This window comes from Streptomyces sp. NPDC051555 (genome assembly GCF_044454405.1).
Lineage (GTDB): Bacteria > Actinomycetota > Actinomycetes > Streptomycetales > Streptomycetaceae > Streptomyces.
This window is the reverse complement of sequence record NZ_JBITDP010000001.1, coordinates 491,423-605,149: the sequence shown is the minus strand read 5'-3', so window position 1 is coordinate 605,149 and position 113,727 is coordinate 491,423. Positions and strand designations below refer to the sequence as shown.

Below are 113,727 nucleotides of genomic sequence, written 5' to 3'. Positions count from 1 at the left end.
ACTGCCTGACCGGACACGGCCTGGAGGAGATCGCGACCTTCGTCGAGTCCTTCCGCCGGGTGCCCGCGTGAGCGTCGTGGCCGACCCACCGACCGTCGTGCCGGGGCCGACCCCGGATGCGGGGCCGACCCCGGGTGCGGGGACCGGCCCCGCGCCCGAGGTCCGCCGCGCGGCGCCCGCCCGGTCCCCCGGGCGGCTGGAGCCCGCACACTACGAGCCGCCGCGCGTCCCGCCCGAAGTGCGCCGCCACGCGGCCGTCCCCGACACCCTCGGTGTCGGCCGCCCCGGCAAGGTGGGCCTGTTGGAGCTGGGTTTCGAGCGGCGCGGCGCTCGCACCGAGCTGGTGCGGCACTACCAGAAATCCCCGCTCCAGATCATGCGCCCGCTGTACTTCGACCCGCACCGCCCGGACCTGCCGGTGACCTTCCTGCTGTCCACGGGCGGCGGCGTCGTCCAGGCGGACCGGCTGCGCCAGGACCTCTCCTTCGGCCCCGGTACGGCGGCGCACGTCACCACCCAGGCCGCGACGAAGGTCTACCGGATGGAGTACGACTACGCCGTCGCGCAGACCTTCCTGAGCGTCGGGGCCGACGCGTACGTCGAGTACCTGCCCGATCCGGTGATCCCGTACGTCGACTCCCGCTTCTACCAGCGCACCGTGATCACCGCCGACCCCTCGGCCACCGTGCTGGTCTCCGAGAGCGTGCTGGCGGGGCGGCTCGCGCGCGGGGAGCGGCACGCGTACGCCGTCTTCGCCTCCGACCTGGAGGTGCGGCGGCCCGAAGGGGACCTGGTCGCGCTGGACACCGTACGGCTGGAGCCGGGCGGCGGCGGGATGGCCGGCTGCGGAGTGAGCGGACCGGCCGTCCTGGGCGGGTACGCGGTGATGGCCGGCTTCTTCGTCCTGACCCCGCTGGCTCCCGCCCGCGAGGTGGCCGACCTCTTGCACGCGGCGCTGGCGGACAGCGGCCTGGCGCACGGTGTCAGCGTGCTGCCGCAGGAGAGCGGTGCCTGGGTGCGGGTGCTGGGCGACCGGAGCCAGGAGGTCTCGCGGGCCCTGGCCCGCGCCTGGAACGCCGTACGCCTGCGGCTCATCGGCGTGCCGGCGCCCGCCCTGCGCAAGACCTGACCGGCCGCGCGCTCCCGTCCCCCACGGCACGGGAGCCGCAGCAGCCGCCCACGCCGCCGACCCGAAGGATCCGCACCCCCATGCCCACTGGCTACGACACGGGTAACACCGCCTGGATGATGGCGAGCACCGCGATGGTGCTGCTGATGACCCCCGGCCTCGCCTTCTTCTACGGGGGGATGGTGAAGACCAAACACGTGCTGGTGATGCTGAAGATGAGCTTCGCCTGCCTGTCGTTGGTCACCGTCCTCTGGCTCGCGATCGGCTACTCGCTCGCCTTCGGCAAGGACGCCGGAGGCGGCCTGATCGGCGGTCTCGACCACGCCTTCTTCCGCGGCGTCGGGATGACCACCCTGCACGGCTCGATCCCGACCGTGATCTTCGCCTGCTTCCAGATGTCGTTCGCGATCATCACGGTGGCACTGATCAGCGGTTCGATCGCGGGCCGGGCCACCATGAAGGGCTGGCTCGTCTTCGTCACCGCCTGGACCCTGATCGTGTACGTGCCCACCGCGCACTGGGTCTTCGCTCCCGACGGGTGGATCGTCACGTCCCTGGGCGCCCTCGACTACGCGGGCGGCCTGCCGGTGGAGCTCAGTTCGGGCGCGTCCGGGCTGGCGGTGGCCATCGTGCTGCGCAAGCGCCGGGACTTCGAGCGCGACCCGATCCGGCCGCACAACCTGCCGCTCGTGGTGATCGGACTGGCGCTCCTGTGGTTCGGCTGGTTCGGCTTCAACGCCGGATCGGCGCTCCAGGTCGAGGGCAGTGCTCCGACCACCTTCTTCAACACGCAGCTCGCGGCCGCCGGCGCGATGATCGGCTGGCCGATCATCGAGAAGTGGCGGCTCGGGCACGTGGAGATGCTGGGCGTGGCCTCGGCGGCCGTCGCGGGCATGGTCGCGATCACCCCGGCCTGCGGTGAGGTCTCCCCGGTCGGCGCCCTGGTCATCGGCTTCGTCGCGGGCGTGGTCTGCTGCTTCGCCATCAACATGAAGTACAAGATCGGCGTGGACGACACCCTCGACGTGGTGGGAGTGCACGGCTGGGGCGGCATCGTGGGGGTGCTGTCCGTCGGCTTCTTCGCGACGGCCGCGATGAGCGGCAAGAAGGGCCTCCTCTACGGGGGCGGGCTCGACCAGCTGTGGCGCCAGGCCGTCGCCATCCTCGCCGTCGGCAGCTTCGCCTTCGCGATGACCTGGCTCATCGCCCAGGCCATCGACAGGGCCGTCGGCTTCCGCACCTCCGAGGAGTACGAGAACGTGCCCGGGCGCGAGGAGGAGGTCGCCTACGACTCCGAGACGCTGGAGCAGATCCGCGACCGGATGGGCGAGCAGGCCGAGGAGCCAGGCCGCACCCCCGCCCGCGCGGGGACCGGGGTCGGCGGGGCCGCCTCGGCCGCCTCCGCCGCCGGGACCGACCCGGCCGCGCAGGACGCCGCACTGCTGGCCGAGGTCCTCTCGGTCCTGGAACGACGGGAGCGGGACAAGTGACGACGATCGGGGACTCGGGCAACGCGTCGTGGCTGATGATGGCCACGGCCCTGGTACTGCTGATGGCGCCCGGACTGGCCTTCTTCTACGGCGGGATGGTCCGCACCGGCCAGATCATCGCCATGCTCAAGATGTGCTTCTTCTGCGTGGTGATCGTCACGGTGCTCTGGTTCGCCGTCGGCTACTCGCTGGCCTTCGGACCGGACGCGGGCGGCCTCGGGGTGATCGGCACCCTCGACCACGCCTTCCTGCGCGGCATCGGCACCGCCTCGCTCACCGGTGACGTGCCGACCGTGACCTTCGCGGTCTTCCACATGTCCTTCGCCATCGTCACGGTGGCCCTGATCAGCGGTTCCATCGCGGGTCGGGCCACGATGAACGGCTGGATCGCCTTCGTCTGCGCCTGGACGCTGCTGGTCTACGTCCCGATGGCCCACTGGGTGTTCGACCCGCAGGGCTGGGTCGCCGAGCAGCTGGGAGCCGTCGACTTCGCCGGCGGCACGGTCGTCGAGATCGGCTCCGGCGCCGCGGGCCTCGCGCTCGCGATCGTCGCCGGCAAGCGCGCCGACTTCGACCGCCAGGGCATCCGCCCGCACAACCTGCCGCTCGTCGTCATCGGCCTGTCGCTGATGTGGTTCGGCTGGTTCGGCTTCAACACCGGTTCCTCGCTGGGCACTCCGGGGGGCGCCGCGATGGCGTTCTTGAACAGCCAGCTCGCGGCAGGGGCCGCGATGGCCGGGTGGGCCGTCACCAGCTGGTGGCGGACCCGGCAGGTGGGCCTGCTGGACATGTGCATGGGCGCGGTGACCGGCCTGGTCGCCACGACCCCGCTGGCCGGCGGGATCAGCCCGGTGTGGGCCACCGTCACCGGCTTCGTCGCGGGGCTGACCTGTGCGCTGGCGATCAGCTGGAAGTACCGGCTGGGGGTGGACGACACCCTCGATGTGGTCGGCATCCACGGCTGGGGCGGAATCGTCGGCATGGTCATGGCCGGGCTGACCGCGACCGGTGCGCTCACCGGCAAGAAGGGCCTGTTCTACGGCGGTTCGTGGGACCTGCTCGGCAAGCAGCTCACGGCCGTGGTCGTCCTCGGCCTGTACGCCTTCGTCATGACCGCGCTCATCGGCAAGGCGATCGGGGCCACCATCGGCCTGCGCCAACCCGGCGGAATGATCGAGCACGAGCAGGCGTACGCGGAGGTGCTCTCCGACCACCTCAAGCAGCTGTCCGCGGACGACACCGCGCCGCCGCTGCGGGAGGAGCCGGAGAGCGCCTCCGCACTGGTCGCCCGGCTGCGGGAGGTCCTGATGACGGGCCGACAGGACAACTGACCGGCCCCCCAGGGCCGTTCCCCGCTCGACGCCCCCCTTCCGGGGCCGGTGGGGAACGGCCCTTCCTGTGGTAGCTTGCTTTGCATGGTACCTGGCAATGCAAGCCAACCCGGAGCCGACGGCCACGTGGCCAGTCAGCTGCGCAAGGGCGTACTGGAGTACTGCGTCCTGGCGCTGCTGCGCGACGGACCGCGCTACGGGGTGGAGCTGTTGGAGGAGCTGGCCCGGGTCGAGGTGATGACGACCAGCCAGGGAACGATGTACCCCCTGCTGTCCCGCCTGCGCCGGACCGGACTCGCCGACACCCACCTGCGCGATTCCGACAGCGGACCGCCGCGCAGGTACTACACGCTGACCGACGCGGGCCGCAGCGCGCTGGAGGAGTTCGCCGCCCACTGGCCCTCCTTCCGCACCGCCGTGGACCACTTCCTCACTCCTGGAGAGCCGACGTGAACGACACCCTGCCCCACCCCCTGGTCCGCGCCTTCCTCTCCGCGGTCGACGAGCGGACCCGCACCCTGCCCGACGAGCGGCGCCGGGAACTGCTCGCGGACCTCGGCGAGCACATCGAGGTGACCCTCGCCGGCTCGCACCCCGCGGACGAGACGACTGTGCGCGGAGTGCTCGACCGGCTCGGGTCACCCCGGACCATCGCGGACGCCGCGCTGGCGGAGGAGGGCGCCGGACCCCTGCGCCCCGAGGCGGAGGGCACGGCGCGCACGGCCGTCACCCTGACCCTCCTCGCCCTGTTCTTCCCCCTCGCCTTCGTGCCGCTGGCCGGCCTGGTGCTGACCCCGGTCTTCCTGGTCGTCGGGCTGGTCAGGCTGTGGATGTCGACCCAGTGGGCGCGGCGCGAGCAGTGGCTGGCGACCGTGCTGCTGCTCTCCCCGGTGCTCACGGTGACCGTGTTCGCGGGTGTGCTCATGGTGGCGACCAGCGGACTGGGCCCGACCGCCCTGATGGCTGCGCTCGCGCTGTCCTGGATCCTGCCCCTCGTCGCCGTCGTGCGACTGGCCCGGTCGGCCGCCCGGCTCCGATCGGCACTCTGAGCCCGTCCTGCGGATCATGCCCGGCCAAGCCTTCGGCAGGTCAGCGGCCTTCACGTACAGTGCGGAAGCGGGGGAACCTCCTCATGTCGGTGGGCGGGTATCGGGGTGGATCGATGATGCGAACGGCGCGGTCGTGGGTCGAGGGATGGGCCGTCGCCCGGCGGATGCCGGAGCCGGTGGACGTGCCGTGGGGACTGCGGATCGACCTCGGACGGCCGGACCAGGTGGTCCGGCACGTCCTGCTCGATGCCGACCCCGACGTCGCCCGCGAGCTGGTCGGCACGATCACCGAACCCACCACCTGCGTCAAGGCGTTCCTGCCGGCGGCCGAGATGCGGCCCTGGTTCCCGGCCGGGTGGGAGCCCGTCGAGTCCTGCTTCCTGATGGCCGTCGACCTGCGTCCGGAGCCCGTCCGGGCACCCGACGGGTACACCGTCACCGTCGAGAGCTCCGACGGCGTCACCTCCGTGCGCGTCCTGGGCTCCGACGGGGAACCGGCCGCGTCCGGGCTGACCGGACGGACCGGCTCCGCCTGCGTCTTCGACCAGATCGTCACCGAACCGGCCCACCGGCGCCGCGGCCTCGGGACGGTGGTGATGGGCGCGCTCACCACCACGGCCGTCGACGGCGGCGTGTCCACCGGCATCCTGGGCGCGACCGTCCAGGGCCGGGCGCTCTACGAAGCGCTCGACTGGAAGGTCCTCGCGCCGCTGAACGGCTTCGTCCGCGCACCCGACGCCCCGTGACCGCGCTCGTGACCACGACCGGCGGTGGCGGTCAGCCCGCCGGGACGGTGTCCTCGAAGGACGTGCCCGCCGCGCGGTAGGCGTTCACCTTGGCCGTGACCTGGGCCGGGGTGAGCACCTGGTCCTTGACGTGCAGGACGTAGTCGACCTGCTGGTCGTAGGCGCGGGCAGTGGTGCCGCTCTGGCCGTTCAGGTCGATCAGCCACTGGTTGAAGTTGATCGACATGGGCCGTTCGGGCAGGTAGCGGGCGTCGTGCGTGCCGAAGACCTGCCCGTCGATGAAGTAGGTGATGGCGTGGTCGTCGATGGTCACGACGAAGTCGTGCCAGCCCGCGTAGCCGGTACGGGCCTCGGTGTGCTGGTTGACCGCCTCCCACGGGTCGGGGCGGTAGGTCTCCCACGACGTCGTGTAGAGGATGTTCCCGGGCTCGCCCCAGCCCCCGTTGGGCAGGTACTCGAAGTCGTACTCGGCGTAGTCGTCGGCCATCGGGGCCTTGAGGTCGTTGATGGTGAAGAAGGTCTGGACGAGGTGGTCGCCGTCCGGGCCGTACTTCGGGGCGTCGGAGAGTTTGACCCGGGCCGCGTACGTGCCGTTCTTGAACTTGGTCGCCTTCGTGAGCACTTCGGTCTGCTGGGTGTTCTGCGCCGAACCCGCGGTGGAGGTCTCCAGGTTCATGACGGTGTTGCCGCCGCCCGCCGCGGCGAAGGTGACGTTCTCCGGGGACCAGGCGGCGCCGGGGACGCCCGGCCCGCCGGAGTCGGAGCGCACGTTCCAGCCGTGGGCGGCGATGGCCGGGTCGCCGTACGAGGTGTAGGAGAAGTCGTCGAAGAGGGTCGCCCCGGTGGGCGGCGGGTCGGTCGGCGTGGGGGTGGGCGTGGGGTCCGTCGGCGTGGGGGTCGGGTCGGCGCCGTTCCCGGCGGGGGCGGTTCCCCAGACGGCGGCGCCGCCGAGCCGCGCCGTGACCTTGTCCCAGTCGGCGTAGGTGCCCTGCCCCGCGCCGAAGGAGTAGTCGTCGGCCTGGTTCAGGGTCTGCCAGTCGACCCGGTGGAAGCGCAGCTGCATGTCCCCGGTGTCTGCGCCGGGGGCGAGGGATCCGGCGCCCGCGGTGAAGCCGATCTCCAGGTAGCGGTCGGCGGTGGCGGTGGGGTGCTCCAGGAGGCCGAAGGAGGCGGTGACGTCGGCGCAGCCGGTGACCGCCCAGGAGCAGGCGAAGCGGTACTGGAGCCCGGGGCCGTCCGCCTTGAAGTAGTAGCGGAAGGTCACCCGGCTCAGCGCGACGGTCGTCGAACCGTTGTTGACCACCTTGAACCAGGGCTCCGCCTGATCGGCGGTGGCTCCGTTCGCGCTGGTGCGGTACTGGACCTTGACGGAGTCGGCCGCGGCGTTCGCGGTCTGGGCGGCGAGGGAGACGGTGCCGAGCCCGGCGGTGACGGCCAGGGCGAGGGCGATCGCGGCGCGGGTACGCGTGGTGCGGCGCATCGGGGTTCCTCTCGGGTGGGGGAGAGCGGGGGACGGCGGTGCGGCGGTGCGGGCGAAGGGCGCGCGGGGTCAGGCGCCGTCGTGGTCGCGGTGCGGGGGCCGGGCGCGCACGCCGAGGGCGGCGAGCCGGTCGTGGTGGTGGTCCAGTCGGCGCCGGAAGTCGGGCCAGTCGCGGTGGGTGGACCAGGCGGTGTCGGCCAGGGCGCAGAGCCGGGGGAAGGCCAGGTATTCCAGTTGTGCGGGGGTGCTCGCGTACTCGGTCCACAACTGTGCCTGGGTGCCGAGGATCCGGCGGGTGGCTTCCGGTTCCCAGTGGGGCGGGGCGGGTTCGTTGTCGTAGACCCCGCGCAGGTCGACCACGCCGCCGTCCTGTCCGCGCGGTTCGGCGGGGTCGGCGGACTGCGGGTAGTCCAGGTAGGTGGAGCGGTGGGGCGTCATGATCACGTCGTGGCCGCGCAGGGCCGCGGTCCGCCCGTGGTCCGGGTCGAGCCAGGCGGCGACCGTGAAGGCGCCGGGGAGTTCGGCGCCGTTCCCGGTCCAGCCCAGGGGGTGGCGGCCGCGCGCGACGACGTGGTCGGCGACGGTCCGCATGAACCATCCGTGGAGCGCTTCCGGGCCGCTCAGTCCCTCGCGGGCGGCGCGTTCCCGGGCCGCCGTCGAGGCGTGCCATTCGGTGGCGGGGCACTCGTCGCCCCCGATGTGCACATAGGGCCCGGGGAAGACGTCCATGACCTCGTCGAGGACGGCGCGGCAGAAGTCGAGGACCTCGTCGTGGACGCCGAGGATGTTCTCGCAGACCCCCCAGCGGGTCCACGGCTCCAGGGTGACGTCGGGGCGGTTGCCCAGGTGGGGGTAGGCGGCGAGGGCGGCGCGGGTGTGGCCGGGCATCTCTATCTCGGGGACGATCGTCACCCCGCGGCGGGCCGCGTAGTCGACGAGCCCGGTGAGCTCGGCCCGGGTGTACGCGCCCCCGTGCGGGGTGCCGTCGCCCTCGCTCTCGCGGCGGCGGGCCCCGGTCCCGGTGAGCCGCGGGTAGCCGGGTACGGGGATCCGCCAGCCCTGGTCGTCGGTGAGGTGCAGGTGCAGGACGTTGAGCTTGTGCAGGGCGAGCAGGTCCACGAACCGGCGTACGTACGAGGCTGGTTGGAAGTGGCGGGCCACGTCCAGCATGGCCCCGCGCCACGCGAACCGCGGGCCGTCGGTGATCCTCAGGCAGGGCAGGGACAGCCCGGGCAACGGCCCCGCCCCCGCGCCGAGGGCCGCGGGCGGGAGCAGTTGGCGCAGGGTCTGGACCCCGTGCAGCAGCCCCTCGTGCCGGGCGGCGCGCAGCAGGACGGAGTCCGGCCCGATGGTCAGGGCGTAACCCTCGGCCCCGAGCTCGGCGGGGTCGCCGTCCGAGCTCAGCACGATCCGCCCGCCCGGAGCGCCGGGGTCCAGGGGGCCGCCGGTGACCGGGGCGAACAGTTCGCGCAGCAGGGCGACGGCGGCCCCGGCGCCGGGGCCGGCGCGCAGGGCGGTGTCGGGGCCGAGCGGGAAGCGGCCCGGGTGGGGGGTGAGGGTGTGGGGGCGGGGGACGAGCTGCGGGAGGGCGGCGCGGCGGGCGGACATGGCGCGGTGGTTCCTCCATTGCCTTACCAATTGGTCAACTGGATAGCTGCGTGGCACGAAGGTGGCATGAGCGGGTAACGACGTCAACCCTGCGCGGCAGTAAGGGATTTGCTGACTATCCGGTGCCGAAGTGGTTAGATGTGCCTGACCAGTTGGACAACACGGGCACGCGTGGACGACCGGGAACGACCGGGAACGACCGGGGAGGAGCGGAGCGTGACGGCGAGCGGCGCGGGACCGGTGCTGAAGCGGGAGCGGGTCCGCGAGTACCTGCTCGGTCTGATCGACACCCGACGACCGGGTGACGCCATCCCCTCCGAGCGCACCCTGTGCGCCGCGCTGGAGGTGTCGCGGCCCACCCTGCGCGCGGCCGTCGACGAGCTGGTGGCCACGGGCGCGCTGGTCCGCGAACACGGCCGCGGCATGTTCGTCGCACCCGCCAAGATCACCCAGGAACTGGCCCCCGACGCGGCCTCCTTCGCGGTGCGGCGGGCGGCGGGCCACTGGTCGAGCCGGGTGCTGGAGCACGCGGTGATCCCGGCGGACGCCCGGATCGGGCGCCGGCTGCGCATCTCCCCCGGCGCGGGGCTGCTCTACGTGGCACGGCTGCGCCTGGTGGACGGTGCCCCGATGGCGATCGAGCACCTGCACATCCCGGCGGACCTGGTGCCCGCGCTGACCCCGGCCGAGCTGGAGGCCGGTGACCTGTACGAGCACCTGCGCGAGCGGCACGGGCTGTTCGTGCACGAGGCCCGGCAGTCGATCGAGCCCACCGTGGTCAACGAGGCCGAGGCCGCGCTGCTGGACGTGCCCCTGCACTCCCCCGCCCTGCTGATCGAGCGGCTCACCACGGACTCCACCGACCGCCCGGTCGAGTACGTGCACTCCGTCTACCGCGGCGACCGCTACCGCATCGTCTCCCGCCTCGCGCTCGGCGCTGCCGCCGCCGCCCGGAGCACGGGCCACCATCCGGGCATCCCGCCGGGCGACCTGGGCCGGCGCGAGATCATCACCTCGACCACCACCGGGGACGTCCACACCGTGAACTGAGCACCCGGTGGCCCCGGTTCAGGAGCCGTCCGGTCCGCGCAGCGGATTCGGCAGCGGCAGGTAGCGGGCGGCGGCGCCGTCGGCGCGGGTCCAGCGCAACAGCAGGTTGGTCTTGCCGGGGAGCGTCGGGGCACTCAGCAGCTCCCGGACCTCGGGCAGCCCGTGCTCCGCGTCGTACCGGCGGAACTCCTCCCGCGCGGCCGGCCACAGTCCCGCGGCCACGCCCGGGTGGTGGTCGGCGAGCGCGCCGGCGATCTCGGTCAGGTGGTTGACCACCAGGCAGTAGACGAGCCGCTGCCAGCCCTCCGCGCGGTCGGTCTCCGGGAGCAGTTTGACGCCCTCCGCGTCCCGGAAGAGCGCCTGTACGGGGGTCCCGGATCCGTCGACCGCGATCAGGGTGTTCTGGAGGTGGGCCTCCAACACGACTCCGTGGCGCGCGAAGAGTTCCAGCGCCGGGGGCACCACCTGGCGCAGGTACGCGCGCCACCAGGCGGCCGGATCGGCGGTCCGCTCCAGCGGCCCGGGCTCGGAGCCCTCGGCGAGCGCGGCGGCCAACAGCGGGGTGGCGCCCGGCACGAGGTGCGCGCGCAGCCCCTCGCGGACCATTACGGCCAGCTCCTCGAAGGCGAAGGTCGCGGTGCGGTAGCCCAGGTCGGCCGTCCAGGCCGCCGTGGTCCCCGTGCGGGCGCGGACCGCAGCGAAGGCGGCGCCGACGGCCGCGTCGGTGCGGCGCAGCTTCAGCAGGTCGTGCCGCCACAGCCGGCGCACGTCGTTGGTGATCCGGACGTCCAGGCTGAACTTCGCGAAGAGGTCGCTCCGCGGACCCGGCAGGTACACGGTCCGCACGGAGGCCGTGGGCCAGCCGGGCCGGGTGCCGCCGGCCAGCCGCAGCAGCCGCCCGTCGGCGAGGGCCGCGCGTGGCCCGGGGCTCGCGCACGTCAGTTCCAGCTGCCAGGGGTGGGCGGGCAGCAGGACGTGGCCGGGCGGCACCGGCGGCGCGCCGGCGGCATCGGCGAGCTCCTCGAACAGCTGCGCGGCGGCCGCGCCGCCCTCCTCGTGCACCTGATCGGCGCGCAGTGCGAGGAAGGCCAGCGGGAAGCGCCCGTGCGCCTCGGGGGCGTAGGGCAGCCAGGACCGGGCCGGCGCGCCGCCGCGGGCCTTGGGCGCGGGGTGGTAGGGGTGGCCCATCAGCAGCGCCTGTTCGGAGCGGACGTAGGGGTCGTCGGGCGCCGTGGCCGAGGCGCGGGCCGCCAGGATCGCGCCGATCGCGGCGCGGCTGTCGGCGATCTCGGCGGGCAGCTCGTCGTTGGCCACGCCGGTGTAGCGGCGCAGCTCGTCGGAGGTGAGCTTGATGAGGTCGGTGTGGCTCAACGGGTACCAGCCGTCGGCGCCCCGCAGCTCGGGGCGGCCGGGGCGGCGCCCGGCCCGGACCCGCAGGAGCCGCCCGCTGCCGAGCAGTCGGTGGACGCCCTCGGCGGCGTCCCCCTCGGGTTCGGCCGCCTCCCGCAGGAGGCAGTTCAGGAGCGGCGCCGCGGCGTACTCGTCGGCGGCGGCGGTGACGGCGGACGTCACGGCGGCGTTGGGTTCCAAGGGTCCACGGACTTCCCTCTAGGGCCGGCAGTGATCTTCAGTATCGACGATCCGGGCCGTCGCCGTGGCGTTCGGGCGATGATGACCGGACGAGAATACGAACGGGAACCCGACGCGGCGCCCGCGCGACGAGCCGCTCGCCCGAAGCCGTGCCCGACCGAAAGGACTCCGCCCTGTACCGCAGTGGTCATGCCCCCGGATCCGCCGCCGAGGACGCCGTCGCCGCCCGGCTGGGCGACGTACGACCGGCCCTCGGCCCGGCCTACGCGGCGGCGCTGCCCGGCGCGCGGGCGGCCGTCCTGACCCGGCTCTGGCGGGCGCTGGCCCACGAACCGCTGCCGTGGGTGGTGCGCCGTTCGGTGTCCGGCGACGCGATGACCGTGCTGCTCGCGGACGGCGCCCGGCTGCACGGACCGCTCCCCGACCCGTACGCGCACGACGCCCGCGTCCAGGAGCTGCGCCTCGACGGTACGGCGCACGCGCGGGCCGCGGACCTGATGGCGGCGCTGCGGGTACCGCACGGCGCCGGCTTCGCGGCCGAGCTGGACGCCGGCACGGCCTCCCTCGCGCTCTCCCGGGCCGGGCAGTCGGCGCACGGGGGGCCGCAGCGGCCCGTCGAGGTCTGGGAGTGGGAGCAGCGGGTGGTCGACGGGCATCCCTACCACCCCAACTGCCGCTACCGCCCCGGCTTCTCGGTGTCCGAGGAGCTGGCGTACGCGCCGGAGCACCGGCCGGTCGTCACCCTCGGCCTGCGCGCCGTACGGGCGGACGTGAGCCTGGTGACGGGCACCTGGCCCGCGGCGCTGCGGGACGGGGCGCGGATCCTGATCCCGGTGCACCCCTGGCAGGCCGCGCACGTGCCGGGCCTGCCCGGGGCGGCCGTGGCGGGCGGGGCCGGCCCGGCGGGCCTGGCGGCGCATCCGCTGATGGCGCTGCGTTCGCTGACCCCGATCGCGGGCGGCCCGCTGGACGGCTGCGCTCCCGGGGGCGCGGCCCCGCAGGTCAAGACGGCGCTGAGCACGCGGCTGACGTCCTCCGTGCGGGACGTCTCGGAGTACTCGATCGAGACCGCCCAGGCGGTGTCGGCCTTCGCCGCGTCGCTGGCAGCCCGACTCGACGGGCGGCTGCACGTCACCCGGACCCTGGGCGCCGCCACCGCGCACAGCCCGGACCTGGCGGCCGTGCTGCGCGAGCCGCCGGAGCGGTACGCCGACGCCGGCGCGGGCGAACGGGTCGTGCCGGTCGGGGCGCTCGGGGGCACCGAGTGGGCCCGCTCGCCCGCCTGGCGGGCCGACTTCGCCCGGCTCGCCCTCTCGGTGTGCCTGCGCGTGCTCGACCTCGGCGTGGCCCTGGAGGCGCACGGCCAGAACCTGCTCGTCGTCCTCTCCCCGGCCGGGGAACCGCTGCGGCTGGTCTACCGGGACCTCGCCGACATCCGGATCAGCCCGGCCCGGCTCGCCGCGCACGGGATCCCGGCGCCGCCGCTGGCGGGGCGGCTGGTCACGGACGACGAGGTGCTGCTGCGCCGCAAGCTGTTCGGCTCGCTGGTGACCGGGGCGCTGGGGGCGCTGGCGGGCTCGGCCGGGGCGCTGGCCGAGGACCTGGCCGCCGCCGCGCCCGCGCTGGAGCGCACCCCGGACGCGGTGGCCCTGTTGACCGGACCGCTGCCCGCCAAGGCGCTCACCCTGATGCGGCTCAGCCCGGGGACCCCGGGCGACCTGTGGACGACCCTGGGCCGACCGTCGGGGCTCGCGCTGCGGTGACCGCGCGCGCTCGGCGCCCCGGCCCGAGGGGCGCCGGGGGTGGGCCGTTCGGGGGGAGCCGGGCCCGTGCGCGGCCCTGTCCCCCGGGCGATCGGGGGCCGCGATGGCACTAGTGGGACATGACCCTCGATCGCCGTCACCTCCTCGCCGGTGCCGCCGCAGCCGTTCTCGCCTCCGTCGGGGCGGGGCGGCCACCGGGAATCCGGGACCGGCGGCGCGCCGCCGATTTCGGGGCGCTCGCCCGGGACCTCGACGGACAGCTGGTCCTCCCCGGGCAACGGGACTACGCCGAGGCCCGCCGGCTCTTCCAGCCGCGCTACGACACGATCGCACCCGGCGCCGTCGCCTACCCCGCGCACGCCGGTGACGTCGCGACCTGCGTGGCCTTCGCCCGCCGCGCGGCGGTGGCCATCGTGCCCCGCGGCGGCGGGCACAGCTACGCCGGCTACTCGACCGGAGCCGGACTGGTCGTCGACGTCGGCGCCATGGCGGCCGTCGAGACCGGGACCGGGGAGGTCCGGATCGGCGCCGGGGCGCGGCTCGGCGACGTGAACGCGCGGCTGGCGGAGCGGGGCGTGGCCGTGCCCACCGGGCTGTGCCCCTCCGTCGGGATCGCGGGGCTCGCGCTCGGCGGCGGCCTCGGCGTCTCCAGCCGGGCCTTCGGGACGACCAGCGACCAGCTCACCGGGGTCCGGATCGTCACCCCCGACGCGGTCGTGCGCGAGGTGGACGCGCGGAGCGACCCGGACCTCTTCTGGGCGCTGCGCGGGGGTGGCGGCGGGAACTTCGGGGTGGTCACCGAATTCCGGCTGCGCACCCGCCCGGTCGGGGACTGCGCCTTCGCGGAACTGCACTGGTCGTGGCCGGACTCCGGCGCGCTGCTGCGTGGTTGGCAGCAGTGGCTCGGTTCGTTGGCGGATCCCTTCTGGAGCCAGGTCGAATGCGTGGTCGAGCCCGGTGCGGCGCCGGGGCCGGTGGTAGTGCGGGTGCTCTGCCTCGACGGCCGTCGCACGCTGGAGGAGCAGCTCACGCGGCTGGCGGACGCGGTCGGGATCCGGCCCCGCGACAGTCACGTGGAGGTGCGGACCTACGGCGACACCATGCGGACGCTGTCCGGCTGCCGGGAGGAGTCGGCGGCCCGGTGTCACCTGCCCGGGCGGCTGCCGGGGCACGATCCGCAGGGGCGCCTCGGCCGGGACGACTACGCGGCCCGCTCGGACTTCTGGCCCGCGGCGGGCCTGCCCGAGGACGCCGTCGCGGCCGTGCTGGACGGCGTACGGCGCTACGCCTCGGCGGTGCCCCCGGGCGGGCTCGGCGTGGTGCAGTTCGACGGGGTGTGCGGGGGCGCGGTGGGCCGGGTGGACCCGGCGGCGACCGCTTTCGTCCACCGGGGCGCCGGCTTCCTCGCCCAGTACCTCGCGTACTGGCCCTCGGGGTCCTCCCCCACCGACATCGGGCGCCACCAGGCCTGGTTGGACGGGTTCTGGCAGCGGCTGCGGCCGTGGGCGAGCGGGCGCGCGTACCAGAACTACACGGATCCGAAGCTGAACAACTGGGGCGAGGCGTACTACGGCGGCAATCTCGCTCGTTTGAAGGAGGTCAAGCATGCCTACGACCCCAGCCGTCTCTTCGACTTCCCCCAGGGGGTCTAGTGCCTGAGCCGTCCGGTCAACAGCGGGAAGAGGAGTTCAGCATGCGGTGTGGTGCGATGCTGCGTCGGACGCTCGTCGTGGTGGCCGCGGCCTCCGTGGTGGTGGGCATCGGACAGGTGCCCGCCGGGGCCGGCTCCGCCGGGACCCGGGCGCCGGGCGGCGGCCACTGGACCGCCCGGGACGCGCAGGCCTTCTGGACCACGGACCGGATGGCCTCCGCCGCGGTGATGGGCGGCGACCCGGGCGTCCCGGTGGCGGCCGGGCCCGGTGACGGGCAGGACTTCGACGGGGTGCCGGTGGTCGGCCGGCTGTTCGTGATGAAGGACGGCGGGGCGTACTTCTGCACCGCCAGCGTGGTCGCCTCCCCGCACAAGGACCTGGTGCTCGGGGCGGCGCACTGCCTGCTGGGCGCCGACACGCGGCAGGTCGCGTTCGTACCGCACTACACGGCCAGGACCCCCCGCCCGTACGGGATGTTCCCCGTGCTGAAGGTGTGGGTCGACCCGCGCTACCAGCAGCAGGGGCCCGACCTCGCGGCCACGCTCGACGTGGCCTTCGCCCGGGTCGGACCGAACAGCCAGGGCACGGAGGTCGAGGACGCGGTCGGCGGGAACCGGCTGGTCACGGGCGACGGGTACGAGCACGACGAGGTGCGGCTGATCGGCTATCCGGCCTCGGCGGCCCGGCCCCGGCTGTGCGTCAACCGGACGACCCGGTTCACCAGTACCGATCCGGCCAGCCCCGGTTCGTTCCTGCGGATCGACTGCACCGGCTACCCCGGCGGGACCAGCGGCGGCCCGTTCCTGAAGAACTTCGACCGGTTCACCAACACCGGTGACGTCATCGGGGTCATCGGGGGCTGGAAGACGGGCGGTCCCGGCCCGGACACCTCGTACAGCTCCTACTTCGGTACGGACGTCAGGAGCCTGTACCAGACGGCGGTCGACGCGGCGCGATGAGCCCGTGGGGGCGCCGGGTGCGCCGCGGGTTCCCCACGGACCGCGGGGTCTGCGGCGCGCCCGGCGCGATCACGGTGTCCGCCGGGGGCAGTTCGAGCCGCCGACGCAGGTCGGCGAGGGCCGCGTGCACGGGCGCGAGGATGACCTCGGCCCGCGGGTGGACGTTCGCCAACGCGTGCGCGGTGGTCTCGATGGTCTCGGCGGCGTCCTCGGCCGCGGTCCGGCTCCAGCCGCCGAGGAAGGCCGCGTCGTACAGGTGACAGGCCGCGTCGGCGGCCGCGTCGGCCCGCTCGCCGACCCCGGGCGCCGCGACGGACGGCAGTTCCACGCCAGTTTCCATACCGGTCTCAACGAGGCTCCCCCGCGCGGGGGAACGCGCGGGGAGCCGCGCGGCGCACGCGGAAATCCGTTGGCCCGGGCGCACGGAGGTGTGGTGGTGTGGGGCCGTTCTGTGGGGTGACGGAGGCGGAAGGGCCGGGATGACGGAGCGGTTGCCGTTCGGGGACGGACTGCGGGACCGGTTGGGGCCACCGGGACGGGTGGAACGACTGGAGAGCAGCCCGCGTTCGCGGGTGTGGCGGGTCGAACTGGCCGGTGGACCGGCCGTCCTCAAGCAGCTCGTCTCCGGGCCCGGCGCCCAGGACCGGTACGCGCGGGAGGTCACCGCCCTGCGGCTGGCCGGCCGGCGGCCCGCCGGGCCCGTGGCGCCCGCGCTGCTCGCCGCCGATCCGGCCGAGCGGGTCCTCGTACTGGAACACCTGGAGCACCGGCGGCCCGGGCCCGAGTGGATCGTGGAGTACGCGGTGGCGCTGGGCCGGCTGCACGCCTGCGGGGCCGCGCTGTCCGCGGCGGAGGCGGCGGGCCTGCCGCGGTGGCGGGGGCCGGGCGAGGAGGACGCCCTGGCGTTCCTCGGCCTGGCCGGGGAACTGGGGGCCGAGGTGCCGGCCGGGGCGCGGGCGCAGGTGGCGGCCCTGGTGGAGCGGCTCGGGGCGGCCCGGGTGGACTCGCTGCTGCACGGCGATCCGTGTCCCGGCAACGACCTGCACACCCCGGCGGGGATCCGGTTCGTCGACTTCGAACAGGCCGCCGTGGGCAGCGGTCTGGCCGAACTGGCCTACCTGCGGATCGGGTTCCCCTCCTGCTGGTGCGTGACGGCCGCGGCCCCGCCGCTGCTGGCCCGCGCCGAGGCCGCCTACCGTGCGGTGTGGCGGGAGGAGCGGGGCGAGGACCTCCCCGACGGCCTCGCCGACGCCTGCGCGGGCTGGTTGCTGCGCGGGGACGCGCTGGTGCCGCGGGAGCGGCGGGAGGCCGGGGACCACCTGGCCCGGGCGGCGCGCGAGGACTGGACCTGGGGCACGGCCACGGCCCGCCAGCGGCTGGCCCACCGCCTCGATGTGGTCACCGCCCTGGGCGCGGACCACCCGGACCTGTCGCACCTGTCCCGCCTGGCGGCCCGGATGCGGGACGGCATCCGCACCCACTGGCCGGCCCTGCCCCCCGTCCCGTCGACCCGCCCGGAACCGGAGCGGTCCGCCCCGGCCCCCTGACGGACGGAGGCCGCCCGGACCTCGCGGGCCGACCCCGCCTTCCGACGCCGTGGAACGGCGCACACCGGCTGCACCGCGTGTTGGTCGCCCCGGCGCGGATCCTCTACAGTCACCTTCGTCTTCTACACGCGTGTAGACGGCCAGGGGTCACCCGCGCGAACCAACCTCAGGGACGGGGCAATTGAGCACCATCGGCATAGGCCAGGCAGTCGTTCTCGGCATCGTCGAAGGAGTCACCGAATTCCTGCCGGTCTCCTCCACCGGCCATCTGAAGATCACCGAGGGTCTGATGGGGATTCCGGTGGACGACAAGGCCGTCGTCGCCTTCACCGCCGTGATCCAGGTGGGGGCCATCGCGGCGGTCCTCGTGTACTTCTTCAAGGACATCGTGCGGATCGTCTCGGCGTGGGGCCGCGGACTGGCCGACCGCGAGGAGCGCCACCACCACGACTACAAGTTCGCCTGGTGGGTCATCTACGCCACGATCCCCATCGTCGTCGTCGGGCTGGCCGCCAAGCCGCTGATCGAGGGGCCGCTCGCCTCGCTGTGGGTGGTGGCCGGCTCCCTGATCGTCGGCAGCGGCCTGATGTGGGCCGCCGACCAGATGGGCCGACACCGGCGCGGCGAACAGGACACGCGCCTCAAGGACGCGATGCTCGTGGGCTCCTCGCAGATCCTCGCCCTGCTCTTCCCCGGCTTCTCCCGCTCCGGCGCCACCATGTCCACCGGCCTGATCCTCGACCTCGAACGCGTCGCCGCCACCCGCCTGTCCTTCTTCCTCGGCATCCCCGCCCTCACCGGCGCCGGCCTGTACGAGCTCAAGGACGCGGTCGGCGCCGGGGTGGACCTCGCGCCCCTGGCGGTCGGCACCCTGGTGTCCTTCGTCGTCGCCTACGCCTCGATCGCCTGGCTGCTGAAGTTCGTCGCGAAGCACTCCTTCAACGCCTTCGTCCTCTACCGGATCGCCATCGGCGTCCTGCTCTTCGGGCTGCTCGGCACCGGTGTGCTGAGCGCCTGACGGCCGTCCGTCGGGTCAGGCCGCCGCCCACTGGATCCAGAGCGGGAGCAGCAGCAGCGCCGCGACCGAACTCTTGATCACCAGGGCGGCGGAGAGGTCCACGCCGACGTCGTAGCGCTGGGCGAAGATGAAGAGGTTCTGCGGGGTGGGCATCGCGGCGATCAGCACCAGGTAGTTCAGCCAGTCCCCCGTGACGCCGAACAGGCCGCCGCAGACGCCCCAGGCGAGCAGCGGGAAGGCCAGGCACTTGAAGGCGATCAGCGCGATCTCCTCGCGGGTCGTGCCCCGGACGTCGAGGCCGAGACCGCCGAGGTGGAGGCCGAGGGCGAAGAGCGCGACCGGCGAGGCGCTGTCGCCGACGAAGGCGAAGCCGTCGAGGACCACCTTCGGGACGGGCAGCGCGAGCAGGTTGAGGAGGATGCCCGCGTTGCAGGCGAGCACGAGCGGCGTGGTCAGCGAGGCGACGACGGCCCGGGCGAGCCGGACGGGCCGCGAGGCCCCGCCGGCGGCGGCCGCTCCGTCGCCGGGCGCGCCGCCCTCGGCCGCGTCGTCGGCGCGGCCGAGCTCCATGACGGAGATGACGACGAGGGACAGCACGCAGACCTGGAACAGCAGCACCGGGAAGATCGGCGCCGCGTCGCCGAACACGGTGATGAAGACGGGCACCGCGAAGTAGGCGGTGTTGACCTGGACGCCCGCCATGATCCGCAGGGCCACTCCGCGCGGCTCCCGCACCCCCCGGGCCCGGGCGGCGAGCCCGACCATGAGGACGGCGAGCGCGGCGGTGGCCGCGTAGCCCGACAGTGCGCGCCAGTTGAACAGGGCGCCGAGGTCGCTCGCGTAGATGTTGCCGAAGAGGTAACAGGGGACGGCGAAGAGGAAGGCGTAGTCCGCGAAGGCCTTGGACGCCTCGGCGGGTACGACCTTGCGCCTGGCGAGCACCGCACCGCAGCCGAAGGCCAGCAGGACCGGCAGCAGTTTCTCCAACGTGGCCACCGAACCCATGCCCCGACCCCTGACGCTCGCGCTGTCCCTGGTGACGTCGTCCCCCGGCGCCACCGAGACCCTATCCCCAGGCAAGATCCACCCGGCACGGCCGGGCCACGGCACCGGACGCCGGGCACCGGGCACCCCCTAGGCTGGACGGATCATGCGAAGCGAAGAGATGTCCGGTCCCCCGCCCGGGCTGACCGCGGTGCTGCGGACCCCGGCCAGAGCCGCGGAGCCGTTGTTCGCGCAGGCCCCGAAGCGGTGGCAGCGCCGGCTGCCCTACGCGGTCGTCGCGGTCGCCGTGCTCACCCTGCTGCCCGTGACGATCACGGTCCTCACCAACGACTACAAGGCGGGGGGCGGCTGGGCGGGCGCGCTGGGCGTGGCGCAGACCGTGCCGCTGCTGCTCGCGGTGACCCGGCCGCTGGCCGCGTGGGCGCTGGTGCTCGCGGCCGACACCGTGGGCGCCCTCGTACTGGTCCACGCCGACCGGATCGCCGGGCAGACCTGGCCGTGGACGCCCATGGTCATCGTCGGGTACCTGCTCCTGATGGCCTGCCTGGGGCTGCGCGAGTCGATCCGGACCCTGATCGGGGTGTGGCTGGCGACCGGGGCGGTCGGGGTGCTGCTCGGTTTCCTCCCACCGGACGGGGTGACGAACACGAACGCGCTCCTGTTCGTGCTGGCCGGCGTCATGCTGGTGGTGACCGGGGCGCTGCGCGGGGTGGGCGACGCCCAGCGGCGGGTCGCCGAGCAGGAGAGCATCAGCGAGGCCGAGCGCGCCGGGCGCACCCTGTTGGAGGAGCGGGCCAGGATCGCCCGGGAGTTGCACGACGTGGTGGCCCATCACATGTCGGTGATCACCGTGCAGGCGGACTCCGCGCCGTACCGGCTGCCGGACATGCCCGAGGAGGTGCGCCAGGAGTTCACCGCGATCGCGGCGAGCGCCCGGGAGTCGCTGGGCGAGATGCGGCGGCTGCTGCTGGTGCTCCGGGGCGACGGGGTGGACGGCGAGCGGGCTCCGCAGCCGGGGCTGGCGCGGGTGCAACAGCTGGTGGAGGCGACCGTACGGGCGGGTCTGCCGGTGGAGCTGTCGATGACGGCGCAGGCGGCGCTGGCGGCCGAGGCCGTGCCCGCGGTGGACCTGTCGGCGTACCGGATCGTGCAGGAGGCACTGGCCAATGTGGTGCGGCACGCGCCGGGGGCGACGACCCGGGTCTCGGTGCGCCACGACGCGGGCGCCGCGGACGAGGTGTTGGTACTCGTGGTCAACGGGCGGGCCCGCAGCGCGCCGGTGCGGTTGGAGGGGCCGGGCACCGGTCACGGTCTGATCGGCATGCGCGAGCGCGTACGGTTGACGGGCGGGACGCTGGACACCGGTCCGCTTCCCGACGGCGGCTTCCGGGTCGCCGCCCGCCTGCCGTTGCACCCCGCTGCCGAGGACGCCAGTTGACCATCCGCGTGATCATCGTCGACGACCAGGCCATGGTGCGGGCGGGGTTCGCCGCACTGCTGTCGGCGCAGGCCGACATCGACGTCGTGGGCGAGGCTCCCGACGGCCGGCGCGGCATCGAGGTGGCGCGGGCCGCGCACCCCGACGTGGTGCTGATGGACGTACGGATGCCGGAGATGGACGGGTTGACGGCGGCGCGCGCCCTGCTCGGACCGGCGCCCGGTGTGGTGCACAGGCCGAAGGTGCTGATGCTGACCACCTTCGACATCGACGACTACGTGTACGAGGCGCTGCGCGCGGGCGCCTCCGGCTTCCTGCTCAAGGACGCGCCCCCGGCCGACCTGATCGCGGCGGTCCGGGTGGTCGCCTCGGGCGAGGCCCTGCTGGCGCCGTCGGTGACCCGGCGGCTGATCGCGGACTTCGTGCAGCGGCGGCCCGCGCCCCGCAAGGATCCGGCGCTCCGGTTGAACGGGCTGACCCCGCGGGAGACCGAGGTGCTGGAGCTGATCGCGCGCGGGCTGTCGAACCAGGAGATCGCCGGGCACCTGGTGCTGGCCGAGCAGACGGTCAAGACGCACATCGGGCGGGTCCTGGGCAAGTTGGACCTGCGGGACCGGGCGCAGGCCGTCATCTTCGCCTACGAGGCGGGGCTGGTCCGGCCGGGCGACGGCGCCTGAGGCCCCGTCCCGTCGCGCGCGGGGTCATGGGTGCGGGACGGCGTCCTCAGGGAGGCCGGCGAGGACGATCGCGACGGCCCCCGCCGCATCCTCCGCGTCCTGGAGCCGACCGTCGGCGAAACGGATCCGGTAGCCGCCGCCCTTGACCGGCATGGTCCGCGGCAGGTCGCGGCAGATCGGTGGGGCGGCCCCGCGGCTGAAGGTGAGCCATTGCATGCTCTGCCCCGGCGACAGGACCCGCAGCCTCGGCTCCGCGAAGGCGGCCCGCAGGAGTTCCCCCATCGCGGTGTCGCCCCTCTGCTCGGCGGAGCCGCGCAGGGAGCGCCAGCGCGCCGGCACCGCGTCGCCCCGCTCGTAGGCCTCGGCCAGCTCCCAGGTCCGCAGGAACGGCCACTGCGCGACGAGCTCCCGCAGGCGGTGCCCGCGCATCCAGGAGTGCAGCGCCCCGACGACCTCGGACAGTTCCTCGGTGCGGCCGGTGGCCATGCTGACATCGGCGGCCCAGCACGTGACGGAGAAGGAGCGGTCGCCGATGCTCATGAGGACCTGCGCCGCGCGGCCGTCGGCCGTCACCTGTGCGGCCACCACGCGCCAGCCCGGTGCGGACGTCAGCTCGACCGCGAGCGGCAGGCCCGCCCGATCGGCCGCTTCCTGGAGGGCGCCCCGCAGCGAACCGGACGCGAGGACCTCGGGATAGTACGACAGGTACGCGGGCACCGGATCTCGCGGCGGCGGGTCTGCGGGCGGTGTGTCGGACATGCCGTCAAGTCTGCCAGGGGCGCGGTCGGTGCCCACCGGCGCCGTTGCGCAGGGGCCGCCCGGCCGTCAGACGCTGAAGCGTTCGACGAGCATCTTCATGGTGTCGAAGGCCGGCTTGGGAGAGTAGTCGTCGGCGGTGAGTCCGAACTGATGGAACAGCCCCGTTCGGGCGCTGTCGGCGTCGCGCAGCGCGAAATGCGTGTAACCGCTCAGGTGGAGTTGGCTCGATCGGGCGGCGATCACACTCACCACGGTCTCGACGACGTCGGCCTGCCGCTGCGGGTGGCGTTCAGGTCCGGTGGGCCACCCGTGCTCGGTGATGTGCAGCGGTAGATGCTCCAGGCCGGCCGGCGCCATCACCGAGTCGCGGTGATGACGCAACAGCCCCTCGACGGCGTGCGCGAGGGCGGGTGCGGCGACGGGTCGGAAGACGTCGGGAAAGAAGTCCAGGCCCACGTAGTCCAGATCGGCTATGAAGTCTCCTCCCCCGAAGTCGGTCAGATCGGTGAGGAAGGAGGTTGCCGGCCCGAAGAGGGGAGTGGTGTTGAATCCGACCCGTAGGCCTGTGTACCCGAGTTCACGTGCTCGCGCTTTGACGACGGAGACCCCGCGGACGATCGCCTCGTGCACCGCCGGGTAGTAGCCGTCCAGTATCGGGTTCGACGTGACGTTGGGCTCTTCCGTCACTTGCAACGTGCTCGTGACCGCGCCGTACTGCTCGACCAGCTCGCGCAGGAAATCGCAGTAGCCGTCGACGTCTCCGGCCGCGGACCGGTACTGCGCCACCAGGTCCAGACGGCGCCCCCGGACGGCGTATCGGGCCGCGGCGGCCGGCGCCGCGGTCGCGTGCGGCTCGCCGAGGCGGGTGGCATCGTCGAAGCTCAGGTAGGCGCGTACCAGGAACGGGCGGCCCGGTCGGCCCTGGAGGCGGTCGAGTGCGCTCGACACGAGGGCCGGGTCATCGGGCGGGCCGCCGGCCAGGCCCCCGGTGTCGTCACCGGCGACTCCGCCCGGGTAGATCCCGAAGAGCAAGCCGTCTTGCGCTAAAGATGTCACGCGTTCGATCCCTTTCGGTTCGGCGTTTCAGAGGGTGCGGAGGGTGTCGCCGCACCGGTCGGCCACGTCAGCGAGCCGGTGCGGAGGTCATCGATGACCGAGGCGATCCATGTCGTCTCGGCGCGAGCGAGGCACAGCGCGTATTCGGCTTCGATGACGTACAGGCGGGGCGCGCCCGCCGCCAAGGCCTCCGCGAGGCGTTCTTCATCGGCGGCCGTGCGCTGCTGGAGGCGTCGGGCACGCTCGGCCAGGGCCTCCACCGCGCCGCTCATCCCGAGGGCGCCGAGATAGCTGACCGCGCCCAGGAACTGCGAGAACTCGCGCTGTGGGTTGCGGATCTGGGAGTCCAGCCGTCGTACGAGTTCGTCGTGCCCCTCCTCCGTGAGGGCGTAGACGGTCCTCTCCGGACGGTTTCCCGCGCGCTGCTGGCCTTGCGAGGCGAGCCAGCCCGCTTCGGCCAGGGCGGCAACGGTGTTGTAGAGCGTGCCCCGCGTGATCGCGGCGGCGTGGCTTTCGCTGCGTCTTCGCAGTTCGGCAAGCATCTGGTGCGGGTGCGAGGGCTGTTCGAGCAGGAGGCCCAGCACGGCCAGAACGATCGGGTTGTCGAGGGCGCGACGCGGCATAGTCGAACTCTATCAGTCCAAATAAACTATTAGGTGGTCTCCTCCACCCCCTACCCAGGTATGACAGCGCACTTGGCTCCCTGGTGCGATGTCCGGTTCGGCACCTTCTTCCTACCTTCCTCCTCGACACGAGGAGAGGAGAAGGGGCATGCGCCGCTTCGGGAGGACGCTGGTCACCGCCGTACTGACGGCGGCCGTCATCACGGGGACCGCCGGCTGGGCGTCCGCCGACGCGCAGGCGGCGGTCACCGGCCCGCTCCCCGGGACCACGGCCTGGCTGGCGGTGCGGGGGCTGCCCGATCCGACCACCGCCGCACCGGGCGCGGTGGCCCGCTTCTTCGCCGCGCTGCCCCCGGAGGAGGCGCACGCCCTGGTACGCCGGCACCCGCTGGTCGTCGGCAATCTGGACGGCGTGCCCGTGGCCCTGCGGTACCGGGCGAACCGGATCTCGATCCTGGCCTCCGGTGACGGCCGGTACCTCTCGCTCGCCGGGTCCGAGCGTCGGATCCTCGCCTTCGACCCGCGCGGGCGCGGGCAGGTCGTCGAGGTCTTCGGGGACCTGGCGCACGCGGAGCACGTGGCCGTGGTCGTGCCGGGTTCCGACAACGACGCGCGGACGCACGACCGTGCGCGCCAGGCGTACAGCGGCCCCGCCGGGATGGCCCGCGCCCTGCGCGCCGCCAGCGGCGACACCACCGCCGTGGTGGCCTGGACGGGCTACACCACCCCCGTCGGGGTGGGGCTCGACGCCGCCCGCGTCCGGCTCGCGGAGGCCGGCGCGACCCGCTTGACCCGTTTCCTCGCGGGCCTCGACGCCGTCGGCGCCCCGCGGCCGGCGCTGTTCTGCCACAGCTACGGCTCGGTGGTCTGCGGGCTGGCCGCCCGCCACGCGGACGCGCGGGACATCGTGGTGCTCGGCTCCCCCGGCATGCACGCGGAGCGCGCGGCCGCGCTGGGGACCCGGGCCCGCGTGTGGGCCGCGAAGGGCCCCTCCGACTGGATCGACGACGTGCCGAACGTCGAGTTCGCCGGGCTCGGGCACGGCGCCGACCCGACGTCGGCCGCGTTCGGCGCCCGGCGGGTCCCCGCCGCCGACGCCGAGGGCCACACCGGCTACTTCGTCCCCGGGACACAGTCCCTGGCGGCCTTCGTCGCGATCACGACGGGAGCGGCCCGATGAGCGGCGCGACCCGCACCGGCCCCTCCGTCGGGGGGCTGCGCCGCCTCGCCCGGCGCATCGACCGGGACACCCCGGCCCACCGTGACCGCGCGATCGACGCGCTGCGCGCGATCGCGCTGCTGGCCGTCCCCACCGGGCACTGGATGCTGGGCGGTTTCACCCTGGACGGCGCGGGCGCGCTGCACAACGCGAGCCCGCTCTCCTCCTTCGCCGCGCTCGCGCCCGCCAGTTGGGTGCTCCAGATGCTCGGCATCTTCTTCCTGGTCGGCGGGTACGCCTCGGTGCTGTCCTACCACCGCCGCACGGGCTCGACGGGGGCTTGGCTGCGGGGCCGGATCGCCCGGCTGGGCCGCCCGGTGCTCGGCGTCACCGCCGTGTGGGCCGTGCTCGCGCCGCTGCTGTACGCGGCGGGGGTGCCGGTGACGACCCTGCGGACCGGGGCGACGCTGGTGGTCCAACCCCTGTGGTTCGTGGGGGTGTACGCGGTGGTGACCGCCCTGACCCCGTACTGCGTGCGCGCGGCGCGGCGGCTCGGCGGCTGGGCGGCGGCGCCGCTGCTCGCTTCGGTCGCCGTGGTGGACTTCCTGCGCTACGGGCCGTACGCGGACGCCGTGCCGAACTGGGTGGCCCTGGTGAACATCCTGCCGGGCTGGCTGTTCGCCTATCAGCTCGGCGTCTCCTGGGGCGAGGGCCGGATCGGGCGGCGCGGCGCCGCACTGCTGTGCGCGGGCGGCACGGCGCTCTTCGCGGTCCTGCTGCTGCTCTTCCACTACCCGGCGTCCATGGTCGGCGTACCGGGCGCGGCCCGTACCAACTCGCACCCGCCGTCGCTGCTGGTCCTGGCGCTGGCCGCGGCCCAGTCCGGGGCGGCGATCCTGGTCCGCGACCGGCTCGCGCGGTGGCTGGCGCGGCCGGCCCTGTGGGCTCCGGTGGTCGTCGTCAACCTGTCCGCGATGACCGTCCTGTGCTGGCACCAGAGCGCGATGCTGGCCGCGGCCGTGCCCGCCGCCGCCCTGGGCGGGCTCCCCGGGCTGACGACGGCCCCGGACACGGCGCTGTGGATCGTGCAGCGGCTGGCCTGGCTGCCGGTGTTCGCGACGCTGCTCGTGCTCATCGCCCGGTACGCCCGGCGCTTCGAGGCCCCGTGGGCCCGGTCGACGGCTGCGCGGCGCACCGCGGCGGGCCTGCTGTCGGCGGGATTCGCCGTCTTCGCCCTGGGCCTGGCCTAGGGCCTGGCCTCAGGGCTGCGCGGAGGTGGGGTCAGGAGATCGAGGCCGCCACGATGGCCGCGACCGCGAGGTTGCAGGAGGCGGTGACCCAGACGGCCGGGTGCGGCTGCGGGTCGACCACGATCGCACCGAGCTTGCCGGGGGTGAAGAGGTCCAGGACCAGGAAGGCCAGCCCCATCAGGACCAGGCCGAGCACGCCGAAGGCGGCGGTGCTCAGCAGCCCCTTGCCGAAGTCGTCGTAGGTGGTCCAGATCGAGGTGAACACGATCCCGCCGACGCCGAGCAGTGCCGAGCTGAGCTGCAGGGCCGCGTTGCGGTTGCGCTCCTCCCAGATCTGCTTGCGGAGCGCACCGGGGGTCAGCACGTCCACCAGGACGATGCCGAGGATCAGCAGCACCAGGCCGAGGGCGCCGAAGGCGCTGGTGCGGCCGAGTCCGTTGATGATGTCGCTCATTGAGGGGCCTGTCTCCGCGTGGGTGGAAAGGGGATGCGAGGAGCCGCGTGGGGAAGGGAAAACCTATCGCACGGCCGTCCCGGCCGGGGATGGGGAGGCACGGATGGTTCGGGAAGCGGTGCGGGTGCGGGTACGGGCCGCCCGGCCGGACGAGGCGGCGGCGCTCGGCGCGCTCGCGCTGCGGTCGAAGGCGCACTGGGGGTACGACGAGGAGTTCCTGGCCGCCTGCGCCCCGGAGTTGGCGATCCGGGCCGAGGAGGTCGGGGCGCGCCGGGTCGTGGTCGCCGAGGCGTCGGGGTCCCGCCCGGAGCTGCTCGGCGTCGCCACGCTCGACGGGCGCCCGCCCGTGGCCGAACTGGGGCTGCTCTTCGTGGAACCGTCGGCCATCGGCCGCGGGGTGGGCCGGCGGCTGTACCGGGACGCGGTGCGCCGGGCCCGCGAACTGGGCTGCCGGACGCTGGTGATCGACGCCGACCCGCACGCCGCTGGGTTCTACCGGGCGATGGGGGCCCGTACGCCGGCCGGTGGCGCACCGGTGGCGGAGCTGGTGCGCTTCGAGGTGCGGCTCGGCGGGGCGGCGCCGTGGGTGGCGGCCTGGACCGGGGACCGGCCCACCGTGCACCTCGGAAACGTGGCCGAGTACAACGCGCAGTTCGGTGACGTCTCCCTGGACCGCGAGCAGCTCGCCGCGCACCACTACGCCGCTCTCGCCGCCTTCTACGGTCCCCGCCCCGCCGCGCTGGTCCTGCCCCGGCCGGTGCCCGCCTGGTGGGTGGAGCAGGTCGCGCGGCAACTGGACTGGCCGCGGGTGGAGGTCCACGACGCGCTGGCGCCCGACCGCCGCTCGCTGTCGGCCGCCGTGGGGGCGCGGCCCGCGCTCGCCGCCCGGCTGACCGGATCGGGGGCGGTGCTGGTGCCGTGGGGGCAGAGCCCGGACTTCGCCCGGCTGGCCGGGGGCGGGCCGTGGCGCCCCGAGGTGCTGCGGTACGAATCGAAGGCGGCCTCGCACGCGTTGTTCACCGAGATCGTGCGGGCGGGCGGTCACCCGGACGTGCTGGTCCCCCGGCAGTGGCGGCCGCGGGGCCGGTGGGCCGCGGCCCGCCTGGTGGCGGCGCGGACCCGGGCGGGCCTCGCCACCGTGCTCAAGTCGGAGCACGGGGTGGGTGGTTCGGGCACGCGGGTGCTCACGCCGGAGCGCGTGCGCGCGGCGGGCGGGGCCCTGGCGGCGCTGCGCGGGCTGCCGCGCGGACCGCTGCTCGCCGAGGAGTACGCGCACGACCCGGACACGGCGGTGCGCGACCTGACGTACGACGCCTTCGTGGACGCCGCGGGCCGCGTCCATCCGGTGGGCGCGGCGGTGATGGACGTGGTGGGCACCGGCTACCGCGGGGCCACGGTCGGGCCCGGAGTGGTCCCCGAGGTGGCGCGGGAGGCGCTGTCGGCCTTCGGCGGAGCGGTGGGCCGCGAGCTGGCCGCAGCGGGGTACCGGGGCTGGTTCGACGTGGACTTCGTGGGCGCCGGGCAGGGACGCCTCGCGCCGACCGAGACGAACCTGCGGCTGACGGGACCCTCCGCGGCCTTCGTCGTCAAGGCCCGGCTCGACGAACTGCGCGGCGGGGACCACCTGGTACGGATCATGGACCGGGTCGAGCTGGGGGCCCGGCTGCCCGAGGCCATGGCCGGGGAGCTGTGTGCCGCGCTGGCCCGCGGCTGCGCGGACCTCGGCGCCGTCTTCGTCCCGGCCATCCCCACCGCGGCCTTCGACCCGGCACCCTGGCTGGGGGTGCTGGTGGCCGCGCACACCCGGGAGGCGGTGGACGCGGCCGAGGAGATGGTGCGCGCCCGGGCGGCGGCCGTGGGAGCGCTGTTCGGGGAAGCCGCTCAGGACCCGGCGGAGGCTTCCGTGCGGGGGCCGCGGACGGCGTAGAGGGCGACGATCCCGGCGGCGATCATCAGCGGGACGTTGAAGGCGTAGACGAGGGCGGCCTGGCGGGGCCAGTCCTGCTTGGCGGCGAGCCGGTACAGGTTGTCCTGGGGCCACCAGGACACCAGCAGGTAGGTGATCGCCAGGTGCGCGGCCGTCCCGAGGACGCGGCCCCGCCCCTGGCCGAGCGTGCGGCGGCGGCCTGCGAGCAGGAACACCACGCCGAAGCCGAAGGCCAGCCATTCGAAGACGTACAGGACGAAGAACAGGTTCGCGTAGCCGCTGGGGACGGCGCCGAGGTCGGTCGAGCCGGGCCAGAGGATCCCGGTCAGGGACGCGGCGATCAGGGCGAGGGGCAGGGCCGCGCAGCCGACCGCGCACGAGGGGGACACGTCGCCGCCGGCAGCGGTGTACTTGCCCGAGCCGCGGGCGGCCCGCGCGGCGCCCGGTGCCACCGGCAGCGGGAGGGCCCCGCGGTCCTCGCGGCCCGAGCGGTCCCGGGGCAGGGCGCGCAGCCGGACCACCGTGCGGGGTATCTCCTCCGCGGGCAGCGCGTCGGCGAGGTGGCGGCCCACGGCCCCGGCGTCCGGCAGCTCCGCGTCGGCGGACGCTTCGGTGGAGGCGCCGCTGGAGGCGTCGGCGAAGGCGTGGGCCGGCGGGGCGACGTACGCGACGAGGCGGCCCCGCGCGGAGCCGTGGCGCTTCTCGCCGGGCTTCCCGCCGGATGCCGCGTCGAGCGCCGCGTCGGGCACCTCCCGCACCAGCGCCCCGCCGATCCGTGGATGGCCGCGCAGGAGGGACTCGATCCGGTAGGTGTCCAGGGTCCGGCGGCCGATCACCACCCGGTCCCGCTGTCGGCCGGCGAATTCCAGCAGCCCGTCCTCGCGCACACGGGCGAGGTCCCCGGTGGCGACGGCCCCGCCACCGTCCGGCGGAGTGAGCCGGACCTCGCCGCCCACCAGCTCCACCCGGCAGCCGGGAAAGGGGACGCCGAGCAGGCTGAGGCCCTCGGGCCCGGCCACCGGGTGCGCCAGCATGGGGAGCTCGAACCACGTGCCGACCCCCGCGGTCTCGGCCGGGCCGTACACGTTGAGCAGCCGGGCGCCCGGGCGCAACAGGGCGTGCAGGGAGGTCTGTTCATCGAGGTAGAGCCGGTCTCCGGTGACCGTGACCAGACGGACCGACCACGTGTCGGGGTCGGGCGTGCGGCCCGGGTCGCGCGCGCCGTCCCCGGCGGTGAACAGCCGGTGCGCCGACCCGGGGTCGGTGTGGACGACGGAGACCCGCTCGTCGCGGATCAGCCGGCGCAGCTCCTCCCGGCTCGCGGACGGGCGGTCCGGCAGCACCAGGGCTCCGCCGGAACACAGCGCCCGGGTCCAACCGGTGGCGAATCCACCGAGGTCGGGGCGGGCGGTGATCAGGTGCCGGTCCTCGGGGGTGAACCCGGCGACCTCGGCCCAGCCGTCGTGGGCGGCGAGCAGCCGGGCGTGGTCGATCCGCACCGCGCGCGCCCGCGCACCCCCGGTCAGGACGAACGCGGCCGGGTCGCCGCCGGCGGGGGCACCCACCCCGGCCGTCTCCACCGGCCGAGCGGCGATCTGCGGGGCCTCGGTGTCGAGACAGATGACGCGCCGGTCGCTCCCCTCGTCGAGGAAGGCCAGCAGCGCGCGGCGCGTGAGCAGGAGGAAGGGCGGGGCCTGCGCCAGCTGGCGCCGCGCCGCGGCGGGCTCGTCCGGATCGAGGAGGACGTAGGCGCCGCCCGCCTTGAGCACGGCGAGCAGCGCGGTCACGGCCTCCGGCCGGTCCGCGGTCGCGATGGCCACGGCGCCCCCGGGCTCCAGGCCGGCGGCGCGCAGGTGGCCCGCCAGGCGGCTGGATCCGCGGTCCAGTTCCCCGTAGTCGAGGACGGCCGCGCCACTGACGACGGCGGGCGCCCCGGGGTCCTCCCCCGCCCATCGGCGGAAGTGGTGGAGCACGCTGTCGGCGGGATCCGGATTCATGTGCCGATGATGCCACCGGGCACCGACGGCCCACGGGGGTACGGAACAATGGCTCTCCACCGGTCATTGACCTCAAGTTTGGTTGAGGTCCTAGAGTTCCTCGCATGTCTATGGAAATGACCGCCTGGTCCTCGCTGCACAACGCTCTCAACGCCCAGCAGGAGCGCCGGGTACCCACCCGCGAGAGCCTGCGGCGGGTCGTCGCCTTCGCCCGGCCGCACCGCCCTGGCCTGCTGCTCTTCCTGGTGCTGAGCATCGTCACGGCACTGCTGGCGGTGGCCACCCCGGTGCTCGCCAGCCGGGTCGTCGAGGCCATCGTCGGCGGCCGGGAGAGCGGTACGGTCACCCGGCTCGCCCTGCTCATCGCCGCCATCGCGGTGGTGGAGGCGGCCCTCGGCCTGTTCACCCGCAAGCTGTCGGCCACCCTCGGTGAGGGACTGATCCTCGACCTGCGCACGGCCGTCTTCGACCACGTGCAACGGATGCCGGTCGCCTTCTTCACCCGGACGAGGACCGGGGCCCTGGTCAGCCGCCTCAACAACGACGTCATCGGCGCGCAGCGGGCGTTCAGCAACACCCTCTCCGGGGTGGTCGGCAACACCGTGACCCTGCTGCTGACCCTGGCCGTCATGCTCAGCATCTCCTGGCAGATCACCCTGCTGGCGCTGGTGTTGCTGCCGCTCTTCGTGATCCCGGCGCGGCGTACGGGCGCCCGCATGGCGCGGATGCAGCGCGAGGCCGCCGCCCTGAACGCCTCGATGGGCACCCAGATGACGGAGCGGTTCTCCGCACCCGGGGCGACCTTGGTCAAGCTCTTCGGGCGGCCCGCCGACGAGTCGGCCGAGTTCGCGGCCCGGGCGGCGCGGGTGCGCGACATCGGGATCCGTACCGCGGTCGCCCAGTCCGCCTTCATCACCGCCCTCACCCTGGTCTCGGCGCTCGCGCTGGCCCTGGTCTACGGGCTCGGTGGGTACTACGCGCTGCGCGGCACCCTGAACGCCGGTTCCGTGGTGGCGCTGGCCCTGCTGCTGACCCGGCTGTACGCACCGCTGACCGCGCTCGCCGGGGCGCGGGTCGAGGTGATGAGCGCACTGGTCAGCTTCGAACGGGTCTTCGAGGTCCTCGACCTCGAACCGCTGATCGCCGAGAAGCCGGACGCCCGGGAGGTGCCGCAGGGCCCGGTGACGGTGGAGTTCGACGGGGTCTCCTTCGGCTACCCGTCCGCCGACAAGGTCTCGCTCGCCTCGCTGGAGGAGGTGGCGACCCTGGACACCCGCGGCGGCACCCAGGTGCTGCACGAGGTCTCGTTCCGCGCCGAGGCGGGCCGCATGATCGCCCTGGTGGGCTCGTCCGGCGCCGGGAAGTCCACCATCGCGCAGCTGCTGCCGCGACTGTACGACGCCGACGCGGGCGCGGTCCGACTGAACGGGGTCGACGTCCGCGACCTGAGCGCCGACTCGATCCGCGACACCCTCGGCATGGTCACCCAGGACGGGCACCTCTTCCACGAGTCGGTGCGGGCGAACCTGCTGCTGGCCCGGCCTCAGGCCACCGAGGAGGAGATCTGGGAGGCGCTGCGCCGCTCCCGGCTGGACGGGCTGGTCGCCTCGCTGCCGGACGGGCTGGACACCGTGGTCGGTGAGCGCGGCTACCGGCTCTCCGGCGGCGAGCGCCAACGGCTCACCATCGCCCGGCTGTTGCTGGCCCGCCAACGAGTGGTGATCCTCGACGAGGCCACGGCGCACCTGGACTCGACCTCCGAGGCGGCCGTGCAGGAGGCCCTGGGCGAGGCGCTCGCGGGGCGGACGGCCGTGGTGATCGCGCACCGGTTGTCGACCGTCCAGGCGGCGGACCAGATCCTGGTCGTCGAGGAGGGCCGGATCGTGGAACGCGGCACCCATGCGGAGCTGTTGGCCGTGGGCGGGCGGTACGAGGAGCTGTACCGGACCCAGTTCGCCGTGGCGGCCAGCGACGCGGGCGAGCCGGCCAAGGGGTCCTGACACCGCGGGCCGCCGCCGGGAAACCGGCCCGCGCCCCGGGCCGGACACCTGGGCCGCCCGGGCCGGGTCTCGGCGTCACCCCTCGGTCGGCAACCCCGCCGCCACGAGCAGCTGCTCTTCCGCGGGGCCGCCGATCAGACCTACGGGGGGTTCGTCCAGCCAGGCGTTCGGCGAGAGCCACCACGTCGCGGCGCCCCAGGGGTCGTGGTCCGCGTCCAGCCGTCGGTTCACCTCGCGGACCACGGCGACGGGCTGCCCGTCGGCGGCGAACTGGAAGACCGGCAGGCGGACCGAGCCGCCCGCCGCGCGCAGCCGGATGAGGCCCGGCGCGTAGGGGTCGCAGCCGCCCTCCAGCGCCTCCGCGTCGCCGATGGCCGGCTCGGCGAGCAGCCGGTCGCGCAGTTCGCCCAGTACCGGACCGACCATGCGGTGCCCGTCGAGGACGAGGACGGCCAGGTCGTCCGCGATGAAGCCGCGGTGTCCGGCGCTCGAAGCGGAGGCGGCCGGGGCCAGCCGGCTCTCGCCGGGGAAGCGGTCCGGCAGCTGCTCACCCAGCAGCCGGGCGGCCAGCAGGGCCGCGCGTTCGGCCACTTCGCCACTGGCCAGGCGCAACGAGGCCAGGAGCAGCGCGAGTTGGCGTAACGCCACGGGTGCCAGGCGGGGATGGAGGTCGTCCCACTCGGCAGCGGCGACGGCCAGCCGCGTATAGGGGTTCGTCACGTGGGCATCCGTTCACTGATCGTTGGTCGCGGACCGGAACGGGGGGAGTCACCGGCTCGCGCGGTCGGACGGTCCGGGCGGTCCGCCGCGCTTCCTTCACGGGCCGGGCCCCACGATCGGGCGGCACGGCGAGCGCCTTGGCGGAAGGATCGCACCGCACGCGCACCCGGACAAGGCGCACGCGCGCGGGGTCCGGCCCGGTGGCCGGGAACGATTGTTCGGCCGGGAAGAGCCGGGGCCCGGGCCCGCGGACCGGCCCCGCGGACCGAGCCCGGTCGACGGGACCGGGCCCGTCGGATCCCCCGCGGCGCCGGCTCAGGTCTCGCGCGGGTGCGGTCGGGCCCGCAGGGACTGGCCGTGCCGGACGCCTTCCAGGAAGGCGGCCTCGTAGGCCCGGTCGCCCAGGGCGCCGCGCGCGGTGCGCTCGTACTCCTCGCGCACGGCCTTGAGCTCGGGCGTGCCGCGCTGCGGGTGGCCGACCGCCTGCCAGTAGGCGTGGCCGGTGCCGTAGGCCCGGGCGGCGCCGAGGCCGTCGCCCTGGGCCGCGCGGGCGGCGGCGAGCAGGTCCAGGCCGAGCGCGGTGCCGAAACTGTCGCCCAGTTCGCGCTTGCTCTCCAGCATCGCGCGGGCGTGCGCGGCCGATGCGTCCGGACGGCTCTCCAGCAGGCAGATCAGGGAGAGTTGGTAGTCGGCGTAGGCCCGGGTCCAGTACTCCTCCCGCGCGACGCAACCGGAGCGCAGCACTTCCGCCTCGGCGCGGGCATCGGTGAACAGGCCCATGCCGGTGAGGGCGAAGACGCGTACGAGGTGGCAGCGCAGGCGGGCCGGGGAGTCGAAGGGCGTGCCGGGGGCCGCGCCGAGGGCGTTCTCGGCGACGATGCGCGCCGCGAGCGGCCGACCGTCCAGGAGGTGGCTCAGACCCAGCAGGTACGCGGCGTCCAGGGCGAGGCGCGGATCGCCGTCCGGCTCCCCCTCCGGGGCTCCGTGGAGTTCACCCGGCGTCATGGCCAGGGCCTCGCAGCCGACGGCGAGTTGGTGTGCGGCCTCCTTCTCCCCCTGGAGCAGCAGGGTGACCCCGAGGGCCCACAGGGCGCGCACCCGCACCGCACGGCTGACCGCTTCGGGGCGCGCGGCGGCCAGGGCGCGCTCCAGATAGGCGCGGGCGGCGTGCAGGTACCCGCAGCAGGCCCAGAAGAAGCCGACCCGACCCGCCAGGTCGAGGGCCCGGGCCGGCTCGGCGACCAGGGAGTAGTCCAGGGCCGCGCAGACGTCCCCGTGCGCCGCGCCGACCCGCCGGTAGCCGGCGCGCTGGCCGGGTCCGAGCCAGTCCCGCTCGGCCCGGCGCACCAGGGCGAGGAAGTGGACGGCGTGCCGGGTGCGCAGCACGTCCTGTTCGCCGACCTCCTCCAGCCACATCGCGCCGTACTCGCGGATCGTGTCGAGCATCCGGTACGAGCCGTCGCCGCCGCGCCGTACGACGGACTTGGCGACCAGTGCGGCCAGCAGCGGTGGTACGTCCGCCTCGGTGAGCGGTGCGGCGGAGCAGACGGCGCGGGCCGCCGACTCGTCGAAGGGCCCGCCGAAGACGGACAGCCGCAGCCAGAGCAGGCGTTCGCGCGGCTCGCACCACTCGTGGCTCCAGCCGATGGCCGTGCGCAGCGCGCGGTGGCGCGGCGGCTGGACGGGGCGGCCGGTGGCCAGGGCGCCGATCCGACGGGCCAGCCGATCGGCGAGTTCCTCGACGGTGTGGTCGGTCAGCTGGGCCGCGGCGAGTTCCAGCGCGAGGGGGACGCCCTGGAGGCGTACGCAGATGGACCGGGCGGCGGCGAGCCGCTCCTCGGACCAAGGAGTGGCGGCGGTGCGGGGCGCGGCCTCGGCGGCCCGGGCGAGGAAGAGGGCGAGCGCGTCCTCGGCCCCCGCGGCGTAGGGGAGCGGGCCGATCTCCATGACGTGTTCCGCGGGCAGCCCGAGTGGCTGGCGGCTGGTGAGCAGCAGCACGAAGTGCGGTGCGGCGGCGAGGAATTCGCGGGCGAGGGTGCGTACGGCGGGCACCAGGTGTTCGCAGCAGTCGAGCACGAGCAGCAGGCGGCGCTCGCCGATCCATTCGCCGACGGCGTCGACGAGGGAGCGGGAGGTGTGGTCGGCGAGGCCGAGCGCGTCGGCGACGGCGTCGGCGAGCAACAACGCGTCGGCGACGGGGGACAGGTCGGCCCAGTGGACCCCGTCGGGGAAGTCCCTCGCCCCGCCGCCGCTCCCCGCCCCGCCGCCGTCCACCGCGGCGGTGGGTGACGGGCCGGGTGGGGCGGCGGGACGGACGGAACGCCGACGTCCGCGCCGGGCGCCGGCGGGCGCGTCCGCGGCCCCGCCGGCGGCCTGCCCGGTACGGCGCGTCAGGACCTGCCGGGCCAGGCGGCTCTTGCCGACGCCACCCGGTCCGGTCAGGGTGACCAGCCGGTGGACGCCCAAAGAGCTTTCGAGCGCGGCCAGTTCACTGTGTCGTCCGACGAAGGAAGCGGGTCCGCCCTCGGACCCATCGGCTTGTGCCAGCACGGGGAACAGTGTGGCCCACCGCGGGACCCGGCGGGACCGCGAACGACCGGGCGGCCGTGCGGTCCCCCGGGCCCGGCGCCGTCGCCGGGCCCGGGGCGGACCGGGGGCGGACCGTCAGGCGGCCCGGCCCGGCGAGGGCTGCGGGTGGACCGCGGCCCAGGCGGCCCGGCAGTTGACGGTTCGTCCGTTGGTCTCGCAGTGCGTGTGGTAAAGCGTGCCGTCCTCCGTCAGCGCCTTGATCTTCAGGTCGTTGCCGTTGATGGCCAGGGACACCGCACACACGTTCGCCGGGTAACCGGTGACCGGCGCCACCGTCAGGTCCGTCCACGCGAAGGTGCCCCAGGCACCCGTCTCGTCCCGACCGCGCCGACCGAGGTAGGTCTTGGCGTCCTTGAGCACGAGGGCGAACTCCTCGGAGTTGTTGGGCATCTGGGAGTCCACCGCGCGGCACGGCCCCATGGGCCCTGTGATCCCCTGCGGACCCACCGGACCCAGCGGACCCACCGGCCCGCGGAGCCCGGGCGGCCCCTGGAGGCCGGGCGGACCGGCCAGGCCCTGCGGCCCGCCGGCGCCGGGAAAGCCCGGCAGCCCCTGGCGACCCGGGGGTCCCGCGGGACCGGCCGGGCCCTGCTGACCCTGCGGCCCGGCCGGGCCGCCGTCGCCGGGGCGCCCGGGATCGCCCTTCGGCCCTTGGTCGCCCTTGCGGCCGAGCGCGCCCGCGGCGCCCGCGAGACCGGCCGCGCCGGCGGCTCCGCCGGCGCCCTTGGGGCCCGGGAGACCCGGGGCCCCCTTGTCCCCCCGATCGCCCTTGGGGCCCTTGGCGCCTTGCGGACCCTGAGGGCCCTGGGGACCCATCGGGCCCGGGCAGTGCCGGTCGGTGCCGGGCGCGGCCGCGGCGCTACGGGGGTGCTTGGCGCACGTGGCCGCCGCGGCCGGGTCGGCGGCCGTGGCCACCGCCGGGGCGATGCCGGCGGCGGACGCCCGCACCGGCTCCGGGGCCACCTCCGCGGCGAGTGCGGGCGCCGTGAACCCCCCGAGCGCGACGGTCACCGGCAGCACGAGGCCACCGGCCAGGCGGGCCCTTCGTCCGGTTCTCGCTGTGGACTTCATGTGCGTACCCCTTCGCCGAGCGAAACGATCATGTGCTTCGACTGAAGCCCGGGGAGCATCTCCCGGGCGAGGGGGCAATCAAGATCAAAAACGGGAATGTCGCCGCCGGATCAGCGAGTTGGGCCAACGACACGCGGTGCCGGTACGCCGATCAGCCGCGCGGACGGGCCGGAGCGGGGATGTCTCCTCCCCCTGGGCCTCAGGGGGCGAGCACGTCCAGTTCCTCCAGCGCCCCGACGGCGATCTCCCGGGTCAGCGCCTCGGCGCGGGCCGCGTCCCGCTCCCGTACCGCCTCGGCCACCCGTACGTGCAGGGTGACGGCGGCCGGGTCGGGGTCGGGGAACATCACCGCGTGCTGGGTGCGCCCGGTCAGCACCTCGGCGACGACATCGCCCAGCCGCGCGAACATCTCGTTCCCGGAGGCGTTCAGCACGATCCGGTGGAACGCGACGTCGTGGTGCAGGTAGCCGTCCAACTGGTGTCCGCGCGAGGTGCGGACCATGCCGAGGGCCGCTTCGGTGAGCGCCGCGCACTGCTCGGGCGTGGCCCGCACGGCGGCGAGGCCCGCGGCCACGGGCTCGACCGCCGAGCGCAGCACGGTCAGCGACCGCAGCTGGCGGGGCCGGTCGGCGCCCGCGAGGCGCCAGCGGATCACCCGCGGGTCGTAGACGTTCCATTCCTCGGTCGGGCGGACGGTGACGCCGACGCGGCGGCGGGACTCGACCAGGGCCATCGACTCCAGCACCCGGACCGCCTCGCGGACGACGGTGCGCGACGCGCCGAACTCCCGGGCCACCTCCTCGGTGCGCAGGACGCTGCCCGGGGGGTGCTCACCCGCGGTGATGGCGAGGCCGAGGGCGTCGAGCACGTGTGCGTGGAGCCCCTGCGCGGGGCCGCCCTCGGTTGTCATGGCGCAAGCGTACGGGGTACCCCGGGCCGTCCCGCGCCGCGACCAGGGGTTTCAAAAGATGTGATGTTTTACCGATGAACCCTTGAATAAGTACTACTTAATAGGCTTCAGTGGTGCCAGATGTCGATGAGGACATCGCGGAGAACAGCGAGGTACCCCCATGGGCTACGGAGTGAGCACCGCGCGCGTCATCGTGGTGATGGGCGTGGCCGGGACGGGCAAGACGACCGTGGGGCAGCTGCTCGCCACCGCGCTCGCCCTGCCCTACGCGGAGGGCGATGCCTTCCACCCGGCGGCCAACGTCGCGAAGATGGCGTCCGGCGTCCCCCTGGACGACGCCGACCGGTGGCCGTGGCTCGACGCCATCGGCGAATGGGCCCGCTGCCGCGGCGACCGGGGCGGGGTGGTCTCCGCCTCCTCGCTCAAACGCGCCTACCGCGACCGGCTGCGCGCCGCCGCGCCCGGCGCCGTCTTCGTCCACCTCACCGGTGAACGACCCCTGATCGAAAGCAGGATGGCCGCGCGTACCGGGCACTTCATGCCGACCACCCTGCTGGATTCGCAGTTCGCCACCCTCGAACCGCTCCAGGAGGACGAAGCGGGCGTCGCCGTCGACGTCTGCGGCTCCCCCGAGGAGATCACCGCGCGGGCGCTGGCCGCTCTGCGGTCGGTCCGTCCCGGCTCCCCCGCCCCCACCCGCCTCGAACACTAAGGAACCGTCACCGTGACCAGTCTCAGCGTCGAGACTCTGGCAGCGGCCGCCGCCCCGATCACCTCGGCGGGCAACGCACAGCTGGGCATCGCCGTCCTCGCGGGCATCGCCCTGATCGTCCTGCTCATCACCCGCCTCAAGATGCACGCCTTCCTGGCGCTGACCATCGGGTCGCTGGCCCTCGGGGTCCTCGCGGGCGCCCCCCTCGACAAGACCATCACCAGCTTCACCGCGGGGCTCGGCTCCACCGTGGCGGGGGTCGGCGTACTGATCGCGCTCGGCGCGATCCTCGGCAAGCTGCTCGCCGACTCCGGGGGCGCGGACGAGATCGTCGACACCATCCTCGCCCGGGCCAAGGGCCGGGCGATGCCCTGGGCCATGGTGCTGATCGCGTCCGTGATCGGGCTTCCGCTCTTCTTCGAGGTCGGCATCGTGCTGCTGATCCCGGTGGTGCTGCTGGTGGCCAGGCGGGGCAACTACTCCCTGATGCGGATCGGCATCCCGGCGCTGGCCGGCCTCTCCGTGATGCACGGCCTGATCCCGCCGCACCCCGGCCCGCTGGTCGCGATCGACGCGCTGCACGCCAACCTCGGCGTCACGCTCGCACTCGGGGTGGTCGTCGCGATCCCGACCGTGATCATCGCCGGCCCGCTGTTCTCCCGGTACGCCGCCCGGTGGGTGGACATCCAGGCCCCCGAGCAGCCGGCGACCGGGCCCTCCGGCGCACCCGTGGACCGGGAGCACCGTCCGCGGTTCGGTGCGACGGTGGCCACCGTGCTGCTGCCCGTGGCCCTGATGCTGGTGAAGGCGCTCGTCGACATCGTGGTCGACGACAAGGCCGACGCCGTGCAGAAGGTCACCGACGTCATCGGCTCGCCGCTGATCGCCCTGCTCGCGGCCGTCATCGTGGGCATGTTCACCCTGGGCCGGGCGGCGGGCTTCACCAGGGCCCGACTGTCGGTGACCGTGGAGAAGTCGCTGGCCCCGATCGCGGGCATCCTGCTCATCGTCGGCGCCGGCGGTGGCTTCAAGCAGACGCTCATCGACGCCGGCGTCGGTCAGATGATCCTGGACCTGTCGAAGAGCTGGTCGATCCCGACCCTGCTGCTGGCCTGGCTGATCGCCGTGGCCATCCGGTTGGCGACCGGCTCCGCGACGGTCGCGACGATCTCGGCGGCCGGACTGGTCGCCCCCCTCGCCGCGGGGATGCCCACCACCCAGACCGCGCTGCTGGTCCTGGCGATCGGCGCGGGCTCGCTCTTCTTCAGCCACGTCAACGACGCCGGGTTCTGGCTGGTGAAGGAGTATTTCGGGATGAGCGTCGGCCAGACCGTCAAGACCTGGTCGGTGATGGAGACCATCATCTCCGTGGTCGGCCTGGGCTTCGTCCTGCTGCTGTCGTTGGTGCTCTGACCCGACCACCCGGACGACCCGCCCCAGCGCTCCCCTCCCCCCGCACTCTCCCCGATGCACTGCCGCGGCCGCCGCGGCAGGGCATCATGCCTCCAAGGACGCGGGCGGCGGGGGCGGGGGCCGATGGACGAGCGGGCGGTAAGCAGGCAGGAGCTCATCCGGCAGCGCCGGCGGGGCGGATTCGTCGGAAGACGCCGGGAACTGGCGGTGTTCGAGGAGAACTTCGCCCGCCGCACGGACGACGCGTCCTACCAGTTCCTCTTCCACGTCCACGGTACGGCCGGTGTCGGCAAGACCTCGCTGCTGCGCCAGTGGGAGGCCACCGCCCGGCGCCACGGGGCGGTCACCGCCCTCCTCGGGGACGAGGTGCACGGCGTACTGGAGGCCATGGAGGCCGTCAGCGCCCAGCTGCTGCGCCAGGGGTTCCCCCTGAAGGGCTTCGACAAGCTGCTCGCCACCTACCACCTGCGCCGCCACGAAGCGGAGACGGCCGTGCCGGAGCAGGGGCGCGAGCCCGGCCCCGGCGGGGCGGCCGGCCCCTCGATCGCCGGGGAACTGGTCGCCCGGGCCGGGATGGCGGGACTCGGCCTGGTGCCCGGACTCGGACCGATCGCCGGGGCCGTCGACCCGCGCCAGGTGGCGGAGGGCGCCGACCGGCTGCGCCTGGCCCTCGGCGCACGGCTGCGCAGCCGCGAGGACGTCCAACTGGTGCTCTCGCCCTTGCAGGTGCTCACCCCGGTTTTCCTCGCGGACCTCGCGGCGGTGGCCGGCCGGGCGCCGTGGGTGGTGCTCTTCTTCGACACCTACGAGCGCACCGCGCCGGTGCTGGACGAGTGGCTGCGGGACGTGCTGATCTCCGAGCGGTACGGGCCGGTGCCGGTCAGCGTCCAGGTGGTGCTCTGCGGCCAGGGGCGGCTCGCCCCCCGCTGGTGGGCCGACTCGCTGGAACTGATCGCGCCCGTGGGCCTCGACCTGTTCAGCCAGGAGGAGGCGCGGGCCCTGCTCGCGGCCCGCGGGGTGACCCGCGAGCCGGTGGTCGACCTGGTGCTGCGGCTGTCCGGGCGGCTCCCGGTCCTGGTCGACCTCCTGGCCCAGGCCCGGCCCGCGCACCCGGACGCGGTCGAGGACCCGTCAGACACCGCGGTGGAACGCTTCCTCAAGTGGGAGCCGGATCCGCGGCGTCGGGCCACGGCCCTGGACTGCGCGCTGCCCCTGTACCTCGACGAGGACGTGTTCGCGGTGGCCGTGGGCGACCGCGCCGTGCCGCCGGAGCGCACGGCCGAGGAGTACGGCTGGCTGCGCGGTCTGTCCTTCGTCACCGACCGGGCCGGCCGCTGCCGCTACCACGACGTGGTGCGCGCGGCGATGCTGCGGGTCCGGCGGGCCCAGTCCCCCGCCCGCTGGCGGACGGACCAACTGCGGCTGGCCGGTGCGCTGCGCCAGTGGCGCGAGGTCCGGGAGGGCGGGCGGCCCGGGGCGAGGGAGCTGTGGAAGGACCCGGTGTGGCGCGAACACCGGCTCGGCGAGATGTACCACCTGCTGTGCGCCGATCCCGTCGCGGCGCTCGCGGGGGCGCTGGACACGCTGGTTCACGCCTGCGACCCGGGCGGCACCGCGGCCCACCGCGCCGCCCTCACCGCGGAGCGCGCCGGGCAGGACGCCGGTGATCCCGCGCTGGCCGCGCTCGGCCGGACCCTGCGCGAGGCGGCCGACGGCGAGGACGGGGGCCGGGTCCGGATGCTGACCCTGCTGCTGGCCGCCCGCGAACTGGCCGGACCCTCGCGCGTACTGGCGCACGTCCTGCGGGGCCGGGAGCACCGCAACTCCGGGCAGGACGCGCGGGCGCTGGCCGACTACGACCGGGCCCTCGACCTCGACCCGGGCGCGCTGCGCGCGTACTACGGCCGGGGCACCACCCACCTGATGGCGGGCCGCTACGAGCGGGCGCTGGTCGACCTGACCCACTTCGTGGAGCGGGAGCCCGCGGCCGCCCACGGCTGGGTGGAGCGCGGCAGGTGCCTCCACCACCTGGGCCGGGACGAGGAGGCGGTCGCCGACCTCGACCGGGCGCTGCTCGCCACCCCGGAGGATCCGTGGGCGCTGTGCTTCCGCGGCCAGGCGCACCTCTCCCTCGGCCGGACCGGGCCGGCCATGGCGGACTTCGACGCGGCGGTCGCGCGGAGCCCGGACGACGGATCGATCCGCGCCTGGCGGGGGGCCGCGCTGCACGCCCTGGGGCGCTACGAGGAGGCGTTGGCCCACCTCGACCGCTGGCTGGAGGGGCGGCCCCGCTCCGTGTGGGGGCTGGCCCAGCGGGCGGGCACCCTGGCGTCCCTGGGCCGTTTCGAGGACGCGCTGGCCGATCTGGGCGCGGCCCTGGAGCTGCGCCCGGACGCGCCGTGGCTGCTGGTCCGCCGCGGGCACCTGCTCCGCCGCACCCGGCGCCACCCCGAGGCACTGGCCGACTTCGACGCGGCCCTGGCCCTGGAACCCGCGAACGCCTGGGCCCGGGCGGGGCGCGGGGAGACCCTCCGGTGCCTGGGGCGTACGGACCGGGCACTGGCGGAACTCGACCGGGCGCACGCGCTGGACCCGGCGGACCCCTGGGTCCTCGCCTGGCGCGGGCGGCTGCACCGGCGCACCGGGGACCTCGCCCGGGCACTGGCCGACCTCGACGGGGCGCTCGCCCTGGCACCGGGCAGTGCGTGGGACGTCTACGAACGCGCGCTGGTGCTGCGGCTGACGGGCCGGGACGCGGACGCCGAGCTGAGCCGGGCCGCGGACCTGTTCGCCCGGGAAGCGGCGTCCCTCGGGGTGCACGGCGGCCGCTCCCGGGGGAACCTGCTCGTCGTCCTGTGCGCGCTCGGCGCGTGGCGGCGGGCCGCGGAGGAGACCACGGTCCTCCTCGCCGCCGGCCGCCCCGCGTGGCAGATCGAGGAGGTCCTGGCCGACCTGGCGGACCTGCGCGCAGCCGCCGACCCGGACCCGCGCCGGACCGGCGAACTGACCGCCCGACTGTCCGCGGCGCTCGGCTGAGGACACCGGGCGCCGGGCCCCGCTCCGGGGTGCGGGCCGCTCAGCCGAAGGCGGCCGTGCGGAAGGCGGTACGGGCCGGGGCGTCGGCGGTGGGCGCGAGCAGCAGCGCCCAGCGACCGCGCTGCGGGGACACCCACAGGTCCGCGCCGCCCGGCCCGTGGTGCGTCCAGGTGTCCTGCCGGTGGTCGGTGCCGGGCGCCGGGTGCCAGAGCAGACCGCGGGCGGGGGTGAGTTCACCCGTGCGGATCCGCAGCGATTCGGTGATCCAGGCGCGGGTGAGGGGCTGGTCCGGGCCGGCGAGCAGGTGCCGCAGGAAGCGGCTGAGGTCCTCCACCGTCGAGTGCGTCCGGCCGGATCCGGTGAGCGCGGTGCGGAGCATGCCGAGCGGGTGCCAGACGCGGGTGGCGGCCAGGTCGGCGAGCGGGCGGCCCGTCAGGTGCTCGGCGATGCCGCCGAGGGTGGCGAGGGAGCCCTGGTCCGCGGCGTGGGTGAGCAGGTGGTGGGCGGTGGCTCCGCCGGTGGCCTCGTCGCAGTAGGCGGCGAGCGGGGTGTGCAGGCTCAGGGCGCCCTCGGCCACCAGGGTGCCGATGACGGGCCAGAGGGCGAGTACGGGGCCGAGCCCCTCGACCTCGAAGGGGTCCTCGGACGGGCCCGAGCCCGCCAGGGTGCCGTCCCGGTCCCCGACGGCCCAGGTCGCGCCGGGTCCCGCGGCGGCCCCGACGGCCGCCCGCAGTTCGACGGCGGCCCGGTCCCGTTGCTGCGCACCCTCGGCGTGCTGGTCGGTCTGCGGCGTCTGCGGCGTCGGATTCATCGCGGTTCCCGGCTTTCCGATCCTGGACGGCGGCGGTCCGGTCACGTTAGCCACGGCCCGGGTGCCGGTACGGGCGCGCCGCCCCGGCAGCGGCGCGTGCCACCCGAATGCCCGTACCGGCGGGGCGGGGCGCCGCGCGCCCCGCCCCGCCGTGCGGCTCAGCCCTTGTCGGGCCGGTCGGTGACCCGCAGGGTGTTCAGCAGCGGCTTGCCGAAGCCGCTGTGCGTGACGAAGCGGATGTTGAGGACTCCGTCGGTGACCGTGACCGTGTAGCTGCGGGTCAGGGCCGTGTAGGTGCCCGCCTCCAGGGCGATGTCCAGCGAGGGCAGGACCTGGACGCCCTCGGCCAGGACGTCGAAGACGCGCTTGTCGGGCCGGGTGTTGGACAGTTCGGCGAAGCCGAGCTCCACCGTGTAGGTGCCGTTGGGCACGTTGTCGAAGCGGTACTCGTACATCCCCTCGCGGGCGTTGCGGAACAACCGCTGGTCGTCCGTGGCGAGGATGGCGTGGCCGGTGGACTTCACCGTCGAGGCGCCCTGATAGCCGTAGGACCCGGCGGTGTACTTGCGGTCCGGGGACCAGGTGTCGCCGAGCGTGTCCGTGGCCGCGTAGTCGGAGCCCGCGTCCAGCGCCGCCTGGTAGCGGGGCACGATCACCTTGACGGGCACGGTCAGCACCGGGGTGCGGCCGCTGCCCGAGGTGATCTTCAGGTCCGTGCTCAGCACCGTGCCGGGGGCCAGGCCCGTGGTGTCCACGGTGAGGGCGAGGGCCGCCTTCGCCCCGGTCGGCAGGTCGCCGGCGCCGGGGGTGGCGCTCAGCCAGGCCGCGTCCTCGGACACCGTGAAGGCGGTGCCCAGGCCCGGGTTGGTGAGGTCGAGGGTGCGGGTGCGCTTCTGCGCCGGCGGGACGACGACCTCGACGGTCGCCTTGGCCGGGGTGACCCGGGCCGTGCGCAGCGAGCGGCTGAGGGCGGTGACGTCGGTCGCCTTGACGTCCACGGTCGCCTGGGCGCCCTCGTACGACGGGGCCGTCAGGGTGACGGCGGCCGCGCCGGACGGGCTCTGGACGACGTAGCCGCCGTCCGATCCGGTGGTCGCGGTCACGGCCGTGGCCCCGGCGCCGACGGTCACGGTCGCGCCCGCCACCCCGTTGCCGTCGTTGGCGTCGAGCACCCGCCCGGCCACCACGCCGCTCTTGGTGGTGCGGAAGGCGACGGAGAGGCCGTCGGTGATGCCCGCCGTGTTGTAGGAGTACTTGAACGCGTCCGTGCCGGTGGCGTTCTCCACGCCGATGGTGGCGCTGGAGCCGCCCTTGATGCCGGCACCGCCGGTGTTCTTGTAGGTGTAGGTCACCTGGCCGTCCTCGCCGATGGTCGCCGAGAACGAGAACTTGTCGGCCTGCGTCGACCAGTGCGCGACGTCCCGCCATTCGATGACATAGGCCCGGTGCGGCGCGGCGCCGGTGACCGCGGTGAAGACGCCCGAGCCGGTGCCCGCGGCGCCGACGACCAGATCGTCCCAGAAGGGGTAGAGCGCGGCGTTCGGCGTGCCGGCGCTCGGGATGTCCCCGTTGATGTCGCTGGTGTTGTTGCCGCCGAAGCTGACGGTTCCGTTGGTGCCGATCCAGGCCTGTCCGTACGTCCTGCCGTACAGCGGCAGCGGGAAGGGCAGGTCGACCCGCTCGGTGGTGTTGTCCCCGGTCAGCGCGAGCTGGCGGTCGCCGGCCGCGTAGGGGCGGCCGTTCGCCGCGGCGCAGGCGTAGCCGTAGCCGTCGGTCCGCTCGGGGAGGTTGACCGTCACCGTGGTGTCACCGGCGACTGTGACCCGGCTGGCGCCCCCGGTGAGGCAGCGCGAGGAGTGGGTCGCGCTCACGTCGTACGTTCCGTTCGGCAGGGTGACCTCGAAGCGGCCCTGGCCGTCGGCGGTCGCGGTCACCGGGGTGTCCGCGATGGTGACGGTGGCGCCCGCGGCGGGGCCGGCCGCGGAGGTGACGGTGCCGGTCAGCTTGCCGGAGGCGGCCTGGCTGAGGGTGAAGTCGCTGGTGACGGTGGTGCTCGCGGTGACCTTGGCGGTGGCGGTGGCCTGGCCGAAGCCGAACTTCGCGGCGGTCAGGGCGTAGTCGCCGACGCTGAGCGAGGGGAAGCCGTAGCCGCCGTCGGCCGCGGTGGTCGCCGTGCGGTCGATGGGTCCGTGCGCGGTGACCTTCACGCCGGCGACGGGCTGACCGCCGTCGGTGCGGACGGTGCCCGCCAGCGCGCCGACCTCGCCGCGCGGGGCGGCCTGGACGGCGGCCAGGGCGTCGAGCCGCCCCTCGCCGAAGACGTTGTTGTCGGCCGTGTTGCCGCCGCAGGTGGCGTCGCCGGTGTCCTGGGCGGTGCCGTCGAGCAGGGCCTCGGTCTGCGCGACGTCGCCTTGGAGGGCGGGCGCGGCGGACCACATCAGGGCGACGGTGGCCGCGGTGTGCGGGGAGGCCATGGAGGTGCCGGAGAAGGCTTCGTAGGTGCCGCCGGGGACCGAGGAGCGGATGTTGACCCCGGGGGCGGAGAGGTTGGGCTTGACGATGCCGCCGGGGCCCGCGCCGCGCGAGGAGAACGACGCGATGGCGTTGTTGATGTCGAAGGCGCCGGAGCTGTAGGAGTGCGCGTAGTCGCCGGGCGAGCCGCTGGTGGCGCACGCGGGGCCGGAGTTCCCGTTGGAGAAGGCGGGGAAGATGCCCGCCGCCCGCCAGGTGTCGACGATCTGCTGGTACCAGTCGTCGTGGGCCGCGCTGCCCCACGAGTTGTTGACGATGTCCGGGGCGAGGTCGGGCCGCGGGTTCTGCCCGTTCAGGTCGGTCGGGGCCACCACCCACTGGCCGGCGGCCAGCAGGGAGGCCTCGGAGCAGGAGTTGCTCTCGCAGCCCTTGGCGGCGATCCACTTCGCGCCGGGCGCCACGCCGATCTTGTTGGCGCCGCCGTCGTCGCCGACCATCGTGCCCATCGTGTGGGTGCCGTGGTCGTTGTTGTCGCAGGGGGCCGCGGTGGTGCAGATCCCGGCCGGGTCGTACCAGTTGTAGTTGTGGTCGTAGCTGCCGTCGGCGGCCCGGCCGCGGTACTGGTCGGCCACCGCGGGGTGGGTGTAGTCCACGCCGCTGTCGATGTTGGCGATGACGATGCCCTCGCCGCGGACGCCGAACTGGCTCCAGACCTGCGGAGCCTTGATCCGGTCGATGTTCCATTCGACGGCGTCGGCGGCGGCCTTCTCCCGGTTGCCCGCGGCGGGCTTGGGGATGGCGACCTTGTCGTCGGCGTCGATCCGGGAGACCTCGGGACGCTGGGCGAGGGTGCCCGCGAGCTTCTCGCCGCCGACGACGCGCACGGCGTTCACGATCCAGTACGAGGTGTACTCGGCCCGGGCGCCGTCGAGGGCCTTGATCAGCTCCGCCTGGGTGCGGGTGGCGTGGTCCTTCTTGGCCCGCAGCACCGCCTCGGCCTTGCCGGTGCGGGTGGGCTGCTTGCCGGCGGCGCTCAGGTCGGCGGCGCTGTCGAGGTAGACCCAGAAGGCGGCCTTGCCGCCGTCGAGCTGGGTGCGGAGCGCGGGTTCGATCTTCTGCTCGGCCGCGCCCTTCGGCGGGCCGGGCTCAGGGGCGGCGGCTGCGGCGCCCGCGCCGAGCGGGAGGAGCAGGATCGAGGTGAGCGCGGCGAGCGCCGCGCGTAATGGCCTGTTCGGCTGTGCCACGTGGGGTCTCCTCGTACGACGTGTGCAGGTGTGTGCAGGTTGTGCGCGAAGGACGTGCGTGACGTGCGCGGGTCATGGTGATCCGGCCGACATGTTCATTACAAGGGAGCGTTTTGCGCCGCTCCGGTCCGCCGGGTGGCCCGTACGGACCGGCCGGGTGAGCCTGGGAGACATGGACACGGACGAAGTGGCCGGTGTGCGCCTCGCCTCGGCGCGGGGCCGGTGGATCCTGCTCGCCACGGTGCTCGGCTCGTCCATGGCGCTGCTGGACTCCACCGTCGTCAACGTCGCCCTGCCCCGGATCGGGCAGGACCTCGGCGCGGACCTGGCCGTGCTCCAGTGGACCGTCAACGCCTACCTGCTCACCCTCGCCGGGCTGATCCTGGTCGGCGGCGCGCTCGGCGACCGCTACGGCCGGCGGCGCGTCTTCGTCCTCGGCGTGACGTGGTTCGCCGTCGGTTCGCTGCTGTGCGGGATCGCCCCGAACGCGGGCGTGCTGATCGCGGCCCGCGCGCTCCAGGGCATCGGCGGGGCGCTGCTCACCCCCGGATCGCTCGCGCTGATCCAGGGCTCGCTGCATCCGGACGACCGGGCGCGGGCCGTCGGCCTGTGGTCCGGCTTCGGCGGGGTCGGCGCGGCCGTGGGGCCCTTCGTCGGCGGATGGCTGGTGGACGGGCCGGGCTGGCGCTGGGTGTTCCTGCTGAACGTGCCGGTCGCCGCGCTCTGCGTGCCGGTGGCGCTGCGACACGTACCGGAATCGAAGGATCCGCAGGCGCACGGGCGGTTCGACGTGGCCGGGGCGGCGCTGGGCGCGGCCGCGCTGGCGCTGGTGACCTACGCCCTGATCGAGGCCCGGTCGGGCTCCGCCCTGGTGGTGGCGGCGGCGGTGGCCGGCGTGGCCCTGGCCGTGGCCTTCGTCCTGCTGGAGCGGCGGCGGGCGGACCCGATGGTGCCGCCGGGGATCTTCGCCTCGCGCCAGTTCACCGCCGTCAACCTGGTGACCTTGTGCGTGTACGCGGCCTTCGGCGGCTTCTTCTTCCTCTCCGTGCTCCAGCTCCAGGTGGTCGCAGGGTACTCGGCACTGGCCGCGGGGGCCGCGCTGCTGCCGACGACCGCGCTGATGCTGCTGCTGTCGGCCCGCTCCGGGGAGCTGGGCGAGCGGATCGGGCCGCGGATCCCGCTGACCGTGGGGCCGCTGCTCTGCGCGGCGGGGATGCTGCTGATGCTGCGGGTGGGTCCGGGGGCCTCGTACCCGCTGGACGTGCTGCCCGCGCTGCTGGTGCTCGGGGCGGGGATGGTCACGCTGGTGGCCCCGCTGACCGCGACGGTACTGGCCTCCGTGGACCCGGGCCGGGCGGGCCTGGCCAGCGGGATCAACAACGCGGCGGCCCGGGCGGCCGGCCTGCTGGCCGTGGCGGGGCTGCCGCTGCTGGCCGGGATGGGGCCGGACGCCTACCGCTCGGCCGAGCAGTTCGGCGCCGCCTTCGACCGGGCGATGCCCTGGTGCGCGGGGGTGCTGGTGCTCGGCGCCCTGGTCGCGTGGGCGACCGTACGCTCCCCCGCGCCCGGGGTGGCCCGACCGCAGTGCCACACGCAGTGCGCGGTGACCGCTCCGCAACTCGAATCCCCCGGAGCCGCGGAGCGGGGGGACCCGCCGGCCTGAGGCGTCACCCGCCGGCCGGACTCACCACCGGGACGGGGCGGGCGGCGTCACCACCGGTGGGCGGTCGTCGCAGGTGATCGTGTTGGGCAGCTCCCAGGGAGCGAGCCAGGGCCCGGTGCTGCCGCCGCCGTCATTGCCGCCGAGGTCGGTCAGGGAGAACTCCGACCCGCCGGCGGGGAAGTGGAAGGAACCGCAGTTGTTGACGCCGACGGCCCCCACGTTGCGGGCGTCGACGTTCTCGAAGGTCGCGGAACCGGCCGAGCGGGCACTGACCACCGAGGTGCCGGTGCCGTCCACCCGGACGTCCTTGAAGTGCACGTTGTCGATCCGGTAGGCGTCCTTCACCGGCCAGTCGCTGACCAGCATGATCGCGTTGTAGGCGCTGTCGAGGAAGGAGTTCCCGGTGACCTGGACGTCCGCCCGGTCGATACTCCGGTCCAGCGCGTAGAACCAGATCGCGCCGAGGCCGATGTTCCAGTTGAGCTCGTAGGTGCCGGCGCGGACGGTGGTGTTGCCGCTGATCCGCAGCTCCCCGGTGAAGGGTTCGGCGCCGAAGCGGGATCCGACGTGCAGGGCGCTGCCCTCGCGGACGGGATCGGCGATCAGGTTGTCGGAGATCGTGGTGTCGGCGCCGCCGTAGACCGCGATCCCGTTGGCCAGGGTCGGGCTCTGCACGGTGTTGCGGGAGAAGGTGTTGCGGGCGTCGGTGGCCTTCTCCGACCACAGCGCGAGGCCGTCGTCACCGGTGTTGCGGACGACGTTGTCCTGGACCAGGGAGTCCGTGACGCCGGTGTGGAGGTTGAGGCCGTCGGCGATCTGGTCGGCGATGACGTTGCGGGTGACCTTCAGGCCGCTCATCGGGCCGTCGAACCAGAGGCCCACCTTGGTGTGGTGGACGTACAGGCCGTCGACGGTGGAGTCGCTCATGGCCCCGCCGACGCCGTTCACCTGGTCGGTGTCGACGCGTTCGCGCACGTCGCCCTCGATGGCGAAGCCGGAGAGGTGGACGCCCCTGCTGCCGCCGGCCGCGGCGTCCTTGCCGTAGAACCCGACACCCTTGCCCTTGACCACGGTCCACCAGCTGCCCGCGCCCGTGATGGTCACGTCGTCGACGACGAGGTGCCGGTTCACCTGGTAGGTACCGGGCGGCATGTGGACGGGGACGTGGTGGCGGCGGGCGAAGACGACCGCCCGGTCGATGGCGTCGGCGGAGTCGCGGCGGCCGGTCGGATCGGCCCCGAACAGCAGCACGTCGGCGGGGGTCGCCGTCAGCCGGGGCGCGCCGACCAGCTGCGAGTCGAGCAGGTCGATCACGGTCTCGGCCGCCGCGCTGTCCGCGGGCACGGTGAGCCGGACCGTGTCCCCCGCGCGGTAGGTGCGACCGAGCAGCAGCCGCTGCTCGTCGTACATGTGGTGCGGCCGCAGCGGCTTGGCGATGACGGGCGCGGGGGTGGTCGCGGCCGGGACGCACCCGCACTCGGTGATCCACCAGTCGGGGTGGAGCAGCTCCCCCCGCGGGTCGTTGCTGAAGGGGTACTGGTTGTACAGCCAGGAGTACTGCGAGGTCAGCGTCATGGAACGGCGGTTCTTGCCGTTGACGGTGACGTCGAGCGGGGCCGTGATGCCGCCGCCCGCCGGAGCGTCGGGAAGGCTGTAGCGCACGGTGATCGCGTCGGCCGCGGCCGGCAGGGTGAACTCCACGTACCGGCCCGGCGCCAGTTTCACCGCCTTGCGGCCGGAGGCCTCGGCGGGCAGGGCGTAGGCGGAGCGGTCGGGTCCGATGACCGAGCCGTCGGTCACCGCGTTCTCCGCCTCCTGCTCGACGAAGTCCACGCGGGCGCCGCGGCCCTGGACGAGGGCGGGATCGAGGGCGGCCCGGGTGACCACCGGGGGCGCGGGAGCCGCGGGGGCGCCCGGGGCCGCGGGCGCCGCCGGTGCGCCGATGCCGAGCGCGGAAGCGGTGAGCGCCGCCAGCACGGCGGCCGTTCTTCTTCGTGACATGGCCGGACAGTAGGGCGCGGCTCGACGCCACAGCAATACTCCTGCCAAGAATCTTCGATACATTGTCGGATTCTTGCGACGATCTGTGCTGTGGCGGACTCACGGAACGGCTCGTACCGTGGGCTCGTACGGTGGAGTGGCTGGCCCTTCCTGCGTCGGGAGCCCCATGTGCTGGAGCGCGACGGCCGACCTGGCCGCCGGTACGGCGATCGCCGCCGTCGGGCTGGTCTGCGTGGCGCGGACCCGCCGGGCCCGCGACCTTCCCGTCGCCGCGCTGCCGCTCCTGCTGGGCGGCCATCAGCTGGTGGAGGCCGCGCTCTGGAACTCCGGTGGCGGCCGCGGCCCGGCCGCCACCGCCTGGGCCGTGATCGCCCTGCCGCTGCTGGCCGTGTGGGTGCCGTGGGGCGTGCTCCTCGCCGCCGGCCCGGCGGCGGACCCGGCGGTGCGGCGGCGGCTCCTGGTCCCGGCCGCGGTGGGGTCGGCCACCTCGGGATTCCTGGCGTACTGCCTGGCCACGCGTCCGGTGACCGCCGAGATCCGCGGCCACGTCGTCGGCTACGGGGTGAGCGTGCCCTCCCTCCCGCTCGTGCTCGCGGGCTACCTCTTCGCCACCCTCGGACCGTTGCTGCTGGCCGGCGACCGACTGCTACGGGTGCTCGGGGTGGTGATGGCCGCCGGGGCGGCGTTCTGCGCGCTGGTGTGGCGCCTGGAGTTCGCCTCCACCTGGTGCGCCTTCGCCGCGGTCGCGTCCCTGCTGGTGCTGGGCTGGGTGCGCCGCGACGCGGGCGGGCGCGGTCACTGGTTCTTGGCGCCCAGGACGAACAGCAGGTAGACGAAGAAGGCGAAGAGGTGGCCGACGAACAGGTAGACCGTCAGCCGGATGATCAGGCCGCGCGGGAACTTCGACTCGATGCGCATGCGCACCGTCGACTCCGCCACCGGCGCGACCCCGGCGCCCGGTGACACGTCCGACGGGACCGACGGGACCGACGGGACCTCCGGCACCGACAGGGCCTCCGGCGCGACCTCTGCTGACACGTTCTCTCCTCGGGACACGGTGCGACTCCTCTGCTCTCAGTGGTGCGTGGTGGCCGCGCCGCCGAGGCACAGCCCGGCGAGGCTGCTCTGCAGCAGGGTGTGGACGAACAGCAGGTCGACCCCGCCCTCGGTGGCCGCGCCGATCCGGTGCGGGGTGAGCGAATCGAAATGGGCGCTGTCCCCGGGCTCCAGCACGTGCCGGGTCTCCCCCAGGTACAGCCGCAGCCGCCCCTTGAGGACGTACAGCCACTCCTCGCCGGGGTGCACGCGGACCAGCTCGCCCTGCTCACGGACGTACGGGACGTGCACCCGCAGCGCCTGCATCCCGCGCCCCGAACCCCCCGCCTGCCAGTACGTCCAGCCGTCGGCCTCGCGGGCGCCCGGCGCGCCGGCCCGTACGATGGGGTCGGCGACCGCCGGGGTCTCCCCGAGCAGTTCCGAGACCGTCGTGGCGTAGGTGCGGGCGAGTTCCAGGAGCAGCGGCAGCGACGGCTGGCGGCGGCCGGTCTCCAGGCGGGACAGGTGGGCGGGCGAGAGCCCGGCCCGCGCGGCGGCGGCCTCCAGGGTCAGCCCGGCACGGCGGCGCAGTTCGCGCAGCTGGGGGGCGACCGTGGTGGACGGCTCCGCGGGAGCGCCGGGCACCGCGTCAGCGGGGCCGGAGGGGCCGGAGGCAGGTCCGGGACCGGGGTTCATGCCCCCGATTGAGCCAGAATCTTGCCTGCGTGGCAATTTTCTTGCCTCAGAGGCAAAGCGCCCCGACGCACCTGTCAGTCCGCCGCGGCGGTCCCCACCCCCTGGGCCAGCACGTGCTCCAGCGTGTCCGCCTCCGCCGCCGACTTGTCCGGGCGGTAACGGACCACCCGCGCGAAGCGCAGCGCCACCCCGCCCGGATAGCGCGGGGACCGCTGGAGTCCGTCGTAGGCGATCTCCACCACCAGCTCGGGGCGGACCCGCACCGTGTGGCCGTCGTCCTCGACGGCCAGCTCGCCCAGCCGCGCGGTCTGCCAGCGCAGCAGCTCGTCCGTGAGCCCCTTGAAGGTCTTGCCCAGCATCACGTGCGTCCCGTCGGCGGCCCGCGCGCCCAGGTGCAGGTTCGACAGCAGGCCGGTGCGCCGGCCGTGGCCGCGTTCCACGGCGAGCACCACCAGGTCGAGCGTGTGCACCGGCTTCACCTTCAGCCAGTGTTTCCCGCGCCGCCCGGCCGCGTAGAGCGAGTCGAGCCCCTTCACCATCACCCCCTCGTGGCCCCGCGCCAGGGCCGCGGACCAGAACGCGGCGGCGTCCGCACCCGCCGCCACCGGGTCCTCGGCCACCAGCCGCCGCACCCGCGCGCCCTCGGGCACCAGGGCGGCCAGCGCCGCGTACCGCTCGCGCACCGGAAGGTCCAGCAACGCCTCCCCCTCGACGGCGAGGAGGTCGAAGAAGAAGGGGGTCAGCGGCAGTGCCAGGCGGGCGGCGGCCACGTCCGTCCGCGAGCCGACCCGGCTCGCCACCTCCTGGAACGGCACCGGTCGCCCGTCCGCGCCGAGCGCGATCACCTCTCCGTCCAGGACGAACCGGTCCCCCGGGAGCGACCGGGCCAGCTCCACCACCTCGGGCAGTCGATCGGTGATCTCGTCCAGCGACCGGGTGTACACGCCCACCTCGTCCCCGTCCCGGTGCACCTGCACCCGGATCCCGTCCAGCTTCTCCTCGACCGCGCAGGGCCCGAGCGCCGCCAGTGCCTCGGCCACCGACTTGGCGGTGTTCGCCAGCATCGGCTGTACGGGCCTGCCCACGCGGAGCACGAAGCCGCCCAGCGCCTCCGCGCCCCCGGCCAGCACCGCCCCGGCCACCTCGGGCAAGGACCCGCCCAACATCACCGCCCGGCGCAGCTCGGTCTGCGCCACCCCCGCGGCCTCGGCGACCGCGGCCAGCGCCACCGCGTCCAGCGCGCCCTGGCGCACCTCCCCGGAGAGCAGGCTGCGCAGGAACCGCTGCTCCTGCGCGGTCGCCGCGCCCAGCAGCTCCGCGAGGATCCGGCGCCGCTCCCCCTGCGCGCCCGCCCCCGCGACCCCGGCCAGGGCGGTCACCGCCTCGTCCACCGCGCGCACGGTCAGCGTGGCCTCCGCCGCGGCGGCGCTCTGCCCGCTCAGCGCCCGCCAGCCGACGCCGGGACGCCCCTGCGGCAGCCGCCCGGCGAGGTAGGAGACCACCAGGGCGGCCTCGTCGGCGGGAGCGGCCGCGAACAGCCCGGCCAGCAGCGCGACCTTCTCCGACCGGGCGGGGGTCCCGGCCACCTCCCGGGACACCCGTGCGACCTCGGCCAGCAGCATGGAGCCATCCTCCCGCGGCCCGGCGTACCGCGCCCGCGGTACGCCGGGCGGGGCGGAGTAGTCCTCAAGGAGGTGCGGAGGTCCGCCCGTGGGCGCCCCGGCCGGGGCGCCCGGGCGATTAGGGTCTCCGTATGAAGCTCCGACTGCCCCGGCGCCGCAGAAGCCGCCTGCTCGCGGGCGCCGCCGCGCTCGCCGTCGTGGCGGGGGCCGGTACCTGGACCGCCGCGGCCTCGGCCGACGACGCGCCCGCCGTGCACCGCCAGGACCGCATGGTCGACATGCCCGGCGCCGCGATCGACACCTCCTACTTCACCGCGGGGGGCGGGGAGAAGCGCCCCGCCGTGCTGCTCGCCCACGGCTTCGGCGGCAGCAAGGACGACGTCCGGGACCAGGCCGAGCAGTTGGCCCGCGACGGGTACGCCGTGCTGACGTGGTCGGCCCGCGGCTTCGGCCGGTCCGGCGGCAAGATCGGCCTCAACGATCCCGACCACGAGGTCAAGGACGTCTCCCGGCTCATCGACTGGCTCGCCACCCGCCCCGAGGTTCAGCTCGACGGGGCCGGGGACCCGCGCGTGGGCGTGACCGGCGCCTCGTACGGCGGCGCCGTCTCGCTGCTCGCGGCCGGTTACGACCACCGGGTGGACGCGATCGCTCCGGAGATCACCTACTGGAGCCTCGCGGACTCCCTCTTCCCGAACGACGTCTTCAAGAAGCTCTGGGCCGGGGTGTTCTTCACGACCGGTTCCGCGAGCGGCGTGCAGCCCGGCGGCGCCCCTGGTGCGGCCGGTGCCGCCGGTGCGGGCCCGGCGGGCGGCGCGGTCGGTGCCGGCGGTCCGGTGGATCCCCTCGCCGCTCCCGGCTGCGGGCGCTTCCAGCCGGAGCTGTGCGCGATGTACGAACGGGTGGCGGTGGCGGGCAAGCCCGACCAACAGGCCCGTGAGCTGCTGGAACGCCGTAGCCCGGCCGCGGTCGGGGACCGGATCGAGGTACCGGCGCTGATCGTGCAGGGGCAGGCCGATTCCCTCTTCCCGCTGGGCCAGGCCGACGCCATGGCCACCGCGCTCGCGAAGAACGGGGCGCCCGTTGCGGTGGACTGGGCCGCGGGCGGCCACGACGGCGGGATGACGGAGGAGGACCGCGTCCGGGGCCGGGTCACCGCCTGGTTCGACCGCTACCTCAAGCAGGACGCGGCGGTGGACACCGGCCCGCAGTTCCGGGTGTCGCGCACCGGAGGGATCGACTCCACCGACGGCAGGGTGAAGCTGCGCGGCGCCTTCGACGACCACTACCCGGGGCTCGTGTCCGACGGGCGGAAGATCGCCCTGACCGGTACCGAGCAGAGCTTCGCCAACCCGGCGGGCGGCGCGCCCCCCGCGCTCTCCTCGCTGCCGGGGATCGGCGGCCAGCTCGCCGGACTCGGTGCGAGCTTCGCCCTCGACTTCCCCGGACAGTACGCGAGCTTCGAGTCGAAGCCGCTGGAGCGGGAACTGCGCATCACCGGCACGCCGACCGTCACCCTCAAGGTGAGGTCGAGCGCCGCGGACGGCTCGGCCGTCCTGTTCGGCAAGGTGTACGACGTCGGACCGGACGGGCGCCAGCAGGTGCTGCCCAGCCAGCTGGTCGCACCCGTCCGGGTGGAGAACGCCGCTCAGGGCGCCGAGGTGAAGCTGGCGCTCCCCGCCGTGGACTACGGCGTCCAGCCCGGCCACCGGCTGCGCCTGGTGGTCGCCGCGACCGACCTGGGGTACGCCACGCCGGCGACCCCGGCGACGTACACCGTCTCCACAGGTGACGGGATCCTCACCGTGCCGGTCGCCGACGACGTGCGCACCGCCTCGGCCGGGCTGCCCTCCTGGACCTGGGGGCTGCCGCTCGGCGCGGCCGCGCTGGCCGCCGCGCTGCTGGGCGTCCGGCGGCGCGGCAGCGGCTCCGGGGCGGCCGTCACCGGCGGTGACGCGCCCGATGGTGACGCGCCCGGCGGGCCGGAGCACGAGGCCGCGTTGGACGGCGTACCGCTCCAGATCACCGGACTGACCAAGCGGTACGCGAAGGCGCAGGACCGCTACGCGGTCCGCGACCTGTCGCTGCGCGTCGAGAAGGGCCAGGTGCTCGGGCTGCTCGGCCCCAACGGCGCGGGGAAGACCACCACCCTGCGGATGCTGATGGGTCTGATCACCCCGGACGCGGGCGAGATCCGGGTCTTCGGCCACGCCGTGCGCCCCGGCGCCCCGGTGCTCTCGCGGGTCGGCGCCTTCGTCGAGGGCGCGGGCTTCCTGCCGCACCTGTCGGGCCGCGCCAACCTGGAGCTGTACTGGCAGGCCACCGGCCGGCCGACCACGGACTCCCACATGGCGGAGGCCCTGGAGATCGCCGGGCTCGGCGACGCGCTGGAGCGCGCGGTGCGCACGTACTCCCAGGGCATGCGGCAGCGGCTCGCCATCGCGCAGGCCATGCTCGGCATGCCGGACCTGCTGATCCTCGACGAGCCGACCAACGGTCTGGACCCGCCGCAGATCCGCGAGATGCGCGACGTGATGATCCGCTACGCGGCGGCCGGCCGGACCGTGATCGTCTCCAGTCACCTCCTGTCGGAGGTCGAGCAGACCTGTTCGCACCTGGTGGTCATGGACCGCGGCCGGCTGGTCCAGGCCGGACCGGTGGCCGAGATCACCGGCGGCGGGGACACCCTGCTGGTGACCCTGGCCGGGCCGGTCGCCGACGCGGCCGTCGAGAAGCTGGCGGCCCTGGAGGGCGTGGAGTCCGTGGTGGCGGCCGAGGACGGGCTGCTCGTCCGATTGGACGGCGCCACGGCCACCGGGCTCATCACCGAACTCGTCCGGCTGGAGGTGCCGGTGAGCGGAGTGGGGCCGCATCGGCGGCTGGAGGACGCGTTCTTGACCCTGATCGGAGGACCGGCGTGAGCGCCGTACAGGAAGGCGCCGTACAGGAAGGCGCCGAGCAGGACAGCGCCGTGCAGGAAGTGGCTCCCGGGTACCGGGCGAGCCGGACGCTGCCGCTGCGGGTCGAGGCCCTGCGGCAGTGGCGCAGGCGCCGCACCCTCGTGATGGGCGGGGTGCTGGCCGCACTGCCCTTCATCATGATCATCGCGTTCGCGGTGGGCGGCTCCCAGGACGGCGGCGGGGGTCGGGACGGCCGGATCAGCTTCATCGACACGGCGACCGCGTCCGGCGCGAACTTCGCGGCGACCTGCCTCTTCGTCTCGGCGGGCTTCCTGCTGGTGGTCCCGGTCGCCCTGTTCTGCGGGGACACGGTCGCCTCGGAGGCCAGCTGGTCCTCGCTGCGCTACCTGCTCGCCTCTCCGGTGCCCCGGTCCCGGCTGCTGTGGAGCAAGCTGGTGGTGGCGCTCGGCTTCAGCCTGGCGGCGATGGTGCTGCTGCCGGTGGTGGCGCTGGCGGCGGGCACCGCGGCCTACGGGTGGGGACCGCTGAAGCTGCCGACCGGCGGCGAGCTGCCGGCCGGGGAGACGCTGCCGCGCCTCGCCCTGGTCGTCGCCTTCGTCTTCGTCTCGCAGCTGGTGACGGCCGGGCTGGCGTTCTGGCTCTCGACCCGGACGGACGCGCCGCTCGGCGCGGTCGGCGGGGCGGTCGGGCTGACCATCGTCGGCAACGTCCTGGACGCGGTCACCGCCCTCGGCTCGTGGCGGGAGTTCCTGCCGGCGCACTGGCAGTTCGCGTGGGCCGACGCCCTCCAGCCGCACCTGGAGTGGGGCGGCATGGTGAAGGGGGCCGCGGTGTCGGTGTCGTACGCGCTGGTGCTCTTCGCCCTGGTCTTCCGGGGGTTCGCCCGCAAGGACATCGTGTCCTGAGACCGCGCGGGCCCGATCGTCCGCCCGCGCGCCGCAACGCCGTACGCCGTCTCCCCCGCCCGGGGAGGCGGCGTACGGCGTTGCGGGGGGCCCTGGCCGAGCAGCTCCTCGACCAGGACGGCGCCCGTGGCCACGGCGGAGCGAGGCGGCGGCCGTGGCCTCCCTCACTCCAGGGTGACGACCTTGCGCCGGCCGAGGTCGGGCTCGTCGCGCAGGGGCAGGTCGGCGCCGGGCCGCTCCAGTTCGAGGACGACCACCTCGTTCTCGCCGGTGCGCCAGAGCGGGGCGGGGGCGTAGAGCGTGCGCTGGGGCCCGCGCGGGGTGTCGTAGTGCCCGAGGAGGAAGCCGTTGAGCCAGATCAGGCCGGTGCCCCAGGAGGAGAGGTCGAGGAAGCCGTCGGCGGGCGCCGGGACGGTGAGGGAGAAGCGGTGGAAGGCGGGGCCGGGGTCGGGGTCGATGGCCGAGGCCGGGGTCGGGGTCGTCCACTCCAAGGCGGTGAGGTCCGTGAGCGGCAGCGGCCTTATCTCCCACTCGAACAGGTGCTGGTGACCGTGGCGCACCCCGCGCCAGATCCCCTTGCGGTCGTCGAGCAGCGGCCCGTAGTTCACCCGGCCCTGGGCGCGGACGAGTACGTCGAGCACCACCCCGGCCTCGCCGACCGGCAGGTCGAGCCCCTCGTCGGGAGCGTTCCGGTCGAGGACGCCGAGCCGCACGCCGTCGGCGAAGACGTACGCGCGGTCGCCGAGGCCGTCGATCCGCACGGGCATGGCGGGGCGGGGCCCGGTGATGGTGGTCCGGTAGTGGATCATCCCGAAGTCCTGGCCGAGCTTCTCCATCGGCTCCGGAGCGGGCCGACGCACGACCGTGGAGAGCACGTCGAGGTGGGCGGCGAGCGGGGCCCGACCCGTCGGGGCGGCGAGCGCGGGCGCCAGCCGCGGCAGCGGCGCGGGCAGCGGGCCTTCGGGCAGCGGGGCGTACTTGCCGATCACCTCGCGGAACGCGTGGAACTTGGCGGTCAGTTCGCCGGCCTCGCCGATGGGGGCGTCGTAGTCGTAGCTGGTGACGGTCGGCTGGTAGCCGGCCTCGCCGGGCCGGGACCCGGTGTGGTTGGCGCCGGCCCAGAAGCCGAAGTTGGTGCCGCCGTGGGCCATGTAGAGGTTGACGGAGGCGCCGGTGGCGAGGAGTTCGTCGAGCGAGGCCGCCACCTCGTCCACGGCGCGGACGTGGTGGTCCTCGCCCCAGTGGTCGAACCAGCCGAGCCAGAACTCCATCGCGGCCAGCGGCCCGGTCCGCTGGTAGCGGCGCAGCACCTCCAGGCGCTCGGTCGGGCGCGCACCGAAGGTGGCGGTGGCGAGGCGGCCGGGGACCATGCCGCCTTGCAGCATCGCGTCCTCGGGCCCGTCGGCGGTGAACAGCAGGCAGTCCACGCCGCGTTCGAGCAGGGCCCGCTCGACGTGGGCGCGGTAGCGGGTGTCGTTGCCGTAGGAGCCGTACTCGTTCTCGATCTGTACGGCGACCACCGGGCCGCCCCGGCTGGTGAGCAGCGGCACCAGTTCGGGGAGCACGAGGTCGAACCAGCCGTCCACCTCGGCCTCGAAGCGCGGGTCGGAGCAGCGCAGGTGCAGCCCGTCCTGGGCGAGCAGGCGGGCGGGCAGGCCGCCGAAGTCCCATTCGGCGCAGATGTACGGGCCGGGGCGGACGATGGCGTCGAGGCCGAGGTCCTGGGCGGTGCGCAGGAAGCGGGCGAGGTCCCGGGGGCCCGTGAAGTCGGCCTTGCCGGGGGCGGTCTCGTGGAAGTTCCAGGGGACGTAGGTGTCCACGGTGTTGACGCCGAGGGCGCGCAGCCGGGTGAGCCGGTCCTCCCACAGGTCCGGATGGACCCGGAAATAGTGCAGGGCCCCGGAGATGACGCGGTGGGGCCGGCCTGCGCGCCGGAATCCGTCCTGGTCGTGCGTGAGCATGCGCTGACTCCCGTGCCGTGCGGTGCGAGGGGTGCCGGACGAGGCCGAATATATGAACGCGGTGCGCACGCCGTCAATGTCGAGTTGATCGGAAACGATCGATTCGATCGTTTCGGCGCTCCTTGTTCACTATGCTGACGGGAGAGCACGAGAACGCCGACCACCACTCACTACGCACCACCCACCACCCACCACCCACGCCCCAGGGGGACCCGTTGAGACCACATGTAGACCAGCGCCAGGCGCAGGTGCTCGCGCTCGTCCGGGCCCGGGGCAGCGTGCGGGTCACCGACGCGGCCCGGGAACTGGGCGTCTCCCCCGTCACGCTGCGGCGGGACGTCGAGGCGATGGCCGCCCGGGGGGAGATCCAGCGGCTGCACGGGACGATCAGTCGGGTCGAGCACGCGATGCCGGGGGGCACGGGGTCGGGACGGACGTCGGAGTCCGGGGTACGGGGCGCGGCGGGCCCGTCCGGGCCGGGCGACGGCGCGGGCCTGGTGGTCGGCATGGTCGTGCCGACCACCGAGTACTACTACGCGGAGGTGGTGCGCGGGGCGCGCGAGGTGGTCGAGGCGCGGGGCGCGCGGTTGACCGTGGGGCTGACCCGGTACCTGCCGGGCGAGGACCGGACGCAGGCGGACCGGCTCCTGTCGACGGGGGCGGACGGACTCCTGCTGACCCCGAACTGGGACACCGGCTCGCCGGGGCCCGGCGAGGGGGCGTGGACCGCTGAGCTGCCGGTTCCCACCGTCCTGGTCGAGCGCTGGGCGCCGCCCGGGCACCCGGCGGCCGCGCTGGACCGGGTCGTGTCGGACCACGCGCACGGCGCGGCGCGGGCGCTCCAGCACCTGGTCGAGCTGGGGCACCGGCGGATCGCGCTGGCCTGCCAGGAGACGCCGACGAGCGCGCGGCTGCGGGCCGGGTACGAGGCGGCCGTCACGGCGCTGGGCCTGGAACCGGCGCCGCCGTGGCCGCCGGTCGGGCCGGGTGCGACGCCGGTCGCGGAGCTGTCGGTGGCCGACCGCTTCGCGCGGACGCTGGAGTACCTGTGCGGGGCGGTGTCCGGGGGCGGGGCCGCGGGCGGGGTCACGGCCGCGCTGATCCACAGCGACACCGACGCGATCATGCTGATCCCGCGGCTCCAGGCGCGGGGCGTGCGGGTGCCGGAGGACCTGGCGGTGATCACGTACGACGACGAGGTGGCGGGGTTGGCGGACGTACCGCTCTCGGCCGTCGCCCCGGCCAAGCGGGAGGTCGGCGCGCGGGCGGCGGAGCTGCTGCTGGACCGGTTGTCCGGGGCCGACGGGGCGGCGTACGGGACCCAGGGTGGCCCGCGACAGCACCTGGAACTGCTCCCCCGACTGACCATTCGCTCATAAAGGACAGGGCTGACTGATTGTTTCGATCGAATTGCACGTTCGCTCTTGACGGTGTGCACGTTCGCACAAAAGATGGGCCGCGTTCTCCCATCCGCCGCCCGCAGCGGTCGTCCGTAGGAGTCGAAACATGTCGCGCAGCCTGCCGTCCCGCCTGCCGTCCTCCCGTATGTCCCGTCTCGCCCTCACCGCCTCGGTCGCCTCGCTGGCCCTGCTCGCCACCGCGTGCGGCGGCGAGCAGGGGACGGGCGCGGCGGCCGAACCGGTGGGGTCGGCCGACCAGCCGGTCGCCCTCACCTACTGGTCCTCCAGTGCGGGCGCGCAGCAGACCGTGGACGCCTTCAACAAGACGCACAAGAACATCCGGGTGACCTTCTCCGCCGTGCCGGGCGGACCGGACGGGGCGGCCAAGCTCTCCAACGCCGTCAAGGGCGGCAACGCGCCGGACATCGCGACGATGGACTACTCCTCGCTCCCGGAGTTCGCGAGCGGCGGCAACCTGGAGGACCTGAGCGCGACCTCCGGCAAGCTCGTCGCCGAGAAGTTCCCGAAGGCGGTCCAGTCCCTGGTGGGCCTCGGCGGCAAGACCTGGGCGGTGCCCTTCGACGTCACCCCGCTCGAACTCTTCTACCGCAAGGACATCTTCGAGAAGCACGGGGTGGCCGTGCCGACGACGTGGGAGGAGTACAAGCAGGCCGCGGAGAAGATCAACAAGGCCGACCCGTCGGTCCGGATCACCAACTTCGGCGGCGGCGACCCCGCCGTCCTCGCCGGCCTCTCCTGGCAGGCGGGCGCCAAGTGGTATGGAACGGAAGGCGACAAGTGGAAGGTCGCCATCAATGATCCGGCCTCCCAGAAGGTGGCCTCCTACTGGAACGGCCTGCTGTCGTCCGGGCTCGCCTCGAAGACCCCGCTGTGGGGCGAGGGCGAGGCGAAGGAACGCTCGTCGGGCCAGGTCGCGACCGTCATCGGCGCCGCCTGGACGGCCGGTACGTTCCTCGCGAGCTACCCGGACCTCAAGGGCAAGTGGGGCATCGCCCCCCTGCCGACCTGGGACGGGAAGCCCGCCACCGGCATGTACGGCGGCACCTCCTACATCGTGCCCAAGGGCAGCAAGCACACCAAGGCCGCGGCGGAGTTCATCGCCTGGGTCACCACCGACCCGGAGGCCGTCAAGGCCCGGCTCAGCTCGCTGAAGGCCCCCAGCAGCGCCCTGCCCGCCAACCCGGACATGCGGGTGGCGGCCGCCAAGCTCTTCGACACCACGTACTTCGCCGGGCAGGACCCCTACGCCCTTGCCGGCGCGGCGGCGGACACCATCGTGCCCGGCTGGACCTGGGGTCCGACGCACCTCCAGGTCAACGCGGCCCAGAACGCGGCCGGCGCCGACCAGCTCAAGGCACTGGGCGAGGGCCAGACGGCCGCCGAGAAGGCCATCAAGGCCCGCGGCCTGGGCCTGGCCAACTGATGCCCCCGCCCACCTGCCCGCACAACACCCCCCTCCCCGGGGCGACCGGGTCGACCGGGTCGACCGGGTCGACCGGAAAGCCTGACCCGGCCCAGGTGGTCTCGGAACCGGAGAGCCGATCGGGCCGGGTGCCGGCGCCGGCGGACCGGACGGGGCCGGGTGGGCACCACCGCCCGCCGAGCACACGGCCGCAGAGCCGTGGAGGTGGCGGCGGGGAGGACGGCCCGGCCCGTACCTCCGACCCCACCACCCCGCCCGGCAGGGCCACGGCCTCGACCCCGGCCACGCGGAACCGCACCGCCCCGCTCCTCTTCATGGCCCCCTTCTTCCTCCTCTTCGCCCTGGTCACGGTCGCCCCCATCGCTTACGCGGGCTGGTTGAGCCTCTTCCACGACGAACAGTCCGGCCTCGGCTTCGGTGGCACGCAACGCGTGTTCAGCGGGTTCGGGAACTACGCGAACGCCCTCACCGATCCCCTCTTCCTGGCCTCCTTCCGCCACGTCGCCGTCTACTGCCTGCTCTACATCCCCGTCATGGTCGGCGGCGCCCTGGTCCTCGCCCTCCTCCTGGACTCCGCCCTCGCCCGCGCCAAACGGTTCTTCCAGATCGCCTTCTACCTGCCGCACGCCGTCCCCGGCCTGATCGCCGCCGTGATCTGGCTGTACCTCTACACGCCCGGCCTGAGCCCGGTCCTGGACGTCCTCGACGGCGCCGGACTCTCCTGGAACTTCTTCGGCCGCGACGAGGCCCTGTTGTCCGTCGTGAACATCTCGGCCTGGCAATGGATGGGCTACAACATGATCATTTTCTTCGCCGGACTCCAGGCCGTGCCCCGCGAAACGCTGGAGGCCGCCACCATGGACGGTGCCGGGGCCATCCGTACCGCCTTCCAGGTCAAGGTGCCGAGCATCCGCCCCACCCTCATCCTGACCGTGCTGTTCACCTGCGTCGGCGCCGTCCAGCTCTTCGACGCCCCGCAGTTGCTCCAGCTCCGGGCCAACGAGATGGGCGAATCCTGGTCACCGACGATGTACATCTTCAGCGCCGCCTTCAAGAGCCACGACTACGGACTCGCCGCCGCCGGGGCCCTGCTCCTCGCCCTGGTCGCCGGAGCCGCCTCTTACGTCGTCACCACGCTCGGCAACCGCTGGAGGGACGCATGACACACACGCTCACCAGGCCCCCGGCGCGGCGCGGCGGACCCTCCGCTCTCCTCTCCAAAGCAGCCGTCAACGCCGCCCTGTTGCTGGTCGCCGCCTACACCCTGATGCCCCTCGCCTGGCTGGTCATGGCGGCGACCAAGAACCGCCGCGACCTCTTCTCCACCGATCCCTACTCCTTCGGCGACTTCCACCTCCTCACCAACCTCCGCGACGTCTTCGCCTACGACGACGGGATCTTCGGCCGCTGGCTCGGCAACAGCCTCCTCTACACCGTGGTCGGCTCTGTCCTGTCCGCCCTCATCAGCGTGGCCTGCGGATACGCCTTCCACGCCTACGACTTCCGGCACAAGGAGCGCCTCTTCGGCGTCGTCCTCGCCGGTGTCCTGGTCCCTGCGACCGTGCTCCAGCTCCCCCTCTACCTCATGGCCTCGGCCGCCGGGGCCGTGAACACCTACTGGGCCTATCTGGTGCCCGCCCTGGTCAACCCCTTCGGGGTCTACCTGGCCCGGGTGTTCGCCGAGGGCTACGTCCCCGACGAGGTACTCGCGGCCGCCCGGATGGACGGCGCGAGTGAACTCCGGGTCTTCGCCCACGTGTCGTTCCCGATGCTCTGGCCCGGGTTTGTGACGATCTTCCTGTTCACCTTCACGGCCATCTGGAACAACTTCTACGGCGCGCTGACCATGCTCAACGACGAACGGCTGTACCCCGTCAGCCTCGGGCTGTTCATGTGGAACCGCAGCGTCTATCAGCAGCCCGAGCTGTACCCCCTCGTCATCACCGGTTCGCTCGTCGCCGTCGTCCCCCTGGTCCTGGCCTTCCTCGGCCTCCAGCGGTTCTGGCGCTCGGGCCTCACCGCGGGAGCCGTCAAGTGATCCACCGCCCCGTCACCCTGCTCGCCATGAACCCCGGCACGCGCAGCGCCGTGCTGAGCGACTCCCGCACCCTGTCCGAGCTGCGCCGGGTCGCCGACATCGACCTCGACCTCCTGCTCGTCGATTTCACGGACTCCACCGGCCCCGGCGCCCTCCCGGGCGCCCGGCTGGCAGCGACCGAGGTGCTGTTCACCGGGTGGGGGTGCCCGCCGCTGGACGCGGCGGCGCTGGCGCGCATGCCCCGGCTCCGCGCCGTGGTCCACGCGGCCGGCAGTGTCAAACACCATGTGACCGACGCCTGCTGGGAGCGCGGTCTGCTCGTCTCCAGCGCAGCCGCCGCCAACGCGGTGCCCGTCGCCGAGTACACGCTGGCGGCGATCCTCTTCGCCAACAAGCGCGTACTGGAGTCGGCCCACCTCTACCGGGCCACCCGCGGCCCGATCGACCTGCTGAGCCGCTATCCCACGGTCGGCAACTACCGTCGCACGGTCGGCCTGGTCGGAGCCTCCCTGATCGGACGGCGGGTCCTGGAACTGCTCCGCGCCTTCGACCTGCGCGTGCTCGTCCACGATCCGTACGCCGACCCGACCGAGCTGGAGGCGATGGGCGCCGAGCCCGTGGCTCTCGACGAGCTGCTCTGCCGCAGTGACGTGGTCAGCCTGCACGCCCCCGCCCTCCCGCAGACCCGTCATCTGTTGGACGCCCCGCGGCTCGCCCTGATGCGCGATGGGGCCACGCTCATCAACACCGCCCGCGGTTCGCTGGTGGACACGGCGGCCCTGACCGAGGAACTGGTCTCCGGACGACTGCACGCCGTCCTCGATCACACCGAGCCCGAAGTACTGCCCACCGCCTCCCCCCTCTTCAATCTGCCGAACGTCCTGCTCACTCCCCATGTAGCCGGCTCGCTCGGCGGAGAGCTGGACCGTCTGGCGGCCACGGCCGTCGAGGAGCTGGAGCGCTACGCCCTGGGGCTCGGCTTCCGCTACGGCGTCGACCCGGGCCGGTTGGCCTACTCGGCGTGACGCGCCTCCCTCCCTGTCGCCCGCACCAGCCCTGCGAGGTACGCGCGGCCCGCCGTGAGCAGACCCGGCAGGTCCTCGGCCGCGGGGTACCAACGTCTCTCGTACTCCCAGCAGAGCCAGCCGCCGGGTGGGGCGACAGCCACCGCCTCGGCCAGCGGCAGCGTCCCGCGGCCCAGCCCCAGTGGTGTCAGGTCCTGCGCCGAGGCCACGTCCTTGACCTGTATGTAGCCCAGGTGCCCGGACAGTTCCCGGCTCGACCGTCTCGGGCTCTCGCCACCGAGCCAGGTGTGCAGTACGTCCCACAGCGCCCCCGCGCCCGGGTGCCCGACCCGGTCCAGCACCCTCGCCACGGCGGCCCCGGTGCGGTGGGAGTCATGGGTCTCCAGCAGGATCCGGACGCCGGCGCGCCGGGCGATCGGCGCTGCGGCCGCGAGTCTGCGCACGGCGAGCGCATCGGCACCGGCTCTCGCCGGGTCCCCTGCGCCGGGGAAGACCCGGACGTAGGGCGCCCCGAGGTCTGCGGCGAGCTCGGTCAGCGCTCTCACCTCGTCGAGGACGGGTCCGTCGGGGCCCTCGGCCGCGACCCGGGCGTAGCCCGCGACCGTGAGGATCCCGACGCCGGCGGCGGCGAAGGCCCGGACCGCGGCGGCCCGGTCGCCGGACGTGGAGCCGGGGTGGAGGGGCTCCTCGGGATGGGCACGCAGTTCCACCCCGTCGTATCCGTGCGTCGCGGCGAGGGCCACGGTCCGCGTGAGCGGTGTGCCGGGCAGGCCCAGGGTGGAGAAGGCGTACTTCATGGCCGACTCCCCGGGGGCGGGGGCGCGGTGGAGCCGCGCACCATCAGTTCGGTGGGCAGGGTGGTGATGCCGCCGGGCGGGGGCAGTCGGCGTCCGGTGACCAACTGCGCGGCGAGCGCACCCGCTTCGCGCAGGGGCACGCGGACGGTGGTGAGGGCGGGCGCCGTGTCCACACAGAAGGGCAGGTCGTCGAATCCGGCTACGGACACGTCCTCGGGGATCCGTATCCCCTCCTCCCTCAGGGCCGCGGCGACTCCGGTCGCGACCGTGTCGTTGGCCGCGACGACCGCGGTGAAGGGCGCGCCGCGACGCAGCAGTTCGCGGGTGGCGTCATAACCGGCGTGGCGGTCGAAGCTCGCGTGGACGGTCAGCGCTTCGCAGGCCCCGGCCAGAACGGGGTTCTGTCGGTGGAGGGCGGCTCGGTGTCCGGCGAGTCGCTCCCGGGTGGTGCTCAGCCCGGGTGGCCCGGCGACGTAGGCGATCCGGCGGTGCCCCAGGCTCAGGAGGTGTTCCGCGAGGCGGAAGGCGCCTCCGTGGTCGTCGAACATCACGGTGGCGACGGGAAGTGCGGCCGGCACCGACAGCGGGGGACGGCCGCAGAGCACCACGGGGACGCCGGCGGCGGCCATCCGCGCGACCCGGGCGGTCAGCGCCGCCGTGTGCGCGGGCTCCTCCACGGCGCCACCGGTGAGCACGACGCCGCCGGCGCGCTGGCCCTCCAGCAAGGTCAGGTAGGCCAGTTCGGCCGCGGGTTCGCCTTCGGTGTTACAGACCACGGCGAGCCGGCGGCTCCCGAGGTGGCCGCCCTCCGGGCCGAGCGCATTTTGCAGGGATCCGGCGAGGATCCCGAAGAAGCTGTCGGCCACGTCGTGGACGAGGACGCCGACGAGGTCGGACGTGGCGGCCGCGAGGGCGCGCGCCGGGCCGTTGGCCACGTAGCCGAGCTCCTCGATCGCCCGCTCCACCCGGGTCCGGGTCCCTCCGGCCACGGGGTAGCCGCCATTGAGCACGCGCGAGACCGTCGCGGGCGACACGCCCGCCTGCTCCGCGACTTCTGCCAGAGTCACCGCCATTTTCCCGCCCCTTCCGTCTGCCCGGGTCATCGTCTCATCCGGTGTGTGGATCTCCATGTTCGCAAATTTAGAAAGCGCTTTCTATCACCCGAAAGAGTCTTGTCTCGAAGAGATCCGCGGCTCTAGCCTGATCGGAGTGAAAGCGCTTTCTATCAGCGCCCGATGACGCGAAGGAGGACACCATGGAGCGCAGGACGATCAAGATCGCCATGAACGGCGTGACCGGGCGGATGGGGTACCGCCAGCACCTGGTCCGCTCCCTGCTCGCACTGCGCGAGCAGGGCGGCCTGGACCTGGGCGACGGCACCGTGCTCTGGCCCGAGCCGGTGCTGGTGGGCCGCCGGGAACCAGCACTGCGGGCCATCGCCGACCGGCACGGCCTGGAGCACGTGAGCACGGACCTCGCGGCGGTCCTCGCCGACCCCGAGGTGGAGGTCTACTTCGACGCCCAGGTCACCAGCGCCCGCGAGGCCGCCCTCGGCCTGGCCATCGCCGCCGGCAAGCACGTGTACTGCGAGAAGCCGACCGCGCTCACCTTCGAGTCGTCGCTGCGGCTGGCCCGCCTCGCCGCGGCCGCCGGGGTCAAGCACGGGGTGGTCCAGGACAAGCTCTTCCTGCCGGGACTGCTCAAGCTCAAGCGGTTGATCGACGGCGGGTTCTTCGGCGAGATCCTCTCCGTCCGGGGCGAGTTCGGCTACTGGGTCTTCGAAGGGGACTGGCAGCCCGCGCAGCGGCCCTCCTGGAACTACCGGTCACAGGACGGCGGAGGAATCGTGGCCGACATGTTCCCCCACTGGGAGTACCTGCTGCACGAGCTGTTCGGCCCGGTCCGCACGGTGCAGGCACTGACCCGCACGCACATCGGCCGCCGCTGGGACGAGGACGGCAAGCCCTACGACGCCACGGCGGACGACACGGCCTACGGGATCTTCGAGCTGGAGGGCGGCGCCGTCGCCCAGATCAATTCCTCCTGGGCGGTGCGGGTCCACCGGGACGAGCTGGTGGAGTTCCAGGTCGACGGCACGCACGGCTCGGCGGTGGCCGGGCTGCGCGACTGCCGCGTCCAACATCGCGCGATGACACCCAAACCCGTCTGGAACCCCGACCTTCCCCAGACCGAGCCGTTCCGCGCCCAGTGGCAGGAGGTACCGGACAACACCCCCTGGGACAACGGGTTCAAAGCGCAGTGGGAGCTGTTCCTCAGACACGTCGTGCGGGACGAGCCCTGGCAGTGGGACCTCCTCGCCGGAGCCCGCGGGGTGCAACTGGCCGACCTGGGCCTGCGCTCGTCGGCCGAGGGCAGGCGCCTGTCGGTTCCGGCGGTGACGCTGTGAGCATCGGGCTGCCCTCGGCCGACGGCGGGCTCCGCCTCCACGAACCGTGCCGGGACCCCTTGCCGCCCCTCTCCTTCCCCCCGGCCCGCAGCCGCAGGTTCTACTCCGCCGCACACGTGGTCGCCGACCCGCTGGCCGCCTGCGCGGGAGCGGGCCCCGCGGTCGACTGGGACGGCACCCTCGCCTTCCGGCACCGGCTGTGGGCGCAGGGGCTCGGCGTGGCCGAGGCGATGGACACCGCCCAACGCGGGATGGGGCTGGACTGGCCCACCGCGGCGGAGCTGATCCGCCGGTCCGCCGCGGACGCCGCGGCCGTGGGCGGCCGGATCCTGTGCGGGGCGGGTACCGACCAGCTCCCGGCCGGCGCCCACACCCTCGCCGCGATCTCCGCCGCCTACGAGGCACAGCTGGCACACGTCGAGGCCTGTGGCGCGTCGGCCGTCCTGATGGCCTCGCGGGCCCTGGCCCGCGCGGCCCGGGGCCCGGAGGACTACCTGGAGGTGTACGGAGGGCTGTTGCGCCAGAGCGCGAGACCGGTGGTCCTGCATTGGCTGGGACCCATGTTCGACCCCGAGCTCCACGGCTACTGGGGACACGAGAGCCCGGACCGGGCCACCGACGTCTTCCTGAAGGTCATCGCCGAGCACCCGGACAAGGTGGACGGCATCAAGGTGTCGCTGCTGGACGCCGGACGCGAGGCGGACATCCGTCGGCGACTGCCCGCCGGGGTCCGCTGCTACACCGGGGACGACTACCACTACCCGGAGCTGATCGCGGGGGACGGGGAGTGCGCGAGCGACGCGCTGCTGGGCATCTTCGATCCGATCGCACCGTTGGCGGCCCGGGCCGCGGTCGCCCTGGACCACGACGATCCCGCGGGCTTCCGCGCCCTCCTGGACCCCACCGTGGACCTGGCGCGACACCTCTTCGCCCCACCGACCCGCTACTACAAGACCGGGGTGGTCCTCCTGGCCTGGCTCGCCGGCCACCAGGACCACTTCACGATGGTGGGCGGGCTCCAGTCGGCGCGCTCGCTCCCCCATCTCGCCACCGCCTACGAACGCGCCGACCTGCTGGGCCTGTTCCCCGATCCCGAGCGGGCGGAGCAGCGGATGCGACACCTCCTCTCGGTGCACGGGGTGGCGTCGTGACCGGGGCACCGGCCAGGCTGAGCCTCAATCAGGAGACCGTCCGACAATGGTCCGTGCCCGAGTTGGTGAGCGGATGCGCGGCCGCCGGGGTGACGGCCGTCGGCCTGTGGCGCGATCCGGTGCGGGCCTTCGGGGTACGGGACACCGCGAAGCTCGTCGCGGAGGCGGGGATCCGGGTCAGTTCGCTGTGCCGCGGCGGCTTCTTCACCGCGGACGACCCCCGGGGCCGCGCGACCGCGCTCGACGACAACCGCCGGGCCGTGGTCGAGGCCGCGGAGCTGGGCGCCGACACACTGGTACTGGTCTCGGGCGGGTTGCCCCCCGGGGACCGGGACCTGGTCGGGGCGCGGCTGCGGATCGCCTCCGTCCTCGGCGAGTTGGCACCCTGGGCGGCGACGCACGGGGTGCGCCTGGGCATCGAGCCGCTGCATCCGATGTTCGCCTCGGACCGGTGCGTGGTGTCCACCCTCGGCCAGGCGCTCGACCTGGCCGAGCAGTTCCCTGCCGAGCAGGTCGGGGTGGTGGCCGACTCCTACCACGTGTGGTGGGACGAGCGGCTCCCCGTGGACCTGCGCAGGGCCGGTGAGGGTGGGCGGATCGTGTCCGTCCAGGTGGCGGACTGGGTCACTCCGCTCCCCGAAGGGGTGTTGCTGGGCCGGGGGCAGCTCGGCGACGGCAGCATCGATCTGCGGGCCTTCCGCGAGTTGGCCGACGCCGCCGGGTACGCGGGGCCGGTCGAGGTGGAGATCTTCCAGCCGGGCCTGTGGGCCCGGGACGGCGCGGATGTGCTGCGGGAGGTGATCGAGCGCTACCGCGAACACGTCGAATGACCGGTCGGTAGATGGCCCCTGGAGCGTCGATGGATCCACGGGGCGAAAGGAGTTGGCGATGACGGAAGTATGGAGTCGGCGGGCCTTCCTCTCCACCGCGGGCGGGGGTGCGCTCTTCCTCGCGGCACCCGCCGGGCAGGCGGCCGCACAGGCTGCGGAGGACGTCCACGACGGCATGCGGGCGGTGTGGCGCGGTCTCGTCCTGGGCGGTGACCTGCCCACCGGAGCGGAGCCGTTCCGCTCGCGGCTGGCCTCGCTGGGCGAGATGGCCGGGGGCTGGGTGGCGGCCATGGCCCCGGCCGCCGGTTCGCTCTGGCCCGACCTGGTGTTCTCCACCGATCCCGAGATGCTGATGCAGAGCTACTACCGGCTGCGGACGATGGCGGAGGCCTACGTCCGGCCCGGGACGGGGACGACCGGCTCGGGGGCGCTGCTCTCGGCCCTGCTCATCGGGCTCGACCACCTGCACGCGCGGGCCTACCACGCGGGGCAGGCACCCTACGGCAACTGGTACTGCTGGCAGATCGGTGCGCCGCAGGCGCTGCTGGACCTCTGCGTGCTGCTGTACGACCAACTGTCGCCGACGCGGCTCACGGAATCCTGCGCGGCCGTGGACCACTTCGTGCCGGACTCCGTGGTCGGCTCCTACACCGGGACCAGCACCGGTGCGAACCGGGTGGACCTGTGTCGGGTGCTGGCGGTGCGCGGGGTGGTCGGCAAGCAGTCGGCCAAGATCGCTCTGGCTCGCGACGCCCTCGCTCCGGTCTTCCCCTACGTCACTTCAGGAGACGGCCTGTACCGCGACGGGTCGTTCGTCCAGCACACGTGGGTGCCCTATTCGGGTACCTATGGTGCGGTGCTGCTCGGTGGTCTGGGCCTGCTGTCGGGGGTGTTGAAGGGGACCCCCTGGGCCGTCGTCGACCCCGGTGCGCAGGTGGTCTTCGATGCGGTGGAGGGCTCCTGGGCCCCCTTCCTCTTCAACGGTCTGGCCATGGACTGCGTCAGCGGCCGGGCCATCAGCCGGGGGCTGGCCGCGGCAGACGTCCGGCAGGTGCGGCAGGACGACCACGCCCGGGGCCACGCACTGCTCGCCGGGATCCTGCTGCTCGGTGAGGGGGCGAGCGCTGCCGAGCGGGCCCGATGGCGGGCACTGGTGAAGGGCTGGATGGCGCGGGACTACTACAGCCGCCCACTCGCCGACGAGTCCCTGCCCCTCTCCGCGCTGGCCCGGCTGGCCGAGGTGGAGGGCGATCCGGCCGTGCCGGCAGCGGCGGAGCCGGTCGGCCACCGCTTGTTCGGTGCGATGGACCGGGCCACGCACCGGCGGCCCGACTGGGCGGCTTCCCTGGCCATGGCCTCCCGCCGCATCACGCACTACGAGACGGGCAACGGGGAGAACCTGCGGGGCTGGCACACCGGCAGCGGGATGCTCTGCTGGTGGGGCGCGACCTACGGCAACGGGCAGTACGCGGACGCCTTCTGGCCGACGGTCGACCCCTACCGACTGCCCGGGACCACCGTCTCGCGCAAGGTGCTGGCCGACGGCGCGGGAGGCGACTGGGGAGCCTCCCGGCCGGACGCCGTGTGGGTGGGCGGCTGCACGGACGGAGAGTTCGCCTCGGTGGGGCAGCACCTGCGGGGCCTTTCCAGCACCCTCACGGCCCGCAAGTCCTGGTTCTTCCTCGCCGACACGATCGTGTGCCTGGGCGCGGGCATCCGGGCCGCGGACGGCGCCGTCGTCGAGTCGGTCATCGACAACCGCAACCTGGGGGCCGCCGGTACGCACGCGCTGACCGTCGGCGGCGCACTCCAGCCGACCGCTCCGGGCTGGTCGGCCGCCTTCTCCTCCCCCGGTTGGGCACACCTCGCGGGGTTCGGCGGGTACGTCATGTCGGGGGCGGGCGGGTTCAAGGCCCTGCGGGAGCAGCGCACGGGACGCTGGAGCGACATCAACCGGAGCGGCTCCACCACCGCGCTGACCCGCCGCTACCTGACGCTCTGGTACGACCACGGCACCGATCCCACCGCGGGGTCGTATGTCCATCAGGTACTGCCCGGCGCCACGGCGGCCCGGACCGCCGCCCGGGCCGCCGCTCCGGGGTGGCTGACCGTCCTGGCCAACTCGGAGGTGGCCCAGGGCGTCACCGTCCCGTCCCTGGGGTTCACCGGGGTCAACCTCTGGCAGGCCGGCACGACCGGTCCGGTCGAGGTGGGCGGGCCCTGCTCGGTGACCGTCCGGGAGCGGTCCGACGGGACGGCCACGGTCCGCGTCAGCGATCCGTCCCGGACACAGACCGCGCTCACCGTGGTGTGGCACCGACCCGTCGCCGAGGTCCTCACCCGCTCCGCCGGGGTGGTGTCGGCCGTCCCCGGCGCCGTCCTGCGGTTGGGGTTCGCCGACCTCACCCGAGCGGCGGGAGCCGCCCAGGAAGTGGTGGTGCGTCTGGGCTGAAGCGCGGGGCCGCGCCCGGTTCGAACTGGTCCGAACGGGTGACATAACGTGCCCTTCATGGATCAGACGCACAAGGCAGGGGACGGTGGAGGAGCGGCCAGGCGGCGGTTCCTCGCGATCGCGACGGGTGCGGCCACGGTGGCCGGGCTCGGGGCCGTCGCGGGCTGTGCGGACGGGGCGGGTTCCACCGACGACGCGGGCGCGGGCCGCACGCCGAGCGGAGCGTCGAAGCCCTCCGGCTCCGCCGGGGCCGGCGATCCGGCCGGACCGCACGCCTTCGACGTCAAGGCCGAGAACGCGCGGCCGGGCAACGCCGACTGGGGCGTGGCCAAAGCCGGGCCCGCGCGGGCGATCGAGGGTTTCGCCGACCGGGTGAGCGTCCTGCCGGGCGAGTCCTTCGGCCTGCACGTGTCCACGACCGCGCCGCGGTTCACCGTCTCCGCCTACCGGATGGGCTGGTACGGCGGGGCGCGGGCCCGCCTGGTGTGGCGCTCCCAAGCGATCAACGGCGCCCGCCAGCCCGAGGCCGCGGTGGAGCAGGGGACGCGGATGGTGCGGGCCCCCTGGGCCCGCACCACCACCGTCGAGACGAAGGACTGGCCGGAGGGAAGCTACCTGCTGCGCTTGGACGCGCAAGGCGGCGAGGGCCAGCGGTTCGTCCCGGTCACCGTGCGGTCCGCGGCCACCAAGGGCCGTACCGTCATCGTGAACGCGGTGGCGACGTGGCAGGCCTACAACAAGTGGGGTGGGTACAGCAGTTACGACGGCCCGAACGGTGGTTTCGCCTCGCGCTCCCTGTCGGTGACCTTCGACCGGCCGTACGAGTACGACGACGGCGCGGGACTGTTCCTGGTCTACGAGGCTCCGCTGATCGCATTGGCCGAGCGGCTCGGCATACCCCTCGCCTACACCACGACCACCGATGTGGCCCGTGAGAAGCGGCTGCTGGAAGGAGCCACCACCGTCGTCTCGCTCGGGCACGACGAGTACTGGTCGCCCGAGCAGCGCGCACACATCACCGCCGCCCGGGACGCGGGGAGCAACGTCGCGATACTGGGCGCGAACTGCTGCTACCGCCGCATCCGGCTGGAGGCGAGCGACCTGGGCCCGGACCGTACGGTCGTCTGCTACAAGACGTCCTACGAGCAGGACCCCGGCTTCAAGCGGGGGCACCCGGCGACCGTGGACTTCCGCACGGCCCCCGGAGCGGACCCGGAGAGTGCGCTGCTCGGCGTGATCTACGACGGCTACCCCGTGGACGCTCCGTACGTGGTGACCAACCCGGGCCACTGGCTCTTCGAAGGCACGGGCGTGCGGGCGACCGACCGCTTCCCGCACCTGGTGGGCGTGGAGTACGACAAGGTCAGCACCGGCTTCCCGACCCCGCGCCCGATCGAGATACTGGCCCACTCCCCCGTGGTGTGCGAGGGCCGGCCCAGTCACCAGGACACCGCCTACTACACGACGCCGAGCGGCGCCGGGGTGTTCGCCACCGGAACCATGCGCTGGGTCGAGGCACTGGACGCGACCGGGGACGGACGCAGTGGCGCCAACCACGGCCTCGACGCGCGCGCCGGCGCGCTGACGACCCGGGTGACGGAGAACCTGCTGCGCGCCTTCGCAGCGGGTCCGGCCGGCCGGACCCGTCCCGCCCAGGACAACGTCAAGGCGGTGTACGGCGGTTCGTGACCCAAAAGCAGTCGCCACGGGATGGAACGGGCGTTTAGGATCACCCACACGTCATCGCGTGCCGGTCACCGTCCGGGTGAGGCATGGAGGTGGCCGTGAGGTGCCTTGCGGAGGCATTCACCCATGTCAGTCGAGTTGAACCACACGATCATCCACTCCCGCGACAACCGGGAGTCGGCCGAATTCCTGGCACACGTCCTCAGTCTCGAAGTCGGTCCCGCGTGGGGCCCCTTCGTCCCCGTCGACACCGCCAACGGCGTCCAGTTGGACTTCGCCACCGTCCCGTCCGGGACGCTCACCCCCCAGCACTACGCCTTCCTGATCTCCGAGGCGGAGTTCGACGCGTCCTTCGCCCGGATCCGGGCGAAGGACATCACGTACTTCGCCGATCCGATGCAGAAGCAGCCCGGCGAGATCAACCACAACGACGGGGGCCGGGGGCTGTACTTCCTGGACCCGTCCGGGCACGGGATGGAGATCATCACCCGCCCCTACGGGAGCGGCGCCGGCGGCGCGACCACGCGGTAGTCGGCGCGACGGTTCAAGGGGGGCGGCGCCGCGTACACCGGGCGCCGCCCCCTCGCCGTCCGCTCAGGGCAGGTAGACGATGTTCGGTGCGCCGGTGGTGGGGTGGGCGGTGATCCGTGTGCGCACGCCGTACACCTCGGCCAGGAGTTCCTCCGTCAGGACCTCTCCCGGCGGTCCGGACGCCACCGCCCGTCCGGCCTCCAGGACGTAGAGCCGGTCGCAGAAGGACGCGGCGAGGTTGAGGTCGTGCAGGACCAGCAGGGCCGTGGCGGGCAGGTCCCGGACCAGGCCGAGGACGTCCAGCTGATAGCGGATGTCGAGGTGGTTGGTCGGCTCGTCGAGCGCGAGCAGGCCGGGTTCCTGGACGAGGGCACGGGCCACGAGCGCGCGCTGGCGCTCGCCGCCGGACAGTTCGTCGAAGCGGCGGGCCGCCAGCTCCCCGGCGCCCACCGTCTCCAGTGCGCCGGCGACGCGCAGGGCGTCGGCCGGCCCGTCCTGCTCCCAGAACCGTTTGTGCGGACTGCGCCCCATGGCCACCACCTCGCGCACGGTCAGCCCGAAGGTGCCGCTCGCGTCCTGCGGTACGACCGCGACCCGACGGGCCCGTTCCTTGACGCCCAGCGAGGCCGCGTCCACGCCGTCCAGCACGACCCGCCCGCCGGTGGGCCGCAGGGTGCCGTACACGCAGCGCAGCAAGGTGGTCTTGCCGCTGCCGTTCGGACCGACCACGCCGACCGTCTCGCCGGGATGGGCGGTGAGGTCGACGCCGTGCAACAGCGGCTTCCCGTCGACCTCGTAACGCACGGCCTCGGCCCGTAGTTCCAGCGCCCGCGAGGGCGGCGACGCCGTCATCCGGTCACCCCCTCGCTGCGGCTGGAGCGCCGCAGCATCCACAGGAAGAACGGGCCGCCGACCAGCGCGGTGACGACGCCGACCGGAATCTCCTCGGGCGCCGCCGCGGTACGGGCGACCAGGTCGGCCAGCATCAGGAACACGGCCCCGCCCAGCGCGGCCACCGGCAGGAGCGCCCGGTGCCCGGCGCCGACGACCATCCGGGCGGCATGGGGAACCATCAGCCCGACGAAACCGATCGCACCGCTGAAGGCCACCAGCACTCCGATGACCAGGGAGGTCAGCACGAAGACGGCGGCCCGGAAGCGACCGGTGTCGAGCCCGAGGGTCCGCGCGTCCTCCTCGCCGGCGAGCAGCAGGTCCAGCGGCCGGGCGAGGCCGAGCAGCAGCCCGGTCCCCACGGCCAGGACGGCCGCGGGCAGGGCCAGCTCGTCCCAACGCGCCCCGCCGAGGCCCCCGAGCGTCCAGAAGAGGATGGAGCGGACCTCCTCGGCCCGCGCCGAGAGGACCAGCACCAGGCTGGTCAGCGCGGACAGGATGTACTGGACGGCGACCCCGGCGAGGATCAGCCGCCCGGTGGTCATGGTCCCGCCGCGCCGGGCCAGGGCGTACACGGTGACCAACGCGCCGAGCGATCCGACGAACGCGGCCAGGGGCAGCGTGACGCTGGTCGCGACGCCCGCTCCGAGGCCGAGCACGATGACGGCCACCGCGCCCGCAGAGGCCCCGGAGGACGCGCCGAGCAGGAACGGGTCGGCGAGCTGATTGCGCACGAGGGCCTGCAACACGGCCCCCGTCACGGCCAGTCCGGCTCCGACCACGGCCGCCAGCAGCACGCGCGGCATCCGGACGTCCCACACGATGGAGGCGAAGGCACCGGGGCGCGGTCCGTCCGCCACGATCCCCAGCACCTGGCCGGGAGCGATCCGCACCGGCCCCAGGGCCAGGCCCGCCACCGCGCAGGCGGCGAGCGCGAGGGCGAGGAGGACGAGGACGAGCGGGGTGCGGCGGCGGTCCGCCCTCACCGGGCGTCGGGGTGCAGCTGACCGGCGAGGGATTCGACGGCGTCGGCGACGCGCACCCCGAGGACGGCCGAGGACAGCGGCAGGACCACGAACCGCCGGTCCCTGATCGCGGGAACCTGGGCGAGGGCCGGGTCGTTCAACAGGCGCTGCTTCTTGGCTTCGACGCCGGTCCCGCCGTAGTCGTAGATCAGCACGATGTCGGGCTTGCGCTCGATGACCTTCTCCCAGGACACGTCGCCGAAGGTGTCCTTCAGGTCGGCGAAGGCGTTCGTCCCGCCCGCCAGCGAGACGATCTCGTTGCCGATGCCGTTGCCGCCCGAGGTGAAGGCCGCCGTCTCCCCGGAGTCGTAGACGAAGACGGTCGGGCGCGTCGTGTCCTTCACGCGTGCCGCGACGGCGTCGATGCGGCGCTGCTCGTCCTCGATCAGCCGCGCGCCCCGGTCGGGCACCCCGAAGGTACGGGCCACCTCGGTGATCTCGGTCTTCAACTGCTCGAATCGGACGGGGCCCTGGGTGCAGTACTCCACGCTGAGACGGGTGTTGATACCGCTCTTCCCCAGCGTCTCGCGGTCGCGCCCCTGGGACTTGTCGAAGGCGCTGGAGTAACCCCCGTAGACGAAGTCGGGGTTGGCGCCGAGGAGCAGCTCCTTCGACGGGTACTCCTTCGCCAACACCTTGATCTTGTCGTAGGCGGGCCGGTACGCGGGCAGGACGGCGTCGTCGATGTAGGCGGTGCCGGCCATCCGGTCGCCGAGGCCGAGGGCGAGCAGCACCTCGGTGGCGTGCTGGTTCATGGCGACGGCGCGCCGGGGCGGTTCCCGGTACGTCGTGGTCACACCGCAGTTGGTCACCGTGTACGGGAACCCCGCGGCGCCGGACGTCGGCCGCGCCGCACCCTCGCCCGTCGCTCCCTCCTCGGCGGCGCCGCACGCGACGAGCGGTATCAGGAGGGTCAGGGGGGCGAGCGGGGTGAGCGCGCGCAGGGCGGCGCGGAAACGCGACATGGCGGAGCCTCTCCGGGGGATCCTCGTCCCCTGGTCGAAAGGAAGTCGAAAGGAAGAGGCGGCACGTCAGTGTCTGACTCCCGGACCCGCGAGGGCCCGGTCACAGTGGCGGGACCGTACCGGTTTCACACCGGTTTCCTGGTACGCGCCGCCCGGGGGTAACCCGGACAATTCTGCCAGACCATCCGCGCCCTGGTGCCGGCGCCCGACCGCCCGCGCCGCCCGCGGAGCCCCGTGGGCCGCCGACCGGGCCCGGCCGCATTGCCGTTGCCCCGGATCGCGGCGCCGCTGGTGGCCACGAGAAGGAGCTGAATCGATACAGCAGCTCAGGGACGCATCGGCCGCCACATTCGGGGGGACCACTTGGGAGATCAACAGCTCCTGATACCTCACTCGGGCGGGCCCCGTCCGGCTGCCGGCTGCCCGCCCGCCCGCCCGCCGCGACGCTACCGGACGACCCGCGCCGTCCGAGGCGCTCCCCGAATTCCCACCGCCCCGGTCACACCCCGTCACACCTGGAGGATCCCCATGAGCACCTCACCCCAGTGGCGGCAGCTCACCGACCACCTGATGTCCGTACCCGAGCAGATCTACGAAGGCTGGAACAGCACCGTCGGCTGGGACAACTACACGCGTTGGGGACGCGAGTTCGGCGAGGACGGAGTCGCGTGGTGCGTCATCTTCGACTGGTGCACCTACCACGACGCCGGTCTCGACGCGATCGTGCCCAAAGTCGACAACGTCTCGGCGTTCAGCGACTGGGCGCAGCGCCGCGGCCAGTGGTCCGCGTACCCCAGCGCCGGCGCCTGGGTGAACTTCGGCAACGGCGCGCACACCGAGATGGTCACCGGCTTCGACGCGGACACCGTGTACACCAAGGGCGGCAACTCCATCCGGGCCGGGGCCGTGGACCACGGGCAGGGCAACGGCGTCTGGTCGCACTCCAACCCCCGCCGCAGCAGCTACGTCACCGGTTACTTCGCCCCCCGCTACCCGGACGGCGAGTGCCCGCCGACCGCCGATCCCCAGGACCCCCGCGGCGGGAGCGCCATCACCGCCTGGCGCTGGGCACCACCCGTCACCGCGCCCACCTTCGAGCCGTTCCCGGGCGCGGCCTGGTTCACCACGGGCCGCCGCTCGCCGATCGTCTCGGCCATGCACGACCGCCTGGTCGCCGTCGGGTGCGACCGGTACGAGTCGAGCCGCGACAAGGACGTCATCGGACCCGGTGACAAGACCAGCTACGAGGCGTGGCAGCGCACGTGCGGCTTCACCGGTACCGCCGCCAGCTGGCCCCCCGGCCGCACCACCTGGGACCTTCTCCAGGTCCCCAACGTCTGATCCGAACGCCCCGTGGACCACCCGAACGCCCGAAGCCCGGGGTGAACGCGGCGCGTTCACCCCGGGCTTCGGGGGGTTTTCCTTGCAGGGGCGGCAGGACTCGAACCTACGACATTTGGTTTTGGAGACCAACGCTCTACCAACTGAGCTACGCCCCTTCGATGGCCTTAGCTTCGCACGCGGCACGCGGATGATCCAATCGTTTCCAGCATGTGGTCATCGGACGGGATCAGCGGCCGCTCCCGGGGCGCTCCCCGGCCCCGGCGGGGAGCGTCGCAGGTGGCGGGGCCGGGCGCCGAGGGGGATGGTGGGAGGTGGCCCCACGCCCGAGGAGGTTCCGCCATGCGCCGTCTGTGGCCCTCCTTCGCCGCGCCCGCCCTCACCCTGACCCTCGCCCTCACGCTCGCCCTCGCCGCGCCGACCCTCCTCGGAGCCGGACCCGGACCCGGCGTCGCGGAAGCGCAGGGCCGGCTCCCCGCGGGGCCCACCGGAGAGACGATCTCGCTGCGCGGCAATGGGCCCGGCGAGCTGCTCGACGTCACCCTCGTCGCCGTGACCGATCCGGCGACCCCGCGCACCGCGGATCCCGCACGGGATCCGGCGCAGCGGCTCGTCTCCGTCGAGTTCCGCCTGGTCAACACCGGGACGGCCGCCTACACCGACGCCCCGCGCGACGGCTCGTACCTCCTGGACCTGGGCGGCAAGCGGTATTCCGGTGTGGCCAGGGCGACGACGGCCGGGACGGAGTTCCCGGACGGACACTCCCTCGCGCCCGGCGACCGGACCACCGGCAGCGTCACCTTCGAGCTGCCCCGCGACGCCCGCCCGTCGGCGGTGCAGTTCGCGCTGAACGGCGGGACGGCCGACGACATCGGCCAGTGGCCCCTCTCCTGAGCACCGCCCCTCTCCTGAGCACGCCGCTTCCCTGAACGCGCCCCCGCTCAGACCCCCGAGCGAGCCCCGAGCGGCCCCCGGACACCCGCCGCCCCCTTGACCACCCTGGTCCAGACCAATACCTTCCGGGATGCACAGCACGCGCACAGCACGGCTCAGGAGCACCACTCCCCGCATCCGCAAAGGAAGCCCATGCGCCGCAGCACGCTCGGCAGGCTGGCCGTCGCCGCCTGTTCCTTCTCCCTCCTGGCGGCCTTCGCGCCCGCCGCGGGAGCCGCCACCGACCGCGCCGACGCCGACTTCGGTCACGGGCGCACGTACAACCGCGTCGGCTACTTCACCCAATGGGGCGTCTACGGGCGCGACTTCCAGGTCAAGAACCTGGAGACCAGCGGCGCCGCCGCCAAGCTCACCCACATCAACTACGCCTTCGGCAACATCGGCGCGGACGGCAAGTGCTTCACCGGCAACGTCCCCGGTGAGGCGGACGCCTGGGCCGACTACGCCCGCCCGCTCGACGCCGCGGGCTCGGTCGACGGGGTGGCCGACACCTGGGACCAGCCGCTCGCCGGGAACTTCAACCAGCTGCGCGAGCTCAAGGCCAAGCACCCGGGCCTCAAGGCGCAGATCTCACTGGGCGGTTGGAGCTGGTCCACGCACCTCTCGGACGCGGCCCGGACCCCCGCCTCGCGCAAGGCGCTCGTCCAGTCCTGCATCGACCTCTACGTCAAGGGGAACCTGCCCCAGGACGGCGCCCGCGGCGGCGCCGGTGCGGCCGCGGGCCTCTTCGACGGGATCGACCTCGACTGGGAGTGGCCCGGATCGCCCGGGGACACCGACACCACCTACCGGCCCGAGGACAAGCGGAACTTCACCGCGCTGGTGCAGGAGTTCCGTACCCAGCTCGACGCCTACGGCCGGACCCAGAAGAAGAAGTACCAGCTGACCGCCTTCGTCCCGACCGCCCCCGCCAAGATCGACGCGGGCTTCGAGGTCCGGAAGATCATGCGGGACCTGGACTTCGTCACGCTCCAGGGCTACGACTTCCACGTCTCCGGCGAGAAGACCACCGCCCAGCAGTCGGCCCTGTACGCGCGCGACGACTTCAGCGTCGACGGCACGGTGGACGCCTGGCTGCGGCGCGGGGCGCCCGCGAGCAAGCTCGTGATGGGCATGCCGTTCTACGGCCAGGGCTGGACCGGGGTCACCGGCGGCGGCAACGGCATGGGGAAGCCCGCGACGGCGCCGGCGCCCGCGACCTGGTCCGCCGGGTACGAGGACTACAAGGCGCTGAAGAAGCTGGCCGATTCGGGCGCGTACACACTGCACCGGGACCGGCGGGCAGGCAGCGCCTGGCTGTTCGACGGGACCACCCTGTGGACCTACGACGACCCGCAGGTGCTGCGCACGAAGACGGCGTACATCCGTGAACACGGCCTGGGCGGCGCCATGTTCTGGTCCCTGGACGGGGACACCGCGGACGGCGAACTGATGACGGCCGTGGACCAGGGGCTGCGCGGCCACTGATCCACCGGGGCGCCCCCGGTCCCCCCGCGGCCCCCCGCGAAATCCACCGACACGGGAGGCGCCCCGGCCCGTAGCCTCCGCGCATGGACATCACGACGCTGCACGCGGTCAACCGGCTCACCGAACGCTGGGCCGCGGTGGTCCGACCCGACGCCGGGGGCACGGTGTTCACCGCGGCCGGGGTCTGGCCGCTGCTGGCCCTCCTCGCCGACGGCGCGGGCGGCCCCGCGCGCGAGGAGCTGGCGCGGGCCCTCGGCATACCCGCCGAGGGGGCCGCGGCCGCGGCCCGCGAGCTGCTGGACGGGCTCGGCCGGGTCCCCGGCCTGGTGGCGGCGACCGGCCTGTGGACCCGGGCCGACCTCCCTCTGGAAGAGCGTTGGACCGACGCCCTGCCGGACGGCGCGCGCGGGACGCTGACGGGGGACGCGGACGTCGACCGGCCGGTGCTGGACGGGTGGGCGGCCGAGCGCACGGACGGCCTGATCGAGCACACGCCGGCGCCCGTGGGCCCCGAGGTGCTCATGGTGCTCGCCTCGGCGCTCGCACTGCGGGTGACCTGGCGCCGGCCCTTCGACGCGATCCCGACCGGGACCGACGACGGCCCGTGGTCCGGGCAGCGCTTCCTCGGCCTGCAACGGACCACCCGGGAGCTGGACCGGGTCCGGGTGACGCGGTCGCCCGCCGGACCGGTCACGCTCCTGGAGGTGGAGGGGAGGACGGGCGTCGACGTCCACCTGCTGCTCGGCGCCCCCGACGCCGCTCCCGGGGAGGTGCTGGGCGCGGGGATCGCCGCCGTCACCGGGAGGACGCCCGCCGAGGGCGCGAGCACCCTGCCCGAGGGGACCCCCGGGCCGGGACTGGACGTGAGCACGGTCGAGTCCTTTTCGCCGGATCCGTATCTGATCGAGAAGACCGTGGCCTTCGACCTCCGGGCCGAACACGACCTCCTCGACCACGCCCGGCTGTTCGGTCTGGACACCGCGTCCGACGACGCCTTCGGCCACTTCCCGGGGATCAGCTCCGCCCCGCTGGCCGTCGGCTCGGCGCGGCAGTCCGCGATGGCCCGCTTCCACGCGACGGGGTTCGAGGCCGCGGCCCTCACCGCGGTGAGCATGCGGGCGGGCGGCGGCGCGCCGACGACCCGCTACCGCGTCCGTCGCGCCGAGGTCGCCTTCCGGCGGCCCTTCGGATTCCTCGCGGTGGACCGCTCCTCCCGCCTCGTGCTCGCGGCGGGCTGGGTGAACGAGCCCCTGCCCCACGCAACCCCCTATGCCCCCATTTTCTAGGATGTGAGGACCTGGATCCGGACCCCGGTGCGCCCCACGCGCCCTTGTGCGAGAGAGTGCTCACCGATAAGTGTTATCGGGGCCCCGCTCGGCGGTCTCCCATGTATTGGGCACCATCGACCGCCGGTACGGACAGGGATCATCACATGAGTACTCAGCACACCGCAGCGCTGGTGTCGGCCGCCCGGGCGGGCGATCCGGGGGCGCAGGACGAACTCGTCGGCGCCCACCTGCCGCTCGTCTACAACATCGTCGGTCGGGCTCTGAACGGGTCCGTCGACGTGGACGACGTGGTCCAGGACACCATGCTGCGGGCCCTCGACGGCCTGGGCGGGCTGCGGTCCGACGACAGCTTCCGGTCGTGGCTGGTGGCGATCGCGATGAACCGGGTGCGGGCGCACTGGGAGGCGCGCAGCACCGGCCCCGACGCGAGCGGGCTGGACGCCGCCCGGGAACTCGCCGATCCGGGCGCCGACTTCGTGGACCTGACCGTCGTACAGCTGAACCTCACCGGGCAGCGGCGCGAGACCGCCCGGGCCACCCGCTGGCTGGAGCCCGACGACCGGGCGCTGCTGTCCCTGTGGTGGTTGGAGTGCGCCGGGGAACTGACCCGGTCGGAGGTCGCGGCCGCCCTGGAGCTGTCCCCGCAGCACACCGCCGTGCGCGTGCAGCGGATGAAGGCGCAGTTGGAGTCCGCGCGCGTGGTCGAGCGGGCGCTGGACGCCCAGCCGCCCTGCGACGCGCTGCGGGCGGTGGCCGGCGGCTGGGACGGGCTCCCGTCGGCGCTGTGGCGCAAGCGAATAGCCCGGCACGCGCGCGAGTGCCTGCGCTGCGCGGGGCTGTGGAACGGCCTGGTCCCGGCGGAGGGCCTGCTGGCCGGGCTGGCCCTGGTCCCCGTCGCGGCTGCCCTCATGGCCTCGGTCCACGAGGCCACCACGGTTCCGGCCGCCTTCTCCTACGCCGCCTCCCCGGACACCATTCCTTCGTACGTCGCCCACGCGTCCGGCGCCGCCAAGGGCTCCGGAGCCCACGCGGCCGGGGGGCGCGGTGACGTGGGCCGGGGCGCGTCGCGCAAGCGGCGCCGCACGCGCCGCAGGGTCATCGCGGGCGGCGTGGTCGTCGCGTGCATGGCCGGTGGTGGGGCCCTGTACCTCGGTGGCGCCCTGCCGGGATCGGGTGAGGAGGGAACGACCGCCGCGGCTCCCGGTGTACCGCTGGCCGCGCTCTCCACCGCCGGGTCGGCGCCGTCGGCCTCGGCCTCCGCCTCCCCCTCCGCCTCGGCGTCCGCCTCTCCGTCCCCTTCGGCTTCCGCTTCGGCGTCCGCTTCGCCCTCCGCCTCGGCCTCGGCCTCCGCATCGGCCTCCGGGAGCGGGAGCGCGACGCCCGCCCCGCGCCCCTCGGCTCCGCGTCCGGCGCTCGCCGCGCCGCAGGGCACCGTGGCCCAGGTGATCGCACTGGTCAACCAGGAGCGGTCGGCGGCCGGTTGCGGGCCGCTCAAGGACGACGCCCAGCTGCGCGCCGCCGCCCAGGGCCAGTCGGACGACATGGCGGACCGGGGCTTCTTCGACCACACCAACCCCGACGGCGCCGACCCGGGCAAGCGGATCACCGCCGCCGGGTACCGCTGGTCGACGTACGGCGAGAACATCGCGCGGGGCCAAGCGACGCCCGCCGCGGTCATGGACTCCTGGATGAACAGCCCGGGCCACCGCGCCAACATCCTCAACTGCTCGTTCAAGGACATCGGGGTCGGCATCCACAACGGGTCCGGCGGCCCCTGGTGGACCCAGAACTTCGGCGCCCGCATGTGACCCCGGTCGAGGGGGCGCCCGCGGGCGCCCTCGGCCGGGGCCTTTGACGACAGGCCCTGGGGGAAGGGCGCCTTCCGCTCGAACGTCGCTCGACGACACCCGACCGCGCGGTCACTGGATGCTTCAATCTCGGGGCAGGATAGTGACTGGAGCCGAACGGGCTGATCAGACGGGGCGAGCGGAGTACGACGGATGGCACGGAGGGTCCTGCGCCCGCACCAGCGCGAGGCCGTCGACGCCGTCGTGCGGGCACTGGAGCTGCCCGTGGGCGGGCAGCTGCCCGCAGCCGGGCTGCGCACCCAGGTGATCATGGCCACCGGGTCCGGGAAGTCCCTGGTGGCCGTCCGTTCCGCCGAGGCCCTCGGGGCCGGGCGGGTGCTGGTCCTGGTGCCCTCGCTCGACCTGCTGACGCAGACCGTCGCCGCCTGGCGCGAGGGCGGTCGCACCGGGCGCTTCCTCGCCGTGTGCTCGCTGCGCGGCACGGAAGTGGGCGTGCCCAGCACCACCGATCCGGAGCGGATCGCGCAGTGGTGCCGACCGGTGCCCCAGGTCACGGTCTTCGCCACCTACGCCTCCCTCGGCCTCGGCATCGTCGAGGGGGCGCATCGCGCCGGGTTGCCGGGGTGGGACCTGATCGTGGTCGACGAGGCCCACCGCACGTCCGGACGGATCGGCAAGCCCTGGGCAGTGGTGCACGACAACACCCGGATCCCGGCGGTCCGCAGGCTGTACATGACCGCCACGCCCCGGGTCTGGCAGGACCCCGAGACCACGGAGGACGACCGCCCCACCGGGGGCGACCGCACGGAGGGCGACCGCACTGGGGGCCGGGTGCCCGGCGGGGTGCTGGTCGCCTCGATGGAGGACGATCCGGACGGACCGTTCGGCGCCCGCTGCCACACCCTGTCCCTGTCCGAGGCGATCGACCGGGGCATCTGCGCGCCGTACCGGGTGGTGTGCGTGGACGTCAGCGATCCGGAGTTCCAGGCGGCGGTGCTGCTGGGCCCGCGGGGGCGCTCGGACGAGGTGCGCGGGGCCCGGTTGGCGGCGTTGCAGACCGCTCTGGTCAAGGCGGCGGCCGACCAGGGCTTCCGGCGCACCCTGGTCTTCCACCACCTGACCCGGGAGGCCGAGGCGTTCGCGGCGGGGCTGCCCGCGGTGGCGGCGCGGCTGCGGATGACCAGCCGGGCCCCCCGCCCGGTGTACCCGCGGACCGTGTGGGCGGACTGGTTGGGCGGGCAGCACCCGGCGGCGCACCGGCGGCGGGTGCTGGACGCCTTCGCGGCCGACCGGATCGCGGAGAAGGCCTTCCTCGGCAGCGTCCGGGTGCTCGGCGAGGGGGTGGACACCAAGGAGTGCGACTCCGTCTTCTGGGCGGACGTCCGCGACTCGATGCCGGATCTGGTGCAGGCCGTGGGCCGGGCGCTGCGGATCCGCCCCGGCGAGGGGAAGGTCGCCTCCCTCGTGGTGCCGGTGCTGCTGGGCCCGGGCGAGACCCCGGAGACGATGCTCACCTCACGGGCGTACGGCAGCCTGGCGCGACTGCTGGAGGCGCTGCGGGCGCACGACAGCAGGCTCGTGGAGTCGCTGGCCGAGCCGCAGCGTCCGGGTGCGGCGCCCGGGCTTTCGAGGACGGCCGGGGCGGGCGCCGCGCAGAACAGCGGGGCCGCGGGACTGCTCAGCTTCTCGACCCCCCGCGATCCGGCGCTGCTCGCCGCCTTCATCCGGCTGCGGGTGCTGCACCCCGAGCACGAGCACTGGCGGCGCGGGCTCGCCGCGTCCGCGCACTACGTCGCCGGAACCGGGGACCTGAAGGTGCCCTTCGGGTTCAAGGCGCCCGCGGGCGGGGACGGTTGGCCGCCCGGGCTCGCCCGCTTCCCGCTCGGGCAGTGGATCTCGGACGCGCGGCGCGCCTACCGCCGGGGATCCCTCGGCCGGCGGCGGACCGCGGAGCTGGACGCGCTCGGGATGGTGTGGAGCGCCTTCGACGTGGCCTTCGAGGAGGGGCTGACGGCGGCCCGCGCCTGGGCGCGGGCGCACGGCCACCTGCTGCCGCCGGTGGATTCCACCTGGGAGGGCCACCCGGTCGGCATCTGGGCCAAGAACCAGCGCGCCGCCGCCCGCCGCGAGGGTCCGGGAGCGCTGTCGGCGGAGCGTCACGCGGCCCTGGACGACATCGATCCCGGCTGGTGCCCGGACTGGGACATCTCCTGGCAGCGGGCCTACCGACTGACCCGGGCGCGGCTGGAGGCGGGCGGCGCGCTGCCGCTGGAGCCCGGGGAGGTGTACGTGCAGGGCGAGGACCTGGGGCAGTGGCTGCGCGCGCAGCGCCTGGGGTGGGAGCGTTTGACCCCGGCGCAGCGGTGGCTGCTGGAGCACGGTCTGGGGACGGGTCCGGCCCCGGAGTCCGAGCGCCCGCGACCGCGCCGGGCGCACGCCGACGCCTGGGCCGCGAACCTGGCCGCGGCCCGCCGCTTCCAGGCCCGCGAGGGTCACCTCCAGGTACCGCGCACCCATGTCGAGCCGCTGGGCGGGGAGGAGCTGCGGTTGGGTTCCTGGATCGCCAACCAGCGCTCCCGCGCGTCCGGGCTGGCTCCGGAGCGGCGGGCCGCCCTGTCGGAACTGGGCATGCGCTGGGCGTCCTGACCGGGCCGCCACCATGCCGGGGCGGCCGGGGCCGGGGCAGCCGGGGCCCGGGACCGGGTCAGCCGGACGACGCATCGGGCCGGACCGCGACCGGGGCGTCGACGAGGTTGCGGTCGATGGTGAGGGTCACCCCGCCGTGGGTCTCCCGCACGTTGCCCCGGTACTGATGGATCCGCCGGTGCCCCTGCCAGAGCCCGGCGGCCAGCGCGCCGCTGTCGGCGGTGTCCGCCCGCCGGTCCCAGCGGGCGTACCAGACCGCGTCCGGCAGCGGTGCGGTGCCCGCGCGGGCGGCGGCGGCCAGGTCGGCCAGCCCGGAGCCGAGGCTGGAGTAGTAGCCCGCGCGGTACCCGGCCCGGTGCAGCCGCTGCGTCCAGCCGCTCGTGAAGTCGACCACGGCCTGCGCGCAGCGCGGCTCGGCGGAGGGGTACGCCTCGATGTCCAGGTACACCGGGGTGCCGGCGCCGAGCCCCAGCCCGCGGAGTCCGGCCAACGCCTCGACGGCCTCCTCGCGGCCCTGCTCGACGGCCCGCGCAGGATCGATCCTGCCGGGCTTGTGCGCGTACGACGTGCAGGGTGCCTGGCGGCCGACGTGGACCGGAACCAGCCGCCAGCCCATGGCCTGGACCCGGCGGACCCACTCGGCGGTGAGCCGCGGCTGCGCGCAGTGCCGCTGGCTGCCGCTGGTGTAGATGCCGACGGCCCCGTACGGCGAGTGGTCCCGCCAGGCCCGCATGGCGGAGAGCGAGGGAGCCGCGCAGGCGTCGAAGCCCTCGCCCCGGAAGACCTCGGGGTCGCGGCGGGGCGGTCCGTGGTCGGGCAGCACCCGCGGGGTGATCCCCCGCTGCGCGGCGGGCCCGGGGGACGGCCCCGGACCCCCGCGGGCCGCGGCCGGGGCGGCGAGCGAGCCGGACAGCACGAGGGCGGTGGCGAGGGCGGCGAGAGCGGTCACGCGGGTTCGGGGCATGCCCCCCACGGTCCGTGCGCCACCGCCGCCGCCCGGGCAGCCCGCGCCGGGCGGCGGCCAAGTTCATCCGTGCGCCGGTGTCGCGGTCAGTGGTGGAAGCCCGGCTGCGGGTCGGCCACGGGGGTCGGGGGCGCCTTCGTCAGGTGGTCCACGGCCCGGCGCAGGTCGCCGACCAGCAGGGCGATCTGATCGAGGGTCACCCCGTGCCGGATCAGGACGCGCTGGACGACGGTCTCGGCCCGGTCCGCGGGCAGCGGGTAGGAGGGCACCTGCCAGCCCCTCATCCGCAGCCGGTCGGAGAGGTCGTACAGGGTGAAGCCGCTCGCCCCGGGGTCGGTGAGGGTGTAGCAGACGGCGGGGAGGCCGCCCTGGCCGTCGTACAGGAGGGTGAAGGGGCCCATGCCCTGGACCTCCCGGGCCAGGTACGCCGCGGTGTCGGCGCAGGCCTGGTGCACGCGCCGGTATCCGCCCCGCCCCAGCCGCAGGAACAGGTAGTACTGGGCGATGATCTCCCCGCCGGGGCGGGAGAAGTTCAGGGCGAAGGTCGGCATGTTGCCGCCGAGGTAGTCCACCGTGAAGACGAGTTCCTCGGGCAGCAGGTCGGCGGTGCGCCAGACGATCCAGCCGACGCCCAGTGGCGCGAGCCCGTACTTGTGGCCCGAGGTGTTGACGGAGGCCACCCGGGGGAGCCGGAAGTCCCAGACCACGTCGGGGTGCAGGAAGGGGGCTACGAAGCCGCCGCTGGCCGCGTCCACGTGGATCGGGACGTCCCAGCCGTGTTCGGCCTGGATCCGGTCGAGTGCGGCGGCGAGGTCGGCGACCGGCTCGTAGTCGCAGGTGTAGGTGACGCCGAGGATCGCGACGACCCCGATGGTGTTCTCGTCGACGTACGCGGCGAGCTGGTGGGGGCGCAGTCCGGTGGCGCCGGGCTCCAGGGGGACCTGGCGCAGTTCCACGTCGAAGTACCGGGCGAACTTCTCCCAGCAGATCTGCACGGGGCCGCAGACCAGGTTGGGGCGGTCGGCGGGCTTGCCCTCGGCCTTGCGGCGGGCCCGCCAGCGCCATTTGAGGGCGAGGCCACCGAGCATCGCGGCTTCGCTGGAACCGGTGGTGGAGCAGCCGGTCGCGGCGCCGCCGGGCGGGGCGTTCCAGAGGTCGGCGAGGATGTTCACGCAGCGCGACTCGATCTCGGCGGTCTGCGGGTACTCGTCCTTGTCGATCATGTTCTTGTCGATGCACTCGTCCATCAGACGGCGGGCGCCGTCGTCGGACCAGGTGGTGCAGAAGGTGGCCAGGTTCTGGGCCGCGTTGCCGTCGAGCAGCAGTTCGTTGTGGAGCAGCGAGTAGACGACCTCGGTGGGCGAGTGGTCCGCCGGCATCCGGTACTTGGGCAGTACCTCGCCGCTGAGCGGGGACGCGAACACATCCGTGGCGTAGTCGACGCGTTCGTCACGGGCGGGGGCGGCTGCGGCGGTTGCTTCCTTCATCTCATGAAGTGCCATATCGGGACTATAGGGGCGCGGTGGCGGTGCTGGAGGTGTGCGACGACGGAACCGGGGTACCGGAGGCGGAGCGCGAGCGGGTCTTCACCCGGTTCACCCGGCTCGACGCCTCGCGCAGCCGGGACGCGGGCGGCACGGGTCCGGGGCCGGCGATCGCGCGCGACATCGCGGTGGCGCACGGCGGAACACTGGACGCCGGGGCGGGGCCGGGAGGTCGTTTCACCCTACGTCTTCCGGTCGACTCCGCAGTGTGACCCTCCCCATAGCCACCCCGCGCGACCGGAGATATTACTGTCGCGTAGGGTCATGACAAGTGATCTTCCCGTTCGGGCCACTGGAGACGGTTCGCACGGGAAGATCACCAAACTGGTTCTGTGTGCAACATATCCGCAGATGTCCGGATCGGATCCCGCCGGTTGAACGGGCGGACCGGGATGATCATCCTCCTCCCATGAACCAGATCACCCGCCGCCGGGCCCTCGGGGCCACCGCCGGCGCGCTCAGCGTCCTCGGCATCGCCGCCACCGCGCACGCGGCCACCCTCCCCGCCACCGCGACCGTGCCCGCACCCCGCACGGGCGACACCCTCGACGAGGTCTACCAGGGCCGCCGGATACGGATAACCCCCGCGCAGGGCGGTGGCCACCACGGCGGCCACCACTCCCCCGGCACGCCGACCGTCCGCATAGACGGCGCCGAACTGCACGTGATGCGCAACGCCGACACCACCTGGATCAGCGTCGTCAACCACTACGAGACCTTTGCCGACCTGCCCTCCCTCGCCCGCGCCGCCGTGCGCGAGCTCCAGGGCGCCGCCCTCGTCCCGATGGGCGGCATGTGATGACCGTGCGCAAGAACCAGGCGACCCTGACCCCCGCCGAGAAGCGCGCCTTCACCTCGGCGCTGGTGGAACTCAAGCGGACCGGCGGCTATGACCGGTTCGTCACCACGCACAACGGCTTCATCATGTCCGACACGGACAGCAGCGACCGGGTGGGCCACCGCTCCCCCTCCTTCCTGCCCTGGCACCGCCGTTTCCTCATCGAGTTCGAGACGGCGCTCCAGAGAATCGACCCGACCGTGGCCCTGCCCTACTGGGACTGGACGGCCGACCGCACCTCCCGCTCCTCGCTGTGGGCGGCCGACTTCCTCGGCGGCACCGGTCGGGCGCGCGACGGCCAGGTGATGGACGGGCCCTTCGCCTACGCCGCCGGGAAGTGGCCGGTGAACGTCCGCGTCGACGGCCGCTCCTACCTGCGCCGCGCGCTCGGCACCGGGGTCGCCGAGCTGCCGACGAAGGCCGAGGTCGACTCCGTCCTCGCCATGGCCGTCTACGACGCGGCCCCCTGGAACAGCGCCTCCAACGGCTTCCGCAACAACCTGGAGGGCTGGCGCGGCGTCAACCTGCACAACCGCGTGCACGTCTGGGTGGGCGGCCAGATGGGTACGGGCGTCTCGCCCAACGACCCGGTGTTCTGGATGCACCACGCCTACGTCGACAAGCTCTGGGCCGAGTGGCAGGCCAAGCACCCGCAGTCGCCGTACCTGCCCGCCGCGGGCACCCCGGACGTGGTGGACCTGCACGACACGATGCGGCCGTGGAACGACGTGACCCCGGCGGACATGCTCGACCACCGCAAGTTCTACACCTTCGACACCGAGCCCGCCTCGGTCTGATCGCCGGCGGCCAGCCACCGGTAGTGCAGCTCGGGGCGGCCGACCTGGCCGTACCGGGGCGCGCGGGCGGCCCGGCCGGTGTCCACCAGGTGCTCCAGGTAGCGCCGGGCGGTGATCCGGGAGGTGCCCGCCGCCCCGGCGGCCCCTGCCGCCGTGAGCCCCTCGGGCGCCGCCCGCAGCAGGGCGGCCAAGCGGTCCAGGGTGGGCGCGCTCAGCCCCTTGGGCAGCTCGGCGGGGCGGGGCGGCCGGAGCGTGGCGAGCGCCCGGTCCACGTCGTCCTGGCCCGCCGCCTCTCCGGCGGCGGCGCGGAACTCGGCGTAGCGCAGCAGCCGTTCGCGCAGCGTCGGGAAGGCGAAGGGCTTGAGCACGTACTGCACGACGCCCACCGATACGCTCTCGCGGACCACCGCCAGGTCACGCGCCGAGGTCACCACGATCACGTCCACCGGATGCCCGGCGGCGCGCAGCCCGCGGGCGAAGCGGAGCCCGTTGCCGTCGGGCAGGCCGAGGTCGAGCAGCAGCAGGTCGACCGGGGTCCGTTCCAGGGCCCGGGTCGCCTCGGCGAGGGAGTGCACCGCCGCGACGGCGGTGAAGCCGGGGACCCGGCCGACGTAGAGCGCGTGCGCGGCGGCGGCGACGGGGTCGTCCTCGACCACCAGCACCCGCACCGGCGACGCCCCGCCGCTCACGTCCGCGCCCCCGCCGCGAGCGGCAGCCGTACGGTGAACTCCGCGCCCCCGCCCGGCGCTTCGGCGGCGCTCACGCTCCCGCCGTGCCGCTGCGCGGCCTGGCGCACCAGCGCGAGGCCGAGCCCGCGCCCCGCCCCCTTGCCGGACCAGCCGCGCAGGAAGACGTCCGCGCCGGCGGGCAGCCCGGGCCCGTTGTCGGCCACCCGCAGCAGTAGTTCCCCGCCGCCGGGACGCACCGTCACCCGGACCCGCCCGCCGGGGGTGCCCGTGAGCGCGTCGACCGCGTTGTCGATGAGATTGCCCAGCACCGTGACCAGGTCGCGGGCCGGGGGCGCGGCGTCCGCCGCGGCGAGCGGCCCGCTGTCGGGGGTGACCACGAGCTCCACCCCGCGTTCGTGCGCCTGGGCCGCCTTGCCCAGCAGCAGGGCCACCAGGACGGGCTCGCCGACGGCGGTGACCACCTCGTCCGTGAGCGCCTGGGCCAGCTCCAGTTCGGCGGTCGCGAAGTCCACCGCCTCCTGCGCGCGGCCGAGTTCGATCAGGGACACCACGGTGTGCAGCCGGTTGGCCGCTTCGTGGGCCTGCGAGCGGAGCGCCTCGGTGAAGCCCCGCTCGTGATCCAACTCCCCGGTCATGGACTGGAGTTCGGTGTGGTCGCGCAGGGTGACGACGGTGCCGTGCCGGCCACCGCCCGCCACCGGTGAACTGTTGACGACCAGGACCCGGTCGGCGCTCAGGTGCACCTCGTCCACCCGGGAGCGGTCGGCGAGCAGCGCGCCGGTGAGCGGTGCCGGTAGGCCCAGCTCGGCCACGCCCCGGCCCCGCACCTCCCCGCTCAGCCCGAGCAGTTCACGACCCGCGTCGTTGATGAGGGTGACCCTGCGCTGCCCGTCGAGCATCAGCAGGCCCTCCCGGACGGCGTGCAGGACCGCCTGGTGGTAGTCGTGCATCCGGCTCAGTTCGGCCGCGTTCATCCCGTGCGTGTGCCGGCGCAGCCGGGCGTTGACGACGTACGTTCCCGCGCCGCCCAGGGCCAGGGCGGCCGCCGCGACCCAGGCGAGCGCGGCCAGCTGCCCGCCGAGCCGGTCGCTGATGGCGCGGACCGTGATGCCGGAACTGACCAGGGCGGTCACCCGGCCGTCGTCGACGACCGGGGTGACCACCCGGATCGAGGGGCCGAGGGTGCCGGTGTAGGTCTCGCTGAAGGTCTCGCCGCGCAGGGCGCGGGCCGTGTTGCCGAGGAAGCGCTCGCCGATCCGGTGCGGGTCGGGATGCGTCCAGCGGCGCCCGTCGGGGGCCATGATCGTCACGAAGTCCACGCCCGTGTCGGTCCGCACCCGCTCCGCGTAGGGCTGGAGCGCGGCGGAGGGGTCGGGGCCGTGGACCGCCTCCCGTACGGAGGGCGAGTCCGCCACGGCACGGGCGGCGGCGCCCGCCTGGCGTTCGGCCGCCTCCTCGGCCTGGCGGCGCGCGGTGGCGTACGCGAAGACCGCGCAGCCGGCGACGACCAGGGCGACCAGCACCACCTGCATGGCGAAGAGCTGGCCCGCGAGGCTGCGCGGACGGGGGAAACGGAACATGGCGCTCAGTGTGCACCCGGCCGTGAACTCAATGAACGCAAGGGTGACCGGGGTCACAGGGTGGGCCATGGTCGGCGCGGGACGTATTCATCTTCAGGAGGCGACGTGGCCGCCAGGCGCGACAGGACCCACTATCTCTACATCGCGGTGATCGTCGCGGTGCTGCTCGGCATCGCGACGGGCTTGGCCGCACCCGGCACGGCCGTCGAGCTGAAGCCCCTCGGGACGGGCTTCGTGAATCTGATCAAAATGATGATCTCGCCGGTGATCTTCTGCACGATCGTGCTGGGCATCGGTTCGGTGCGCAAGGCCGCCAAGGTGGGCGCGGTGGGCGGGCTCGCACTCGGCTACTTCATGGTGATGTCCACGGTCGCGCTCGCCATCGGGCTGCTCGTGGGCAACCTGCTGGAGCCGGGCAGCGGGCTGCACCTGACCGAGGCCGTGCGCGGCGCGGGTGAGGCCCAGGCGAAGGCGGGCGGGGCGCAGAGCACCGCGGACTTCCTGCTGGGGATCATCCCCAAGACGATGGTGTCGGCCTTCACCGGGGGCGAGGTGCTCCAGACCCTGCTGGTGGCGCTGCTGTGCGGATTCGCGCTCCAGGCGCTGGGAACGGCGGGCGAGCCGGTGCTGCGCGGGATCGGGCACCTGCAGAAGCTGGTCTTCCGGGTGCTCGCGATGATCATGTGGGCGGCGCCGGTGGGTGCCTTCGGGGCGATGGCGGCGGTGGTCGGCGCGACCGGCGTCGACGCGCTGAAGTCCCTCGCGGTCATCATGATCGGCTTCTACACGACCTGCCTGCTCTTCGTCCTCGTGGTGCTCGGGACGCTGCTGCGGGTGTGCACGGGCGTCAGCGTCTTCGCGCTGCTGCGCTACCTGGGCCGCGAGTTCCTGCTGATCCTGTCCACCTCCTCCTCCGAGTCGGCGCTGCCGCGACTGATCGCGAAGATGGAGCACCTGGGCGTGTCCCGGCCGGTGGTCGGGATCACGGTGCCGACGGGGTACTCCTTCAACCTGGACGGCACCGCGATCTACCTGACGATGTCCTCGCTCTTCATCGCCGAGGCGATGGGCAAGCCGCTGGCGCTCGGTGAGCAGATCTCGCTGCTGCTGTTCATGATCATCGCCTCCAAGGGCGCCGCCGGGGTGACCGGCGCGGGCCTGGCCACCTTGGCCGGCGGCCTCCAGTCGCACCGACCCGAACTGGTCGACGGCGTCGGCCTGATCGTGGGCATCGACCGCTTCATGAGCGAGGCGCGGGCGCTGACGAACTTCGCGGGGAACGCGGTGGCGACCGTGCTGATCGGGACCTGGACCAAGGAGTTCGACCGGGACCGGGCCACCGAAGTCCTCGCGGGACGCCTGCCCTTCGACGAGGCGAGCCTGACCGACGGCGAGCACGCCGAGGGGGACGACCCCGCGCGCGAGGACGCGGTGTCCACCCCCGTACCCGGCCAACCGGCCGTGGGCAAAGACGGCGTACCGGTATAGAGCGGCGCCTCCCGGTACGCGCGTCGGACCGGCCGGGCAGGGCTCTCCCCCCACGGTGCCCAGCCCGGCCGGCACCGACACCCCTAGCCAGGGGCGATTTTCAGCCAACCATCCGATAACCGGCGTGCGGTAAAAGGTACTTCCATATAGGGGCACGCTTCTGACATCTTGCGTCCACCACTCGTTTCGTACGGCCCGGTAGGTACCACCAGCACCACCGGGCCCTTCGGAGGACGCATTGATACCCCACATATCCAGCCGACCTCGACGTACCCTCGTGCTGGCCGCCGCCCTCGGCGCCGCACTGACCTTCGGGGCACCCGCCGCGCTCGCCGGCACCGCCCCCGTGGCACCGTCCGGGGCCTCCGCCCCGGCTCCCCGGGCCGCGGCCCCGGCTTCCCAGAGTGCGACCTGGGCTGCCGGAACCCGTGCCTACCTCGTGATCACCGCTCCCGGTGACAGCTCCGCCGTCCGCTCGGCCGTCACGGCCAACGGCGGCACGGTGTTCTCGAACTTCGACGCCATCGGCGTGATCGTCGCCCACTCGGCCTCCGCTTCCTTCGCTTCCACGATGCGCGGGGTCAGCGGGGTCCAGCAGGTCGGCGCCACCCGCACCTCGGACGTTCCGGCCGACGCCTACAACCCGGCGCTGCCCGCCAACCCGGCGCAGTCCACGACCCCCGCGGGCGAGCCGGTCCGCGCGGACATGAGCCAGATCAAGGCGGACCAGGCCTGGGCCGTCACCACCGGTTCGTCCTCCGTGAAGGTCGGCATCCTGGACACCGGTGTGGACGACCAGCACCAGGACCTGGCCCCGAACTTCAACGCGGCCGACTCGGTCTCCTGCGCCTACGGCAAGCCGGACACCCGCGCCGGCGCCTGGCGCGACGTGGACACCCACGGCACGCACGTCGCGGGCACCATCGCCGCCGCCAAGAACGGCAAGGGCGTCGTCGGTGTGGCCCCGAGCGTGAAGATCTCCGCGGTCCGGGTCGCCGAGCCGGGCAACTCGTTCTTCTTCGCCGAGAACACCATCTGCGGTTTCGTCTGGGCGGGTGACCACGGCTTCAAGGTCACCAACAACAGCTACTACACGGACCCGTGGCAGTTCAACTGCCCGGACAACATCGACCAGGCCGCCATCATCGAGGGCGTCAAGCGCGCCCAGGAGTACGCGGAGGGCAAGGGTTCGCTCCAGGTCGCCGCGGCGGGCAACGAGAACTACGACCTCGCCCACAAGACCACGGACTCGGCGAGCCCGAACGACTCGACGCCGGTCACCCGGACCATCACCAACGCCTGCCTCGACATCCCGACCGAGCTTCCGGGCGTGGTCACCGTCGCGGCGAACGGCACCGGCACCACGAAGGCCTCGTTCTCCAACTTCGGCGCGGGCGTCATCGACGTGGCGGCCCCCGGCAGCGACGTCTACTCCACCCTCCCGGGCGGCAAGTACGGCACCAAGAGCGGTACCTCGATGGCCACTCCGCACGTCGTGGGCGTGGCCGCGCTCCTCGCGAGCGCCAACCCCGGCATCACTCCGGCGCAGCTGCGCGACAAGCTGGCCACCCAGGCCAACGACATCGCCTGCCCGTCGGACGGCCGCTGCACCGGGACCGCCGCCAACAACTCCTTCTTCGGCGAAGGCCAGGTCGACGCCCTGAAGGCGGTGGGCGGCTCCACCCCGCCGGCCGGCAAGTACTTCGAGAACACCGCCGACTTCGCGATCAACGACAACGCGACCGTGGAGAGCCCGATCACCGTCAGCGGGGTGACCGGCAACGCGCCCGCCACCCTCAAGGTGGGCGTGGACATCAAGCACACCTACATCGGTGACCTGAAGGTCGACCTCGTCGCACCCGACGGCAGCGTCTACACCCTGTCCAACCGGACCGGCGGCAGCACGGACAACATCGTCCAGACCTTCACCGTCAACGCCTCCTCGGAGGTCGCGAACGGCGTCTGGAAGCTCCGTGTGAACGACAACGCCAACTCCGACACCGGCAAGATCGACGCCTGGAACCTCACCTTCTAGGGTGCCGGGCGGGAACGGCGTGACGGGCACGCCCGTGCGCTAGCGCCGCAGGATGTCGGCGAGCCAGTCGAAGACGACATCGCAGTGCTGTTGCGGGGCCATCGGGGAGCAGTGCAACTGCGCCCCGGTGGCCCCGGTCAGCTTCACGTACTCGCGCCGGGCCCGCAGCAGGTCGTACATCTGCCGGGGCTGGCCCGGGTAGAACTGCTCGGCCTCGTAGTCCAGGACCAGGGTCGGCGTCTTGATCCTCGGCACCAGAGCGGTGACGTCGAGGCCGATCGCCCGCTGGGCCGGGGTCCACAGGTCCTTGAACACCCGGCCGGCCCTGGCCTCGCGCAGCGCCTCCCGGGAGAAGATCTCGAACCGCTTCTTCACGAGGTAGGCCAGTTGCGGGGAGAGGTCCGGGACCACCTGCTCGTTCCAGTTCCGGTTCGTCTCCTCCTTGTCCGCGGTGACCACGTCCCGCAGCGTCTTGTCGAAGCCGAGCCAGGGGCTGACGCAGCCCGGCATGCAGACCAGGGCCGCCAGGCGGTGCTCGAAGGCCGCCGCGCGGGCCACCAGATTGCCGCCCATGCTCATACCGGTCAGCGCGATCCGACCGCTGTCCACGTCCTTGCGGCGGTCCAGCCAGTCGATGAGCGGGGCGACCACCCCTTCCCAGCGGGTGGTGAAGGGCATTTCCTCGACGAACAGCAGCCGGCCCTGGCCGGGACCGTCGTAGACCAGCGCGTTCCAGCCCCGGTCGAGGGCCGCGGACACGCCGTAGGTCCACATGTCGACGTTCTGACCGTCGCTGCCGTTGGTGAGGATGACCGTCGGACGCGGCCGCTCCGGGCCCTCGGGGCGGAAGAACCACACGGGCAGGTGGGTCTTCTCGTACGGGACCCGCGCGCGCTCGGCGGCCGGCGAGCACAGCGAGGCGAAGGTGTCCCAGGCCGCCGCACCGGCCAGGTACACCGCCTTCTCGTCAGCCGGTTTCGCCGTGCCCAGGACGTAGAAGAGGCTCTGGGCGAAGTACTGCGAGGCCCGTAGCGCCCGGAAGCGGCGGGTCTGGGAGGGCGGTTCGTGGCCGTGGCGCCCGGCGGGCGGGGGCGCGGCGAGCTTCTCGCCCCAGCCGCGGAAGGTGTCGCTGAAGGTCTGCTCGGACGCCCCGGCGGAGTTCACGGAGTTGACGGCGGTCAGCACCTCGCCGACCTCGGAGGCCCGCATCCCCGCGGCGCCGAGGGCGAACAGGGCGGCGAAGTTGAAGCCGGGGTCGGTGAAGAGCTTCATGGCACCGGGCGCCGCGTCCGGCTCGACCGCCGAGCCCGGCCGCACGGCGGCGCCGCCCACCGCGGCGGCCCGGGCCGGTGCCGCGGCCACGGCGCCGCCGGCGGCGAGGGCCCCGGCCCCCGCGGCGATCCCGGCCAGCGCCGCGCGGCGGGAGAGGACGGACGGGGGCAGCGGCGCGGGCGGCGGCTGGTGCGGGGTGGTGCGACGGTGCGTCATGCTCGGGACGGTAGGAGGCCGCTACGGCGGGTCGCCCGGCGCCACACCCGCCACTGCTCCGAACGGACCTGCCCGGCGGACCGCCACCGCCCGCCCGGCCCGCGCCGCCCGGCTACCGGGTCCGCAGCACGCAGTCCCCGCACAGGCCGCCGCCCGGCGCCTTGTAGTAGAGGCAGCAGCTCCGCCGTACGAAGGCCACCCCGAGCCCCTCCTCGTGCACGAAGGTGCCGGTGGCGCCCAGCGGTCCCTCATCGGCCAGCAGCGCCGCGGTCAGGGCGACCGCGTCACCTCCCGGGACCCGGTCGAGCAGCACCCGCAGGCTGCCGACCAGCCCGGAGGCGGCGTTCCCCCGGAGCACCCGCGGCGACAGCGCGTACCGGGCCCGCAGCCCCGCCTCCAGCACGGCGAGGTTCCCGAGCACGGTGGCCCCGAGTTCCTCCCCGGGCAGGTCCACCGGTCCGGGCAGCCACAGCTCCAGCGACCCCGCGTCCGGCAGTCGCCACCACACCCGGTCGGGAGCCAGGTCCGGCACCCGCCCGGACAGTGCCGCGCAGCCGAGCCCGAGGGACCACAGGCGGGAGGCGAGGCCGAACTGCGCGGTGGAGGCGGCCACCCGGCCCGGGCCGGTGCCCATGCGCCGGCCGATCTCGCCGACGTACTCCGCGAGGTGGTCGCCGTACAGCTCGGTCAGGGGACGGAATCCCGGCCCGGGCGGCTGCTCGGCGCACGGCACGGTGAAGAACGGCCCCACCGGGGCCAGTCGCCGCAGTACGTCCTCCAGGTCCATGGCCCGATGATCTCAGGCGGCGACCGGCGCCCGGGGGCGGGGTCCGCCCCCGGGCCGAGCGCTCAGCTCGCCGGGGTGTGGGCGGCCACCTCGAAGTCGGACATGTCCAGTCCGCCTTCCTTCGTGTCGTCGTTGGCGAAGACGAAGGACTCGATCGGCACGCCGCGTTCGTCGCTGAGCTGGGCCACCAGTTCCTGCAGGACCACGGTCTCCAGGACCACCCGGACCGCGTCCGCGCACCGCGGCAGCCGGACGACGGCCAAGTGGTCCGCCGCCTCGATCTCGGCGGTGGTGATCAACAGGGTCAGGTGACCGGCGTCGGAGAGGGAGCGGGCCAGCTCGATCTCGCGCCCGTCGCCGAAGACGAGGTGCAGGGTGTTGCCCGCCGATTCCATCTCGCCGTGCAGGTAGTTGCGGGTCGCCGAGGCCGCCGCGGTCATCCGCACGACCTCGCGCAGCAGCAGCGCGCCCTCCTCGGCGGACGCCCTGGAGGCTCCCGCGGCCACCCCGTCGGAGGCGATGCATCGGGCCCCGCGCTCGCGCAGACCGGCGATGACCCCGGTGGCCTGCTCGTGGACCGCAGTGGTCTGCTCGGCGATCCGCTCCCAGGGGTCCTCGGTCGCGGGCCGCCCGGCGATGGCTCCCGCGATCAGGTCGAGGGCGAGGACGGTTCCGGTGTAGCCGATGGTCGAGGCGTAGGAGTCGGGCTCGTTGCCCAGGTCCACGGTCAGGTCGGCGAGGTCGCCGAGCGGGGACGGCACGACGTTGAGCAGTGCGGTCCGGGTGATGCCGGGGGCGGCGCGCTGGAAGGCGGCGAGGGTCTCGGAACTGCGGCCGCCCTGGGAGACGGCGATCAGAGCGTCGGTGTCGAAGCCGGCGGTGCCGGTCTCGATCTCGCTGGAGAGCACGCGCTGGGTGACCACCCCGGCCGCGCGCAACTGCTGGACCGGGACGGCGAGGGCCGCGTACGAGGCGCCGATCCCGGTGAAGAGCGGGCGGCGGGCGGCGTGCAGGGGGGCCAGAGCGGGGTCGGCGAGCTGGGTGCGGACGCGCTCGGCGATGCGTGCGAGCGCGGCGCCCTGGTCGGCCTGGCCCTGGAGGAAGGTGATACGGGATCCGGACATGGTGTGTCTCCGCTTCGTCGTGGTGTCGTTCGGCCGGTCAGGCGTCGTTCTTGGCGGGGGCGGCCCGCCCGGGCACTTCCCCGGCGGGTGCGGCGTCCGCTTCCGGATCCCGTTCCCGGCCCGGGGTGGGCAGGTCGAACTTGACGATGGCCCAGCGGAAGAGCACGTAGTAGACCGCTGCGAAGCACAATCCGATCGGGATGATCATCCACGGCTTGGTGGCGATGCCGTAGTTGACGACGTAGTCGATGGCGCCGGAGGAGAAACCGAAGCCGTCGCGGATGCCGAGGGCGTAGCACAGGGCCATCGAGACGCCGAAGAGCACGGCGTGGACCGCGTAGAGCAGCGGCGCGACGAACATGAAGCTGAACTCGATCGGCTCGGTCACTCCGGTGATGAAGGAGGTCAGGGCCACCGAGATCATCATGCCCTTGATCATGGTGCGGTTCTCGGGGCGGGCGGTGTGCGCGATGGCGAGCGCCGCGGCCGGGAGGGCGAACATGTAGATCGCGAAGCCGCCGGTCATGAACTGGCCCGCGCTCGGGTCGCCGGCGAGGAAGCGGGCGATGTCTCCGTGGACCACGGCGCCGGTGTCGGGGTTGGTGAAGGAGCCCGCCTCGAACCAGGGGAAGAACGAGAAGAAGTGGTGCATCCCGATCGGGATGAGGGCGCGGACGACCACGCCGAAGATGCCGGCCCCCATCGCTCCGGTGCCCACCAGCCACTCGCCGAAGTGGTGGAACCAGCTGCCGACCGCGGGCCATATGAAGCCGAAGACCACTCCGAGCCCGACGCCCGCGAAGGCGCTGAGGATCGGGACCAGGCGGCGACCGCCGAAGAAGCCGAGCCATTCGGGCAGCTTGGTGCGGCTGAAGCGCTGGTAGAGGTAGGCGACGACGAGGCCCATCAGGATCCCGCCGATGACCTTGGCGTCGAGCGGTTCGCCGTCGACGCCCTTGGGGAAGGCGGGGCTGGCGAGCACGGCCTTGAAGACGAGGTATCCCACCACCGCGGCCAGGCCGGTCGAGCCGTCGGCCTTCTTCGCGAAGCCGATGGCCACGCCCACGGCGAAGAGCAGCGGCAGGTTCGCGAGGACCGTGTCGCCGCCGGCCGCCAGCACGATGCCGAGCTTCTGCACGAGGACCGGGAGCCCGTCGCTGCCGAGCAGGTCCTCCTTGCCGAGCCGGGTCATCAGTGCGGCGGCCGGGAGGGTCGCCACGGGCAGCATCAGGCTGCGGCCGATGCGCTGCATCACCGGCATGACCCTGCCTGCGGCCTGTGGCTTCTTCCCGGTGGCGGCCGGGGCGGTGGCCGTACTCATGGCGGTACTCCTCGTCGAGCGGGGGGGTGGGGACGACTCTGAAGGTAATCAGTGGTTTTGAATTGGTCAATAGTGGTCTGCTCTGGTCTTTTCACAAAGGGCCCAGTCGGGCCGAAGGTCCCCCACCCCACCAGGCCAGATGGGGCCACCAAGTGGTAGCTAGTGGTATGGTTTTGTCCATGACCCATGACGACGTCACGACGGCTGCGACCGCTCCCGGCGCCGCCCACGGAGCCGACCCGCTGTGGTCCCGGGCCGCGGACCGCATCCGCGAGGAGATCGCCCGCCGCGGGCTGACCGCGGGCAGCAAGCTGCCGCCCGAGCGCGAACTGTGCACCCGGCTGGACATCTCACGGGTCACCCTGCGCCGCGCCCTGCACCACCTGGTGGAACAGGACCTGGTCACCTCCTCGCACGGACGCGGCTGGTTCGTGGCCGCCCAGCAGCCGCCCACGCCCGCCCGCGAGTGGCCCAAGGACCTGGAGTCCTTCACCGCCACCGCCCGCCGCAAGCACATGCGTCCGAGTTCACTGGTGCTGCGCCACGACACCGTCACCGCCTCGCTCGACGACGCGGACCGGCTCGACGTGCCCGCGGGCACCCCGCTGATGCGCCTGGAGCGGGTCCGGCTGCTCAACGACGTACGGATCGCCCTCGACCGCACCCTGCTGGTCGCCGACCTCGCACCGGACCTGACCCGCACCGATTTCCGCGGCGCCTCCCTCTTCGAGGAGCTGCGCCGCTGGGGCGTCGAGCCCGAGCGGGCGGAGGCGACCATCGAGGCGCGCACGGCGGACGCGGAGCTCGCCGGCCACCTGGGCATCGCCGAGGGCGCGCCCGTACTCGTCCTCGACCAGACGGTGTACGCGCGGGAGAACCGGCCGATGCTGCTGTCCACGGTGGAGTACAGCGGGGACCGCTACCGGCTGCGCACGACCCTCCAGACAGACTGACACGCGCGCACGGGGCTCGTGGCCGGCATCGGTCCCCCGCCCCGGCGACCAAAGGCCCGACCCGCGACCGCGGGCGAGCGGGACGGCGGCCGGGTGAGCGAGCGGGTGGGCGAGCGGGGCCTCAGCCCGCCGGTACGACGGCCCGCGCGCCCGCGTCGGCCCGCCCGGCCCCGGCCTCGGCCCAGCGCACGGCCGGACCCATCGCCCAGGAGGCCGCCAGCAGCACGGCGGCCAACAGCAGCCAGCCCGGGATCCCCCACAACAGCAGCAGCGAGGTCAGCAGCAGCGGCCCCAGGGTGCGCGCCACCGGCACCCCCGTACCGAAGAAGCCCTGGTACTGCCCGATCCGCTCGGGCGGCGCCAGCGAGAAGCTGATCTGCCAGGACCCGGCGGACTGGCGCATCTCCGCGTGCACCTGGAGCACGGCGCCGAGGACGAGCAGGGCGGCGGCCGGCCAGGCACCGGAGGGCAGCGCCGAGAGCGCGAAGGCCACGCAGGAGGCAGCCATCACCAGGCCCGAGTTGCGCACCGCGGCCCGCGCGCTGCCCAGATCGTCCACCGGGCGGGCCATCCGGACCTGGAAGAGCATCACGGCCACCGTGTTCAGCACGAACAGCGCCGACACCAGCCAGCCCGGAGCGTGCGTGCGCTCCACGATCCACAGCGGGATGGCCAGGCTCAGCAGCGGCATCCGCAGCAGCAGGATCGCGTTCAGCAGCGTGACCAGGGCGTACGGGCGGTCGCGGAGCACCGCCAGGCGCGGCTCACCAACGCCCCGCCCGGGCAGCGGGGCCACCGCCGGCAGCCGCAGCAGCACCCCGGCGCAGACCAGGAAGCTCGCCGCGTCCAGCACGAAGACCAGCTGGTACGCCTGCGCGGTGTCCGCGCTGAGCGCGAGCCCGCCGATGGCCGCGCCCAGGGCCAGCCCGCCGTTCAGCATCGACTGGAGGTGGGCCAGCACCGCGGTCCGCTCCCCCGGGGTCACCAGGCCGGCGAGCAGGGCTTGCCGGGCCGCGGCGAGCCCGCACTGGGCGGTGGCGTACACGCAGGCGGCCAGCAGGAACGGCCAGAACGAGGAGATCAGCAGGAACGAGGCGACCGCGGCGGCGGTCGCCAGGGCGAGCAGGACCGAGGTGCCCCGGGGGCCCCGCCGGTCGGCGAGGGCGCCGATGGGCACCCCGGCCACGGACCCGATGGCCCAGGCGACGGTGAGACCGAGGCCGATCTGGGCGGGCGACAGACCGACCACTCGGGTGAAGTAGAGCGCCGAACACACGTAGTAGGCACCGTCACCGACGGAATTGCTCAGCTGGGCGGCGGCCAGGCGGCGCGGCGCGCCCGGCGGCGGCAGGATCCGTATCCTCATCCGACCATTTGAACAGGCTTTCGGCCTGCGCGGAGGGTGCGGGTGACCGTAGGCCCGGTGGGCCGCTTGCCCACACCAACAGCTTCGCCGGTTTGGGCTGGAACGGGCCCCTTCCGAGCCGTGGACCGGGCCCTTCGGGGCCTCTTCCCGAGCTGGCGGAAAACAGTGTCGCGCCGTTGCCAAAAGGGGGGTTCATATGGGGACTTCTAGGAGCTACATTGAGCCACTCGCGTTCACCTGACAGCCCGTTGCCTTTCACTCGCGTTTTGCGCGGGGGGTGACGTCAGGAGCGCAGACTGTGCCACCACCCCACCGCCTAGAAGGACCGAAGGCTCCGTGCCCGTACCCGTACTCCTCGCCGGCCGCACCGTGCGGCTCGAGCCCCTCGCCCCCCACCACACCGAGGCCCTGGCCCTGGCCGGGGCCGAGGATCGTACGACTTACGCCTTCACCCCCGTACCCCACGGGCTGCAGGCGTCCCACGAGTACATCGACCGTGCCCTCGCCGATCAGGCAGCGGGTCGATCGCTCCCCTTCGCGGTGGTCAGGGCCACCGACGGACGGGTGGTCGGATCGACCCGGTTCCTGGAACTCGACTACTGGCAGGGGCCCCTGGTGTGGCCCGCCGTGCCGGGAGTCCCGTACGGCGACCCGGCCACATCGATCCCCGATGCCGCGGAGATCGGGAACACCTGGCTCTCGCCGGGTGCCCAGGGAACCGGCATCAACACCGAGGCGAAGCTGCTCATGCTCCGCCATGCCTTCGAGACCTGGGGGGTCCGCCGGATCTCACTGCGCGCCGATGCCCGCAACGCCCGCTCCCGCGCGGCCATGGAGCGGCTCGGGCTGACCTGTGAAGGGGTCCGCCGGGCCCACTCGCGGGGGCTGGACGGAGCCGTGCGCAGTACCGCCTTCTACTCGGTGCTCGACGAGGAGTGGCCGGCCGTGCGCTCCGTCATCGAGCAGCGGATCTCGGGCCGGCGGCCGCGCCGGTCCCGGCGGCCCGCCGGATCCTTGATCCCGGCGTAGACCGGCACGGGGCTCCCCGCCCCGGCCCTCGCCCCGGCCTCCCGGCTGTGCTCAGCCGAGGAAGGCCGGGGCGAGGGCCGAGGGCATGAACCGGACGGGCGCGCCGCTGCCGTCGGCGGGTACGGAGTACAGGTCGGAGCCGAAGTCTCCGGGCAGGGAGTAGGCCACCGTGTGGTCGTCGGTCCACACGGCCTGGTCGTCGACGCTGCGGGCCTCGGCGAGCGGGGTCTCGACCCCGGAGGCGAGGTCGAGGGCGTAGAGCCGCCAGGGCGCGTCGGCGGGGGCTCCGGGCACGCGCTTCTTGAAGACGATCCGGGTGCCGTCGGGCGACAGCGAGGGGCACTCCACGTTCTCGCGGACCGTGGTGAGGGTGCGCTCGGCGAGGTCGCCGTGGACCAGGTAGGTCTTGCCGCCGGTGGCGAGGGTCGCGTAGAAGGTCCGCTCGTCGGCCGCGAAGGTCACGCCCCAGAAGTTCACGTCGGCCGCCCGGTAGGGGTGTCCGTCCTTGCTGACGGCGAAGTCCTCCAGGGAGGCGTCGTACCTCCCGGTGCGGGTGTCCAGCAGCGAGGTCCGGGTGGAGAAGTCGGTCCCGGCGTACGAGTCCCCGCCGACGAAGACGGTCCAGGCCACCAGGTGCCCCCCGGGCGAGACCCGGGCGCGGGTCGGTATCCCGGCCAGCGGGTGGCTGGAGACCTCCTTGAGGTGGGCGTCGAGCACCACCGCCCGGTAGCTGTCCTGGACCCCGCCCTTGACGGAGCGCAGGCAGACCCCGGTGCCCGCGGCGGCGTAGAAGCGCAGGCAGGAGACGCCGGAGGCGGTGCGCTCGCCCTCCGGCCGGTCGGCGGGCACGCTGGCCAGCTCGTCGCGGTGCGGCCCCCAGGCCATGTTGCGGAAGACGATCCGCCGCCCGCCGTCCGGCGTCAGCGAGAGCGGCCCCGGGGTGATCCGCGGCCCGCCCGCCTGTTCCTGGTTCTTCTCCTGCGCGCGGGAGGAGGCCCGCACGACGGCGACGATTCCCACTCCCGCGAGGACGAGCACGGCGGTGAGCAGGATCAGGATCCGGCGCTGGAGGGTCATGGGTGGGGGGCCTTTCGGGTGGGGACGCGTCAGCGGGTGGCCGTGGCGGCGGCGGGTTCGGCGTCGTCGGGGCGCAGGCGGGCGCAGACGGCGGTGGCGGCGGCGAGCAGGACGGCCGCGGCGATCAGCGCGGGCCGGGCGCCCCAGGCGGTCCAGGCCGCGCCGAAGGCGAGGGAGCAGACGAAACGGGCCAGTGCCTGGCCGGTCTGGACGAGGGCAAGGCCCGCGCCGCGGTGCTCCTCGGGGACGGTGTCGGCGGCCGCGGCCATCAGCACGCCGTCGGTGGCGGCGTAGAACGCGCCGTGCAGCAGCAGGACGGCGTAGGGCAGGGCGGGCTGTTCGGCCCCGGTCAGCAGGAGTCCGTAGGCCAGGAGCAGGGCCAGGTGGCCGCCGAGGAAGACGCGGCGGCGGCCGATCCGGTCGGCGAACCGGCCCAGGGGCAGGGCGAGCAGGAAGAACGCGGCCGCGGTGCCCAGCGGAAGCAGCGCGAACCAGCGGTCGGCGAGGCCGGTGGTGCGCTGGAGCAGGAGGAAGACGAAGGCGTCGCTGACCGTGCACAGGCCCAGCAGCAGCGCGCAGAGGCTGATCCGGCGCAGCGCGGGGCGGCGCAGCAGGTACAGGGAGGCGCGCAGCCGGGGCCCCTCGCCCGCCCGGTTCGCCGGGGCGGCGTCCGCGGCGGCGTCGGGCCCGGCCGAGGTGCGTCGCGGCACGAACAGCACCAGGACGAGGACGCCGAGGGCGGCCACGCAGGAGCTGACGGTGAAGACGGCGTCGTAGCCGTCTGCCGCGCCGCGCAGGATCATGAAGGCGAGGACCGGTCCGATCAGCGCGCCCGCGGTGTCCATGGCCCGGTGCGCGCCGAAGGACCGGCCGCGGTCCTCGGGGGTGCTGGCCAGCGAGATCAGCGCGTCGCGCGGGGCGGTGCGCAGGCCCTTGCCGGTGCGGTCGAGCGCGAGCACCGCGCCGATGGCGGGGAGGGTGTGCGCGAGCAGCAGCAGCGGCTTGCAGAGCGCGGAGAGGCCGTAGCCGAGTCCGGCGAGCAGTTTGTGGCGGCCCCAGCGGTCGCCGAGGTGGCCGCCGGTGAGCCGGACGAGGGCGCTGACCCCGTTGTAGAGGCCGTCGAGCAGGCCGAACCCGAGCGGGGAGAGACCGAGTCCGGCGACGAGGTAGAGCGGCAGGACGGCCGTGACCATCTCGGAGGAGACGTCGGTGATCAGGCTGACCGTGCCGAGGGCGAGGACCGTGGGGGCGAGCGCGGCGCGCCGCCCCGGGCGGATGCCCGGGGCGACGGCCGGTTCGGTGGTCACGGCGGGCGCGGGGGTACCGCGGCTGTCCGCAACGTACATCGTCAGCTCGCCCAGATCCCCGTGATGTCATGGGCGGAGGCGGCGTTCCCCGCGTGGGTGGTCAGGCCCGCCAGGCCCTCCAGGGTGCGCAGCACGTCGTAGTGGTTGTACGTGGTGGTGGAGGAGGAACCGGGGGTCACGGGCTGGCCGTAGAGCACCGTCGGGATCTTGTTGCCGGCGAGCCGGTTGTCCTCGTCGAAGGTGACGACGAGGAGGCTGTTGTGGGTCTTGGCCCAGTCCGCGTAGGCCTTGAGGTTGGTCTTGAGCCAGGTGTCACCGGTGCCGACCGAGCAGTCGTGCATGTCGCTGCACAGGTTCGGGACGACGAAGGAGACCTTGGGCAGGGTGGTGAAGTCGGTCGGGAACTGGGCCATCGTCTTGGCCGTGTTCGTCGGCACGTTGGAGAAGGCGAACCAGGGGTTGTGCTTGCGGGCGTACTTGCCGCTGCTACAGGTGGTGGAGCCCTGGCTGGGCAGGGTCTCGTTGTAGCTGCCCCAGGTCTTGCCCGCGGCGATCAGCTCGGAGGCCAGGTTGGGCGCGGAGCTGAAGCCGGGGGTGTAGCAGCTGTCGTCGGTGACGCCCTGGTGGGAGCCCGAGAAGAGCTGCATGTAGTTGGGCTGGCTCGGGTGGGTGACGCCGAACGACTGGGTGAGGTTGGCACCGCCCGTCTTGAGCGAGTTGATGTAGGGGGCGCTGGAGCTGCCGATGACCTGGTTGTAGGCGTGGTTCTCGAACACCACGACGACGACGTGGTCGGGGGCGGGCAGCGAGGCCGCGTGCGCGGGCTGGGCCGCGCCGAGCGAGGTCCACAGGGCGGCGAAGGCAGCGGTGAGGCCGATCGCGGACGCGAGGGCGGTGGTGCGGCGGGGCCGTGACAGGGGCAGGCCGAACACGGGATGTACCTCCGGCTGAGGGGGTTCTGGGGGCGGCGCGGACGCACCATACCGACGGGCATGTGCAGGGGCCAGAGATCGTGGGCCAACGGAAAAAGAACGCGCGCTGCACGCTGGGGGCCGGGTAAGGAAGTGCCCTAGGTGAGATCAAGAATGTGAAAAATTAGGAACCTGAGGGCTCTGTCGTTCATCCTTCGAACGGAAGAGGACCATTCCCGCCACGTGCGGGGCCCATAACAGCCGGAGAGCTCCGCACATGTCGTATTCGCCCGACGGGCAGTACCAGCCGTACCAGCCGTACCCGCCCGAGGGCCAGCGACCCGACGGGCCCTACCAGCAGGCACAGCACACCCAGCCGCTGCCGCGCCAGCAGTACCCGCGCCAGGACCAGTACGGCCAGAGCCAGCAGCAGGGCCCGTACCAGGGCCAGCAGCAGGCTCCGCGCCAGGACCGCCACCAGGGCGTGGCGCCCGGCGAACTGTGCCCGACCTGCGGGCACGTGGCGCCGGAGGCCGAGCCCGAGCGCCGTCCGTCGCGGGTCAAGCGCTGGGTGATCGCCGGTGGCACGGTGCTCGCGCTCGCGGGCATCGCGGCGGCCGCGATGACGTACTTCGAGATACCGCCGTTCACGGACAAGGGCAGCGCGGTGTCCTTCGGGGACAACCCGGGCGCCGGCAAGGGCGGCGACGCGCCGCAGGCGGCCAACTCCAAGGCCCAGATGCCCACGGGCCCCAAGGCCGACTTCGCGAACTCGATGACCCTGCCGGACGGCACGCACGTGGCCGTCACCACCATCACGGGCAAGAAGTCCGGCTTCAAGGGCAAGGTCTGGGTCTGGGCTCCGAAGGAGTACAACGACCCGAAGTTCGCCAAGAGCGGCTTCCCCGTGATGATCGCCCTGCCGGGCGGCGCCGGATTCCCCAACAACTACTGGATGGGCACCGACCTCGGCCTCCAGAAGAGCGTCAGCAAGTGGTACGAGGAGGGCAAGGGCAAGCCCTTCATCCTCGCCATGCCCGTGCTGAACCCGGCACCCGACGACAACGGTACCTACTGGGACGGATCCGACATTCCGGGTCAGCCCAAGATGGGCACCTGGCTCACCGACGACGTCCCGGACCTGATGCGGGAGAACTTCCGCACCATCAAGTCGCGCGACGGCTGGGCCTTCATGGGCTCCTCCACCGGAGGCTTCGCGGGCCTCAAGGCCGTGCTGAAGTACCCGGAGAAGTTCAAGGCCGTGATCGCCTCCGGCCCGGACATCGTTCCGGACTCGCTGCTCTGGAAGGGGCACGAGCAGGAGAAGGCCGCGAACAACCCCGAACTCCTCGCCAAGGAACTCATCAACAAGAAGGGCCCGGACGTCTACCTGGCCTTCCAGGTGGGTGACAACGAGAGCAACAAGAAGACCTTGCCGGACGTGCAGAAGTTCATCGCGACCTACACCAAGGGTCCGATCCACACGAGCCTGCGCGTCATCCCGGGCGGCCAGCACAACGCCAAGACCTACGTGCCGAACATGGGCGAGGGTCCGATCCAGTTCATCAGCAAGGTCATGGAAGGACCAGTGGAGTAGCGGCCTCCCGCCGCACCTCTCCCGCGTCCCCTTCCGCGCCCTCGCCCGCGCCCTCGCGCTCCGGCCCGCCGAACGTCTTCGGCGGGCCGTTGCCGTCCCAGGGCTCCCAACCCGGGCTGCCGGTGACCGCGAAGCGCACCCAGGCCGCGTGCATCTCGTCGGCCAGGGCCTGCGGCGCGTCCGGGCCGGCCAACCACGTGCTCTCGGGCACGGCGAGGGTGTCGAAGACGAAGCCCAGCTCCAGCGCGTGGCAGGCGCCGAGCCCCGGCAGGCCGGACGGCCAGGCGAACTCGTACAGGTAGCTGGGCGCCTCCCGGCGGGCCCCGGCGAGGCGCCGCAGCGGATCGCGCAGCAGCTGGTCGGTGAGCAGCCGGCCCACCAGGTCGGCCGGACTCACCCCGGGCAGGTCCTCCCGCAGCTCCCGCACCGCGAGCCGGTCCTTGCCGCTGCGGTGCCGGGCCAGCGCCACCGCCAGCGGACCCAGCTGGTCGAAGAGCCGCATCGCCCCGCTGGGGGCCAGCCACAGGCGGTGCTCCTGCGCGGTCCAGCCCACCAGCAGGGGTATCTTCCGCGCCGCCCGGCCGTCCGCGACGACGTCGAGCGGGGCCTCGGGCAGCGAGTCGGGGTCTGTGACCAGGAGGAAGGCGGGCCCGCCCAGCAGCGGTCCGGAACGGCGCAGTACGGCCGCCTGGGCGGCGAGCAGGGCGTCCGGCTCCACCGCGGTGAAGGCCGCGGCGGTGGCGGGCACCTTGAGCAGGGAGGCCATCCGGCGGACCATCGGGCGGACCCGGTCGCGGGGGTAGACCTCGGGGGCGCCGCTCTGCAGCACCGCCCGGGCGAAGAGCCCCTCGGCCCGGGGCGCGGCGAGCAGGGCCCCGACGCTGATCGCCCCCGCCGATTCGCCGAAGACGGTCACCCGGTCCGGGTCCCCGCCGAAGGCCGCGATGTTGTCCCGCACCCATTCCAGGGCGGCGATCTGGTCCAGCAGCCCCCGGTTGGCGGGGGCATCGGGGAAGAGCCCGTAGCCGAGGACGCCGAGGCGGTAGTTGGCCGAGACCAGGACCACGCCGTCGCGGGCGAAGGCGGAGCCGTCGTAGACGGGCACGGCGGCGGAACCGCGGGTCAGGGCGCCGCCGTGGAACCACACCATGACGGGCAGCCGGTCGCCGGGACCCGCCCCGGGCGTCCAGACGTTGAGGTTCAGGCAGTCGTCGCCGGGGACGTCCGGATCCGCGAGCAGCGCGGCGAACCGCTGCGGGTAGGGGACCTTGGGCGCGGTCGGCCCGTAGGCACCCGCGTCGCGTACGCCGTCCCACGCGTCCGGGGGCGCGGGCGCGGCGAACCGCAGGGCGCCGACGGGCGCGGCCGCGAAGGGGACGCCCTTGAAGGCGAAGACGCGACCCTCGGCCCGTCCTTCGACCACTCCGTGCCTGGTCGTGGCCCTGGGGCGGGCTCCTGCTGCGCTCATCTCGTCCTCCTGTGTCCGCTCCTGGGCGCACCGTCGCACAGCCACCTACGGGTGACAAGGCGTGACCCGAGGCGGGTCCGGGCGGGTTGGACCCCGTGCGGTGCAGCCGCACCGGCCGTTTCCAGACGTTCCCCGAGGGGCGAGACCTCCATGCGCATCCACCACACCATCCGGGCGGCCATCGGGCCAGTGCTGCTGCTGGCCGGAGCCGCCGCCGCCGCGGCGGGAGCCGCGGGCACGGCGCAGGCCGCCGGCGCGGACTTCCAGTACATCGGCCAGGACGACAAGCCCCACGCGGTCCCGGCGCGCCCGGGCTGCTACCCGGCGGAGGGCGGCAGTTCGCGGGGCGTGGTCAACCAGACGGGGCTGAAGGCCGCGCTGTACCGGGACGAGGGCTGCAAGGGGCAGCCCGTGGCCTACGTCCTGCCCCGGACGAGCGCCCCCGTGAGCGCCTACTTCGCGTCCGTACGGCTGTCCGGGTAGTTCCGACCCCACCAGGTGGGGGCACGGGCCGTGACTCCCGGGCGGTCGCTGCGTTGTACGCCATGTCAAACGCCGCAGATTCTGCGGCACCCCATTTCTCAGTAGGAGATCTTGATGTCGCGTATCGCGAAGGCACTCGTCGTCACCGCTGCGGCCGGTAGCGCCCTGGCCGCCGGCGCCGGTCTGGCCGCGGCC

The 113,727-nt window shown here is 73.8% G+C and carries 92 protein-coding genes, 1 tRNA gene and 1 riboswitch (2 of these 94 only partly in view); of the genes, 53 read left to right on the top strand and 40 right to left on the bottom strand.

Translation table 11 applies throughout. From position 1 onward, the window contains the following. The 7 genes from ureG to ACIBEA_RS02510 form a co-directional block, all read left to right on the top strand. On the top strand, positions 1-71 hold the 3' end of the coding sequence (gene ureG / locus ACIBEA_RS02540; protein ID WP_385784049.1) for an urease accessory protein UreG. 553 nt of this gene lie to the left of the window's left edge; only the last 71 of its 624 coding nucleotides appear in the window; the start codon falls outside the window, past its left edge; it ends in the stop codon at positions 69-71. Between the two features lie 125 nt (positions 72-196). Further along, positions 197-1,129, top strand: coding sequence for an urease accessory protein UreD (locus tag ACIBEA_RS02535; RefSeq protein ID WP_399257907.1), 933 nt, complete (start codon positions 197-199; stop codon positions 1,127-1,129). 80 nt (positions 1,130-1,209) lie between these two features. Next, positions 1,210-2,619: an ammonium transporter gene (locus tag ACIBEA_RS02530; RefSeq protein ID WP_399257082.1), complete on the top strand. Its 1,410-nt coding sequence runs from the start codon at positions 1,210-1,212 to the stop codon at positions 2,617-2,619. Further along, positions 2,616-3,950, top strand: a complete 1,335-nt coding sequence (locus tag ACIBEA_RS02525) for an ammonium transporter (protein WP_399257081.1) — start codon at positions 2,616-2,618, stop codon at positions 3,948-3,950. The genes ACIBEA_RS02530 and ACIBEA_RS02525 overlap by 4 nt, the downstream gene beginning before the upstream one ends. A gap of 84 nt (positions 3,951-4,034) precedes the next feature. Then, positions 4,035-4,403 (top strand): PadR family transcriptional regulator, encoded by a 369-nt coding sequence (locus ACIBEA_RS02520; RefSeq protein ID WP_399257079.1) that lies wholly within the window; start codon positions 4,035-4,037, stop codon positions 4,401-4,403. Further along, a complete protein-coding gene (locus ACIBEA_RS02515) occupies positions 4,400-4,999 on the top strand; it encodes an HAAS signaling domain-containing protein (RefSeq protein ID WP_399257077.1) in 600 nt (199 codons plus the stop codon). The genes ACIBEA_RS02520 and ACIBEA_RS02515 overlap by 4 nt, the downstream gene beginning before the upstream one ends. A 113-nt stretch (positions 5,000-5,112) precedes the next feature. Next, entirely contained in the window at positions 5,113-5,745 is a 633-nt protein-coding gene (locus tag ACIBEA_RS02510; protein ID WP_399257075.1) for a GNAT family N-acetyltransferase, read from the top strand. Between the two features lie 31 nt (positions 5,746-5,776). Here the strand turns inward: ACIBEA_RS02510 and ACIBEA_RS02505 are convergent, their stop codons facing one another. Continuing rightward, positions 5,777-7,225: a cellulose binding domain-containing protein gene (locus ACIBEA_RS02505; RefSeq protein WP_399257073.1), complete on the bottom strand. Its 1,449-nt coding sequence runs from the start codon at positions 7,223-7,225 to the stop codon at positions 5,777-5,779. A 69-nt stretch (positions 7,226-7,294) separates the two neighbouring features. Continuing rightward, complete coding sequence (locus ACIBEA_RS02500) at positions 7,295-8,833, bottom strand: beta-N-acetylhexosaminidase (protein ID WP_399257071.1); 1,539 nt, start codon at positions 8,831-8,833, stop codon at positions 7,295-7,297. A 216-nt stretch (positions 8,834-9,049) separates the two neighbouring features. On the opposite strand from ACIBEA_RS02500, the gene ACIBEA_RS02495 reads away from it, so the two are divergent. Further along, a complete protein-coding gene (locus tag ACIBEA_RS02495) occupies positions 9,050-9,883 on the top strand; it encodes a GntR family transcriptional regulator (protein ID WP_399257069.1) in 834 nt (277 codons plus the stop codon). A gap of 18 nt (positions 9,884-9,901) precedes the next feature. Here ACIBEA_RS02495 and ACIBEA_RS02490 read toward each other — a convergent pair whose 3' ends face one another. Continuing rightward, a complete protein-coding gene (locus ACIBEA_RS02490; protein ID WP_399257067.1) occupies positions 9,902-11,473 on the bottom strand; it encodes an IucA/IucC family protein in 1,572 nt (523 codons plus the stop codon). A gap of 149 nt (positions 11,474-11,622) precedes the next feature. Here ACIBEA_RS02490 and ACIBEA_RS02485 point away from each other — a divergent pair, with 149 nt between their 5' ends. The 3 genes from ACIBEA_RS02485 (at position 11,623) to ACIBEA_RS02475 (ending at position 15,847) form a co-directional block, all read left to right on the top strand. Continuing rightward, entirely contained in the window at positions 11,623-13,236 is a 1,614-nt protein-coding gene (locus ACIBEA_RS02485) for an IucA/IucC family protein (RefSeq protein ID WP_399257065.1), read from the top strand. 119 nt (positions 13,237-13,355) lie between these two features. Then, positions 13,356-14,888, top strand: a complete 1,533-nt coding sequence (locus tag ACIBEA_RS02480) for an FAD-binding oxidoreductase (protein WP_399257063.1) — start codon at positions 13,356-13,358, stop codon at positions 14,886-14,888. Between the two features lie 56 nt (positions 14,889-14,944). Then, complete coding sequence (locus ACIBEA_RS02475) at positions 14,945-15,847, top strand: hypothetical protein (RefSeq protein WP_399257061.1); 903 nt, start codon at positions 14,945-14,947, stop codon at positions 15,845-15,847. Here ACIBEA_RS02475 and ACIBEA_RS02470 read toward each other — a convergent pair. Beyond that, a complete protein-coding gene (locus ACIBEA_RS02470; RefSeq protein ID WP_399257059.1) occupies positions 15,807-16,175 on the bottom strand; it encodes a hypothetical protein in 369 nt (122 codons plus the stop codon). The two genes, ACIBEA_RS02475 and ACIBEA_RS02470, sit on opposite strands and share 41 nt — an antisense overlap. A gap of 151 nt (positions 16,176-16,326) precedes the next feature. Between ACIBEA_RS02470 and ACIBEA_RS02465 the strand changes: the two genes are divergently transcribed. Both ACIBEA_RS02465 and ACIBEA_RS02460 read left to right on the top strand, forming a co-directional pair. Further along, positions 16,327-17,394 (top strand): phosphotransferase, encoded by a 1,068-nt coding sequence (locus ACIBEA_RS02465; RefSeq protein WP_399257057.1) that lies wholly within the window; start codon positions 16,327-16,329, stop codon positions 17,392-17,394. 181 nt (positions 17,395-17,575) lie between these two features. Continuing rightward, a complete protein-coding gene (locus ACIBEA_RS02460) occupies positions 17,576-18,412 on the top strand; it encodes an undecaprenyl-diphosphate phosphatase (RefSeq protein WP_399257055.1) in 837 nt (278 codons plus the stop codon). Positions 18,413-18,427: 15 nt separating this feature from the next. Here ACIBEA_RS02460 and ACIBEA_RS02455 read toward each other — a convergent pair whose 3' ends face one another. Next, the gene (locus tag ACIBEA_RS02455; protein WP_399257053.1) at positions 18,428-19,417 is read right to left on the bottom strand and encodes an AEC family transporter; all 990 of its coding nucleotides are present in this window, start codon (positions 19,415-19,417) and stop codon (positions 18,428-18,430) included. 145 nt (positions 19,418-19,562) lie between these two features. On the opposite strand from ACIBEA_RS02455, the gene ACIBEA_RS02450 reads away from it, so the two are divergent. Then, positions 19,563-20,855 carry a sensor histidine kinase gene (locus tag ACIBEA_RS02450; RefSeq protein ID WP_399257051.1) on the top strand — a complete coding sequence of 431 codons (1,293 nt, stop codon included), beginning with the start codon at positions 19,563-19,565 and terminating at the stop codon, positions 20,853-20,855. Then, entirely contained in the window at positions 20,852-21,532 is a 681-nt protein-coding gene (locus tag ACIBEA_RS02445; protein ID WP_399257049.1) for a response regulator, read from the top strand. Before ACIBEA_RS02450 ends, ACIBEA_RS02445 begins: the two co-directional genes overlap by 4 nt. Before the next feature lie 24 nt (positions 21,533-21,556). On the opposite strand, the gene ACIBEA_RS02440 is transcribed toward ACIBEA_RS02445, so the two are convergent. The 3 genes from ACIBEA_RS02440 to ACIBEA_RS02430 all read right to left on the bottom strand — a co-directional run bounded on the left by ACIBEA_RS02440 (position 21,557) and on the right by ACIBEA_RS02430 (position 23,970). Further along, on the bottom strand, positions 21,557-22,291 hold the full coding sequence (locus ACIBEA_RS02440; protein ID WP_399257047.1) for a DUF6193 family natural product biosynthesis protein: 735 nt from the start codon (positions 22,289-22,291) through the stop codon (positions 21,557-21,559). A 66-nt stretch (positions 22,292-22,357) separates the two neighbouring features. Beyond that, positions 22,358-23,347, bottom strand: coding sequence for a hypothetical protein (locus ACIBEA_RS02435; RefSeq protein WP_399257045.1), 990 nt, complete (start codon positions 23,345-23,347; stop codon positions 22,358-22,360). Continuing rightward, entirely contained in the window at positions 23,344-23,970 is a 627-nt protein-coding gene (locus ACIBEA_RS02430) for a helix-turn-helix transcriptional regulator (RefSeq protein ID WP_399257043.1), read from the bottom strand. Before ACIBEA_RS02430 ends, ACIBEA_RS02435 begins: the two co-directional genes overlap by 4 nt. A gap of 148 nt (positions 23,971-24,118) precedes the next feature. Between ACIBEA_RS02430 and ACIBEA_RS02425 the strand changes: the two genes are divergently transcribed. Continuing rightward, positions 24,119-25,150 (top strand): alpha/beta hydrolase, encoded by a 1,032-nt coding sequence (locus ACIBEA_RS02425; RefSeq protein ID WP_399257042.1) that lies wholly within the window; start codon positions 24,119-24,121, stop codon positions 25,148-25,150. Further along, complete coding sequence (locus ACIBEA_RS02420) at positions 25,147-26,379, top strand: acyltransferase (RefSeq protein ID WP_399257040.1); 1,233 nt, start codon at positions 25,147-25,149, stop codon at positions 26,377-26,379. Before ACIBEA_RS02425 ends, ACIBEA_RS02420 begins: the two co-directional genes overlap by 4 nt. Positions 26,380-26,410: 31 nt before the next feature. On the opposite strand, the gene ACIBEA_RS02415 is transcribed toward ACIBEA_RS02420, so the two are convergent. Beyond that, a complete protein-coding gene (locus ACIBEA_RS02415; RefSeq protein WP_399257038.1) occupies positions 26,411-26,833 on the bottom strand; it encodes a DUF350 domain-containing protein in 423 nt (140 codons plus the stop codon). Positions 26,834-26,936: 103 nt separating this feature from the next. On the opposite strand from ACIBEA_RS02415, the gene ACIBEA_RS02410 reads away from it, so the two are divergent. Continuing rightward, complete coding sequence (locus tag ACIBEA_RS02410) at positions 26,937-28,760, top strand: GNAT family N-acetyltransferase (protein WP_399257036.1); 1,824 nt, start codon at positions 26,937-26,939, stop codon at positions 28,758-28,760. Here ACIBEA_RS02410 and ACIBEA_RS02405 read toward each other — a convergent pair. Beyond that, on the bottom strand, positions 28,715-30,757 hold the full coding sequence (locus tag ACIBEA_RS02405; RefSeq protein WP_399257034.1) for an AMP-binding protein: 2,043 nt from the start codon (positions 30,755-30,757) through the stop codon (positions 28,715-28,717). The genes ACIBEA_RS02410 and ACIBEA_RS02405 overlap by 46 nt on opposite strands. Positions 30,758-30,861: 104 nt before the next feature. Between ACIBEA_RS02405 and ACIBEA_RS02400 the strand changes: the two genes are divergently transcribed. Next, a complete protein-coding gene (locus ACIBEA_RS02400) occupies positions 30,862-32,757 on the top strand; it encodes an ABC transporter ATP-binding protein (RefSeq protein WP_399257032.1) in 1,896 nt (631 codons plus the stop codon). Between the two features lie 75 nt (positions 32,758-32,832). Here the strand turns inward: ACIBEA_RS02400 and ACIBEA_RS02395 are convergent, their stop codons facing one another. The 4 genes from ACIBEA_RS02395 to ACIBEA_RS02380 form a co-directional block, all read right to left on the bottom strand. Further along, positions 32,833-33,477 carry a hypothetical protein gene (locus ACIBEA_RS02395; RefSeq protein WP_399257030.1) on the bottom strand — a complete coding sequence of 215 codons (645 nt, stop codon included), beginning with the start codon at positions 33,475-33,477 and terminating at the stop codon, positions 32,833-32,835. A gap of 315 nt (positions 33,478-33,792) precedes the next feature. After that, positions 33,793-36,027 (bottom strand): ATP-binding protein, encoded by a 2,235-nt coding sequence (locus tag ACIBEA_RS02390; protein ID WP_399257028.1) that lies wholly within the window; start codon positions 36,025-36,027, stop codon positions 33,793-33,795. 114 nt (positions 36,028-36,141) lie between these two features. Then, positions 36,142-37,137 (bottom strand): hypothetical protein, encoded by a 996-nt coding sequence (locus tag ACIBEA_RS02385; RefSeq protein WP_399257026.1) that lies wholly within the window; start codon positions 37,135-37,137, stop codon positions 36,142-36,144. 199 nt (positions 37,138-37,336) lie between these two features. Further along, a complete protein-coding gene (locus ACIBEA_RS02380; protein WP_399257024.1) occupies positions 37,337-38,047 on the bottom strand; it encodes a FadR/GntR family transcriptional regulator in 711 nt (236 codons plus the stop codon). Positions 38,048-38,219: 172 nt separating this feature from the next. Between ACIBEA_RS02380 and ACIBEA_RS02375 the strand changes: the two genes are divergently transcribed. The 3 genes from ACIBEA_RS02375 (at position 38,220) to ACIBEA_RS02365 (ending at position 43,208) form a co-directional block, all read left to right on the top strand. Beyond that, complete coding sequence (locus ACIBEA_RS02375; RefSeq protein ID WP_399257905.1) at positions 38,220-38,759, top strand: gluconokinase; 540 nt, start codon at positions 38,220-38,222, stop codon at positions 38,757-38,759. Positions 38,760-38,771: 12 nt separating this feature from the next. Then, positions 38,772-40,172: a gluconate:H+ symporter gene (locus tag ACIBEA_RS02370; RefSeq protein ID WP_399257022.1), complete on the top strand. Its 1,401-nt coding sequence runs from the start codon at positions 38,772-38,774 to the stop codon at positions 40,170-40,172. 207 nt (positions 40,173-40,379) lie between these two features. Then, positions 40,380-43,208 carry a tetratricopeptide repeat protein gene (locus ACIBEA_RS02365; protein ID WP_399257021.1) on the top strand — a complete coding sequence of 943 codons (2,829 nt, stop codon included), beginning with the start codon at positions 40,380-40,382 and terminating at the stop codon, positions 43,206-43,208. 40 nt (positions 43,209-43,248) lie between these two features. Here ACIBEA_RS02365 and ACIBEA_RS02360 read toward each other — a convergent pair whose 3' ends face one another. Together ACIBEA_RS02360 and ACIBEA_RS02355 are read right to left on the bottom strand one after the other, a co-directional pair. Then, the gene (locus ACIBEA_RS02360) at positions 43,249-44,019 is read right to left on the bottom strand and encodes a serine hydrolase (protein ID WP_399257019.1); all 771 of its coding nucleotides are present in this window, start codon (positions 44,017-44,019) and stop codon (positions 43,249-43,251) included. 158 nt (positions 44,020-44,177) lie between these two features. Continuing rightward, on the bottom strand, positions 44,178-47,735 hold the full coding sequence (locus tag ACIBEA_RS02355; protein ID WP_399257017.1) for a S8 family serine peptidase: 3,558 nt from the start codon (positions 47,733-47,735) through the stop codon (positions 44,178-44,180). A 172-nt stretch (positions 47,736-47,907) separates the two neighbouring features. Here ACIBEA_RS02355 and ACIBEA_RS02350 point away from each other — a divergent pair, with 172 nt between their 5' ends. Further along, positions 47,908-49,398, top strand: a complete 1,491-nt coding sequence (locus ACIBEA_RS02350) for an MFS transporter (RefSeq protein WP_399257015.1) — start codon at positions 47,908-47,910, stop codon at positions 49,396-49,398. Positions 49,399-49,419: 21 nt separating this feature from the next. On the opposite strand, the gene ACIBEA_RS02345 is transcribed toward ACIBEA_RS02350, so the two are convergent. After that, positions 49,420-51,399, bottom strand: a complete 1,980-nt coding sequence (locus ACIBEA_RS02345) for a right-handed parallel beta-helix repeat-containing protein (protein WP_399257013.1) — start codon at positions 51,397-51,399, stop codon at positions 49,420-49,422. A gap of 166 nt (positions 51,400-51,565) precedes the next feature. Between ACIBEA_RS02345 and ACIBEA_RS02340 the strand changes: the two genes are divergently transcribed. Further along, the gene (locus ACIBEA_RS02340; RefSeq protein ID WP_399257010.1) at positions 51,566-52,231 is read left to right on the top strand and encodes a DUF6629 family protein; all 666 of its coding nucleotides are present in this window, start codon (positions 51,566-51,568) and stop codon (positions 52,229-52,231) included. Here the strand turns inward: ACIBEA_RS02340 and ACIBEA_RS02335 are convergent. From ACIBEA_RS02335 to ACIBEA_RS02325, 3 genes are all read right to left on the bottom strand, one after another. Beyond that, entirely contained in the window at positions 52,195-52,437 is a 243-nt protein-coding gene (locus tag ACIBEA_RS02335) for a DUF6126 family protein (protein WP_399257008.1), read from the bottom strand. The two genes, ACIBEA_RS02340 and ACIBEA_RS02335, sit on opposite strands and share 37 nt — an antisense overlap. A gap of 36 nt (positions 52,438-52,473) precedes the next feature. Further along, positions 52,474-53,130, bottom strand: coding sequence for a helix-turn-helix domain-containing protein (locus tag ACIBEA_RS02330; protein ID WP_399257007.1), 657 nt, complete (start codon positions 53,128-53,130; stop codon positions 52,474-52,476). A 74-nt stretch (positions 53,131-53,204) separates the two neighbouring features. After that, positions 53,205-54,752, bottom strand: coding sequence for an ATP-dependent DNA ligase (locus tag ACIBEA_RS02325; protein WP_399257005.1), 1,548 nt, complete (start codon positions 54,750-54,752; stop codon positions 53,205-53,207). Between the two features lie 131 nt (positions 54,753-54,883). Here ACIBEA_RS02325 and ACIBEA_RS02320 point away from each other — a divergent pair, with 131 nt between their 5' ends. After that, positions 54,884-57,673: an alpha/beta fold hydrolase gene (locus tag ACIBEA_RS02320; RefSeq protein ID WP_399257003.1), complete on the top strand. Its 2,790-nt coding sequence runs from the start codon at positions 54,884-54,886 to the stop codon at positions 57,671-57,673. Positions 57,674-57,723: 50 nt separating this feature from the next. Beyond that, positions 57,724-58,578: an ABC transporter permease gene (locus ACIBEA_RS02315; protein WP_399257903.1), complete on the top strand. Its 855-nt coding sequence runs from the start codon at positions 57,724-57,726 to the stop codon at positions 58,576-58,578. 164 nt (positions 58,579-58,742) lie between these two features. Here the strand turns inward: ACIBEA_RS02315 and ACIBEA_RS02310 are convergent, their stop codons facing one another. Next, positions 58,743-60,539: a beta-galactosidase family protein gene (locus ACIBEA_RS02310; RefSeq protein ID WP_399257001.1), complete on the bottom strand. Its 1,797-nt coding sequence runs from the start codon at positions 60,537-60,539 to the stop codon at positions 58,743-58,745. Between the two features lie 215 nt (positions 60,540-60,754). Between ACIBEA_RS02310 and ACIBEA_RS02305 the strand changes: the two genes are divergently transcribed. The 5 genes from ACIBEA_RS02305 to ACIBEA_RS02285 all read left to right on the top strand — a co-directional run bounded on the left by ACIBEA_RS02305 (position 60,755) and on the right by ACIBEA_RS02285 (position 66,446). After that, a complete protein-coding gene (locus tag ACIBEA_RS02305; protein WP_399256999.1) occupies positions 60,755-61,918 on the top strand; it encodes a substrate-binding domain-containing protein in 1,164 nt (387 codons plus the stop codon). 127 nt (positions 61,919-62,045) lie between these two features. Continuing rightward, entirely contained in the window at positions 62,046-63,383 is a 1,338-nt protein-coding gene (locus ACIBEA_RS02300) for an ABC transporter substrate-binding protein (RefSeq protein WP_399256997.1), read from the top strand. 314 nt (positions 63,384-63,697) lie between these two features. Continuing rightward, complete coding sequence (locus ACIBEA_RS02295; protein ID WP_399256996.1) at positions 63,698-64,546, top strand: carbohydrate ABC transporter permease; 849 nt, start codon at positions 63,698-63,700, stop codon at positions 64,544-64,546. Continuing rightward, on the top strand, positions 64,543-65,421 hold the full coding sequence (locus ACIBEA_RS02290; protein WP_399256994.1) for a carbohydrate ABC transporter permease: 879 nt from the start codon (positions 64,543-64,545) through the stop codon (positions 65,419-65,421). The genes ACIBEA_RS02295 and ACIBEA_RS02290 overlap by 4 nt, the downstream gene beginning before the upstream one ends. 26 nt (positions 65,422-65,447) lie before the next feature. After that, on the top strand, positions 65,448-66,446 hold the full coding sequence (locus ACIBEA_RS02285) for a hydroxyacid dehydrogenase (protein ID WP_399257901.1): 999 nt from the start codon (positions 65,448-65,450) through the stop codon (positions 66,444-66,446). Here ACIBEA_RS02285 and ACIBEA_RS02280 read toward each other — a convergent pair. Next, entirely contained in the window at positions 66,434-67,243 is an 810-nt protein-coding gene (locus ACIBEA_RS02280; protein WP_399256992.1) for a sugar phosphate isomerase/epimerase family protein, read from the bottom strand. The two genes, ACIBEA_RS02285 and ACIBEA_RS02280, sit on opposite strands and share 13 nt — an antisense overlap. Further along, the gene (locus tag ACIBEA_RS02275; protein ID WP_399256990.1) at positions 67,240-68,316 is read right to left on the bottom strand and encodes a LacI family DNA-binding transcriptional regulator; all 1,077 of its coding nucleotides are present in this window, start codon (positions 68,314-68,316) and stop codon (positions 67,240-67,242) included. Before ACIBEA_RS02275 ends, ACIBEA_RS02280 begins: the two co-directional genes overlap by 4 nt. Before the next feature lie 182 nt (positions 68,317-68,498). Between ACIBEA_RS02275 and ACIBEA_RS02270 the strand changes: the two genes are divergently transcribed. The 6 genes from ACIBEA_RS02270 to ACIBEA_RS02245 all read left to right on the top strand — a co-directional run bounded on the left by ACIBEA_RS02270 (position 68,499) and on the right by ACIBEA_RS02245 (position 76,300). Next, entirely contained in the window at positions 68,499-69,650 is a 1,152-nt protein-coding gene (locus tag ACIBEA_RS02270) for a Gfo/Idh/MocA family protein (protein ID WP_399256988.1), read from the top strand. Beyond that, a complete protein-coding gene (locus ACIBEA_RS02265) occupies positions 69,647-70,801 on the top strand; it encodes a dihydrodipicolinate synthase family protein (RefSeq protein ID WP_399256986.1) in 1,155 nt (384 codons plus the stop codon). Before ACIBEA_RS02270 ends, ACIBEA_RS02265 begins: the two co-directional genes overlap by 4 nt. Then, a complete protein-coding gene (locus tag ACIBEA_RS02260; RefSeq protein ID WP_399256984.1) occupies positions 70,798-71,631 on the top strand; it encodes a sugar phosphate isomerase/epimerase family protein in 834 nt (277 codons plus the stop codon). The genes ACIBEA_RS02265 and ACIBEA_RS02260 overlap by 4 nt, the downstream gene beginning before the upstream one ends. A 58-nt stretch (positions 71,632-71,689) precedes the next feature. Then, positions 71,690-74,083 (top strand): polysaccharide lyase 8 family protein, encoded by a 2,394-nt coding sequence (locus ACIBEA_RS02255; protein ID WP_399256982.1) that lies wholly within the window; start codon positions 71,690-71,692, stop codon positions 74,081-74,083. A 57-nt stretch (positions 74,084-74,140) separates the two neighbouring features. Beyond that, positions 74,141-75,772 (top strand): N,N-dimethylformamidase beta subunit family domain-containing protein, encoded by a 1,632-nt coding sequence (locus tag ACIBEA_RS02250; RefSeq protein WP_399256980.1) that lies wholly within the window; start codon positions 74,141-74,143, stop codon positions 75,770-75,772. Positions 75,773-75,895: 123 nt separating this feature from the next. Further along, positions 75,896-76,300, top strand: coding sequence for a VOC family protein (locus tag ACIBEA_RS02245; RefSeq protein WP_399256978.1), 405 nt, complete (start codon positions 75,896-75,898; stop codon positions 76,298-76,300). Between the two features lie 63 nt (positions 76,301-76,363). On the opposite strand, the gene ACIBEA_RS02240 is transcribed toward ACIBEA_RS02245, so the two are convergent. From ACIBEA_RS02240 to ACIBEA_RS02230, 3 genes are read right to left on the bottom strand one after another with little or no spacing between them, the layout of a single operon-like run. Continuing rightward, a complete protein-coding gene (locus ACIBEA_RS02240; protein WP_399256976.1) occupies positions 76,364-77,152 on the bottom strand; it encodes an ABC transporter ATP-binding protein in 789 nt (262 codons plus the stop codon). Beyond that, on the bottom strand, positions 77,149-78,210 hold the full coding sequence (locus ACIBEA_RS02235; protein ID WP_399257899.1) for a FecCD family ABC transporter permease: 1,062 nt from the start codon (positions 78,208-78,210) through the stop codon (positions 77,149-77,151). The genes ACIBEA_RS02240 and ACIBEA_RS02235 overlap by 4 nt, the downstream gene beginning before the upstream one ends. Further along, positions 78,174-79,181, bottom strand: coding sequence for an ABC transporter substrate-binding protein (locus ACIBEA_RS02230; protein ID WP_399256974.1), 1,008 nt, complete (start codon positions 79,179-79,181; stop codon positions 78,174-78,176). The genes ACIBEA_RS02235 and ACIBEA_RS02230 overlap by 37 nt, the downstream gene beginning before the upstream one ends. A 46-nt stretch (positions 79,182-79,227) precedes the next feature. Next, a riboswitch (cobalamin riboswitch) is annotated at positions 79,228-79,363 on the bottom strand. Between the two features lie 346 nt (positions 79,364-79,709). On the opposite strand from ACIBEA_RS02230, the gene ACIBEA_RS02225 reads away from it, so the two are divergent. Further along, positions 79,710-80,522 (top strand): peptidoglycan-binding protein, encoded by an 813-nt coding sequence (locus ACIBEA_RS02225; RefSeq protein WP_399256973.1) that lies wholly within the window; start codon positions 79,710-79,712, stop codon positions 80,520-80,522. 85 nt (positions 80,523-80,607) lie between these two features. Here ACIBEA_RS02225 and ACIBEA_RS02220 read toward each other — a convergent pair. Continuing rightward, positions 80,608-80,680: transfer RNA gene (locus tag ACIBEA_RS02220), tRNA-Trp, on the bottom strand. A gap of 184 nt (positions 80,681-80,864) precedes the next feature. On the opposite strand from ACIBEA_RS02220, the gene ACIBEA_RS02215 reads away from it, so the two are divergent. From ACIBEA_RS02215 to ACIBEA_RS02195, 5 genes are all read left to right on the top strand, one after another. Continuing rightward, positions 80,865-81,416 (top strand): DUF4352 domain-containing protein, encoded by a 552-nt coding sequence (locus tag ACIBEA_RS02215; protein ID WP_399256971.1) that lies wholly within the window; start codon positions 80,865-80,867, stop codon positions 81,414-81,416. A 192-nt stretch (positions 81,417-81,608) separates the two neighbouring features. Further along, positions 81,609-82,943 (top strand): glycoside hydrolase family 18 protein, encoded by a 1,335-nt coding sequence (locus ACIBEA_RS02210; protein ID WP_399256969.1) that lies wholly within the window; start codon positions 81,609-81,611, stop codon positions 82,941-82,943. Between the two features lie 83 nt (positions 82,944-83,026). Next, positions 83,027-84,229: a serpin family protein gene (locus ACIBEA_RS02205; protein WP_399256967.1), complete on the top strand. Its 1,203-nt coding sequence runs from the start codon at positions 83,027-83,029 to the stop codon at positions 84,227-84,229. Positions 84,230-84,375: 146 nt separating this feature from the next. Continuing rightward, complete coding sequence (locus tag ACIBEA_RS02200) at positions 84,376-86,040, top strand: sigma-70 family RNA polymerase sigma factor (protein ID WP_399256965.1); 1,665 nt, start codon at positions 84,376-84,378, stop codon at positions 86,038-86,040. A 192-nt stretch (positions 86,041-86,232) separates the two neighbouring features. Beyond that, a complete protein-coding gene (locus ACIBEA_RS02195; protein WP_399256963.1) occupies positions 86,233-88,686 on the top strand; it encodes a Helicase associated domain protein in 2,454 nt (817 codons plus the stop codon). A gap of 58 nt (positions 88,687-88,744) precedes the next feature. On the opposite strand, the gene ACIBEA_RS02190 is transcribed toward ACIBEA_RS02195, so the two are convergent. Then, positions 88,745-89,650: a DUF1906 domain-containing protein gene (locus tag ACIBEA_RS02190; protein WP_399256961.1), complete on the bottom strand. Its 906-nt coding sequence runs from the start codon at positions 89,648-89,650 to the stop codon at positions 88,745-88,747. Positions 89,651-89,736: 86 nt separating this feature from the next. Continuing rightward, positions 89,737-91,152, bottom strand: a complete 1,416-nt coding sequence (locus tag ACIBEA_RS02185) for a glutamate decarboxylase (protein ID WP_399256959.1) — start codon at positions 91,150-91,152, stop codon at positions 89,737-89,739. 20 nt (positions 91,153-91,172) lie between these two features. On the opposite strand from ACIBEA_RS02185, the gene ACIBEA_RS02180 reads away from it, so the two are divergent. The 3 genes from ACIBEA_RS02180 to ACIBEA_RS02170 all read left to right on the top strand — a co-directional run bounded on the left by ACIBEA_RS02180 (position 91,173) and on the right by ACIBEA_RS02170 (position 92,829). Beyond that, the gene (locus ACIBEA_RS02180) at positions 91,173-91,406 is read left to right on the top strand and encodes an ATP-binding protein (RefSeq protein WP_399256957.1); all 234 of its coding nucleotides are present in this window, start codon (positions 91,173-91,175) and stop codon (positions 91,404-91,406) included. 197 nt (positions 91,407-91,603) lie between these two features. Further along, on the top strand, positions 91,604-91,993 hold the full coding sequence (locus tag ACIBEA_RS02175; RefSeq protein WP_399256955.1) for a tyrosinase family oxidase copper chaperone: 390 nt from the start codon (positions 91,604-91,606) through the stop codon (positions 91,991-91,993). Then, the gene (locus tag ACIBEA_RS02170) at positions 91,993-92,829 is read left to right on the top strand and encodes a tyrosinase family protein (RefSeq protein ID WP_399256953.1); all 837 of its coding nucleotides are present in this window, start codon (positions 91,993-91,995) and stop codon (positions 92,827-92,829) included. The genes ACIBEA_RS02175 and ACIBEA_RS02170 overlap by 1 nt, the downstream gene beginning before the upstream one ends. Here the strand turns inward: ACIBEA_RS02170 and ACIBEA_RS02165 are convergent. Both ACIBEA_RS02165 and ACIBEA_RS02160 read right to left on the bottom strand, forming a co-directional pair. Further along, positions 92,796-93,518, bottom strand: coding sequence for a response regulator (locus tag ACIBEA_RS02165; RefSeq protein ID WP_385779690.1), 723 nt, complete (start codon positions 93,516-93,518; stop codon positions 92,796-92,798). The two genes, ACIBEA_RS02170 and ACIBEA_RS02165, sit on opposite strands and share 34 nt — an antisense overlap. After that, entirely contained in the window at positions 93,515-95,098 is a 1,584-nt protein-coding gene (locus tag ACIBEA_RS02160) for an ATP-binding protein (RefSeq protein WP_399256951.1), read from the bottom strand. Before ACIBEA_RS02160 ends, ACIBEA_RS02165 begins: the two co-directional genes overlap by 4 nt. A 105-nt stretch (positions 95,099-95,203) precedes the next feature. Here ACIBEA_RS02160 and ACIBEA_RS02155 point away from each other — a divergent pair, with 105 nt between their 5' ends. Together ACIBEA_RS02155 and ACIBEA_RS02150 are read left to right on the top strand one after the other, a co-directional pair. Then, a complete protein-coding gene (locus tag ACIBEA_RS02155; protein WP_399256949.1) occupies positions 95,204-96,586 on the top strand; it encodes a cation:dicarboxylate symporter family transporter in 1,383 nt (460 codons plus the stop codon). 277 nt (positions 96,587-96,863) lie between these two features. Next, positions 96,864-98,621, top strand: coding sequence for a S8 family peptidase (locus tag ACIBEA_RS02150; RefSeq protein WP_399256947.1), 1,758 nt, complete (start codon positions 96,864-96,866; stop codon positions 98,619-98,621). 39 nt (positions 98,622-98,660) lie between these two features. On the opposite strand, the gene ACIBEA_RS02145 is transcribed toward ACIBEA_RS02150, so the two are convergent. The 4 genes from ACIBEA_RS02145 to ACIBEA_RS02130 form a co-directional block, all read right to left on the bottom strand. After that, positions 98,661-100,109: an alpha/beta hydrolase family protein gene (locus ACIBEA_RS02145; RefSeq protein WP_399256944.1), complete on the bottom strand. Its 1,449-nt coding sequence runs from the start codon at positions 100,107-100,109 to the stop codon at positions 98,661-98,663. A gap of 112 nt (positions 100,110-100,221) precedes the next feature. Further along, positions 100,222-100,896 carry a (2Fe-2S)-binding protein gene (locus ACIBEA_RS02140; RefSeq protein WP_399256942.1) on the bottom strand — a complete coding sequence of 225 codons (675 nt, stop codon included), beginning with the start codon at positions 100,894-100,896 and terminating at the stop codon, positions 100,222-100,224. Positions 100,897-100,958: 62 nt separating this feature from the next. Next, the gene (locus ACIBEA_RS02135) at positions 100,959-102,020 is read right to left on the bottom strand and encodes an SIS domain-containing protein (RefSeq protein ID WP_399256940.1); all 1,062 of its coding nucleotides are present in this window, start codon (positions 102,018-102,020) and stop codon (positions 100,959-100,961) included. A 37-nt stretch (positions 102,021-102,057) separates the two neighbouring features. Next, positions 102,058-103,341 (bottom strand): PTS transporter subunit EIIC, encoded by a 1,284-nt coding sequence (locus ACIBEA_RS02130; protein WP_399256938.1) that lies wholly within the window; start codon positions 103,339-103,341, stop codon positions 102,058-102,060. A 179-nt stretch (positions 103,342-103,520) separates the two neighbouring features. Here ACIBEA_RS02130 and ACIBEA_RS02125 point away from each other — a divergent pair, with 179 nt between their 5' ends. Beyond that, positions 103,521-104,294, top strand: coding sequence for a GntR family transcriptional regulator (locus ACIBEA_RS02125; protein ID WP_399256936.1), 774 nt, complete (start codon positions 103,521-103,523; stop codon positions 104,292-104,294). 121 nt (positions 104,295-104,415) lie between these two features. Here ACIBEA_RS02125 and ACIBEA_RS02120 read toward each other — a convergent pair whose 3' ends face one another. Next, positions 104,416-105,660, bottom strand: coding sequence for an MFS transporter (locus ACIBEA_RS02120; protein ID WP_399256934.1), 1,245 nt, complete (start codon positions 105,658-105,660; stop codon positions 104,416-104,418). A gap of 336 nt (positions 105,661-105,996) precedes the next feature. Between ACIBEA_RS02120 and ACIBEA_RS02115 the strand changes: the two genes are divergently transcribed. After that, positions 105,997-106,689 carry a GNAT family N-acetyltransferase gene (locus ACIBEA_RS02115; RefSeq protein ID WP_399256932.1) on the top strand — a complete coding sequence of 231 codons (693 nt, stop codon included), beginning with the start codon at positions 105,997-105,999 and terminating at the stop codon, positions 106,687-106,689. Between the two features lie 51 nt (positions 106,690-106,740). Here the strand turns inward: ACIBEA_RS02115 and ACIBEA_RS02110 are convergent, their stop codons facing one another. Genes ACIBEA_RS02110 through ACIBEA_RS02100 form a run of 3 tightly spaced genes read right to left on the bottom strand, consistent with a single transcriptional unit; the run spans position 106,741 to position 110,005 of the window. Further along, positions 106,741-107,766 carry a TolB family protein gene (locus ACIBEA_RS02110; protein WP_399256930.1) on the bottom strand — a complete coding sequence of 342 codons (1,026 nt, stop codon included), beginning with the start codon at positions 107,764-107,766 and terminating at the stop codon, positions 106,741-106,743. Positions 107,767-107,795: 29 nt separating this feature from the next. Next, on the bottom strand, positions 107,796-109,112 hold the full coding sequence (locus ACIBEA_RS02105; protein ID WP_399256928.1) for an MFS transporter: 1,317 nt from the start codon (positions 109,110-109,112) through the stop codon (positions 107,796-107,798). A gap of 2 nt (positions 109,113-109,114) precedes the next feature. Then, on the bottom strand, positions 109,115-110,005 hold the full coding sequence (locus tag ACIBEA_RS02100; RefSeq protein WP_399256926.1) for an alkaline phosphatase family protein: 891 nt from the start codon (positions 110,003-110,005) through the stop codon (positions 109,115-109,117). Positions 110,006-110,261: 256 nt separating this feature from the next. On the opposite strand from ACIBEA_RS02100, the gene ACIBEA_RS02095 reads away from it, so the two are divergent. Beyond that, positions 110,262-111,581 (top strand): alpha/beta hydrolase, encoded by a 1,320-nt coding sequence (locus tag ACIBEA_RS02095; protein WP_399256924.1) that lies wholly within the window; start codon positions 110,262-110,264, stop codon positions 111,579-111,581. Here the strand turns inward: ACIBEA_RS02095 and ACIBEA_RS02090 are convergent. After that, the gene (locus ACIBEA_RS02090; protein WP_399256922.1) at positions 111,559-113,049 is read right to left on the bottom strand and encodes a carboxylesterase/lipase family protein; all 1,491 of its coding nucleotides are present in this window, start codon (positions 113,047-113,049) and stop codon (positions 111,559-111,561) included. The two genes, ACIBEA_RS02095 and ACIBEA_RS02090, sit on opposite strands and share 23 nt — an antisense overlap. Positions 113,050-113,199: 150 nt before the next feature. Here ACIBEA_RS02090 and ACIBEA_RS02085 point away from each other — a divergent pair, with 150 nt between their 5' ends. Further along, complete coding sequence (locus ACIBEA_RS02085) at positions 113,200-113,532, top strand: hypothetical protein (protein WP_399256920.1); 333 nt, start codon at positions 113,200-113,202, stop codon at positions 113,530-113,532. Between the two features lie 114 nt (positions 113,533-113,646). Next, positions 113,647-113,727 carry the beginning of a chaplin gene (locus tag ACIBEA_RS02080; RefSeq protein WP_399256918.1) on the top strand. Its footprint extends 198 nt past the window's final position, so 81 of the gene's 279 nt are visible here — the first part of the coding sequence; it begins with the start codon at positions 113,647-113,649; its stop codon lies beyond the right edge, outside the window.

What these genes read in the sequence shown, in the direction of transcription:
- ACIBEA_RS02530 (WP_399257082.1), top strand. Translation starts at nt 1,210, where the DNA reads ATGCCCACTGGCTACGACACGGGTAACACCGCCTGGATGATGGCGAGC.
- ACIBEA_RS02340 (WP_399257010.1), top strand. Translation starts at nt 51,566, where the DNA reads ATGTGCTGGAGCGCGACGGCCGACCTGGCCGCCGGTACGGCGATCGCC.
- ACIBEA_RS02420 (WP_399257040.1), top strand. Translation starts at nt 25,147, where the DNA reads ATGAGCGGCGCGACCCGCACCGGCCCCTCCGTCGGGGGGCTGCGCCGC.
- ACIBEA_RS02440 (WP_399257047.1), bottom strand. Translation starts at nt 22,291, where the DNA reads ATGTCCGACACACCGCCCGCAGACCCGCCGCCGCGAGATCCGGTGCCC.
- ACIBEA_RS02385 (WP_399257026.1), bottom strand. Translation starts at nt 37,137, where the DNA reads ATGAAGTCCACAGCGAGAACCGGACGAAGGGCCCGCCTGGCCGGTGGC.
- ACIBEA_RS02330 (WP_399257007.1), bottom strand. Translation starts at nt 53,130, where the DNA reads ATGAACCCCGGTCCCGGACCTGCCTCCGGCCCCTCCGGCCCCGCTGAC.
- ACIBEA_RS02175 (WP_399256955.1), top strand. Translation starts at nt 91,604, where the DNA reads ATGAACCAGATCACCCGCCGCCGGGCCCTCGGGGCCACCGCCGGCGCG.
- ACIBEA_RS02185 (WP_399256959.1), bottom strand. Translation starts at nt 91,152, where the DNA reads ATGGCACTTCATGAGATGAAGGAAGCAACCGCCGCAGCCGCCCCCGCC.
- ACIBEA_RS02280 (WP_399256992.1), bottom strand. Translation starts at nt 67,243, where the DNA reads ATGAAGTACGCCTTCTCCACCCTGGGCCTGCCCGGCACACCGCTCACG.
- ACIBEA_RS02300 (WP_399256997.1), top strand. Translation starts at nt 62,046, where the DNA reads ATGTCGCGCAGCCTGCCGTCCCGCCTGCCGTCCTCCCGTATGTCCCGT.
- ACIBEA_RS02410 (WP_399257036.1), top strand. Translation starts at nt 26,937, where the DNA reads ATGGTTCGGGAAGCGGTGCGGGTGCGGGTACGGGCCGCCCGGCCGGAC.
- ACIBEA_RS02090 (WP_399256922.1), bottom strand. Translation starts at nt 113,049, where the DNA reads ATGAGCGCAGCAGGAGCCCGCCCCAGGGCCACGACCAGGCACGGAGTG.
- ACIBEA_RS02510 (WP_399257075.1), top strand. Translation starts at nt 5,113, where the DNA reads ATGATGCGAACGGCGCGGTCGTGGGTCGAGGGATGGGCCGTCGCCCGG.
- ACIBEA_RS02415 (WP_399257038.1), bottom strand. Translation starts at nt 26,833, where the DNA reads ATGAGCGACATCATCAACGGACTCGGCCGCACCAGCGCCTTCGGCGCC.
- ACIBEA_RS02360 (WP_399257019.1), bottom strand. Translation starts at nt 44,019, where the DNA reads ATGAATCCGACGCCGCAGACGCCGCAGACCGACCAGCACGCCGAGGGT.
- ACIBEA_RS02135 (WP_399256940.1), bottom strand. Translation starts at nt 102,020, where the DNA reads ATGTCCGGATCCCGTATCACCTTCCTCCAGGGCCAGGCCGACCAGGGC.
- ACIBEA_RS02275 (WP_399256990.1), bottom strand. Translation starts at nt 68,316, where the DNA reads ATGGCGGTGACTCTGGCAGAAGTCGCGGAGCAGGCGGGCGTGTCGCCC.
- ACIBEA_RS02095 (WP_399256924.1), top strand. Translation starts at nt 110,262, where the DNA reads ATGTCGTATTCGCCCGACGGGCAGTACCAGCCGTACCAGCCGTACCCG.
- ACIBEA_RS02110 (WP_399256930.1), bottom strand. Translation starts at nt 107,766, where the DNA reads ATGACCCTCCAGCGCCGGATCCTGATCCTGCTCACCGCCGTGCTCGTC.
- ACIBEA_RS02320 (WP_399257003.1), top strand. Translation starts at nt 54,884, where the DNA reads ATGAAGCTCCGACTGCCCCGGCGCCGCAGAAGCCGCCTGCTCGCGGGC.
- ACIBEA_RS02190 (WP_399256961.1), bottom strand. Translation starts at nt 89,650, where the DNA reads ATGCCCCGAACCCGCGTGACCGCTCTCGCCGCCCTCGCCACCGCCCTC.
- ACIBEA_RS02210 (WP_399256969.1), top strand. Translation starts at nt 81,609, where the DNA reads ATGCGCCGCAGCACGCTCGGCAGGCTGGCCGTCGCCGCCTGTTCCTTC.
- ACIBEA_RS02240 (WP_399256976.1), bottom strand. Translation starts at nt 77,152, where the DNA reads ATGACGGCGTCGCCGCCCTCGCGGGCGCTGGAACTACGGGCCGAGGCC.
- ACIBEA_RS02245 (WP_399256978.1), top strand. Translation starts at nt 75,896, where the DNA reads ATGTCAGTCGAGTTGAACCACACGATCATCCACTCCCGCGACAACCGG.
- ACIBEA_RS02325 (WP_399257005.1), bottom strand. Translation starts at nt 54,752, where the DNA reads ATGCTGCTGGCCGAGGTCGCACGGGTGTCCCGGGAGGTGGCCGGGACC.
- ACIBEA_RS02475 (WP_399257061.1), top strand. Translation starts at nt 14,945, where the DNA reads ATGCTGCGTCGGACGCTCGTCGTGGTGGCCGCGGCCTCCGTGGTGGTG.
- ACIBEA_RS02200 (WP_399256965.1), top strand. Translation starts at nt 84,376, where the DNA reads ATGAGTACTCAGCACACCGCAGCGCTGGTGTCGGCCGCCCGGGCGGGC.
- ACIBEA_RS02230 (WP_399256974.1), bottom strand. Translation starts at nt 79,181, where the DNA reads ATGTCGCGTTTCCGCGCCGCCCTGCGCGCGCTCACCCCGCTCGCCCCC.
- ACIBEA_RS02455 (WP_399257053.1), bottom strand. Translation starts at nt 19,417, where the DNA reads ATGGGTTCGGTGGCCACGTTGGAGAAACTGCTGCCGGTCCTGCTGGCC.
- ACIBEA_RS02290 (WP_399256994.1), top strand. Translation starts at nt 64,543, where the DNA reads ATGACACACACGCTCACCAGGCCCCCGGCGCGGCGCGGCGGACCCTCC.
- ACIBEA_RS02270 (WP_399256988.1), top strand. Translation starts at nt 68,499, where the DNA reads ATGGAGCGCAGGACGATCAAGATCGCCATGAACGGCGTGACCGGGCGG.
- ACIBEA_RS02085 (WP_399256920.1), top strand. Translation starts at nt 113,200, where the DNA reads ATGCGCATCCACCACACCATCCGGGCGGCCATCGGGCCAGTGCTGCTG.
- ACIBEA_RS02345 (WP_399257013.1), bottom strand. Translation starts at nt 51,399, where the DNA reads ATGTCACGAAGAAGAACGGCCGCCGTGCTGGCGGCGCTCACCGCTTCC.
- ACIBEA_RS02140 (WP_399256942.1), bottom strand. Translation starts at nt 100,896, where the DNA reads ATGGACCTGGAGGACGTACTGCGGCGACTGGCCCCGGTGGGGCCGTTC.
- ACIBEA_RS02170 (WP_399256953.1), top strand. Translation starts at nt 91,993, where the DNA reads ATGACCGTGCGCAAGAACCAGGCGACCCTGACCCCCGCCGAGAAGCGC.
- ACIBEA_RS02215 (WP_399256971.1), top strand. Translation starts at nt 80,865, where the DNA reads ATGCGCCGTCTGTGGCCCTCCTTCGCCGCGCCCGCCCTCACCCTGACC.
- ACIBEA_RS02500 (WP_399257071.1), bottom strand. Translation starts at nt 8,833, where the DNA reads ATGTCCGCCCGCCGCGCCGCCCTCCCGCAGCTCGTCCCCCGCCCCCAC.
- ACIBEA_RS02400 (WP_399257032.1), top strand. Translation starts at nt 30,862, where the DNA reads ATGTCTATGGAAATGACCGCCTGGTCCTCGCTGCACAACGCTCTCAAC.
- ACIBEA_RS02125 (WP_399256936.1), top strand. Translation starts at nt 103,521, where the DNA reads ATGACCCATGACGACGTCACGACGGCTGCGACCGCTCCCGGCGCCGCC.
- ACIBEA_RS02285 (WP_399257901.1), top strand. Translation starts at nt 65,448, where the DNA reads ATGAACCCCGGCACGCGCAGCGCCGTGCTGAGCGACTCCCGCACCCTG.
- ACIBEA_RS02250 (WP_399256980.1), top strand. Translation starts at nt 74,141, where the DNA reads ATGGATCAGACGCACAAGGCAGGGGACGGTGGAGGAGCGGCCAGGCGG.
- ACIBEA_RS02425 (WP_399257042.1), top strand. Translation starts at nt 24,119, where the DNA reads ATGCGCCGCTTCGGGAGGACGCTGGTCACCGCCGTACTGACGGCGGCC.
- ACIBEA_RS02450 (WP_399257051.1), top strand. Translation starts at nt 19,563, where the DNA reads ATGCGAAGCGAAGAGATGTCCGGTCCCCCGCCCGGGCTGACCGCGGTG.
- ACIBEA_RS02105 (WP_399256928.1), bottom strand. Translation starts at nt 109,112, where the DNA reads ATGTACGTTGCGGACAGCCGCGGTACCCCCGCGCCCGCCGTGACCACC.
- ACIBEA_RS02130 (WP_399256938.1), bottom strand. Translation starts at nt 103,341, where the DNA reads ATGAGTACGGCCACCGCCCCGGCCGCCACCGGGAAGAAGCCACAGGCC.
- ACIBEA_RS02380 (WP_399257024.1), bottom strand. Translation starts at nt 38,047, where the DNA reads ATGACAACCGAGGGCGGCCCCGCGCAGGGGCTCCACGCACACGTGCTC.
- ACIBEA_RS02225 (WP_399256973.1), top strand. Translation starts at nt 79,710, where the DNA reads ATGAGCACCTCACCCCAGTGGCGGCAGCTCACCGACCACCTGATGTCC.
- ACIBEA_RS02430 (WP_399257043.1), bottom strand. Translation starts at nt 23,970, where the DNA reads ATGCCGCGTCGCGCCCTCGACAACCCGATCGTTCTGGCCGTGCTGGGC.
- ACIBEA_RS02505 (WP_399257073.1), bottom strand. Translation starts at nt 7,225, where the DNA reads ATGCGCCGCACCACGCGTACCCGCGCCGCGATCGCCCTCGCCCTGGCC.
- ACIBEA_RS02145 (WP_399256944.1), bottom strand. Translation starts at nt 100,109, where the DNA reads ATGACGCACCGTCGCACCACCCCGCACCAGCCGCCGCCCGCGCCGCTG.
- ACIBEA_RS02255 (WP_399256982.1), top strand. Translation starts at nt 71,690, where the DNA reads ATGACGGAAGTATGGAGTCGGCGGGCCTTCCTCTCCACCGCGGGCGGG.
- ACIBEA_RS02160 (WP_399256951.1), bottom strand. Translation starts at nt 95,098, where the DNA reads ATGTTCCGTTTCCCCCGTCCGCGCAGCCTCGCGGGCCAGCTCTTCGCC.
- ACIBEA_RS02350 (WP_399257015.1), top strand. Translation starts at nt 47,908, where the DNA reads ATGGACACGGACGAAGTGGCCGGTGTGCGCCTCGCCTCGGCGCGGGGC.
- ACIBEA_RS02195 (WP_399256963.1), top strand. Translation starts at nt 86,233, where the DNA reads ATGGCACGGAGGGTCCTGCGCCCGCACCAGCGCGAGGCCGTCGACGCC.
- ACIBEA_RS02465 (WP_399257057.1), top strand. Translation starts at nt 16,327, where the DNA reads ATGACGGAGCGGTTGCCGTTCGGGGACGGACTGCGGGACCGGTTGGGG.
- ACIBEA_RS02205 (WP_399256967.1), top strand. Translation starts at nt 83,027, where the DNA reads ATGGACATCACGACGCTGCACGCGGTCAACCGGCTCACCGAACGCTGG.
- ACIBEA_RS02120 (WP_399256934.1), bottom strand. Translation starts at nt 105,660, where the DNA reads ATGAGGATACGGATCCTGCCGCCGCCGGGCGCGCCGCGCCGCCTGGCC.
- ACIBEA_RS02405 (WP_399257034.1), bottom strand. Translation starts at nt 30,757, where the DNA reads ATGAATCCGGATCCCGCCGACAGCGTGCTCCACCACTTCCGCCGATGG.
- ACIBEA_RS02480 (WP_399257063.1), top strand. Translation starts at nt 13,356, where the DNA reads ATGACCCTCGATCGCCGTCACCTCCTCGCCGGTGCCGCCGCAGCCGTT.
- ACIBEA_RS02295 (WP_399256996.1), top strand. Translation starts at nt 63,698, where the DNA reads ATGGCCCCCTTCTTCCTCCTCTTCGCCCTGGTCACGGTCGCCCCCATC.
- ACIBEA_RS02520 (WP_399257079.1), top strand. Translation starts at nt 4,035, where the DNA reads ATGGTACCTGGCAATGCAAGCCAACCCGGAGCCGACGGCCACGTGGCC.
- ACIBEA_RS02310 (WP_399257001.1), bottom strand. Translation starts at nt 60,539, where the DNA reads ATGCTCACGCACGACCAGGACGGATTCCGGCGCGCAGGCCGGCCCCAC.